This is a genomic window from Desulfobacter postgatei 2ac9 (assembly GCF_000233695.2).
Taxonomy (GTDB): Bacteria; Desulfobacterota; Desulfobacteria; order Desulfobacterales; family Desulfobacteraceae; genus Desulfobacter; species Desulfobacter postgatei.
This window is the reverse complement of record NZ_CM001488.1, coordinates 3,373,124-3,488,466: the sequence shown is the minus strand read 5'-3', so window position 1 is coordinate 3,488,466 and position 115,343 is coordinate 3,373,124. Positions and strand designations below refer to the sequence as shown.

At 46.3% G+C, this 115,343-nt stretch carries 109 protein-coding genes, 1 tRNA gene, 1 other RNA gene and 4 pseudogenes (2 of these 115 running past the window's edge); 59 read left to right on the top strand and 56 right to left on the bottom strand.

The annotated features are described in order from the left end of the window. The 4 genes from DESPODRAFT_RS16105 to DESPODRAFT_RS16090 all read left to right on the top strand — a co-directional run. Window positions 1–530: the 3' portion of an energy-coupling factor ABC transporter ATP-binding protein gene (locus tag DESPODRAFT_RS16105; protein WP_004074890.1), read on the top strand. 214 nt of this gene lie to the left of the window's left edge; the window shows 530 of its 744 coding nt (coding positions 215–744); the start codon falls outside the window, past its left edge; its stop codon occupies window positions 528–530. Further along, entirely contained in the window at window positions 527–1,276 is a 750-nt protein-coding gene (locus DESPODRAFT_RS16100) for an energy-coupling factor transporter transmembrane component T family protein (RefSeq protein ID WP_004074885.1), read from the top strand. Before DESPODRAFT_RS16105 ends, DESPODRAFT_RS16100 begins: the two co-directional genes overlap by 4 nt. A gap of 349 nt (window positions 1,277–1,625) precedes the next feature. Further along, on the top strand, window positions 1,626–3,749 hold the full coding sequence (locus DESPODRAFT_RS16095; RefSeq protein ID WP_004074884.1) for a response regulator: 2,124 nt from the start codon (window positions 1,626–1,628) through the stop codon (window positions 3,747–3,749). Beyond that, on the top strand, window positions 3,736–4,125 hold the full coding sequence (locus DESPODRAFT_RS16090; RefSeq protein WP_004074883.1) for a response regulator: 390 nt from the start codon (window positions 3,736–3,738) through the stop codon (window positions 4,123–4,125). Before DESPODRAFT_RS16095 ends, DESPODRAFT_RS16090 begins: the two co-directional genes overlap by 14 nt. Before the next feature lie 131 nt (window positions 4,126–4,256). Here DESPODRAFT_RS16090 and DESPODRAFT_RS16085 read toward each other — a convergent pair whose 3' ends face one another. Next, window positions 4,257–4,922, bottom strand: coding sequence for an L-fuculose-phosphate aldolase (locus DESPODRAFT_RS16085; RefSeq protein ID WP_004074882.1), 666 nt, complete (start codon window positions 4,920–4,922; stop codon window positions 4,257–4,259). Between the two features lie 69 nt (window positions 4,923–4,991). Continuing rightward, window positions 4,992–5,846: a DNA ligase gene (locus DESPODRAFT_RS16080; protein WP_157488509.1), complete on the bottom strand. Its 855-nt coding sequence runs from the start codon at window positions 5,844–5,846 to the stop codon at window positions 4,992–4,994. A 209-nt stretch (window positions 5,847–6,055) separates the two neighbouring features. Between DESPODRAFT_RS16080 and DESPODRAFT_RS16075 the strand changes: the two genes are divergently transcribed. Both DESPODRAFT_RS16075 and DESPODRAFT_RS16070 read left to right on the top strand, forming a co-directional pair. Further along, window positions 6,056–6,352, top strand: a complete 297-nt coding sequence (locus DESPODRAFT_RS16075) for an MTH1187 family thiamine-binding protein (RefSeq protein WP_004074874.1) — start codon at window positions 6,056–6,058, stop codon at window positions 6,350–6,352. Window positions 6,353–6,765: 413 nt separating this feature from the next. Continuing rightward, a complete protein-coding gene (locus DESPODRAFT_RS16070; RefSeq protein WP_004074872.1) occupies window positions 6,766–7,290 on the top strand; it encodes a PEP-CTERM sorting domain-containing protein in 525 nt (174 codons plus the stop codon). Between the two features lie 9 nt (window positions 7,291–7,299). Here the strand turns inward: DESPODRAFT_RS16070 and DESPODRAFT_RS16065 are convergent, their stop codons facing one another. The 12 genes from DESPODRAFT_RS16065 to DESPODRAFT_RS16010 all read right to left on the bottom strand — a co-directional run bounded on the left by DESPODRAFT_RS16065 (window position 7,300) and on the right by DESPODRAFT_RS16010 (window position 20,905). Further along, complete coding sequence (locus DESPODRAFT_RS16065) at window positions 7,300–8,439, bottom strand: hydroxymethylglutaryl-CoA lyase-like TIM-barrel protein (RefSeq protein WP_004074870.1); 1,140 nt, start codon at window positions 8,437–8,439, stop codon at window positions 7,300–7,302. Further along, window positions 8,436–8,744: a (2Fe-2S) ferredoxin domain-containing protein gene (locus tag DESPODRAFT_RS16060; RefSeq protein WP_004074868.1), complete on the bottom strand. Its 309-nt coding sequence runs from the start codon at window positions 8,742–8,744 to the stop codon at window positions 8,436–8,438. The genes DESPODRAFT_RS16065 and DESPODRAFT_RS16060 overlap by 4 nt, the downstream gene beginning before the upstream one ends. A 230-nt stretch (window positions 8,745–8,974) precedes the next feature. Further along, window positions 8,975–10,297 (bottom strand): nitrogenase cofactor biosynthesis protein NifB, encoded by a 1,323-nt coding sequence (nifB, locus tag DESPODRAFT_RS16055; RefSeq protein WP_004074867.1) that lies wholly within the window; start codon window positions 10,295–10,297, stop codon window positions 8,975–8,977. An 11-nt stretch (window positions 10,298–10,308) separates the two neighbouring features. Then, window positions 10,309–11,721: a nitrogenase component 1 gene (locus DESPODRAFT_RS16050; RefSeq protein WP_004074861.1), complete on the bottom strand. Its 1,413-nt coding sequence runs from the start codon at window positions 11,719–11,721 to the stop codon at window positions 10,309–10,311. After that, entirely contained in the window at window positions 11,718–13,094 is a 1,377-nt protein-coding gene (nifE, locus tag DESPODRAFT_RS16045; RefSeq protein ID WP_004074859.1) for a nitrogenase iron-molybdenum cofactor biosynthesis protein NifE, read from the bottom strand. Before nifE ends, DESPODRAFT_RS16050 begins: the two co-directional genes overlap by 4 nt. Window positions 13,095–13,132: 38 nt before the next feature. Next, window positions 13,133–14,509: a nitrogenase molybdenum-iron protein subunit beta gene (nifK, locus tag DESPODRAFT_RS16040; protein ID WP_004074858.1), complete on the bottom strand. Its 1,377-nt coding sequence runs from the start codon at window positions 14,507–14,509 to the stop codon at window positions 13,133–13,135. Window positions 14,510–14,569: 60 nt separating this feature from the next. Next, entirely contained in the window at window positions 14,570–16,204 is a 1,635-nt protein-coding gene (gene nifD, locus DESPODRAFT_RS16035) for a nitrogenase molybdenum-iron protein alpha chain (protein WP_004074849.1), read from the bottom strand. A 114-nt stretch (window positions 16,205–16,318) separates the two neighbouring features. Further along, window positions 16,319–17,143 (bottom strand): nitrogenase iron protein, encoded by an 825-nt coding sequence (gene nifH, locus DESPODRAFT_RS16030; RefSeq protein WP_004074847.1) that lies wholly within the window; start codon window positions 17,141–17,143, stop codon window positions 16,319–16,321. 580 nt (window positions 17,144–17,723) lie between these two features. Next, window positions 17,724–18,467 carry a lysophospholipid acyltransferase family protein gene (locus DESPODRAFT_RS16025; RefSeq protein WP_004074846.1) on the bottom strand — a complete coding sequence of 248 codons (744 nt, stop codon included), beginning with the start codon at window positions 18,465–18,467 and terminating at the stop codon, window positions 17,724–17,726. Beyond that, window positions 18,457–19,338 carry a type I methionyl aminopeptidase gene (gene map, locus DESPODRAFT_RS16020; protein WP_004074845.1) on the bottom strand — a complete coding sequence of 294 codons (882 nt, stop codon included), beginning with the start codon at window positions 19,336–19,338 and terminating at the stop codon, window positions 18,457–18,459. The genes DESPODRAFT_RS16025 and map overlap by 11 nt, the downstream gene beginning before the upstream one ends. Window positions 19,339–19,344: 6 nt before the next feature. Further along, the gene (gene miaB / locus DESPODRAFT_RS16015) at window positions 19,345–20,709 is read right to left on the bottom strand and encodes a tRNA (N6-isopentenyl adenosine(37)-C2)-methylthiotransferase MiaB (protein WP_004074844.1); all 1,365 of its coding nucleotides are present in this window, start codon (window positions 20,707–20,709) and stop codon (window positions 19,345–19,347) included. Continuing rightward, window positions 20,696–20,905, bottom strand: a complete 210-nt coding sequence (locus tag DESPODRAFT_RS16010) for a DUF4911 domain-containing protein (RefSeq protein ID WP_004074843.1) — start codon at window positions 20,903–20,905, stop codon at window positions 20,696–20,698. Before DESPODRAFT_RS16010 ends, miaB begins: the two co-directional genes overlap by 14 nt. A gap of 155 nt (window positions 20,906–21,060) precedes the next feature. Here DESPODRAFT_RS16010 and recJ point away from each other — a divergent pair, with 155 nt between their 5' ends. Further along, the gene (gene recJ, locus DESPODRAFT_RS16005; protein ID WP_004074842.1) at window positions 21,061–22,764 is read left to right on the top strand and encodes a single-stranded-DNA-specific exonuclease RecJ; all 1,704 of its coding nucleotides are present in this window, start codon (window positions 21,061–21,063) and stop codon (window positions 22,762–22,764) included. Here recJ and DESPODRAFT_RS16000 read toward each other — a convergent pair. The 5 genes from DESPODRAFT_RS16000 to DESPODRAFT_RS15980 all read right to left on the bottom strand — a co-directional run bounded on the left by DESPODRAFT_RS16000 (window position 22,745) and on the right by DESPODRAFT_RS15980 (window position 31,484). Then, a complete protein-coding gene (locus DESPODRAFT_RS16000; protein ID WP_004074841.1) occupies window positions 22,745–24,112 on the bottom strand; it encodes a response regulator in 1,368 nt (455 codons plus the stop codon). The two genes, recJ and DESPODRAFT_RS16000, sit on opposite strands and share 20 nt — an antisense overlap. Window positions 24,113–24,186: 74 nt before the next feature. After that, window positions 24,187–26,517 carry a serine protein kinase PrkA gene (locus DESPODRAFT_RS15995; RefSeq protein ID WP_004074840.1) on the bottom strand — a complete coding sequence of 777 codons (2,331 nt, stop codon included), beginning with the start codon at window positions 26,515–26,517 and terminating at the stop codon, window positions 24,187–24,189. Beyond that, entirely contained in the window at window positions 26,514–28,178 is a 1,665-nt protein-coding gene (locus DESPODRAFT_RS15990; RefSeq protein WP_004074839.1) for a SpoVR family protein, read from the bottom strand. The genes DESPODRAFT_RS15995 and DESPODRAFT_RS15990 overlap by 4 nt, the downstream gene beginning before the upstream one ends. A 43-nt stretch (window positions 28,179–28,221) precedes the next feature. After that, on the bottom strand, window positions 28,222–29,394 hold the full coding sequence (locus DESPODRAFT_RS15985; RefSeq protein ID WP_004074838.1) for a DUF444 family protein: 1,173 nt from the start codon (window positions 29,392–29,394) through the stop codon (window positions 28,222–28,224). A 26-nt stretch (window positions 29,395–29,420) separates the two neighbouring features. Then, window positions 29,421–31,484 carry a Ser protein kinase gene (locus DESPODRAFT_RS15980; RefSeq protein ID WP_004074833.1) on the bottom strand — a complete coding sequence of 688 codons (2,064 nt, stop codon included), beginning with the start codon at window positions 31,482–31,484 and terminating at the stop codon, window positions 29,421–29,423. Between the two features lie 323 nt (window positions 31,485–31,807). Between DESPODRAFT_RS15980 and DESPODRAFT_RS15975 the strand changes: the two genes are divergently transcribed. Next, window positions 31,808–33,166: a hypothetical protein gene (locus DESPODRAFT_RS15975; protein ID WP_004074832.1), complete on the top strand. Its 1,359-nt coding sequence runs from the start codon at window positions 31,808–31,810 to the stop codon at window positions 33,164–33,166. Between the two features lie 83 nt (window positions 33,167–33,249). Here DESPODRAFT_RS15975 and DESPODRAFT_RS15970 read toward each other — a convergent pair whose 3' ends face one another. The 10 genes from DESPODRAFT_RS15970 to hisB all read right to left on the bottom strand — a co-directional run bounded on the left by DESPODRAFT_RS15970 (window position 33,250) and on the right by hisB (window position 43,221). After that, entirely contained in the window at window positions 33,250–34,188 is a 939-nt protein-coding gene (locus DESPODRAFT_RS15970; protein WP_004074831.1) for an ABC transporter substrate-binding protein, read from the bottom strand. A 224-nt stretch (window positions 34,189–34,412) separates the two neighbouring features. Continuing rightward, window positions 34,413–35,180, bottom strand: coding sequence for a 2-C-methyl-D-erythritol 4-phosphate cytidylyltransferase (gene ispD, locus DESPODRAFT_RS15965; protein ID WP_004074828.1), 768 nt, complete (start codon window positions 35,178–35,180; stop codon window positions 34,413–34,415). A gap of 5 nt (window positions 35,181–35,185) precedes the next feature. Beyond that, window positions 35,186–36,496, bottom strand: coding sequence for an HPr family phosphocarrier protein (locus DESPODRAFT_RS15960; protein WP_004074826.1), 1,311 nt, complete (start codon window positions 36,494–36,496; stop codon window positions 35,186–35,188). A 25-nt stretch (window positions 36,497–36,521) separates the two neighbouring features. Then, an RNA gene (rnpB, locus tag DESPODRAFT_RS19090) (RNase P RNA component class A) lies at window positions 36,522–36,949 on the bottom strand. Between the two features lie 38 nt (window positions 36,950–36,987). Beyond that, a complete protein-coding gene (locus tag DESPODRAFT_RS15955) occupies window positions 36,988–37,698 on the bottom strand; it encodes a zinc ribbon domain-containing protein (RefSeq protein ID WP_004074824.1) in 711 nt (236 codons plus the stop codon). A 14-nt stretch (window positions 37,699–37,712) separates the two neighbouring features. Continuing rightward, window positions 37,713–38,528, bottom strand: coding sequence for a Nif3-like dinuclear metal center hexameric protein (locus DESPODRAFT_RS15950; protein WP_004074822.1), 816 nt, complete (start codon window positions 38,526–38,528; stop codon window positions 37,713–37,715). A gap of 174 nt (window positions 38,529–38,702) precedes the next feature. Then, window positions 38,703–38,779 (bottom strand) — tRNA-Ile (locus DESPODRAFT_RS15945). A gap of 72 nt (window positions 38,780–38,851) precedes the next feature. Further along, window positions 38,852–40,732 (bottom strand): RNA polymerase sigma factor RpoD, encoded by a 1,881-nt coding sequence (rpoD, locus tag DESPODRAFT_RS15940; RefSeq protein ID WP_004074819.1) that lies wholly within the window; start codon window positions 40,730–40,732, stop codon window positions 38,852–38,854. A 23-nt stretch (window positions 40,733–40,755) separates the two neighbouring features. Beyond that, on the bottom strand, window positions 40,756–42,537 hold the full coding sequence (gene dnaG, locus DESPODRAFT_RS15935) for a DNA primase (protein ID WP_004074817.1): 1,782 nt from the start codon (window positions 42,535–42,537) through the stop codon (window positions 40,756–40,758). Between the two features lie 96 nt (window positions 42,538–42,633). After that, the gene (hisB, locus tag DESPODRAFT_RS15930) at window positions 42,634–43,221 is read right to left on the bottom strand and encodes an imidazoleglycerol-phosphate dehydratase HisB (protein ID WP_004074816.1); all 588 of its coding nucleotides are present in this window, start codon (window positions 43,219–43,221) and stop codon (window positions 42,634–42,636) included. A gap of 255 nt (window positions 43,222–43,476) precedes the next feature. Here hisB and DESPODRAFT_RS15925 point away from each other — a divergent pair, with 255 nt between their 5' ends. The 3 genes from DESPODRAFT_RS15925 to DESPODRAFT_RS15915 all read left to right on the top strand — a co-directional run bounded on the left by DESPODRAFT_RS15925 (window position 43,477) and on the right by DESPODRAFT_RS15915 (window position 45,266). Continuing rightward, window positions 43,477–44,202, top strand: coding sequence for a putative metalloprotease CJM1_0395 family protein (locus tag DESPODRAFT_RS15925; RefSeq protein WP_004074814.1), 726 nt, complete (start codon window positions 43,477–43,479; stop codon window positions 44,200–44,202). An 83-nt stretch (window positions 44,203–44,285) separates the two neighbouring features. Then, window positions 44,286–44,633 (top strand): flagellar basal body rod C-terminal domain-containing protein, encoded by a 348-nt coding sequence (locus DESPODRAFT_RS15920; protein ID WP_245531943.1) that lies wholly within the window; start codon window positions 44,286–44,288, stop codon window positions 44,631–44,633. An 84-nt stretch (window positions 44,634–44,717) separates the two neighbouring features. Then, window positions 44,718–45,266, top strand: a complete 549-nt coding sequence (locus tag DESPODRAFT_RS15915; protein ID WP_004074810.1) for a C40 family peptidase — start codon at window positions 44,718–44,720, stop codon at window positions 45,264–45,266. An 88-nt stretch (window positions 45,267–45,354) separates the two neighbouring features. Here DESPODRAFT_RS15915 and DESPODRAFT_RS15910 read toward each other — a convergent pair whose 3' ends face one another. From DESPODRAFT_RS15910 to DESPODRAFT_RS15850, 13 genes are all read right to left on the bottom strand, one after another. Further along, entirely contained in the window at window positions 45,355–46,335 is a 981-nt protein-coding gene (locus tag DESPODRAFT_RS15910; protein ID WP_004074808.1) for a DUF2156 domain-containing protein, read from the bottom strand. Between the two features lie 21 nt (window positions 46,336–46,356). Further along, entirely contained in the window at window positions 46,357–46,782 is a 426-nt protein-coding gene (locus tag DESPODRAFT_RS15905) for a GNAT family N-acetyltransferase (protein WP_004074806.1), read from the bottom strand. Next, a complete protein-coding gene (speE, locus tag DESPODRAFT_RS15900; protein WP_004074805.1) occupies window positions 46,779–47,651 on the bottom strand; it encodes a spermidine synthase in 873 nt (290 codons plus the stop codon). Before speE ends, DESPODRAFT_RS15905 begins: the two co-directional genes overlap by 4 nt. A gap of 34 nt (window positions 47,652–47,685) precedes the next feature. Next, window positions 47,686–48,525 carry an adenosylmethionine decarboxylase gene (gene speD, locus DESPODRAFT_RS18830; RefSeq protein WP_004074803.1) on the bottom strand — a complete coding sequence of 280 codons (840 nt, stop codon included), beginning with the start codon at window positions 48,523–48,525 and terminating at the stop codon, window positions 47,686–47,688. Window positions 48,526–48,541: 16 nt separating this feature from the next. Next, entirely contained in the window at window positions 48,542–49,243 is a 702-nt protein-coding gene (locus tag DESPODRAFT_RS15890) for a hydroxyacylglutathione hydrolase family protein (RefSeq protein ID WP_004074802.1), read from the bottom strand. Window positions 49,244–49,260: 17 nt separating this feature from the next. Next, window positions 49,261–49,647 carry a hypothetical protein gene (locus DESPODRAFT_RS15885; RefSeq protein WP_004074801.1) on the bottom strand — a complete coding sequence of 129 codons (387 nt, stop codon included), beginning with the start codon at window positions 49,645–49,647 and terminating at the stop codon, window positions 49,261–49,263. A gap of 164 nt (window positions 49,648–49,811) precedes the next feature. Further along, window positions 49,812–50,228, bottom strand: coding sequence for an iron-sulfur cluster assembly scaffold protein (locus tag DESPODRAFT_RS15880; RefSeq protein WP_004074800.1), 417 nt, complete (start codon window positions 50,226–50,228; stop codon window positions 49,812–49,814). Between the two features lie 191 nt (window positions 50,229–50,419). Continuing rightward, entirely contained in the window at window positions 50,420–51,343 is a 924-nt protein-coding gene (locus tag DESPODRAFT_RS15875) for a methylenetetrahydrofolate reductase (RefSeq protein WP_004074799.1), read from the bottom strand. Then, on the bottom strand, window positions 51,343–52,035 hold the full coding sequence (locus DESPODRAFT_RS15870; RefSeq protein WP_004074798.1) for a methylenetetrahydrofolate reductase C-terminal domain-containing protein: 693 nt from the start codon (window positions 52,033–52,035) through the stop codon (window positions 51,343–51,345). The genes DESPODRAFT_RS15875 and DESPODRAFT_RS15870 overlap by 1 nt, the downstream gene beginning before the upstream one ends. A gap of 110 nt (window positions 52,036–52,145) precedes the next feature. Next, window positions 52,146–52,574, bottom strand: coding sequence for a hydrogenase iron-sulfur subunit (locus DESPODRAFT_RS15865; protein WP_004074797.1), 429 nt, complete (start codon window positions 52,572–52,574; stop codon window positions 52,146–52,148). Then, entirely contained in the window at window positions 52,574–55,597 is a 3,024-nt protein-coding gene (locus DESPODRAFT_RS15860; RefSeq protein ID WP_004074795.1) for an FAD-dependent oxidoreductase, read from the bottom strand. Before DESPODRAFT_RS15860 ends, DESPODRAFT_RS15865 begins: the two co-directional genes overlap by 1 nt. 471 nt (window positions 55,598–56,068) lie before the next feature. After that, window positions 56,069–56,248, bottom strand: a complete 180-nt coding sequence (locus tag DESPODRAFT_RS20135; protein ID WP_157488508.1) for a hypothetical protein — start codon at window positions 56,246–56,248, stop codon at window positions 56,069–56,071. A gap of 167 nt (window positions 56,249–56,415) precedes the next feature. Further along, on the bottom strand, window positions 56,416–57,156 hold the full coding sequence (locus DESPODRAFT_RS15850; RefSeq protein ID WP_004074789.1) for an EI24 domain-containing protein: 741 nt from the start codon (window positions 57,154–57,156) through the stop codon (window positions 56,416–56,418). 149 nt (window positions 57,157–57,305) lie between these two features. Between DESPODRAFT_RS15850 and DESPODRAFT_RS15845 the strand changes: the two genes are divergently transcribed. Further along, on the top strand, window positions 57,306–58,157 hold the full coding sequence (locus tag DESPODRAFT_RS15845; RefSeq protein WP_004074787.1) for an aminotransferase class IV: 852 nt from the start codon (window positions 57,306–57,308) through the stop codon (window positions 58,155–58,157). Between the two features lie 24 nt (window positions 58,158–58,181). Beyond that, entirely contained in the window at window positions 58,182–58,490 is a 309-nt protein-coding gene (locus DESPODRAFT_RS15840; protein ID WP_004074785.1) for an AF1514 family protein, read from the top strand. Between the two features lie 160 nt (window positions 58,491–58,650). Here the strand turns inward: DESPODRAFT_RS15840 and DESPODRAFT_RS15835 are convergent, their stop codons facing one another. Further along, complete coding sequence (locus DESPODRAFT_RS15835; RefSeq protein ID WP_004074783.1) at window positions 58,651–58,842, bottom strand: FmdB family zinc ribbon protein; 192 nt, start codon at window positions 58,840–58,842, stop codon at window positions 58,651–58,653. Window positions 58,843–58,991: 149 nt separating this feature from the next. Between DESPODRAFT_RS15835 and DESPODRAFT_RS21270 the strand changes: the two are divergent. The 12 genes and pseudogenes from DESPODRAFT_RS21270 to DESPODRAFT_RS15790 form a co-directional block, all read left to right on the top strand. Beyond that, window positions 58,992–59,225: pseudogene (locus DESPODRAFT_RS21270) on the top strand (transposase); the annotation flags it as partial. Between the two features lie 527 nt (window positions 59,226–59,752). Next, window positions 59,753–61,147, top strand: coding sequence for a hypothetical protein (locus DESPODRAFT_RS15825; protein ID WP_004074781.1), 1,395 nt, complete (start codon window positions 59,753–59,755; stop codon window positions 61,145–61,147). 129 nt (window positions 61,148–61,276) lie between these two features. After that, window positions 61,277–61,714 carry a PAS domain-containing protein gene (locus DESPODRAFT_RS15820; RefSeq protein ID WP_004074777.1) on the top strand — a complete coding sequence of 146 codons (438 nt, stop codon included), beginning with the start codon at window positions 61,277–61,279 and terminating at the stop codon, window positions 61,712–61,714. Next, window positions 61,674–62,114 (top strand): annotated as a pseudogene (locus DESPODRAFT_RS21615) (Hsp20/alpha crystallin family protein). Before DESPODRAFT_RS15820 ends, DESPODRAFT_RS21615 begins: the two are co-directional and overlap by 41 nt. A 483-nt stretch (window positions 62,115–62,597) precedes the next feature. Further along, on the top strand, window positions 62,598–62,888 hold the full coding sequence (locus DESPODRAFT_RS20685; RefSeq protein ID WP_216594019.1) for a CheR family methyltransferase: 291 nt from the start codon (window positions 62,598–62,600) through the stop codon (window positions 62,886–62,888). Continuing rightward, a complete protein-coding gene (locus DESPODRAFT_RS15805; protein ID WP_004074773.1) occupies window positions 62,803–63,558 on the top strand; it encodes a PAS domain-containing protein in 756 nt (251 codons plus the stop codon). Before DESPODRAFT_RS20685 ends, DESPODRAFT_RS15805 begins: the two co-directional genes overlap by 86 nt. Next, window positions 63,555–65,324, top strand: a complete 1,770-nt coding sequence (locus DESPODRAFT_RS15800) for a PAS and helix-turn-helix domain-containing protein (RefSeq protein ID WP_040016043.1) — start codon at window positions 63,555–63,557, stop codon at window positions 65,322–65,324. The genes DESPODRAFT_RS15805 and DESPODRAFT_RS15800 overlap by 4 nt, the downstream gene beginning before the upstream one ends. A 130-nt stretch (window positions 65,325–65,454) precedes the next feature. Further along, the gene (locus DESPODRAFT_RS21535) at window positions 65,455–65,583 is read left to right on the top strand and encodes a hypothetical protein (RefSeq protein WP_280985099.1); all 129 of its coding nucleotides are present in this window, start codon (window positions 65,455–65,457) and stop codon (window positions 65,581–65,583) included. A gap of 12 nt (window positions 65,584–65,595) precedes the next feature. Beyond that, on the top strand, window positions 65,596–65,739 hold the full coding sequence (locus DESPODRAFT_RS20130; RefSeq protein WP_004074763.1) for a hypothetical protein: 144 nt from the start codon (window positions 65,596–65,598) through the stop codon (window positions 65,737–65,739). A 223-nt stretch (window positions 65,740–65,962) separates the two neighbouring features. Then, window positions 65,963–66,088, top strand: coding sequence for a hypothetical protein (locus DESPODRAFT_RS21530; RefSeq protein WP_004074761.1), 126 nt, complete (start codon window positions 65,963–65,965; stop codon window positions 66,086–66,088). Between the two features lie 138 nt (window positions 66,089–66,226). Continuing rightward, entirely contained in the window at window positions 66,227–66,823 is a 597-nt protein-coding gene (locus tag DESPODRAFT_RS15795; protein ID WP_004074757.1) for a Uma2 family endonuclease, read from the top strand. Between the two features lie 44 nt (window positions 66,824–66,867). After that, window positions 66,868–67,443: a recombinase family protein gene (locus DESPODRAFT_RS15790; protein ID WP_004074755.1), complete on the top strand. Its 576-nt coding sequence runs from the start codon at window positions 66,868–66,870 to the stop codon at window positions 67,441–67,443. Between the two features lie 160 nt (window positions 67,444–67,603). Here DESPODRAFT_RS15790 and DESPODRAFT_RS21260 read toward each other — a convergent pair whose 3' ends face one another. The 8 genes from DESPODRAFT_RS21260 to DESPODRAFT_RS15750 all read right to left on the bottom strand — a co-directional run bounded on the left by DESPODRAFT_RS21260 (window position 67,604) and on the right by DESPODRAFT_RS15750 (window position 70,178). After that, window positions 67,604–67,879: a YheU family protein gene (locus DESPODRAFT_RS21260; RefSeq protein ID WP_004074753.1), complete on the bottom strand. Its 276-nt coding sequence runs from the start codon at window positions 67,877–67,879 to the stop codon at window positions 67,604–67,606. After that, the gene (locus tag DESPODRAFT_RS15780; protein WP_004074752.1) at window positions 67,876–68,142 is read right to left on the bottom strand and encodes a GIY-YIG nuclease family protein; all 267 of its coding nucleotides are present in this window, start codon (window positions 68,140–68,142) and stop codon (window positions 67,876–67,878) included. Before DESPODRAFT_RS15780 ends, DESPODRAFT_RS21260 begins: the two co-directional genes overlap by 4 nt. Next, window positions 68,142–68,321 carry a hypothetical protein gene (locus tag DESPODRAFT_RS21255; RefSeq protein ID WP_004074751.1) on the bottom strand — a complete coding sequence of 60 codons (180 nt, stop codon included), beginning with the start codon at window positions 68,319–68,321 and terminating at the stop codon, window positions 68,142–68,144. The genes DESPODRAFT_RS15780 and DESPODRAFT_RS21255 overlap by 1 nt, the downstream gene beginning before the upstream one ends. Window positions 68,322–68,479: 158 nt before the next feature. Further along, window positions 68,480–68,698 carry a DUF3820 family protein gene (locus tag DESPODRAFT_RS15770; protein ID WP_004074749.1) on the bottom strand — a complete coding sequence of 73 codons (219 nt, stop codon included), beginning with the start codon at window positions 68,696–68,698 and terminating at the stop codon, window positions 68,480–68,482. Next, window positions 68,698–68,958, bottom strand: coding sequence for a hypothetical protein (locus DESPODRAFT_RS15765; protein WP_004074748.1), 261 nt, complete (start codon window positions 68,956–68,958; stop codon window positions 68,698–68,700). The genes DESPODRAFT_RS15770 and DESPODRAFT_RS15765 overlap by 1 nt, the downstream gene beginning before the upstream one ends. An 86-nt stretch (window positions 68,959–69,044) precedes the next feature. Further along, complete coding sequence (locus tag DESPODRAFT_RS15760; protein ID WP_004074747.1) at window positions 69,045–69,491, bottom strand: hypothetical protein; 447 nt, start codon at window positions 69,489–69,491, stop codon at window positions 69,045–69,047. Window positions 69,492–69,506: 15 nt separating this feature from the next. Beyond that, on the bottom strand, window positions 69,507–69,704 hold the full coding sequence (locus tag DESPODRAFT_RS15755) for a YwbE family protein (protein WP_004074746.1): 198 nt from the start codon (window positions 69,702–69,704) through the stop codon (window positions 69,507–69,509). Window positions 69,705–69,725: 21 nt separating this feature from the next. Then, window positions 69,726–70,178 (bottom strand): hypothetical protein, encoded by a 453-nt coding sequence (locus DESPODRAFT_RS15750; protein ID WP_004074744.1) that lies wholly within the window; start codon window positions 70,176–70,178, stop codon window positions 69,726–69,728. A gap of 281 nt (window positions 70,179–70,459) precedes the next feature. On the opposite strand from DESPODRAFT_RS15750, the gene DESPODRAFT_RS15745 reads away from it, so the two are divergent. The 3 genes from DESPODRAFT_RS15745 to DESPODRAFT_RS20675 are packed head-to-tail and all read left to right on the top strand — an operon-like array spanning window position 70,460 to window position 72,122. Continuing rightward, window positions 70,460–71,548, top strand: a complete 1,089-nt coding sequence (locus tag DESPODRAFT_RS15745; RefSeq protein ID WP_216594018.1) for an ATP-binding protein — start codon at window positions 70,460–70,462, stop codon at window positions 71,546–71,548. After that, window positions 71,545–71,811, top strand: coding sequence for a hypothetical protein (locus DESPODRAFT_RS20680; protein WP_216594017.1), 267 nt, complete (start codon window positions 71,545–71,547; stop codon window positions 71,809–71,811). The genes DESPODRAFT_RS15745 and DESPODRAFT_RS20680 overlap by 4 nt, the downstream gene beginning before the upstream one ends. A gap of 47 nt (window positions 71,812–71,858) precedes the next feature. Continuing rightward, window positions 71,859–72,122, top strand: coding sequence for a hypothetical protein (locus tag DESPODRAFT_RS20675; RefSeq protein WP_216594016.1), 264 nt, complete (start codon window positions 71,859–71,861; stop codon window positions 72,120–72,122). 199 nt (window positions 72,123–72,321) lie between these two features. On the opposite strand, the gene DESPODRAFT_RS15740 is transcribed toward DESPODRAFT_RS20675, so the two are convergent. Next, a complete protein-coding gene (locus tag DESPODRAFT_RS15740; RefSeq protein ID WP_245531941.1) occupies window positions 72,322–72,723 on the bottom strand; it encodes a tyrosine-type recombinase/integrase in 402 nt (133 codons plus the stop codon). A gap of 6 nt (window positions 72,724–72,729) precedes the next feature. Here DESPODRAFT_RS15740 and DESPODRAFT_RS19625 point away from each other — a divergent pair. The 8 genes and pseudogenes from DESPODRAFT_RS19625 to DESPODRAFT_RS15710 form a co-directional block, all read left to right on the top strand. Continuing rightward, a pseudogene (locus tag DESPODRAFT_RS19625) lies at window positions 72,730–73,359 on the top strand (IS4 family transposase); the annotation flags it as partial. A 147-nt stretch (window positions 73,360–73,506) separates the two neighbouring features. Then, window positions 73,507–73,620 (top strand): annotated as a pseudogene (locus DESPODRAFT_RS21905) (Hsp70 family protein); the annotation flags it as partial. A gap of 11 nt (window positions 73,621–73,631) precedes the next feature. Next, on the top strand, window positions 73,632–73,766 hold the full coding sequence (locus DESPODRAFT_RS21900) for an Hsp70 family protein (protein ID WP_172635734.1): 135 nt from the start codon (window positions 73,632–73,634) through the stop codon (window positions 73,764–73,766). After that, window positions 73,748–73,915 (top strand): hypothetical protein, encoded by a 168-nt coding sequence (locus DESPODRAFT_RS21895; RefSeq protein ID WP_157488507.1) that lies wholly within the window; start codon window positions 73,748–73,750, stop codon window positions 73,913–73,915. The genes DESPODRAFT_RS21900 and DESPODRAFT_RS21895 overlap by 19 nt, the downstream gene beginning before the upstream one ends. Beyond that, on the top strand, window positions 73,902–74,180 hold the full coding sequence (locus DESPODRAFT_RS15725) for a hypothetical protein (RefSeq protein WP_157488506.1): 279 nt from the start codon (window positions 73,902–73,904) through the stop codon (window positions 74,178–74,180). Before DESPODRAFT_RS21895 ends, DESPODRAFT_RS15725 begins: the two co-directional genes overlap by 14 nt. Before the next feature lie 186 nt (window positions 74,181–74,366). Continuing rightward, on the top strand, window positions 74,367–74,675 hold the full coding sequence (locus DESPODRAFT_RS15720; RefSeq protein ID WP_004074739.1) for an isoamylase early set domain-containing protein: 309 nt from the start codon (window positions 74,367–74,369) through the stop codon (window positions 74,673–74,675). A 66-nt stretch (window positions 74,676–74,741) separates the two neighbouring features. Beyond that, entirely contained in the window at window positions 74,742–75,182 is a 441-nt protein-coding gene (locus DESPODRAFT_RS15715; RefSeq protein WP_004074737.1) for an Hsp20/alpha crystallin family protein, read from the top strand. 405 nt (window positions 75,183–75,587) lie between these two features. Then, a complete protein-coding gene (locus DESPODRAFT_RS15710; RefSeq protein WP_004074735.1) occupies window positions 75,588–76,421 on the top strand; it encodes an Mrp/NBP35 family ATP-binding protein in 834 nt (277 codons plus the stop codon). Window positions 76,422–76,448: 27 nt separating this feature from the next. Here DESPODRAFT_RS15710 and lon read toward each other — a convergent pair whose 3' ends face one another. Next, complete coding sequence (gene lon, locus DESPODRAFT_RS15705) at window positions 76,449–78,845, bottom strand: endopeptidase La (RefSeq protein WP_004074732.1); 2,397 nt, start codon at window positions 78,843–78,845, stop codon at window positions 76,449–76,451. A gap of 276 nt (window positions 78,846–79,121) precedes the next feature. Here lon and DESPODRAFT_RS15700 point away from each other — a divergent pair, with 276 nt between their 5' ends. The 9 genes from DESPODRAFT_RS15700 (at window position 79,122) to DESPODRAFT_RS15660 (ending at window position 91,684) form a co-directional block, all read left to right on the top strand. Further along, complete coding sequence (locus DESPODRAFT_RS15700) at window positions 79,122–80,447, top strand: KamA family radical SAM protein (protein WP_040016417.1); 1,326 nt, start codon at window positions 79,122–79,124, stop codon at window positions 80,445–80,447. Between the two features lie 52 nt (window positions 80,448–80,499). After that, complete coding sequence (locus tag DESPODRAFT_RS15695; RefSeq protein ID WP_004074729.1) at window positions 80,500–81,495, top strand: D-alanine--D-alanine ligase family protein; 996 nt, start codon at window positions 80,500–80,502, stop codon at window positions 81,493–81,495. Continuing rightward, window positions 81,492–82,517 (top strand): D-alanine--D-alanine ligase family protein, encoded by a 1,026-nt coding sequence (locus tag DESPODRAFT_RS15690; protein ID WP_004074727.1) that lies wholly within the window; start codon window positions 81,492–81,494, stop codon window positions 82,515–82,517. The genes DESPODRAFT_RS15695 and DESPODRAFT_RS15690 overlap by 4 nt, the downstream gene beginning before the upstream one ends. 4 nt (window positions 82,518–82,521) lie before the next feature. After that, window positions 82,522–83,058: a GNAT family N-acetyltransferase gene (locus DESPODRAFT_RS15685; RefSeq protein ID WP_004074725.1), complete on the top strand. Its 537-nt coding sequence runs from the start codon at window positions 82,522–82,524 to the stop codon at window positions 83,056–83,058. A 321-nt stretch (window positions 83,059–83,379) separates the two neighbouring features. Further along, on the top strand, window positions 83,380–84,978 hold the full coding sequence (gene groL, locus DESPODRAFT_RS15680; protein WP_004074722.1) for a chaperonin GroEL: 1,599 nt from the start codon (window positions 83,380–83,382) through the stop codon (window positions 84,976–84,978). Between the two features lie 150 nt (window positions 84,979–85,128). Beyond that, on the top strand, window positions 85,129–87,276 hold the full coding sequence (locus DESPODRAFT_RS15675) for a Tex family protein (RefSeq protein ID WP_004074720.1): 2,148 nt from the start codon (window positions 85,129–85,131) through the stop codon (window positions 87,274–87,276). Further along, window positions 87,273–88,457: a D-alanyl-D-alanine carboxypeptidase family protein gene (locus DESPODRAFT_RS18825; protein WP_004074718.1), complete on the top strand. Its 1,185-nt coding sequence runs from the start codon at window positions 87,273–87,275 to the stop codon at window positions 88,455–88,457. The genes DESPODRAFT_RS15675 and DESPODRAFT_RS18825 overlap by 4 nt, the downstream gene beginning before the upstream one ends. A 49-nt stretch (window positions 88,458–88,506) precedes the next feature. Next, complete coding sequence (locus DESPODRAFT_RS18820; RefSeq protein WP_004074715.1) at window positions 88,507–88,863, top strand: Uma2 family endonuclease; 357 nt, start codon at window positions 88,507–88,509, stop codon at window positions 88,861–88,863. Window positions 88,864–89,161: 298 nt separating this feature from the next. Then, complete coding sequence (locus DESPODRAFT_RS15660) at window positions 89,162–91,684, top strand: transporter substrate-binding domain-containing protein (RefSeq protein ID WP_004074713.1); 2,523 nt, start codon at window positions 89,162–89,164, stop codon at window positions 91,682–91,684. A 21-nt stretch (window positions 91,685–91,705) separates the two neighbouring features. On the opposite strand, the gene DESPODRAFT_RS15655 is transcribed toward DESPODRAFT_RS15660, so the two are convergent. Both DESPODRAFT_RS15655 and DESPODRAFT_RS15650 read right to left on the bottom strand, forming a co-directional pair. Then, entirely contained in the window at window positions 91,706–92,761 is a 1,056-nt protein-coding gene (locus DESPODRAFT_RS15655) for a hypothetical protein (RefSeq protein ID WP_004074711.1), read from the bottom strand. Next, window positions 92,751–95,129: a DEAD/DEAH box helicase gene (locus DESPODRAFT_RS15650; RefSeq protein WP_157488505.1), complete on the bottom strand. Its 2,379-nt coding sequence runs from the start codon at window positions 95,127–95,129 to the stop codon at window positions 92,751–92,753. The genes DESPODRAFT_RS15655 and DESPODRAFT_RS15650 overlap by 11 nt, the downstream gene beginning before the upstream one ends. A 648-nt stretch (window positions 95,130–95,777) precedes the next feature. Here DESPODRAFT_RS15650 and DESPODRAFT_RS15640 point away from each other — a divergent pair. The 5 genes from DESPODRAFT_RS15640 to DESPODRAFT_RS15620 all read left to right on the top strand — a co-directional run bounded on the left by DESPODRAFT_RS15640 (window position 95,778) and on the right by DESPODRAFT_RS15620 (window position 100,316). Continuing rightward, window positions 95,778–96,089: an IscA/HesB family protein gene (locus DESPODRAFT_RS15640; RefSeq protein WP_004074706.1), complete on the top strand. Its 312-nt coding sequence runs from the start codon at window positions 95,778–95,780 to the stop codon at window positions 96,087–96,089. Between the two features lie 13 nt (window positions 96,090–96,102). After that, on the top strand, window positions 96,103–96,588 hold the full coding sequence (locus DESPODRAFT_RS15635; RefSeq protein WP_004074704.1) for a hypothetical protein: 486 nt from the start codon (window positions 96,103–96,105) through the stop codon (window positions 96,586–96,588). A gap of 91 nt (window positions 96,589–96,679) precedes the next feature. Then, complete coding sequence (locus DESPODRAFT_RS15630) at window positions 96,680–98,008, top strand: (Fe-S)-binding protein (RefSeq protein WP_004074702.1); 1,329 nt, start codon at window positions 96,680–96,682, stop codon at window positions 98,006–98,008. 266 nt (window positions 98,009–98,274) lie between these two features. Next, window positions 98,275–99,555: a double-cubane-cluster-containing anaerobic reductase gene (locus DESPODRAFT_RS15625; RefSeq protein ID WP_004074700.1), complete on the top strand. Its 1,281-nt coding sequence runs from the start codon at window positions 98,275–98,277 to the stop codon at window positions 99,553–99,555. An 8-nt stretch (window positions 99,556–99,563) separates the two neighbouring features. Continuing rightward, complete coding sequence (locus DESPODRAFT_RS15620) at window positions 99,564–100,316, top strand: acyl-CoA dehydratase activase (protein WP_004074698.1); 753 nt, start codon at window positions 99,564–99,566, stop codon at window positions 100,314–100,316. A gap of 6 nt (window positions 100,317–100,322) precedes the next feature. On the opposite strand, the gene DESPODRAFT_RS15615 is transcribed toward DESPODRAFT_RS15620, so the two are convergent. Then, window positions 100,323–101,018: a lysophospholipid acyltransferase family protein gene (locus DESPODRAFT_RS15615; RefSeq protein WP_004074695.1), complete on the bottom strand. Its 696-nt coding sequence runs from the start codon at window positions 101,016–101,018 to the stop codon at window positions 100,323–100,325. A gap of 340 nt (window positions 101,019–101,358) precedes the next feature. Here DESPODRAFT_RS15615 and DESPODRAFT_RS15610 point away from each other — a divergent pair, with 340 nt between their 5' ends. From DESPODRAFT_RS15610 to DESPODRAFT_RS15570, 9 genes are all read left to right on the top strand, one after another. Beyond that, window positions 101,359–102,957: a sigma-54 interaction domain-containing protein gene (locus DESPODRAFT_RS15610; protein ID WP_004074693.1), complete on the top strand. Its 1,599-nt coding sequence runs from the start codon at window positions 101,359–101,361 to the stop codon at window positions 102,955–102,957. Window positions 102,958–103,166: 209 nt separating this feature from the next. After that, on the top strand, window positions 103,167–103,526 hold the full coding sequence (locus DESPODRAFT_RS15605) for a response regulator (RefSeq protein WP_004074692.1): 360 nt from the start codon (window positions 103,167–103,169) through the stop codon (window positions 103,524–103,526). A 127-nt stretch (window positions 103,527–103,653) separates the two neighbouring features. Further along, window positions 103,654–104,166, top strand: a complete 513-nt coding sequence (locus DESPODRAFT_RS15600; protein ID WP_004074689.1) for a chemotaxis protein CheW — start codon at window positions 103,654–103,656, stop codon at window positions 104,164–104,166. A gap of 47 nt (window positions 104,167–104,213) precedes the next feature. Next, window positions 104,214–106,532 carry a methyl-accepting chemotaxis protein gene (locus DESPODRAFT_RS15595; protein ID WP_004074687.1) on the top strand — a complete coding sequence of 773 codons (2,319 nt, stop codon included), beginning with the start codon at window positions 104,214–104,216 and terminating at the stop codon, window positions 106,530–106,532. A gap of 164 nt (window positions 106,533–106,696) precedes the next feature. Next, window positions 106,697–109,603 carry a hybrid sensor histidine kinase/response regulator gene (locus DESPODRAFT_RS18815; protein ID WP_004074685.1) on the top strand — a complete coding sequence of 969 codons (2,907 nt, stop codon included), beginning with the start codon at window positions 106,697–106,699 and terminating at the stop codon, window positions 109,601–109,603. 40 nt (window positions 109,604–109,643) lie between these two features. Further along, window positions 109,644–111,851 (top strand): chemotaxis protein CheA, encoded by a 2,208-nt coding sequence (locus DESPODRAFT_RS15585; RefSeq protein ID WP_004074683.1) that lies wholly within the window; start codon window positions 109,644–109,646, stop codon window positions 111,849–111,851. Between the two features lie 36 nt (window positions 111,852–111,887). Next, complete coding sequence (locus DESPODRAFT_RS15580; RefSeq protein WP_004074680.1) at window positions 111,888–112,937, top strand: protein-glutamate methylesterase/protein-glutamine glutaminase; 1,050 nt, start codon at window positions 111,888–111,890, stop codon at window positions 112,935–112,937. Window positions 112,938–112,965: 28 nt separating this feature from the next. Continuing rightward, window positions 112,966–113,763 carry a CheR family methyltransferase gene (locus tag DESPODRAFT_RS15575; protein WP_004074678.1) on the top strand — a complete coding sequence of 266 codons (798 nt, stop codon included), beginning with the start codon at window positions 112,966–112,968 and terminating at the stop codon, window positions 113,761–113,763. Window positions 113,764–114,066: 303 nt separating this feature from the next. Then, window positions 114,067–115,343 carry the 5' portion of a universal stress protein gene (locus tag DESPODRAFT_RS15570; protein ID WP_004074676.1) on the top strand. It continues 259 nt past the right edge of the window, so only the first 1,277 of its 1,536 coding nucleotides appear in the window; the start codon lies at window positions 114,067–114,069; the stop codon falls past the right edge of the window.

Here is a 115,343-nt window from a genome sequence, read left to right as displayed (position 1 = left end):
AAAACCTCACCTTTGCCCGCAAAAAAATAGGTATGGTTTTCCAGGACCCGGATACCCAGATCATTGCAGATACCGTGTTTGATGAAACCGCCTTTGGTCCGGAAAATTTAAACATGGGCCGGGAAGAGATTAATGGCAAAGTGAATAAAGTCCTTACCCTGCTCGACCTGGACCACTTACGAGACAGAAATCCTGCCACCCTTTCCGGCGGAGAAAAGCGGCGGCTGGCCATTGCCGGCATCCTGGTCATGGAACCGGATCTCATTGTTTTTGACGAACCGTTTGCCAATCTGGACTATCCATCTGTTTTATCCCTGGCCGGACTGTGCCGAAAACTTCACCACTCCGGGCACGCCATTGTCATGACCACCCATGATGTGGCACCGGTGATCACGTTTGCCACTAAAATGGTAATCATGGACAAAGGACGGATCAAGGAACAAGGAGATCCGATCTTGCTTGCCCCCTGTCTTGAATCATATGGCGTAAAAAATCCGTTTACCCCCATGGCACAGGCGTGGACACGGTGACACTTTTTTCTTATCGTCCCGGTAACACCTTATGGCACACCCTGGATGTCCGGTGCAAATGCCTTCTGGTCTGCCTGTTGAGCCCGCCTGTACTAAACACGGGATTGCCCGCGAATATTGTCTGCTTGTGCGTTTTAATGTTTATATTGAAAAAATTGGGGGTGGGCCCGGCAACGCTTGTAAAGGCCCTGAAAGCCTTCCTTTTGTTTTTAATACTGATATTTTTCTGCCGGTGGGCAGGCACGCCCGGTGATCCCATGGTGACCCTGCATGGATTCAGCCTGAGCCGCCAGGGTTTTACTTCCGGCAGCCTGGTTGCGTTACGGTTTCTGGTCGTCATGCTGTTAGGGCTGATATTGACGGCAACAACCCGGTCCATGGAAATCAAGGCGGCTGTCCAGTGGTTTTTCAAACCTGTTCCTTTTATTCCTGAAAAACGGGTAGCTGTGATGGTGGGTCTGGCCCTGAAATTCATGCCCCTGATCCTCGCTAACGCCAGGGAAGTGACCCATGCCGTCAATGCGCGGTGCGGCAATTTAAGGAAAAATCCTGTGCAGCGACTTATCAACCTCTCCTGGCCCCTGCTGAAAAAAACATTTCAATCCGCAGATGACCTGACTTTTGCCATGCAGGCCAGGTGTTACAATGAAAACCGCACGGATCCACGGTTTTCCACCAATGGAAAAGAGGGTTGGGTCGTTGGTCTGGCTCTTGTTTTTTCGGCCGGGATGCTACTGATGGGCTGACCCCGGTTCATGCCTGCTCGCCAAAGGATTTCGCGAAAACCACGGGCAGCGAAACAAGCGAAACTATGAATAGCGATTCATGGTATTAATCAATTGATTAAGCCAATACAGTTTGCTATCATCAATTCAATTCATTTGAATCATTTAAAAATCGTTAATTGATCTTCGGAAAATGAACTTGCCAAATGGCCGAATCTGTTTTTAAATAAACGCCAGACATGTTTTATTTTTTATCATTACGCAGAATCATCACGGTACTATGGATGTGGTTTCCCTGTTAGGGAAAGGATCAACGTTTATTATACGGTTACCGTTGGAACAGATCGAGCGATAGAAGGGGGGACGGCAGTTGAAAGTACTTGTAATTGATGATGAAAAGCATATCCGACAAAGCCTTTCCGATTATCTGGAAGATAATGATTATGATGTTATAACAGCCGAAAACGGACAAAAGGGCCTGGGGTTTATTTCCTCTGAAAAGCCCGATCTGGTGCTGCTGGATTTAAGGATGCCGGAGATGGATGGGATTGACGTTTTGCGGCAAGGGAAAAAAATAATGCCGGATCTCCCCATGATCGTTATATCAGGCGCAAATCGTATCGGGGATGTGGTCAAGGCATTGCAATATGGGGCCTGGGATTATCTTGAAAAGCCCATACACAATTTTACCGCATTGGATCATTCGATCAATCTGGCCCTGGAAAAGGCCAGATTGATTCGAGAAAACAGAGCCTACCAGGAACATCTGGAAAGAATGGTAAAGGAAAGAACCCGTGAGCTTGAAAATGCCAACACACATTTATCCAACATCAATGAGAGGTTGCATAAGATTGTCGAAACCACACAACGGTTGCATGCTTGCGTTGAGATGGAACATTTCGGCAAGAAGGTGCTTGAAGAATTTGCAGGCCATATGACGGCGACCGGCGGCAGTTTGTATTTGCTTGAAGAAAATGGGCTGAGACTGGTGCATTCACTTATTTTCGAACATACGCCGGAATTTATACCCTTCCCTTTACCTGAGGACTCTGTATTCAAAACGGTTTTGGAGCAGGGACAGGCGCTTCTTGTCCAGAACATTGAAAAAGAAAACACATATCTTCATAGCGGATGGCCCGGATACTCAAATGGTTCATTTCTTGCCTTCCCGATAAGGGAAGATTTTGGCAATCCCATTGGTATTATCACGCTATATAATAAACAAACACCCCCCTTTGTTGACCAGGATAAAGAGATTGGCGCCATCCTTTCATCGTATTGTTGCGAGACCATACGGGCCATTAAGGCTTTTGAGGAGTCTAAAAAAAAAGAAATTCAGCTTCAACAAGCCCAGAAAATGGAAGCAATCGGCACGCTTGCCGGCGGGATTGCCCATGATTTTAATAATATTCTTTCGGGCATTATTGGTTATGCGGAACTGGCCAAAATGGCCCTTGGTACAAATGAAAAGGCCCGAAAATATATCGACCAGGTGATGGGAGGTGCATGGCGTGCCGGTAAAATTATCTCCCAGATTCTGACCTTCAGCCGGCAGACTGAGTCTGAAATGAGACCATTGAAACTTTATTTAATTGTTAAAGAGGCTGTTAAATTCCTTCGGTCGTCCATTCCTTCCACCATCCATATTATTGAAAAAATTGACACCAAAGATATTGTTGTGGCTGATGCGACCCAGATTCATCAGGTGATTATAAATCTGTGCACCAATGCATATCATGCCATGAAGGGCGCCGGCGGAACGTTATCCATATCTTTAAGGAATGCTGAACTCTCCGGAGAAGACCTGGAAGAGGGATCTCCTCTCGGTGAATATATCACTTTACAAATAAAGGACACCGGATGCGGTATTGACGAAAAAATCATAGACCGGATTTTTGAGCCCTATTTCACAACCAAGGAAGTCTCCCATGGCACAGGACTGGGTTTGGCCGTAGTCAGCAGCATCGTTAAAAAACATAAGGGAATGATAAAAGTTCACAGCCGAATCGGTAAGGGAACGGTTGTTGACGTTTTTTTTCCAGTAGTCAACTCACCCCTGGGTCAATGCACAAAACCCGAATACAATATAAAGGCATTGGAGGGGACGGAACGTATTCTGCTTGTTGATGATGAACAAGATCTTCTGGATTCCACCCAGCAAATACTTTCCAGTATGGGATATACCGTATCCGGTTTTACTGACAGCATATCCGCCTATAAGGCTTTTGCCAAAGAACCGAATGCCTTTGACCTGGTAATTACCGATATGAGCATGCCCAATATGGACGGCAGGTTATTGTCGGAAAAAATTTTATCGCTTAAAAAAGATATGCCGATAATACTTTGCACAGGATTTCATGACTCATTTACTGAAAAGGACGCCGCTAAAATGGGTATTCGCCGATATCTCCACAAACCGGTCCCAATACAAACCTTAACATTGGCCATTCGTGAAGAATTAAGCAAGCTTGGGGAAAAATATGGAACAAATTAAAAAAAGCATATTAATCGTTGACGATGAAATCTATATCCGACAGAGTTTTATTGATTATTTTGAAGACCGGGATTGGCTGGTTTTTGATGCGGAAAGTTGTGAGGCCGCTCTTGAAATGCTCAAGACCCAGGTCTGTTCGGCGGCTATCGTAGATATCCGTATGACCGGCATGAATGGCGAGACGTTTATCAAGAACGCATCAAAAACATATCCTGATATGGTTTTTATCATCTGTACAGGCTCTCCTGAATATGAAAAATCGGAGGATATGATTCAACTCTCCAATGTTGCAGATCAGGTTTTTGGCAAACCGATGATATGTATTGATAAACTGGAGGAGACAATCCTATGCATGTTCGCTGGTAAAAATTCATAAAATATTTTCAGAGCGCTGTGTGATGTTCTGTATCTGCCGACCACCCAGGGCCCTCAAAGAGGCCAAAGGCAACGCCCTGTCAGAAAAAGAGATTGTCCCGGCAATGCCCCGAAGCTTTTTTAAACCGATCGTCAGCGGCAACAACTATCACCCATTTTTTTCTGCCCGTAGGTCTTGAACTTTTCAAGCACGATCTCCATCTCTTCATCCGGCAGGATAACGGGATGTCCGATGCTCTTGGTCTGATAATAAATCCGGGCGACAAATTCAATCTCTTCGGCAGCGGCAAAAGCCGTGTCCATACTGCTGCCAACTGCTACAAGTCCGTGATTGGCAAGCAGCATGGCGTTATAATTTCCAATATATTCGGCCACTATTTCAGCCAGTTCCGGTGTACCAAAAGTGGCATAGGGCGCCAGAGGTACTTTTTTTCCTGCAAATCCCACAAGATAATGAACTGCCGGGATTTCCCATCCCAGACAGGCCATGGTAACCGCATAGGGGGAGTGGGTGTGGACAACGGCCTGGACATCCTTGCGCCGGTGATAGAGGGAAAGGTGAAAACATAGCTCGCTTGAAGGCTTGGCCTCGCCATCAATAACACGTCCCTGCATATCGGTGAGGACAACGTCCCGGGGCTGTAATACCCCGTACTCAATGCCGCTGGGACTGATGGCCACGGTTCCCGTATTTCGGTCAACAACGCTCAAATTTCCACCGGTACCGGTGGTCAATCCTGATGCCACCATTTTAAGACCAAAACGCACAACGGTTTTTCTTTCATTTTCCAGCTCCATAAAGGCCTCCATAAAAAATGGTCCACTTTTTTTTGTTGTTGTCCATCAGGACATCGTCGCTATTGGAAATCAGTCTTTCCTGACTCTTAAAAAAGAGGCGAATTTCGGAACTGCGTTTTTACTGAATCCATGATATTTAAACGTGACGGTTGTCCCAACGGCAGGCGGGTTATTGCGAATCAGATCCGTGAACCCGGTCCCTAATTTAAAAATAACGCCGTTTTCCAGTTTCAACGTCAGCGATCCCATGGCGTTTTCATATTTGCCTTTTCCCTTGTTAATACCGATAATAAGACCTTCCATGTCCCGGTCTTTTTTTACCTTGAGAACATATGCGCTTCTGCCTGTATGGTAGGGCATATTGGGATTTTTTACGATAACGCCTTCACCGCCTCTTGATTCCACTTCAAGAAAAAACCGGTCGAGATCCGGTCTATTTTCGATCAAAGTCTGCTCAAGCACCCTGACATAGGGGTTAGGATGAAAGTTGAACCACTCTTTTGCCATGTCAAGCCGCTGAAAAAAAGCCCCCTTCTGGTTAGGCACCTCAAAAATATGGTAATTGATTTTTTCCCACCCCGAGCTCGGCTCGGCATCAAGCACCACAGACTGAACAAACTCAAAATCCCCTTGTTTGCTCCACAACTCGCCATCCAATTCAAACGCAGGAAAATTTTTGATAAACCATGGCGGCGGATGAAGGGTCAGCCCTTTTCGGGTCAACAGGCGCCTGCCGTCCCAGTATCCGCGTATTCCATCCAGTTTTTCGCTCATTACCCAGCCTTTAATGTCTTCTTTTCCGGTATACGACCGGGCCTTTTGTAAATCCAAATCATTTGCCTGACAAAAAGAGCAAAAAAAGAAGAGCGCCATTAACCATATCCCGACAATTTTTTGATAAATATGGTTGGTGAAATCAGACATAAGCCGCTCTTATTATTATCGGGATCTGAGCCTCATTTGGGGCGCCTCATTTGGCCCAGGTCAGGGGAAAACAAACAAAAATACAACGAGCCTTATAGATCTCTTTCCTTCATAGGATAGGAACTTGCTTTTTGTCAACCAACATCTTGATAAAGAGAGTCTTTTTACCCTATATTAACTTAATTTAACAAAAAAGAAGGATTATGAAAATGAATGTTATAATTGATCTTTGTGTTGTTCCCCTGGGTGTAGGCCTGTCCGTATCTAAATATGTAGCCGCATGCCATGAAATCATCACCGGCGCAGGACTTAAATCAAATCTGCACGCTTACGGCACCAACATTGAAGGAGATTGGGATACGGTGTTTAAAGCAGTTAAAGACTGCCACGAAAAAATACATGATATGGGTGTACCCAGAATAACAACAACCATTAAACTTGGTACCAGGACTGACCGAAAGCAGGGCATAGAAGACAAAATTAAAAGCGTTAAAGCAAAGCTATAGTGCCGTGGATTAACCCGGCCTCTACCCTTGGTCTGACGCCTTGTGTATTGGCCGGGACAAACACCAAACAGTGCTGCTTTCAGCAGCTTGAAAGCTTGGCGGGACCGAGGAGTATAAATATTTTATATGTAAAAAATACCACAAAAATCAGCATATTAAACTCACATTTTTTATTACATAAATTCTATAAAATACAACTAAATACAATCTATTGTTTTTCAACATAAATCCAACAGTATAAATATCCTCTTTTAAATCAAACAGTTTTCATATCTTTTTTGAAGTGTTTATCTATGGGTATAGTAATTGCTTTTAATAGCCCCAAATAACAAAAAACTTTGCCTGGCTTTAAAAACAAAACGTTCCATGGGAGATCGTTAGATTGCCACGGCGATTTATAAGAGGAGTTATAAATGAAGAAATTAATACTGTTTTTATGTGTTTGTTTTTTTGTTGTGGGTGTAACGCCTGCATTTACAATGACCATTAATGTTTGGGAAGTTACGAATAAAAACATCTCGACGATCAATAGTTGGATGAATGCTCAATACGGCTCTGTTCATGTTTTAGAAGATTTTGAAGATATTCATGCGGGATGGTATACCCAAAAAGAGACGGGCGTGGGGATATTTACGGCTGAAGGCAATATCGGCACAGGGGCCACTTCATATAATAAGAATCATAAGAAGTCGTCTATCGCCCCTTATTTTTCCATTCAGAACCGCAACGCAACCTGGTACGGCCGCAGCAATACAAAAACAGGTGACAATGAGGTCCTTTCCACGCTTTCCTGGTCAACGACGTCACAGAGCGACGGCTTTGGTTTGGATGATTTTTCAACTATCCATAACCCGGAACCCTCAACAATGCTTCTCTTTGGATTTGGCCTTATCGGAATTGCAAGTATTACCAGGAGGTGGGCTATGTCTGGCAGTTGATATGCCAGGTCAGCCCATGGCTGTTCTACGGTAGATGGACTCAAGCAGTTCCGGGGATACGGGCTTGTTTAGTGAGGCGGCCGCAGCCCGGACCTGGGGCAGCAGTCTTTGGGCGGCATCTGCATCAATATTTATGTTCCGGTGGGCCAGGGTATGTTTTATGGCGGCCGAGCCGGAATGCACCCCTAATACCATCTGCCTTGAGTTGTGCCGGCCCACCTGCTCGGGATTATATAATTCATAGGAGTTTGTATTTTTTAGCAGGCCTGCACAGTGAATGCCCGATTCATGGGAGAATATCCGTGATCCCACAATGGGTTTGGCCGGATGAATCTGCTGTCCGGAGAATCTTGCCACGGTATTGCATAGCCGGGTAAGTTCCGACAGGCGCATGTTGCTCTTTTTCGCCCCGATGCCGAACAGGGCCATGGCCGTCTCTTCAAGGGGGGCATTGCCTGCCCGCTCCCCGAGTCCGTTCACCGTCACACTGATGGCCTTGGCCCCTGCATCCACCGCAGACACGGCATTGGCCGTGGCCATGCCAAGGTCGTTGTGCCCGTGAAATTCCAGGGCCAGGCCGGGCAGACGGATCAACAGGGTCTCAATCATATCCATGAGTGCGGACGGGGTGATCATGCCCACGGTATCGGCGAGCCGGACCCGGTGGACGCCGAGTTCGATGGATGCCTGGCAGAACCGTACAAGAAAATTCATGTCCGTACGGGTGGCATCCTGGGCGCCCACGGATACCTGGTCAAAATAGCGTCCGGCGAACCGTACGATGTCATCCAGGGTCTCAAGCACCCAATTCTCATCTTTTTCAAAGGTCTTGAGCAGGATAGACGATGTCGGAAAACTGATGTGGACGCCTGGGGTATTGCAACCAATGGCCAGTTCAATATCTTTTTTGACCGCCCTGCACCAGCAGGTGAGCATGCTGGGCAGGTTCAGCTGGGCAATGGCCTCTATTTCCCGGCATGCAAACTCACCCATGGCAGGGATGCCCACTTCGATCTCGTCAACGCCGCATTCGGCAAGCTGACTTGCGATGGTCAGTTTTTCCAAAGGCCTGAAAAAGAGACCCGGGGCCTGTTCCCCGTCCCGAAGGGTGGTGTCCACCATCCAGACCCGTCGATCAAACGTTTTCATTCCAGTACATAGTCCTCTGCAATCTCGCCATCTTCCATGGCATCCAAAATAGCGTCAATGGCCTCTTCGTTTTCGACGTGCCCATACCAGATATTATCCGGATAAATCACCATGATCGGACCGTCATCACACTGTTTCAGGCAGCAGGTGGAGGTGACCAGCACCTCTTCAAGGCCTCTGTCAATCACTTCATTTTCAATGTAGGCCAAAAAATCACCCGACCCTTTTCTGTGGCACTTGCCTTTGGGTTCTCCACTGGGACGAAAACTTGCGCATACAAGGATGTGTTTTTCAGGCTTGTTCATTTTGTTCTCCTTAAACGCCCTTTGGGCGAGCTGTTAGGTTTCAGCTGTCAGTAAATTTTTATACTATTCAAATATTATTTTTTAGTTGGTTCCTAAGTGGGGTGTTTGGATCAAAAGTTGCCCAGATGCAAGGCGCAAGTTAATTTTCAACCAGAGCAACCTGGAAGGTTGTGAGGATTGCAAATTGACTTGCAACGCCGCAGATGGGTGACTTTTGGTCCAAACACGGGTTACATGCAGCCTGTTCCGGTTCCCCTGCACTCCCCACAAGCGGTCTGTGCCCGGACAATCAGATGGTTTAACGAATCCCCTTTCTTAATCGCCATCAGCACAAGATCAATCATGCCGTTGACCTCATGGATGGTAAATCCCATGGTACCCAGAACTTTTTTAGGGGTCTGCCCGATACCGGACACAAGAATGGTGTGGCAATCCTTAATGGTCCGAGCAAGGTTTTGCCATCTGGCATCCCCGCCGCCGGGTTTCGGCAGCACCCTTGTTTCCACAAATGTCGGTGTGTCCTGATTTAAATCATAGATGTGCAGCTCCTCGGCTTCTCCCAGGTGCTGATTGATCAACGCGCCTTCCCGGGTGGCCAGGGCCACATAGGGTCTTGGCCCGGTGTCATTAAACGCATACATATCTTCCTGTTCACCGGGCGTTTCATGGCAATACTTCGGGGCATTGGGAAAGGGAACCGGGGCGGTGGCGTGATAGGTCAGCCGATCCATGAGTTTCTGGTTCAAGGGATCATCCAGCAGCCCCACGGCATCGGCCCGGCAGCGTTTGCAATGGGTCATCTGGGGCACAAAAACCTGGGCCGCTTTTCTGAGTTCCTTGACCACATCCTTGCCCGGTTCTTCCATGTTTTCAAAATTTGAGCCTTTGGTGGGGAAGTAGGGCATGATGTTAAAAATATCCACACCCATTTCACCCATTTTTTCGGCGACCGCTATCATATGCTCATCATTGATGCCGGGCAAAAGAATAGAATTGACCTTGACCATAATATTGCGTTCCTTAAGTCCCTCAACAGCGGCAAGCTGACGTTCCAACAGCAGTTTTGCGCCCTGGGCCGGGCCCACGGAGTGTTTGCCGTCCCTGATCCAGCAATAGATTTTGGCGCCGACTTCAGGATCCACGGCGTTGATGGTGATGCTCACATGGGTCGTATTAATATTTTTCAGTTCATCCAGGTAGGGATGGATGTTCAGGCCGTTGGTGGCCACGCACAAGAGCATTTCCGGATAAGTTGCACGCACCCTGGTCAGGGTTTCGATGGTTTTGTCGCCGTTGGCAAAGGGATCGCCAGGACCTGCAATGCCCACTACGGCTGTGTTGGGTTTGGCCTCAACGACCTCTGCCAGGTAGGCCATGGCCTGGTCCGGACTCAGAATGGAGGAGGTAACCCCGGGGCGGCTTTCATTGACACAGTCAAACTTTCTGTTGCAAAAATTGCACTGGATGTTACAGGCCGGTGCAACCGGGAGGTGAACTCGACCGAAATCCTTGCAGGACTTTTTATTAAAACAGGGATGGTTATCTAAATTCATCTTTATCTTCCTTACATATATGAGTATCCGATTCTGGATTCGGTCTGTTTTTCCGTTAAAATTGCATTGACGATGGTGTCAAACAACTGCTGGGCACCTTTGTATCCCACGTGCAGGATACGCGAACCGCCCACCCGGTCGTGGATGGGGAATCCCACCCGGACCATGGGGATTTTCAGGCGTCTTGCCATGGCGTATCCCTTGGAGTTGCCGATGATGAGTTCAGGCCGCAGCGCTTCGGGCATGGCTGCGGCGGTCTCTTCCATGCAGGTGAAGTCCATGTCGTTCTGGATGATGACCTGGTCAATGAGATTTTCGGGCAACGTCTGTTCAAGGGCGGCTTTAAATGTTTTGCTTTTGCCGCCGGATGCACAGAGCACAGGGATGATGCCCACTTCGGCAAGGAATCCGGCCATGGAGACCACAAAATCTTCTTCGCCATAAATCAGGGCCCGTTTTTTCGATACATATTTATTGCCGTCCACATAGGTATCCACCACCCGCCATTTCTCTTTTTTGTAGCGTTCGGGCACGGGCCGGCGCGAAATCTGGGACAGGATATCCAAAAAGCGGTCCGTGGCCTTTACCCCGATGGGAATGGGCAGGCGTGTGCAGGAAACGCCGAAGCGTTTGTTCAGGATGCCTCCTGCGGTCGCCTGACCCTTTTCCGCGGCCAGGGCGAGTACGGCACCGAACTCCATACTGTGAACAGAGACGTTCATTTTCTCAATGGCGGAAAGCGTGGTGCCGCCTTTCTGGATGGCCTGATATTCCTGCCAGGAGGGTCCTTCCAGCCGCTCGGAATAATCGGGCAGGATGGTGACAGGGGTATGGAAATCTTCAAAAATGTCTTTTAAATGCCGCAGGTCTTCGTTGGAGAGCATGCCGGGAAACAGATTAATGGTTTTCTTTTTCTTGGGCCGGTAAACGATTCTTTTATCCGCCGGGTTGAAGCGGTCCACCACAGCCGCCACGGCGCCATGGAATCCGTCCACGTGAGTGCCCGAATATGATGGTGTGGAGACATGGACCAGGGCCGTGCCGTTGATGCTATTGTCCATGCTGTTTAATATCAACCGGACATCGTCCCCAATGGTTTCGGACAGGCAGGTGGTGGCGATACCGATCATGCTCGGGGCATACTGGCGAGCCACGTTTTCAATGGCCAGCTTCAGGTTGGCCCCGCCGCCGAATACGGCCGTCTCCTCGGTGAAGTTGGAAGAGGCAATATCCACGGGCTCCTTGAAATGGGAGATCAGGTAGCGCCGCATATAGGTTGAACATCCCTGTGAGCCATGAAGCAGGGGCACACAGCCTTCAATTCCCTGGAACACCAGGCTGGCCCCTAAAGGCGTGCACAGTTTGCATGCATTCTGGGTGGCGGTATATGAGGGGGTCTCTTTATAAGGTCTGCTCGGGGTCATATCGCACCTTCCTTTCCGATTGGGTTCTGCCGTCTGGGAACAAGATCCCATATCGGGCTTGTAACGGTTCCGTGTACTTCTTTTGCAAAATTGACCATGCCTTCAAAGCCTACCAAAGGAATTTTTCGTTCATGGTTATGGTCGCAGAACCCGATGCCCATTTTATATGCAATGGGGCGTTCCTTAACGCCGCCGATAAACAGGTCCGCATCCTTTTCAACGGAATATTTGGCCAGCTCCAGGGGGTTTGAGTCGTCTAAAATTACGGTTCCCTCGTTGCACATCTGCCTGAGCACCTCATAATCTTCCTTGGTGCCGGTCTGTGATCCGGCCAAGACCACTTCCATGCCAAGGGTTTTCAATGCCTTGATCAGGGAGAATGCCTTGAACGCGCCGCCCACGTATATGGCGGCTTTTTTGCCTTCAAGATCTTTTTTCATGGTTTCCAGGCTCGGAACAATGGCCTTGACCTCTTTTTTGATCAGCTCCCGGGTCTTTTTTAAAATCTCAGGGGTTTTCTTAAAGTGTACCGCCACCTGGTACAGGGCATCCGAGGTGTCTTCAATACCGAAATAGGAGACCCTGATAAAAGGGATGCCGTACTCTTTTTCCATCTGCTTTGCCAGATGGGTGACCGACCCTGAACACTGGACCACGTTCAGGGCTGCATTGCGCGCCTGCATAACCTCGTCCACCCGGCCGTCACCGGTGATCACGGAGACCACCTTGACCCCCATGGCTTCATAATATTTTTTTATGATCCATGTCTCTCCGCCAATATTGAATTCCCCCAGGATATTGATGGAGTCGGGAATGGTGACCCGGGGAGCCTTGTTTCTTTCGATCAGGCTGAACAACGCGTCGCAGGCTGCCTTGTACCCGTCTTTTTTGGTTCCTTTAAATCCTTCAGAGTGGACAGCGATGACAGGAATATTGGTCTCTTTTTCCACCTGGCGGCAGACCGCGTCCACGTCATCACCAATAATGCCCACAATGCAGGTACAATAGATAAAGGCGGCTTTGGGTGAATACTTTTCAATCAGCTCCAGCAATGCCTTTTTCAGCTTTTTTTCTCCGCCATAGATAATATCGGTCTCTGACAGATCCGTTGAAAAACTCATCCGATGAAGCTCCGGGCCCGAAGACTGGGCCCCTCTGATATCCCAGGTATAGGAGGCGCACCCGATGGGGCCGTGAATCAGATGCAAGGCATCCGCGATGGGATAAAGCACCACCCTGGAGCCGCAGAATACACAGGCCCGCTGGCTGACTGCGCCGGCCAGACTCTTGGTTTCACATGTCATCTCAAAGGGCTGTTTTCCCTTCTGGTAGATCTGTTTTTCTCTCTGCTTGAGTACCGATATGGAGGTCATGTTATTTATCCTTTACTGCTTTAATTGCTCTTCAGATACTATTCTACCAGTTCAAACGTTTCTTCAGATGCATCCCGGTCCTTGCGGTCCATGAGGACGCCCAGGATTTTCTCCAGAAGGTGCAGCCCGCCTTTGTACCCCACTGTGGGGAAGTAGGCGTGGCCGATCCGGTCCAGGATGGGGAAGCCGTGGCGTACAAAGGGGATATCCTCGTCCCGGGCCATGTACTTGCCGTAGGTGTTGCAGATAAGCAGGTCCACAGGTTCATTCTTGATCCACTGATGCAGCAGGAACATGTCGCCGGGGTTCTGGACATTGATCTGGTCTCCGAACCTGGCCGTGATCTCCTTGATCCGTTTGGTAAAGGCCTTGCCCGGGGTGCCGGTAACGATGTGGACCGGTTTCATGCCGATGGTGACCAGAAATTCGGTCAGGGGGATGAGCTGGTCCGGGTCACCGGCAATGGCAACCTTTTTGCCGTACAGGTGGGGCTGCATGTCTGAGATGACATCCAACAGCTGACCGCGCTCCTGGGTAACGCAATCGGGTACACTGACGCCGGCTACGGTACGCAGGGCATCAACGAACCGGTCTGTGGCCAGAAGGCCGATGGGCAGATCCTGCACCTGGCAGGGGACCTTGCACTGGGCGTCAAGTGCTTTGACCGCTTCTGCAGACGCCCAGGCGCCCAGGCCGATCGAAGCCATGCTGTCACCCGCGCTTTTCAGATCACTGATCGGAGTGCCGCCTTTGGGATACATCTCAAATTTTCCGGTGAGCGGTCCGTTGACAACGCCGGAGGTATCCGGAAAGAGGATGGGGTTTACGCTCAACATTGCAGCGATTCTTTTAATTTCAGCCATATCCGAAGGCTCCACAAATCCGGGCACAATGTTGACTCTCCCGTTGGATTTGCCGGTCTTTTCAGCCATCTGAACCGCTATGGATTTAACCATATTGGAAAAACCGGTGACATGGGATCCGACATAGGATGGTGTTGACGTATGAACGACATACTTGCCTTCGGGGATGGTGCCGTCTTTATAGGCTTTCTTGACAATCTGGTTCACGTCGTCGCCGATGGTTTCCGACAGACAGGTGGTGTGAACCGCGACCATGTCCGGGTTGTAGGTGGTAAATATGGTTAACAGGGCCTGGAGCAGGTTGGCCTGGCCGCCGAACACCGATGCACCTTCGGTAAAGGAGGAGGTGGCCGCCATGATGGGTTCACGGTAATGGCGGGTCAGGGTGGATCTGTGATAAGCGCAGCAGCCCTGGGACCCATGGCTGTGAGGCAGGCAGCCGTAAATACCGAGGCCGGCGTACATGGCCCCGATGGGCTGGCAGGTTTTAGCCGGGTTAACCGCCAGGGCCTTTCTTTCTTTAATCTCTTTAGGTGTATGTCGAAGCAGCATAATTTTCTCCTGATACTTTTTTATCTATGTTTTTAACGTTTTGTTTTTAACGTTTAACGATTATTCTGCAGCGTATTTGCCGGACAATTCAGGGGCCTTCTGCCACGGGGCTTCCAGGTAGTGCCAGATGTTGGCATTGAGCATGCGGTCAATTTCCTCATAAAAGTTGATCGCGCCTTTAAATACCGCATAGGGTCCGCCCGAGTCATAGGAGTGCAGCTGCTTCATGGGAATACCGTGCTTCTGGACTGCGTATTTTTCCTTGATACCGGCACAAAAAATGTCCGGTTTGTACATTTCGATAAGGGTTTCCGTTTCATGGTGGCTGATGTCATCGACAATCAGGGAACCCTTGGCCATGTCGGGAATCATCCCCTCATACTCTTTGAAGGCAACCCCCTTTTCTTCCAGGGCCTTGATCTGCGCTTCGGTCTTTCTGGGGTTGTACCGGGTCTCATCGGGTTCGATCTCCAGCTCCTCAATGTTTCTGGAGTCCGCATCAATCTTGATGTCCGGAATGACGTGGCGCCCTTCATAGTCATCCCTGTGGGCAAACTCGTATCCGGCGGAGAGCACTTCCATGCCCAGATCCCTGAACAGTTCCTGGTAGTGATGGGCACGGGAACCGCCCACAAACATCATGGCTGTTTTACCCTCGCACCGGGGTTTGATCTCTTTGATCTTGGCTTCAACAGGAATCATCTCCTCGGCAATCACCTTTTCCACCGTGTCGATGAGTTCCTGGTCTTCAAAGTAGGCTGCAATTTTGCGCAGACTCTGGGCGGTTGACTTGGGTCCCAGGAAGCTGATCTTTATCCAGGGGATACCGTATTTGATCTCAAGCATGTCAGCCACGTAATTAATGGATCTGTGGCACATGACCGCATTGAGATCTGCGGTGTGGCAGTTGGCAAACTGGTCAATGGTGGAGTTGCCGGAAAAGGTGGAAACAACACTGATGCCGCATTTTTCGAGCAGGTCGTCAATAATAAAGGCGTCGCCGCCGATATTGTACTCACCCAACAGGTTGATCTTGTATTTGGCGTCCGAGATCGTGTCATCCAGGCCCACAACATGGGTAAAAATGGTGTTGTTGGCAATGTGATGGCCCGCGGACTGACTTACGCCTTTATATCCTTCACAGGAGAAACCAAATATATTGATGCCAAGTTTTGCCTTCATCTCCCTGGCCACGGCATGGACATCATCACCGATCAGGCCCACCGGACAGGTGGAGAAGATGGAGATGGTCTTGGGTTTAAAAATGTCGTAGGCTTCCTGGATGGCGGCCTTCAGTTTCTTTTCCCCGCCGAAAACAATATCTTCGTCCTGCATGTCCGTGGAAAAGCAGTAGGTCATATAATTTTCTGCATCGTCTGATGGGGGACGGGTCTGGTTGCGCCGCGTCAGCCAGGAGTAGAATCCGCAGCCGATGGGGCCGTGGGTCAGATTGATGATGTCCCGGGTCGGACCCATGATAACGCCTTTGCAACCGGCATAGCAGCATCCTCTCTGGGTGATGATGCCCGGAACGGTCCGGACATTGGCACCGACTGTGAGACTGCCTTTGTCTTCTTCGCTGGAAACCGGGGTGATCTGCTTGCCGCGTTTCCGGGCCACTTTGGGTGGATATTTGGCCAGTATTTCTTTTTTTACATCTTCCGGGTTAACGGTGATGGTTCGTTCGCCTGTCATATGTTTATACCCCTATCTTATCTCTTGTGTTGTTTTGCTTAAAATTTGTCCAGAACGCCGTCTCCGCTTTCTGATGTTCTAATAAATGCGCCTTATCATTCTTAAGGTTTTTGGTTACGCCGCGATCCCGTATTTAATGAGCAGGGCCTCAAGTTCTTCAATCTCAAGGGGGGTGGGGATGACAAACATTTCATTTTCATCCATTTTTCTGGCCAGGGAGCGGTATTCATCTGCCTGGGGGTGATCCGGTGCAAAATCGATAACCGTCTTTCTGTTGATCTCAGCCTGCTGGACCATGTTATGCCTGGGAACAAAGTGGATCATCTGGGTGCCCAGTCTCTTGGCCAGCTGCAAAATCATTTCCTCTTCGTTGTCGACCTGACGGGAGTTGCAGATCAGGCCGCCGAGACGAACCCCGCCCGACTGGGCAAATTTCACGATACCCTTGCAGATGTTGTTGGCCGCGTACATGGCCATCATCTCGCCGGAGACGACAATATAGATCTCCTGGGCCTTGCCTTCACGGATGGGCATGGCAAAACCGCCGCACACAACATCGCCCAGAACATCATAAAATACATAATCCAGATGCTGCTCTTCGTCGTAGGCGCCCAGCTGTTCGAGCAGGTTGATGGAGGTGATGATACCGCGGCCGGCGCAGCCTACACCAGGTTCGGGTCCACCTGATTCCGTACACAGAACCCCGCCGTATCCTTCTTTTCTAACGTCTTCAAGCTCTACATCTTCACCCTCTTCTCTCAGGGTATCCAGAACGGTTTTCTGGGCCAGGCCGTTGAGCATGAGCCGTGTTGAGTCGGACTTGGGGTCGCATCCCACGATCATGATTTTTTTACCTGCTTCCACCAGCCCTGCTACCGTATTCTGGGTTGTTGTGGATTTGCCGATGCCGCCTTTTCCGTAGATTGCTACTTTTCTCATTATTTTCTAAAGCTCCTAAAGTTAAGTTTCGTTGTTTTTTAACAGGCAAATGCCTGTCCGTCGTTGTAATGCCTTCAACTGCAACGGATGTTCCATCGAGAAGCCGGAAGAACGATAAAAAATATAACTTCTTTGAATTAAAGCTTTTTTGAATAAAAAAATTTTTTTATTTGTGTTGGAATAAATTACGGATGCTTCTTATATTACAAATATGCTATAAAAAATAGATCAAATATGTAACTTTTTATAAATTAATAAATTATTATTCTGTAATATATATTGCCGATGGTTTATCCTCCAAAACACTGCGAGATGGCTGTTATCCCTATGATCACTAACCACATCAAAAATACGACACAAATGTAATTAACGATAATTCATCAAAATATTCGACCATAATCATACACAAGAAATACTTTTCAAATCAGTGTTTTTGACCGTTGACAGTAAAAATGTCAATTTTGGGGTTGATCAGAGAATATAACGGGTTAATGATGGATACCCGTCTTTTTGAAAGGGAGAAGCGTGCTGTTTAAGAATGTGTTATTATACTGAAAGAAAAATTTGTTTTTTTACGGGTTCAACAAACATGTTCGGAGATCAACGATCTTACCATGGCGGCAATATTGTCAGGGGCCATCTCACTGAACTGGGAAAAGGGAATGGTGTCTAGAACCTTCACGGTCATCTCGGTGTGTCCCTGAAAGGTTAGTGAATATTTAGGCAACGCCTTATTGGTATTACTGATGGCAATGGGCTGAATGTCAACACCTGTGTTTTTAGCCAGGATAAACGCCCCGGGTTTGAATCTGCCAATATGACCATCTTTGGACCTTGTGCCTTCGGGGAAAAAAAAAATGGAGATATTCCGCCTTAAAAGATCCTCACACTCGGCCATCATGGCCTTAATGCTCTCTTTGTCACCGCGCTTAAGTTTAATATCCCCATTGTTAAATGCCATATTCCAACCAATGAACGGCAGCCGGAAAACGGAACTTTTAGACACCCACCGATAGGGAAACAGCAGTCGGTAAAGTACAAGGATGTCCAGCTGGCTTTGATGATTAGATACAAATACATAGTTTTTGCGAATATCGAGCTTCTCCCGCCCCACAATTTTTACGAACCAGTACGGCATGGCCCAGGTATAAACCGAGGCCCAGAACGCACTGAAAACGTTTGACACAATCCTTCGCGGATCAAAAGGCGCTGTGCATATTCGCAACACACAGGCCACACAGAAAAAAAAGGCGGAGGAGATACCGATAAATAGAATAAAAACGGCTGAAAAAACCTTATTTAATACTGTTTTGCTATAACTCATATGGGGTCAAACTCTCATACCCGTCATCTGTCACAAGGATGGTTTGCTCAAACTGGGCGGACAGGGAGCCGTCATTGGTCACAGCTGTCCACCTGTCCTCAAGCACATGCAATTCTTTTTTGCCCAGGTTAACCATGGGTTCTATGGTAAACACCATGCCGGGAACAAGGGTAACACCGGTACCGGGACGTCCAAAATGAAGGACCTGGGGCTGTTCATGAAAATCAATTCCCACGCCATGACCCACGAACTCCCTGACCACCGAACATCCCTGGCCCTCGGCGTATTTTTGAATGGCATGACCAATATCCCCCAGGGTGGCCCCAGGCTTGACCTGCTCTATACCCCGCCGCAGACTTTCGGCCGCCACAGCCACAATTTTTTGGGCATCGCGTCCGGGCGTACCCACAAAAAAGGTTTTATTGGCGTCGGCATAGTAACCGTTTAGAATCGGTGTGATATCAATATTGACGATATCCCCATCCTCAAGAACCCGCTCGCCGGGGATTCCGTGGCAGATCACCTCATTAATGGAAACGCAGACACTCTTGGGATACCCCCTGTAGTTGAGTGGTGCCGGAACAGCCCCGGCTTTTATGGTCTGTTCATGAACATAGGTGTTGATGTCATCGGTTTTCAAGCCGGGGCGAATCATGGCCTCAACCCCGTCCATAATAGACAAAAGCAGTTCCCCGCATTTCCTGATGCCATCAACCTGTTCAGGTGTTTTCAGGATAATATCATACTTGTTTTTATACTTATCCTTCAAAGAAATTTCAGTTTTTTTATTCCGGCAGCAATTTTTAAATTTTTTCCCGCTACCGCACGGGCACAGTTCATTGGGTCGAATGCTCGTTGATTTAATTTTCATACCATCTTAATCGCTTTCGCAGACCTCTCCCCAAAGGGAATGGGGGTATGCATTTATAATTTCGAGTGTAACCAGATCCCCGATGCCGGCCTGGTCCGATGCAAAATGCACAATTTTGTTTGCATCACTTCTGCCAAACATCTGCCTGGTATTTTTATTCTTCTTTACGAACCCGTCCCTTGGTTTAGGGCTGTCACCTTCCACCAGCACCGTAACTTTTTTGCCAACAAAGGCTTTGTTTTTCTCTTCTGTTATCTTCTCCTGGAAATCAAGCAGTTCATTTAGCCGATCGCGCTTAATCTGTTCATCCAGCTGGTTTGAAAATTTGGCAGCCGGCGTAAATGACCTTGCTGAATAGGCAAAAGCAAAGACCGCATCAAATTCCACGGTTTCAAGCAGATTCATGGTCTGCTCAAAATCGAAACGGGTTTCACCCGGAAATCCCACGATAATATCCGTGGACAGGGCAATATCCGGGCAAGCCTGCCTTAGGGCTGAAATTCGTGTGAAATAGGTCTCCCGGTCATACTTGCGGTTCATCCGTTTTAATATGTCGTTTGAACCTGACTGAACCGGCAGATGAAGATGGTTGCATACCTTGTCAACATCCTTTATGGCCTCGATCAGATCCGCTGATAAATCCTTGGGATGGGAAGTGGCAAACCGGATACGTTCAATCCCCTCCACCCTGCTGACAAGGTGAAGTAAATCAGGAAAACAGACCTGCCCATTATTACCGGCATAGGAATTAACATTCTGGCCCAGCAGGGTAATCTCACGCACCCCGGATTTCGCCAAGCCCTCAATTTCTTCTACAATGGCAGATGGATTCCGACTTTTTTCCTTTCCCCGAACATAGGGCACCACACAATATGTGCAAAAATTTTCACACCCCTGCATAATGGTCACAAAGCGTGATACCTGAATTTTTTCGGCCATTGCGTGCTTGGGGAAGCCTTCGAAGATATTTTCGCTGGGTTCTGTGTCAACAATGCGGGTTTCACCGGCAACCAGCGCTTTAATATGGGTTTCAAAACGACCAAAGGCCTGGGTGCCTAAAACCAGGTCAAGATGCGGCAGGCGGACAAATGCTTTTTCCTTTTCTTTTTGTGCCACACAGCCGGCCATGATGGTCAGCGGACGTTTCCCTTTAATCCTTGTGCCCGCAAAACGGCCTAAAAAGCTATAGGCCTTCTCTTGGGCCTTATGGCGGATGGCGCAGGTATTACACAAAACCAGATCTGCCAGGTCCGGGTCATGGGTTTGTTCATATCCTGCATTTTGCAAAAGACCGGCCAGAATCTGGGAATCATACACATTCATCTGGCACCCGATGGTGTTTACATAGGCTTTTGGCTTATCTTGGCTCAAAATAAAAGTCCTTTTTCAACGCTTGCGTGACCATATTTACCTCCTCCTGCCGGTCCGGAGGCATGGCAAGCCGGATATGGCCGGTTCCGGCCTCCAATGTTGTGACAACGGCTATTCCTTCATAGGCTTCAAAAATAAATCGGATAAATCCGATTTTTGTCTTATCCACCATATATTCTTTTAAAACAGATTGCATAATATTTTAAATCTAATCCTTTATTAACCGATTATAATACCACCAACCAAGTCGGTTGTTCAAGAGTTTTGTGCATATAAAATAGTCAGTCTTGATCTCTTTATTGCGGTACGGATTGACACCTCGCCACCCAAAAAGGTATAACCCCGCATTCCATGGAGATCAAACTTACATATACACCACCTGACCAGAAGGTCCTTCAAAGACTTCAACGTGTCCTTAACTGCCATCCTGTTATTGCAGGATTGCTGGCCGACAAAGGGATCACAACAGCTGATGAGGCCAAATTTTTTCTGAATCCGGATTATTCCAGACTGAGCAATCCTTTTAAACTAAAGGATATGAGCAAAGCGGTAGAACGAATTTATACGGCGGTAACCAACAAAGAAAAAATTCTTATTTTTGGTGATTTTGATGCGGACGGGGTCACGGCTACGGCCATGCTTTACCAGTTCCTCTCCCTGGTGGAAGCAGATCTGTCCTGGTATGTGCCCCACAGAACAAAGGAAGGCTACAGCCTTCAGTTGCCCCACATTGAGATGGCCGTATCCATGGATGTGGACCTGATTATTACTGTGGACTGCGGCATCGGTTCCCATGAAGCAGTTCAGGCGGCAGCCAGGGAAGACATCGACGTCATCATCACCGACCACCATGAACCGGACACGACCATCCCAAACGCTTTTGCCGTGATCAATCCAAAGCAGGCTGACTGCAGCGCAAGCCTTGAATACCTGGCCGGTGTCGGTGTGGCATTTTATCTGATTATGGGCTTGCGTAAGGTATTTAGAGAAAATGGCGTATGGGAACAATTCCCGGAACCCAAATTATCCGAATACCTGGACCTGTTCACCATCGGCACCATAGGAGACATGGTCCCCCTGGTGCTGGACAACCGCACTCTGTGCGTGGCAGGAATGAAACGCATTCGCATGGGCCTTCGTCCGGCTCTTGTCTCTATGGCCCGTACATCCAGGGTTGATATGAATAAGCTGGATTCCGACGATATTTCATTTAAAATCGTGCCAATGCTTAATGCTGCGGGCCGCATATCACATGCAAGAATATGTGTGTCTCACCTGACCTGCCCTGCCCCGGCCCAGACCGAAACAACCGCAGCCCTTCTTGATGAACTGAACAGAAAACGCAGGCTCATTGAAAAAGAGATTGTCGAAGATATTGAACGCCGTATTGCGGGCGATCCATCCATACTTGAAAACCGGCTTGTTGTATTGTGGGACAGCAAATGGGATGCATCCGTACTTGGTATTGCCGCATCAAGGCTTGCTCGAAAGCATGTTTGTCCGGTGGTGCTGCTGAACTCAAAAGAAGACATTGCAAAAGGGTCATGCCGGAGTATTAACGAGATAAATATACACAAGATATTGTCTGAAACCCGGGATCTGCTGGAAACCTTTGGGGGGCATGCCATGGCAGCAGGACTGTCTGTCAGAAAAGAAAACCTGACGCGTCTGAAACCCGCACTGGCAGAGATCCTGGCTTTAGTCTGCACAGAAAAAGATTTTAAACCCATCCGGAAAATTGATGCCGTGATTCAGATTCCGGACATTACCCCGGAACTTGTCAGCCAGATAGATCTGCTTCGTCCCTTTGGCACCGGCAATCCCGAACCCGTCTTCCTTATGGAAAACATCTGGGTGGCATCTTCCATTATCATTGGGGGGTGTCATCGAAAAATGACCCTTAGGGATCAAAGCGGGGAACACCAGGTGGAAGCATTGCACTTCAACCTGTCCGACACAACCTGCCTGCCCGATTTTTTTTCTAAACTGATGGTAAAGCTTAAGGTGGACAGATTTAAGCAAAATTGCGTTCAGGTTATTGTTCAGGATATTTAAGTGTTTTTATATACCTGAAAAAAGCAGCCGCAACCGTTGGACAAAAATGAGAACCAACCCCGTCGGAAATAACCTGAAGCGCCTTTTCGCTGGACATACCGTCACGATATGGCCTGTCACCGGTCAGTGCATGAAATACGTCGGCAACGGCAATAATTCTTCCGAATAAAGGGATATCTTCTCCCTTCAGTCCATTGGGATAGCCTGTACCGTCCCAGCGTTCGTGATGGGAGGATGCTGCAACAAGAACATCTTCCATGCCTGGCAACGGCTTAAGGATGTCCTGAATAATCACGGTATGGGTCTGAATATGCTTAAATTCCTCCATTGTCAGTTTACCGGATTTGAGCAGCACATTATCACGTATTCCGATTTTACCTATATCATGAAGGCTTGCGGCAATCTGAAGACGATTCATGTCCTGATCCTTGAAGCCCAGTTCCCTGCCAATGGCTATGGAAAGCCTGGTAACAGCTTCGGAATGACCACTGGTGTACTTATCCCGGGCTTCCAATACGTTGACAAGACTGGCGATAAAGCCGATCGTCAATTTCTGCTCATGAAGAAGCCGCTCCCTTTCTTCAAGCATGCGCTGGAAATGATCGGAAAGCAGTTTTTCCATGGTCACAACAAGCATATCCACGTTAAACGGCTTGACAATAAAAGCCGTAACACCATCTCTGATAAGACGTCTCATCATCGACTTGTCGCCTATGGAACTCATAACCACAATGGGCAAAAATTCATACTTGTCGGTATTAAACAGTCTGCGACAAAGTTCATTGCCGTCCACCCGGGGCATATTGAGATCCGTAAGCAAAATATCAGGTGCAACATCATCAATGATATCAAGGGCATGCTGCCCGTCATCAGCAAGAACCACTTTGAAGCCAGCATCTTCAAGCCCCTGTTTTGTAACCATTTGAATGGTTTTACTGTCCTCAACCACAAGTATGGTTTTATCCTTGACAAAGGTACACTTATCCATAACACTTTCAATGCGTGGAATCAGTTCCTTATTTGCCAGGCGTTTGGGCACATATGCATCCGCACCGACCCTGAAACCGTTTTCAATATCAACGTCTGTATCAAGGGAGCTTAAAACAATCACAGGAATATGTGCTGTTTCCGGATTTGATTTGATCCACTGACAAAATTCCAATCCGTTAAGGTTAGGCATATCCACATCCGTAATCACCAGATCGAATTGCTCTTTTTTCAAGGCCTCCTGTCCCTGCAGGGCATCGGACGCAGTTACCGTATGAATATCTGCATGATTCAACAATGCTTTCACGGCAAAAAGAGCCGACCTGGAATCGTCAACGATCAGCACATTCGCTTTTTTCATGACCCAGCCTCAATTATTTTCATGTTCATCAACGCGCGTGAAGTATTCTATTATCGGCATGTTTATTTTGACTGTCAGTTATCCTTGAATTTATTTGCCAGATCATTATCAATGACATAAATGCAAATCTCATTGGCTCCCTGCTGTGAATAATCAAATTTACTAGCCAGGTTGTCAATGAGAAACGTCACATCGCGTTTAATGCGTTTGTCATGGGCTTTAAAATCTTCAGTATCAAAATCCTTTATGGCCCGTCTGAAATTTGCATTGTCCATAAAAGGCTCCAACACCCGTTTTTTTAAGTTGTGGACATACCGTTCATGAAGAGATTTAAACAGCCGGGTTTGAACAATGTTCTTTCCTTCGATCATGATCTCGTGGGAAAGCGCAACCCCTGTATATTCCTTTAACACATCCAGGCGCATTCCCTGACGTCGTGCTGCATCGGCACTTTCAGACAGAAGCCTGATTTCGATGCTTTCAAGAAATGCCTCGGTAACATGGATCTCTTCTTTGGTAAAAATACAGTTCACAACAGAGCCTATCTCATTGGTTACAGCGGAAATATAATTTTTGATATCCTTTGCGATTTGATCCTCGTTGTAATAGTAGAGAGACTCTTTGACCTGCTGAAGAATAGAATAGTCATACATCCTTAAAAGTGAAGACAAAAACCCCTGGGGAATCATCTGGCGTACGGGTTCTTCAAGTTTATTGAAAAACGAACATAAATCCAGCATGCTGATGTGCCTGTCTTCCTTAACAAATTTTGAATAAAACCGGTCAAAAAGTTTAATGGCATCCCGGCCGGACAGTCCCTTTTTCCCATACTCTTCAGACTCGACAATAATTTTTTTCATCATCTTTTTGTCAAGCGCCTTTTTGTCCTCGTCATTCAGCCATTTAGGAATACTTCCTCTGAAAATCTCCATAAGCAGCAAAATAAGGCTCTCATCGCAGAAATTGAGATATTTTTTCGGATCCTTTATCCATTCTTCCAGCGCAAGAGATTTTTTTCCGATTCTGGTGCATATAATGATCCTTGCAAAATTTTCAAGCACCATGGGTTGAAAGTTGCGTTCAATATGGCGGCCAAAAATGTTCAGGTAAATTTTAACTTCGGTGGTCACATCAAGAACGTACGGGATGTCTATATACTGGATACGGTCTTCAAACGAGGGGAAATCTTTAAGATTTTGCTTATCCTCGGGGTTCATGAGAGCAAAAAACAGCGCCTCCACACGTTCCTCTACATTCTCTACCTTGTGAATACCCTCTGATATAATATTGTGAAGTTCAACCATGCGCTCGACATTGTGGGCCTTAATATCCATAAGTGCATAGATGCCGTTATGAATCTTTGCATAGGAGGAATAAATATAATTAATAACGTTGGAATCCCGAAAAAGCGCGTTAATACGGCTCTGGAGCATCTGGTTCAGGATAACGTTTCGCCGCAACGGCCTGTCTCCGGGGTTGAAAACGGAAATTCCGTTGCCAAGGCGGCGGTTGAAATAATAAGGCCTGGCATATAGCATATCAAACACCTTGACAGGCTTGCCTAAACGTTCCAGAAGACTCTGGTAAATGGAGGTGCACACAGTGCAGACCTCATCTTTAAATACCCATTCATACTGCTTTTCCGTGAACAGCTTCCATTTAAACTCATCGTTTTTGATCAATTCGTCCAGAACACCGCGTCTCTGCTCTCTGGGTATCACCAGAAAGGGGTTATCATGGCACAGGCATGGAATCTCAATAAATTCAGGCTCGGGACCTTCAAATTCGACCGGACTTTGATTTGCAATATGCTTTATGTCCCTTGAATCACTGTCAATATACTGGATCAGTTTTTCAAAAGAGGAGAGGCTCATCAAGGAGGGTTCACGACCTTTAAGTGTTTTGACATCCAGGCGCCAGACCACTTCGTAGCACAGCCCCTCATCGGTATTGGCATACTGCTCAAATTTTTCCAGAAGATTGTTTAAAAAAGTTGATTTTCCGCATCCGTGGGGACCGTAAAACACATAGATCCGGTTCTGTTGGTTACCGTGGCGCAGATAATCCATCTGCTTCATAAACCGGTTGGTAAACAGCAGATCCGGGAAATACGGTGTATCTGAACCTTCCATGAAAAGCGTACCGGTATCATATCTGGTAATGGCGGAACGATCTATATCATTTTCGATTTCAGTCACATGGCTTTTAATCATGTCATGAAATGACTGAAAAATATTTCTTAAAATCCGGGACGGATTGGCATTGAGGAGCTGCAGAAATTCATGGAAAGATACCGGTTTATGCAGCTGGTAATCCTGGATATTCTGGTTTAAAAACTCCAGGGCCTGGGTTACGGATTCAATTGCATCGGAATCCACAGAACTGGTATTGGTATCCATGGTCATGCCACCTCCCGTCTGTTTAATTTCCGTTTATCCATTATATAACATACCCTTTGCCACTTAATTTTTTCACGTGTAACCGGTGTTGCTGTTGTTCCGGAAGCACCTGCAGATGGATCCAAAAAATGAATGGCAGGGCGCGTTTCCTTTTCTGTTCCAACAGGTATGCTGGTTTCAAGGTACACAGGACCTCCCCATAAGAACTCAATACCCATCATGGTATTTTCAATATAATCTGCTTTAAGGGGCTTATTTTCAAATTTATGAACAAGGTAAAGCAGAGCACCTTGGGTTTTTTCCTCGTTAACATATATCACCGGAGGATGATACAAGGTGTCAATCACCATATTTTTATAATCGTGGGCTTTCTTGGATTTAATATAGTATTGCCAGGTCATGCGTTCCCTATTCAGCCGCTTGCCTGTGACAAACAGTTTGTAATGGTCTATAAATTCCTGGTCCACAAATTTGTTGATAAAGGTGAAATCATTCATACTCTCCCTGACTTTAAAGATAAAATCATGGCCGTTTTTATTTCCTTTATCAAAGTGTTGTCTGTTTTTCTCATCTTTCAGGCGGAAATAATCAAAGGAATAGCATCCTCTATTCTGCATATCTTCAATATGTTCAAACAGACGCAAACCTAAGGCATAGGGATTGAGTCCGACCTTGGGCAGTGCGGTTACCGTTGCATTCACCTTTGCATAATCTACTTCATGACCACGGATACGCTCATCTTTCATAAACAGATAGTCGTGCCAGTAACTGGCCCAGCCTTCATTCATAATCTTTGTGCGAATCTGGGGCTGAAAGTACAATGAGGTGTCGCGCACGATCTGGATCACGCATTTCATCCACTGATTTTCATGGGCCCGTAAAAACGGTGAATGCCTGATAATATATTCCATGATATCCCGCACAGGTTTTTCTTTGTCCTTTCTGGCTTTTTTGTACATCTGCTCAAACTCAGGGTACTGGGAAAGGATCGGTTCAAAAAATGTGGCAATGTTATCTTTACACTGATTGAACCTTTCTATTTCTTTTAAGTACGTATTGTGGGACACCTTCTTTATTTTCTGTAAAAAAACATCAAAATAATAATCCTGTCTGGATAACCTGGCAACAGGCTGATTCCGGAATCTCAACATACTGTCCAGTACCTTGTGATAGCCCACCAGATTGTCCATCCCCCTGGAAAATTCAATAACATAATCCACCCATCGCCTGCCCTTTTCGCTTCTGAGTTGGGCAATCAAACGCTTATCTGCCAGCGCCTGACCGGCAAGGTCAACATCCCAGGTATTTACAAAAAACAGATTATTCTGAAAAAAATCAATATGGGCCAGCACATGATAAAAAATCATAACATTGAGCCAGTCCGGGTTATTATCATTATAGTAGGAAATGGCCGGCCGGGTATTGATAACGGTTTCATAGGGGTTGGAAGGGTAGGCTTCATACATGCCTTTGCCTGATAAAACCCTGACATCATGAACCCAGTAATCATACAGGGTGGGAATCATGACCTTGGGAGACAGTTCAATCATGTCCCGGTTGGTGACGATATACTCAAGGGTTTCATCATCAAACTTCAGGCCTTCATCCCTGGCTCTGACTTTGCATTCTTCCATGATTTTTTTAACATGCTGACTGACAAGTTCCATTGGGCCCTGCCTTTCTTTTTTATCCGGCACTTTATCTATATTCTCAGGAAATCAGATTTTTAATCCCCTGAATAATTCTGGTATCATCCACATTTTCATGCATAACATCCAGTTTAATATGGTTCTTATGTTTTTCAAGTATTCCCGATTTTCTCAGGTATTTTTCAACTTCGGTCTGCCCTGTTCCCACATAGGAATGCGCTACAATGGAGATGCCTATCCGGGCGGCATAGCGCATCATTTTTTCTATTTGTTTTATGGTGTTGACGCCATCTTTATCCCAGTCATCGCCATCGGTCCCATGGAAAACATAAATATTGTAGTCTCTATCCAGGCTCTCCTTCTCCACGATTTGATTCACCAGCTCGAAAGCGGTATACACCTTGGTTCCCCCGGCCACCTTATAAGAGTGATATTTATAAAAATCCTGAACCTCTTTTGCCTGGGTATCATGGAGAATAAAACGGGTTTCCACCTGTCTTTCATATTGATACACCAACCACGAATAGAGCATCACATGCTGGGAAACCACTGCCTCTGTCACCTTGCCGCCCATGGAGCCTGAATAATCTCTTAGAAAAAAGACCATGGCCTGGGATTCATACTCTTTCTCTCTGGACAGAATCCTGTAAACAAGATCCCGGGGGGAAACAATAAACCTGCCCGGGTCTATGTCGTCAACATCCGGAATTCTGCCAAGGGCAATATTAGTCTGGACAATCTGTTTTAAAGTTGCTTTTTTATCCAAAATCTGGCCCATGCCCCGGTGCTTATCTGTCAGATCATAGGTGTAGCGGGCCAGGGCACGTCGTTTGCCTTTGTCCTGGAGGTTGGGAAGTTGAAAGTCCTGGGACAGCACCTTGCCTAATTCGTAGGCACTGGACTCGAACTCATGTTCGCTGCCCTGGCCTTCACCTTCTCCTTCACCGGCCCCCTCGCCTTCCCCCTCACCCTGATCCGGACGTACCGGCTGTTCGCCTATGACATCGCCTTCTTCTCCCTCTCCGGTTCCGCTGGAAGGTTCTCCCTCTCCGGTGTTCGGATCAAAGGAGGGTTCCTCATGAACAAACTTCTCCTCCACGGTAGTGGGGACCACAATAATTTTTTCTTTTCCCCCGGTACCAGGTTTGACAATGCGGCCTATACGGATTTTACGCTTGAATCCGTCCTCTTCCCGCTGGCGGTCCCGTTCCAATAATTCATCAAGGGTGACCATACGCTTCCCCTTTGTTTTTTAAACTGCTATTTGTCATCTTCCTGGCTGCAGAAATACTCTATGGTCTTCTGTGCACAAGTAGGGCAGTATCCAAGCTTGTGATCCATGGTATAAATCATTCTGTCATACAGTTTTTGATTCTCTTCGTTGGTCCGGTTGGCCAGCGCCCCAATTAAAGAGCCGGCACCGGCAATGTCGGATTTAAGCCGGACATCGGTGATGGCTTTAACTAATTCCAGGTTATCCATGAAGTCATAATTGGCATCCACAGACAGTTTCTGGCCGTAGATCTTTCTAATTGAATTTCTAAAGGAGGCCCGCTGTTCTTCGGTTTTAAGACCGAGGCGTTCCTCAACGTTTTTAATATAGCGCTCATCAATTTTAAGTGCCCGAAGCTCACCTGTCTGGGGATCTTTGTACTTCCACATCATATCAGGGCCCAGATGCTCGGCATCCACACCTATGATCATATTTACATAGTTGAGTACATCCTTTTTGATTGCCAGCGGTTCGTCCATATATGCGTTAAACATCTCTGTCATGATACGTTCCCGGTAAAGGCCCTTGGCTATTTTCAAATCCTCCTTGAATTTGGCCCGGTCAGCAGGTTCCTGGACATAATCAAGTACCACCCGTTCCAGGGCGTTAAAAATATCTAAGGCAAACATGCAATTGCCTTCATTGGTTTCAGAAGATTCAAGAAGGAGCTGCACTGCCCGACCCAGGTTCCTCTGGCCTAAACCTTTCTGGCCGAAGCGTTTGGTTATATCCGTATCCTGGTTGAGCTGGTCAATGAGTTCGGCCAGGGTTTTAAGGCTCTTTTCACCTGCCACCTCCCCTGCGGCAAGCTTCATGATTTCAATCGGGGTGAGTTTGTCGGACCGGGGCAATCGGGTCAGCACCACGGCAACAGATGCAGCATGGTTCAAGTTTGGATCCTGGTGAAGCACTTTCTGGTCAAGGGAACGCTTGACATCGGTACCGATGGCATATTCGGTCAACGTTTTCTGGAGTTTATAATCCGTATTATGGGCCACATAGCAAATCCGGCACCGGTCAACAATGGGCGCTTCCTCACGTTCCATTAAAAAGGTGTTAAACTCGGAATTATTTGAGGTGGCGATAATCAGAGTATCAATGGGCCATTTAAAACCATCCAGTTCAATCACACGGTTCTGGATTACACCGAGATATACCTGCACCAGATCCTTTTTATTTTTGTAAATTTCATCGGAAAAATGGATGCCACCGCCGGCCACCCGGGCCAAAGCGCCGCGCCGCAAGTCAAAGCGGTAGGGGTTGTTGGAATCCGGAATATGCAACAGGCGCTGGATGGATTCTTCCCCCATAAGATCCACGGCCGAAGAGGTGATCTTATCCTTAGCCGGATATCTTCCGGTTATCGTACCAAGACTTTCTATCAACGGTACCGCGACAATTTCGATGAATTCCATCATCTTGTCAGGATCATCATCACAATATTCCCGAATCTGATTCCATATATAAGCCGAACAGGCACCTAAAGGACGATACTTTTCATAAAGGCTTTCTATCTCCTTGTCCTTGAGTTTAAATGATTTGGAAAGATAACTCATGGAGGCATCTTTGTTCCCCCTAACGCTCATAGCAAGAATCATGGGATCCTCATAGGTCTGGGATTCAATGACATTAATCTTTCCATATCCGCCTATCTTGTCCAAGTTCTTGAAGCGGAACGTATACTTCATATTTTTAGGACTTGATAAAAATTCCCTGTACCGGGCACACAGGTAATCCACAAAAAAGGTTTTTCCATTCCCCGGCTCGCCCACCAGGACAAAAGCCATTTCCCTGGAAGACCCCCCCTCAGAGGCATCCTTGACAAAAGAGACAAAAGAGTTGATTTCGTCATACATGCCAACCAGATGCCGTTTGCCTCCGCTGAACAGGTCAAACTGGTAGGTGGTCTTTCCCTTAACCGTGACCTTGCGGATACCGGCTTCCAAAATCATGCGGGAGACCCCCTGGAATGCATCCTCAAATACCCGGGTTCCTTTTTTAACGGCTTCGACGTGGTGGTTAAAGCTCTTAGGATCTGTTGTTGTGGCCATTTTATCCTCCATGGGCTGCAAAGGCGGCAAATGCTGCCAAATCTTTGGTTGGAATTATTAAATTCTTTTTTTCCGGGCGGATAGGTTAAAAGTGCATTAGCGTTCCGGAAAACATAGTGCAAGCGCTTCGTCAAGGTTGAAAATTTGCACTTTTTAATATCTTAAAACAGAGATAGCTTAAAAAAAGATATATCAAGTGAAAAAAAAGGTGTCAAACACTATCATACCCTCATTTGCCTTTATTATAAACGCTTTTGGTCTCCTTCATTTTATGATAAAAATAACGCAATTAACATAATCAACTGTCGCAAATGAGGAAAATTATGACCCGTTCAACGCTGTTGACCATTGAGGATCTGATAGATGAACTGGATATGGGTAAAGCCACTTTAAAGTTCATTTTACATCGATTCAGCCCGTGGCTTGTCACACAAATTGTCGACGATGAGACATACTACACTGAACAGGCGGTTACCATCCTCTTAAAAATCAAAAAACTTCTGGATACAGGTATACTGCCCGAGCAAATTGAGGATTCACTTACACAGGAAGCCGAAATGCTCAAAGACACGGCAAAACAGCCTGCCGGCAATCAAGGGAGCATCCCCATGGATATAGCGTCTACATCCATGTTCAAGGATATGTTCGCGGTATATATCGAAAAACAGGACCGTATTGCTTTAGCCCAGGAAGCACTTGCCAGAGTAGAAGCAAGAAAAGCCGATGCAATGGAAAAACGGGCTGCAGCTGAAGAAAAAAAAGCCGCAGCAATGACAAACATTGCCCTGGCATTGCAGGAGATGAACCAGCGACATAGCGCTGCGTCCCAGACCATGGAACTTGTCGGACGTGCCGTTAAAACCATGGCCCTGGAAGAATCACCCGGACTTGACGAAAGCCTTTCGGACAGTGATTTTGATGAAAATATGCATTTGTTTGAAGATCCGGTACCCATGGAAGATCTATTCAAGGATGAGGCCCACGAGGATTCTGATGACATAGGTTCTTCCAGCATGGATGACCTGTCTTTGCTGGTCAATGAAACAGCCCTGGCACCTGAAGATATTGATGACCTCTCCGATAATAAAAATCACACTGAAGAGGATCTTGATGATCTGTTCAGTCTTGTGGATATCGACTCAGATATCCCAAAGGGCATGAATACAGATCTGGATGATCTGTCCAAACTTATAGAACATGCGGGTGAAAATGCCGTTGTGGATTTAGATGATTTATCCGCCCTGATTGAAGAACCTGAACACTCCCAAGAACCTATGGATGATCTGTCCAGGCTTATTAAGCCTGCAAGCGATGAAGGGCCTGGCGATTTAGATGATCTATCCGCCTTGATTGGAAACCCCGGACAATCCCAGGAACCTATGGATGATTTATCCCTGCTTGTGGATGGAAATGGCGAACAATCAGGGCGCGCCCGGTCTGGAGTGGAAAGTCAGGTTAAGGGCACGCCCTCAATAAAACCAAATATTTCGCCGAATCAGGATATTAAAAAATACAAAGCCGCTATTATGAAAATCATTATTGAATTAAAGGGACAAGGCCTTACAGCTCAGCAGACAACGGATCGACTCAACCGCGACGATGTCGCCACCCTGTCCGGGAAACCCGCCTGGGGATTAAAAGCCGTAGATAAAATTTACGGCTTTATTGATTCTGCAAAATAAAGACCGTGAGCTGACTTGATCCATCAAAACCAAGAATCAAGCCACCACAAAGCGAAAAGCAATTCAACAACGTATTGGAACTGTTATTTTGCCCCTGCAGCATCGGCGAAACGCGTGTCCACAAATTTATCCAGATCAATGAGAGATGTCATAATATTCATTTTATCCATCATATATTTCTGGATTATATCAAGATCTTCCTTTTGAGGATAAAGCTCTCCTGTCAGAATCCGGTCAGGCGGGGTTGTAAGCACCCGTCGGATGATATCCTTATCCTGGGAAAAAAACTCAGCACCAATAATTGAAGCCGGCTCAGGCTGGGCATCAATGGCAAGCCCTGAGCGGACAAAACTTGTGCAAATTTCCTGCATGGCTTCGGGGTTTTTTTCGATAACCTCGGAACGCATAACAAAAACACAGCAGGGGTGTTTGGCCCACAGATTTTTTGACAGTTCAAATTCTTCACCATGCCCGGCTGCTATAACCTGGGATCCAAATGGTTCAGCGACGATAAACCCGCCGATTTCGCCGTCTTCGTCATATTCAAGGGCTTCGGGCATCTGGAAAGGTGCAACAACCTCAAGGGTGACATCAATTCCCTTTTCCGTGGCACGTCCGGGTTTCAACCCTTTTTCGGATAACAGCTTGTGAAACAGCATATTGTGGATGGAAAGCTGATATGGAATCAATACGGTTTTGCCCGCGAAATCCTCAACGGAATTAATATTGGCTCTTTTATTTTTAACGAGAACACTGCCGTTTTTATGGGCGAGCAACAACAATTTGAGATCAACTCCGGATTTGAAAAGGTCCATGGCTGTCGGTGCGAGAATCAGCGCCCCGTCCAGTGATTTTACAGAAAGCGCGTCAGCAACTTCATTCCACCCGTTTTTAACCACAGGTTCCAGTGTGCAGTGTTTAAAGGTTTCCATACCTTGTTGTAATTTTCGAGCTGTTACACCGAGAATGAAATGATCAGTGATTTTCAGATATCCGATCTTGATCGCGGGCTTTTCCGCCATTTCAGGCACCTCCGGGAATGATTAATGTCTAATAAACAATGCTGAATCTCATTAACGATTAAGCGTAAATTTAATTCAAAGTCAATTTTAAAAGCTTTGAACGGGTTAATCACGAAATTTTCTACACCATTGCATTAGAATCTGCCATAATTTCGCAACAAAGTAAACCCCGGGACTGTATAAAATACGATGGCAAATTAAAGAAGGATCTTCCGGTAATAATTTTAATTAAAAAAACCTGAATTCCCGACTATTTCTGCCTCTTTTTTTGCTTGAATGATCAGGCCTGCGAAAATCAGATCCTGGGGGGAAGTGAGCTTGATATTGAAGGGTCCGCCATCCACAATATCTACCGGGAGTTTCGCATGTTCGCAGATCGACGCTTCGTCCGTGCCCAAAAAATCGGTATTCCGTGCATAGGAAGCAGCTTTGACAATCAGATCCAGGCGAAAGACCTGGGGCGTCTGGGCCCGAAAGAGTCCATCCCGGTCAAGGGTACAGATTATTTTGCCATTTTTATCAGCCCTTTTTACTGTATCAAAGATACCAAGAACCGGAATACAGGCACCATTTTTCAAAGCACCGTCAAGGCATCGATCAACCAGATTTTCACCTACAAAGGGCCGGACCCCGTCGTGAATCAGCACAAATGTTATTTCCGGTCGAATACAAATTTTCAATGCTTTATCAAGTCCGTTTCCCACGGAATCCTGTCGGGTAACACCACCTTTGATAATATGCAAAGGTGTGGAAAATGAAAATCGGTGCAAAAGGTCATTGCGGGTAAAATCCAGATCCTGTTCCGGAACCACCAGAATAATCTCATCCACCCGACAGTGCATGTCAAAGGCAGCAAGGGTGCGGACAATTACCGGAATACCGTCCAGATCAATGAACTGTTTTTTAACAGAGGATTGCATACGCAGCCCTTTTCCACCCGCCACAATAATAGCAATATTTTTAAATTTCTCTTTATTTTCCGTGTCAGACATAAATTTTAAATCAAATAACTCAATTCGCGGGGCAAAGGAATTCCCTTTCCCATATGGTCTTCACCATAATTGACACCGGAAAGGATTTTCAAATCATTCAAGGCCCTGGAATCTCCGGTAAAAACGACCGTCTCAATTTCCTCTTTTTTAATTTTCCCCCCGGCCCACTGAATGTCAAGAACCGAGGACGCATCAAACTGATCTTTTCCGACATGAAGCTTGACTTCTCCGCCGTAATGCTGGACAATTTTTGCGACCAGAAGGCTTGGCCGACTGTGAAATCCCCTGTCTTTGGGAATACCCACTTCAATTGTTCCTGATTCCATATTATCGTTTAAAACCCGGGTAGCCACGGCCTTGCCGGAGGATAAAAAACGACCTGCATAATATAGACAGTAATTCATAGCACGATCCAGAACAGCATCCGGATCAATGAGGTCGGAAAGGGAGAGCCTGATATTTCTATAAACATGTTTAAAACCGGTATCATACAGGTGACGTTCATAAAAATGAAGCAAACGCCCTAAAACCTGCAGGATATGAAATACGATGGAAAAATGACTGCGCAACTGGCTTAAAAGTTCAGTATCAGGGGACTGCAACGTGGTGATCACATAGGAATCAAAAGAAGACTGAATATTATGCACCCGCATCTCATAGCTTCTCATTGTCACCTCGTTGATAACATCAGGAACAAGCTTGTAAATCGTTTCAAGGTCATAACGTTCATAAAAGGTAAACTGTTCAAAATCCCGGATCAATTCAAGAAACTGACTGGAGATTCGTGTCAGATTTTTTTTCTGACTGCGTTGGGGCATGGCGTCATCAATATTATGTTCCAGTTGGCCGGCAGTGGCAATACCGGGGAAGTATTCCAGGTCATAGCCGGACTCCGGGATGGTGATACCCAAACGTTTTGCCTCTCTCAAAGCTACGGGTGCGGCCTGGTGAAGAGCATCCTGGAGAAATTTAAGCATACCCAGAGCTTCCTGCTTAAAAGCACTGTGGTTCTGCTCCCCGAAATTGTAAAAGTCGAACCGGTCCAGGGTGTGACGCTGGGAATAACAGGCAAGGGAAAGATGTCGAATTGCTGCGGATATTGCACGGTAAAATACCCAGTCTTTATTTTTTTTTGCACCGTGAAAGTCAAGAAAATCTTCCATGATGTGCGAGGTGATGATCAGTTTTGAGCAAAGTTTCTTGGTAAAAAGATAACTGTCGTCATTCAACCCAATAATGAACAAAATGCACTGAAGATACTCATATGAAAAAATATTGGCTTTCTCTCTAAAAGAGATGTCACAGGTTTCATTCATAGATATTTATCCAGTATTTAAATTTCGGTCTGACCGGCCCGTAAGCCGAATTCTGTTACCTTCCTGCGGTTACCCGCAAAAAGATCAACGGTCATTCATCTAGTATGTATGTTACCATACATCTCGAGCAACCTACCCGGAGACTTGGGCGGGCAGCCCTCAAGCGTCTCTCTATTTGGTCTTGCACCGGACGGGGTTTACCAAGCTTCCCCGGTCACCCGGAGAACTGGTGCGCTCTTACCGCACCGTTTCACCCTTACCCAGCCACTCACTCAATCGAACAATCATCTGTACTAAAGACACCTGTTCGATTGAGTGAGTGGCTGGGCGGTCTACTCTCTGTTGCACTTTCCTTCACGTCACCGTGACTCCACGTTATGGAGCGTCCTGCCCTGCGGTGTTCGGACTTTCCTCCCGGCGTTAATTCGCCCAGCGACCGTTTGTTCCGGTCAGACCGAAATTAAAATTGTTCTTCAATCTAATTCTAAGTATCAGCTTTTATCATAATAAAGAATTCGGCTACACTGGGGACAGAGTATCAACTGATTTCCGCGCTGAACTTCGATATACAGCTGGGGTGGAATATTCATAAAACACCCTAAACAGACCTGATCCTGCACATTGGCAACGGCAGACCCCTGATTCATTTTGGAAATGCGTTTGAACCGATCTAAAAGTTTAGGATCCAAACTTACACCGATTTCTTTCTGGCTTTTAAGATATTCCTCAAGCAGCTTGCGGTCCTTAGTGGTTTGTTCTTCAATCTGGTTCTGTTCCGCTTTGATCTGTTCTTCGAGCTGCTGATATTCTTTTGTACTTTCATCCACAACAGCCTGGGACTTTTCCCGCTCTTCCATGATCTGTAACAACTCTGTCTCTAAGGCATCTTTTCTTTTTTTATTATCATCCACCTCCCTGAGCAAAACCTGATACTCTTTATTTGTGGTTACATTACGAAGGGTTTCATTACTTTTGATAATGCGGGCATCAACAATTTTAATTTCATTTTCACTGTCAATGCAATTTTTTTCCAGTCTTTCAAGTTCTTCGGTATTTTCCTTGAGCGCTGCTGCAAACTGTTTGAGCCTGGATGCCAGTTTGATTTTCTTTTTTTCAACCTCATGCAGTACGTCATTAAGACGAACTATTTGGGTTTCAGCCTCCTGAAGTTTTACAAGGGTGGCAATATCTGGTTTTGACATAAGGTGTTACATCCTCATATAGTTAAAAATGGATCTTGTTCCTGATCATATGAATTAATTAAAATTTCATATTTTCTGGCATCAAACATCTGCCCAAGACGTTTTTTCAAAAGTTCGACAGCAATTGATTCGGAAGAAAAATGGCCGACATCAACTGCGGACTTACCATGGGACTCTATATCCCGAGCTTCGTGATATTTCAAATCCCCTGTGATATAGACATCCATTCCCGAGCCTAAAAATTGAGTTGTCAAGGACCCGCCGGAACCCGAACACAATGCTGCGGTTGATACCATGTTCCCGGGGTTACCAATAATTCTTACGCGGGGAATTCCCAATTCTTCTTTAATCCGGTAAGCCAGTTGTTCAAGTGTCATGGTCTCCCCAAGCTGCCCAATGCGCCCAAGTCCTTGAATCTGTCCGGCAGATTCATTTTTCATTGCATCGGAAAAAAAAACATCTGTGCAAAAAATATCCAATTTTTGGGCCAGATAGTCGTTCAAACCATCCTGAGCCTTATCCAGGTTTGTGTGGGCACTGACTACGGCAATTCGAGATCTGGCACTGGTCAGAATGGCAGTTCCAGGCATCCTGCTGAAATCAATCTGCTTTTCAGGTGACATGACCAGGGGATGATGGGTAATCAGCATATCACACCCCAGCTTTTCCGCTTCGGACAAAGCCTTATCTGTGACGTCCAGGGCAATTAGGATACTGGACACCGGCCATCGGGGATCACCGACTTGAAGCCCTGAATTATCCCAGGATTCAGCCAGGGAAAAAGGTGCAATTTGATCTACAATATCAATAATCTGTTTTACCGTGGGCATGCGTCAATAACTCTCAAAATAAAAAAGCGTGGAGTACACTCCACGCTTTAGGTTTAATCTATTTCCATATTGCTCTGCAGGCATATCCATGTATGACCTGGTCATCCTTTCCCTCTTTTCAGCATATCAATCGGCTATCCCCCTATTTAAGACCTCATATATGAGCAAGTTCTTTGGTGGGCCCACCTGGATTCGAACCAGGGACCGACCGGTTATGAGCCGGTGGCTCTACCAAACTGAGCTATAGGCCCGGAAAGCCGCTTTGGTAATGCGTTGCAAGCAAATTTCAGATATATATATCAACACATTTATGCTGTCAAGCGTTAATTCTCTATAAAAGTTTTTAGCTTTTTACTCCTGGTGGGATGACGAAGCTTACGCAAGGCTTTGGCTTCAATCTGGCGAATACGCTCCCTTGTAACGGTAAAATCCTTTCCAACTTCTTCTAAAGTGTGATCAGACTTTTCTCCGATGCCAAAACGCATCCTTAACACTTTTTCCTCCCTGGGCGTCAACGTTGCCAGTATTTTACGCGTCTGTTCGGCAAGGCTCAGATCAATGGCGGCCTCGGAAGGAATAGAAAATTTCTTATCCTCGATAAAATCCCCAAGATGGCTGTCTTCTTCCTCACCAATGGGGGTTTCAAGAGAAATAGGCTCCTTGGCAATCTTAAGCACCCGCCGAACCTTATCAATGGGGATTTCCATTTTTTCGGCAATTTCCTCTGGAGAAGGTTCCTTGCCCATCTCCTGAACCAGGTACCGGGAAGTGCGGATCAGTTTGTTAATGGTTTCGATCATATGAACCGGAATTCTGATGGTTCTGGCCTGGTCTGCAATGGCACGGGTAATAGCCTGACGGATCCACCAGGTGGCGTATGTAGAAAATTTGTATCCCCGGCGATACTCAAATTTATCCACCGCCTTCATCAAACCAATATTGCCTTCCTGAATCAAATCAAGAAACTGCAGTCCCCTGTTAGTATATTTTTTGGCAATACTGACCACAAGCCTTAAATTAGCGCGGACCAGTTCGCGTTTAGCGGCATCGGCTTTTTTGCGCCCGATTTCAATCCCCTGAACAATTGCATTCAGGTCATCAACACTGCCTTTAACCAGGCCCTTTTTTTCTGCAACCTGCTCACACAAAGAATTGATATCATTAAAAATAGTACCTGCACGGTCCGGGGTCATTTCGCTTCTTGACGTGGCCCATTCAACAAAAACAGCCTGATCTTTTGTCTGTTTCATCATGGTGCTGGGCTGGACATTAAAGGTTTTTGCACACCTGGCCAGCAGATTATCAACCGTTTTAAACCAGATTATTGTACTTCTGATACTCTTTTCTATGTTATCAATGACATTGGACTCAAATCGCCAGTTTTTAAGCAGTTCAAAAACTTCTTCTGTATTGCAGTCAATCTGTTCCGTAAGAGAGCTGTATTTTTTTGTACCTTTCCTTGTGTTTTCAAGCTCATCACGATAAGACTGACTTTGCGTATGCAAAGTTTTTATCCGGGCTAAAGATTCAAGGAATTTTTCTTGTTTGGAGACCTCATCAACCATTCCATCCCCCTCATCCACATCCCGGAGTACATGCTTGGGACGCATGGCCTTATCTTCCATTTTTTTACCATACATAAAAATGGTATTCAGAGCCAAAGGACAATCGAGCATGGCCCGCAGTACATCCTGTTCTCCAACCTCTATTTTTTTGGCAATTTCAATTTCACCTTCACGGCTAAGCAGGGTTACCATACCCATCTCTTTAAGATACATCTTCACGGGATCAGTAACTGCACCAAATTCCATGTCGGGACGTTCACGTCGGGAAGATAGTGCGTCTCTACCCCCTTTCTTATCCATATCAGTTTCAAGACCTTCGTCATCATCATCCCTACGGGATAGAGAGCTTTTAACTCTTTTATTTTTTGATGACCGGGAAGCCTTTTTGGGGCTTTGGGCCCTGCCCTGGTTAATGGCAGACGTGTCCTCGTCTCTGTCACCAACCAGTTCAATACCCAGTTCCTGAAACTGAATGACAATATCATCTATCTGCTCAAAGGATTGCAAATCATCTGAAATGGCGTCATTGATTTCGGAAAAGGACAGGACGCCTGTTTCCTCTCCCTTTTTGATAAGCCTGCGCATCTCGTCCTTACCAATCATCACGCCTTCCTCAGATCTGCTGGTCTTTTCTGCCATATATGCCTCCCAAAGGCTTAAAGTTAACTGTTATGCAACTGCTGAATCTGCTGCTGTTTAAGTTTGAGCAGATTGATCACATCAACATCACAGCCCTCTTTTACTTTTGTTAATTCGCTGACAATAATTCTGTCGGTTTTATTTTTTATTTTTATGACCCGGTTGACCAGGACAGCAAACGTCTCAGCCGGCTCCTGAACCCCGGTATAATCTTCCATAGCCATGGATGCAATCAACTGCCGGTCTTCATCGGTTTCAACCCGGGCCATGACCGCACCCACAATGTTTTGAGTGTCCGTTCCGCTGTCAATAATCAAACAGCCAAGCCGCTTAAGTGGCTTTGAATAAAAGGAGGGGAGCACCTTTTTTTCCACGGCAACAGCAATCAGTTCAGGCCAGTGAAGCATCATGGAGAGGATCTGTTTTTCTCTTGGGTCAGATTCCAAAACACTTTTGGATGCGTCGCCGTCCTCAGCAATCAAAGGATCCCGGATCTGTCTGCTTACCTCTTTTTCATAGGCATCCTTTACTTTTTCAAGAACAGCCTTTTCATCGATATTAAGTGTTTCAGCCAGCTCACGGACATAGATTGAACGGACCGCATAATCCTGAATCATAGCCAGATGCTGCTTCATCTCGTCCAAAATTTTTATACGTCCCTCAACGGAAGTTCCATGGGTATCCAAAGATAACTGGAGCAAAAACTGCATCACTGTCTTGGCAGTACCTGCAAGCTCAAGAAAGGCATCCCGGCCATGGGCCATGACATAGGAGTCGGGATCATTGTTGCCCGGAAGCACCAGAATCCGGGTATCAATCCCCTCCTGAACAAAAACGTCAATGCTTCTTTTGGCAGCCTTTATACCTGCTTCATCAGAGTCAAAAACCAGGATCATGGTCGTTGCATAGCCTTTAAGAATCCTGATATGCTCGCGGGTCAGAGCCGTGCCCAAACTTGCCACACTATTTTCAATCCCGTATTGATAAAGGGAAAGAAAATCAAAATAACCTTCCACAATAAATACCTGACCCAGCCTGCGGCACGCCTGTTTTGCCGCGTGCAATCCGTAAAGAATACGGCCTTTGCTGTACACGGGGGTTTCAGGAGAGTTCATGTATTTGGGCATGCTGTCATCCATGACCCGGCCGCCGAATCCGGCCACCTGCATGTTGATGTCAAAAATAGGAAACATCAGCCGGTTTCGAAATCTGTCGTAAAACCCGTTTTTCTGTTTTTTTTCCAGCACCAGGCCGGAACTGACCGCAACCCCTTTAGTAATTTTTTCTTTTTTTAATACATTGACAATGGCATCCCAGGCATCAGGGGAGCATCCCAGTTGAAACTGCTCAATAATCTGTTTACTAGTTCCTCGCCCTTCAAGATACCGCCTGGCGCAATTGCCCTTTGATGGGTCCTTTAGGAAACCTGTATATGCCTGCATTACCTTTTTATTAAGACGGAAAAGAGATTCCCGGGTATGAACGGCTTTGCGCTGTTGCGGACTCATCTTTCGAGTTTCAATGACAATGTTATACTTTCTGGCCAGCATCCTTGCAGCTTCGGGAAAGGAGATCCCATGATATTTCATGACAAAGGAGAGGACATTACCGCCGGCGCCGCACCCAAAGCAATGAAAAATCTGCTTATCGGGATTAATGGAAAAAGAAGGCGACTTTTCAGAATGAAAGGGGCATAAACCAAAAAAATTCCTGCCTGACTTTTTTAGAATAACTGCCTCGGAAACAACATCAAAAATATCCGACGCAGCTAAAATCTCTGCAATTTTTTCTTCAGGGATCAGCATTTTGGGTAGAGCCGGCTCCAAAATTTCAAATCTTCATGTAAATTAGATTAGAATAAGCAGTGAATACGACCTGTCAACAACCAATCGTGCCGTTGACTATAAACATCCCTTGGTGGATAATGCGCCTGATATATGAGAAATCGGACGGGTCGCAGTATGCAATGACCGTCCAAACGCCTTGAATATGGACTCAAGTACGTGGTGTTCATTTTCACCGTAAAGGGCATTAATATGCAGATTAAATCCGCCTTTGACACAGACTGCCTGGAAGAACTCCCTGGCAAGATACGCATCAAAATTCCCCCGGGATTTCAAATCGTTGGGAATATTGTAAACAAGATAAGGCCGGTTGGACAAATCAATGGTTACCCGGGACAGAGATTCATCCATGGGAACACTTGCATCACCAAACCGATGGATGCCTCCTTTTTCAGACAATGCCTGCTGGATCGCCTGCCCTAGAACAAGGCCCGTATCTTCTACGGTATGATGAAAATCTACCTCAAGATCGCCTGTGGCTGAAATCAGAAGGTCAAAAAAACCATGCACTGTAAATGCTGTAAGCATGTGATCAAAAAAAGGAATGCCTGTACTAATCTCAGCTTTTCCCTGTCCATCCAGATTCAGCCGGATATTTATCCGGGTTTCCTTAGTCTGCCTTGACACCTCAGATTGTCGATTCATAAAAAAGTTCCTTGAAACCGGCAGAATTTTGTTTTATACAATCGTCTAATCAACTGGTACTCTGCTTTTATTTTCCGGCTTGTCACAGCGTAACGCAGAACGCAACAATAACGCCATAACGAATCCTTCTAAAATACGCGCATTTCCGACATTTGTCAACGTCGATTCCATCACCTGGTGTACATTCAAATAGCCGTTTGAAATTTCATAATTAATTTGGTATATTAAAGGTATATATAATTTAAGGGAAGCGTTATGGATGTTCAGGCTGCAGGAATAAACAGCTATTATACATATCAATCTGCCCTTGAACGGGGATCTGCCCTGAGATCTTCGTCCCCCAGGTCCGAATCCCAGGCACAGGATACGGATATCAGCGAAGCAGGATCCCTGTCCGACGGTGAGGAACAAGTTGGTTCGGTTTCTCAGACCCAGACAGATGAAGCCGCCCAGAAAAAAAGTCAGCCGTCAGAGGCAGATGCAGAGTCGCGGCTTACCTTGGACGAAAAACTACTCATCGAAAAACTTGAAAAAGTTGACGCTGAAGTTCGGGCTCACGAAATGGCCCATATTGCCGCCGGAGGAGAATATATCACCTCTGGTGCCACCTTTTCCTACCAGCAGGGCCCTGACGGAAAAAAGTATGCGGTAGGCGGAGAGGTCAGTATTGACACAGCTTCCGAACCTGGGGACCCCGAGGCAACATTACAGAAAATGCGGCGGGTGCGTGCCGCAGCGTTAGCCCCTGCCCAACCATCCTCCCAGGATTTAAAAGTAGCATCCAACGCTGCATCCCAGGCGGCAAAAGCCATGGCTGAAATCACACAGCTTATAGCAAATGGGCAAGCCGGACAGATGGAAACAGCAGTGTCCGGCTATACACGGCAGCAGGTTTCCGATGCGTATGCCAAAACAGGCAGCATGTCTGACCAGAATAGACCCAATCAAGATACCCAAAATTCATTTCATATCGCTGTCTGAAAGAAAAGTATATTGTTATGAAGGTAATTTTTTGATATTATTTGCATACCAATTGATACAAACCGGAGGTAAATATCATGGGGATGACCGTCCAAAACAATGGTTCAGCTTTACAGGCTTTTTCAAACCAAATATTGGTTTCTTCAAATAATGTAGCCAACTCCCTGTCGGACGAGTTCAAGGCGGACAGAGCGTATAATGTTGAGGCAAAAAACGGACAGGTACAAACTTTCATCTCCAAAACCCAGGTAAGAGCAACTCTGGCTGAAGATCCTCTCAAAAATGACGGTTCGTTAAAGGAATTATCCAATACGAACATTGCAGAGGAAATGATTGTACAGATTCAAGCCCAGAATGGGTTTGATGCTAACGCCAAAATGATTCAGACCTATGATGAAACAACCGGAACCCTACTGGACACGATCGCATAAGCCGGCATGTCTGGAATAAAAACGACCCCCACCCCACAGACAAGGGTGGATGATCTTACTACTAACTATTGATCATTTTACATTGTGCCAAAGTTTACTTCCCTAATCCGCACCATTGCGATCCTTTTTCTGGCCGTGCTGATCTGCTTTGGCTGCGGCAAACTTAAAAAAGGAGGCCGGACGAATCAGTCTGGCCTCCCAAGGCAATCTGATGACCCCGAATATAACAGATCCGGCCCCCTGTCTGACACCCGTCAGAGTATTGTCCAGGCAGCCATGACTGCCGTGGGTACGCCCTATCGCTGGGGCGGCGTTTCTCCAAAGGGTTTTGACTGCTCTGGGTTAGTGGTATATACCCACGCCAAAATCGGGATTCATGTACCAAGAACAGCCAGTGCCCAGTTCAAAAACTGCACATCAGTATCTCGGCAAAATATCAAACCGGCAGATCTGGTTTTTTTTTCAGTACCCAGAAGACGGGGAGATGTTCACGTAGGCATTTACATCGGCAAAGGTCAGTTTATACATGCACCGGGCAGGGGGCGCAAGGTGAAGCGCGTCTCATTGGACAATATTTACTTTAAACACCATCTCATTAAAGCCGGAAATTTTTTTAAACAAGATGAAGGATAATTCCTGCATCCAAAAAACACGTACATTTTACTTTATTGTTTAAAAAAACCATCTCAAAATATTCTTTTAAGATGGCTTTCACACACGCCTAATGGAATCTTAAATTCAGTTTAGGCACTAGAAAATAGGGTTCAATCAACGCATGGGGAACATATGACAGTTTTGCCTGGCGTAATCCCGGTATTCCAAGATCCTGTTCCCGATTGATATATCGTGCAGTCCCTTCCAGAAATTTAGCAGTCTCACTATTGATCATCTGGGCGGCACCCTTGAAAGTCACATCTGATTTTTCAAAGTGAACATCCCAGGTGTCAGGGGAGAGGGGACTGAAAACAGCAAACGCTACAATTTCATCCTTTACCATCAGTATCAATCCGTTTAAACCCAAATCTTTCCAATGGGAGAAGGCCATGGCAATTGCTTCGGACTCTTCCACCAGGGAGTTGGATACTGAAGGCGTGCCTTCAAGCAAACGCTTTTCAAAACGCATCACCTCTTTGCAATTACCCTCATTCATAGGGACTATGGAGTAATCTGGATACATGCGCGTAAACTGGGCAATAAGATTTTTTTTCTTATGCAGTTTATTGCCCTTTAACTCTGCCAACTCCTGTGTCAGGTAAACATAATCTGCCGCATCCCGGTCAGAGGTAATACTGAAATAACGATCCAGATCCTGCCATATATCCACGTAAGATTCAGGCACCAGCCCGATGTCTCCGGACAGTCCTGCGGCAATGGCCTTTTTTGAAAGATCAAACAATTCTTCAGGTTTCAAATCCTCTCCGATGGGCATGAACAGGGCCCGGCTGCGATCGTCATGAATCACCAGGTTTTCCTTATAAAAAAACCATGAATACCGGTACAGGTTCTGCCAACAAAAAAGATTAACATAGCTGTACTCACATGAGCAGGGCGGGTAATGGCCCAGGAAATCAAGGATCAGGGGACGGGTCTCCAGATCAAATTTCCCGGGCTTAAGTATATTTGGTTCAGTCTGCAGATCATCCGCACTGTTGCTGATGATTGGTGGCGTATTGCAGGTTTCCGAATGGTTATGACATATCATGGTTTTTCCTTTACATAACTGTTATTCAAGTTTAAAGGGGATGTGATCCTTCATCTGCCTGAACCCGATTTTTTCATAAAATGAACGAGTTCCCGGCTCACCGATCAATCCAATCCAGTCCACTCCCCTTCTTTTAAGTTCCTGGATCAGAAAAGTGACAATCAGGGTACCGATGCCAAATTTCCGGTAGGCTGACAATACAGCTATATCCTGAATATAAGCATCACTACAAAGATCGGAAAGGGCTCTTCCCATTCCAATTATTTTTTTTTCCAAAAAGGCTCCTGCAAACAATGCCGATTGTTCAGGAATTCGGCGCAAAAATTCGTCTGATATTTTATAATTATCCTGCCACCATCCGGCATCCTTGTAGATGGCTCCAAGCTGATCCACAGGCACCGTGCGCACAAATTTTATCTCAAGCCCATCAAGCTTTTCTGTCCTCATACACCTTTGTCTTTCAGTATTTTTTCTGCAAAATAGGGAAGCACAAAGGCCGCACGGTGCACCTCCGGGCTATAGTATTTAAGTTGAGATTGAAGCATTTGGGGCACTGGACGTGCCGGTGCCGTAAGTTTAGGGCCCAAAGATCCCATGCATATACCGATGTGACCGCCGGTATATGTGGGGACAATAATGTTTGCATAGGCATATATGGGAAACAAAGATCTTGTAACACCCATCAGTTTTTCAACCCAGTCCGGATGAAGGAAAAAGTTTTCGCCCTGGGTGGCAATCAGACCACCGGGCTTAAGCGCATGCTTTAAATCCCGGTAGAACTGACTTTTAAACAAAATTTCTCCAGGGCCAACCGGGTCCGAGGAATCAACAATAATGACATCATAACAACCAGAGCATTCCCGGACAAAGGCGGCCCCGTCTCTTATATGAACAGTAACCCTGGGGTCGTTAAATCCACAAGCTATGGATGGCAGAAATTGTTTTGAAACATTAACAACCTCTTGATCAATTTCACAAAAATCAATAAAGCGGACATCATCATGACGATTAATCTCACGCAAAACACCGCCGTCTCCCCCACCGACAACAAGCACATGTTCAGGGTTTGGGTGGGATAACAGCGGCAGGTGCGCCATCATTTCATGGTAACTGAACTCATCTTGTTCCGTTAACTGAATAATACCGTCAAGCACCAGCATCCGGCCGTGGGAACGGGTCTGATAAAGGTCAATTTGCTGAAACCTGCTTTTTTTACTGTAAAGAAGCTTTTCCACCTTCAAGGAAACGGCAATGCCCTCCCACATGGGGCAAATTTCTGAAAACCAGCCTTTATGTATATTGCCTGAATTTGTCATTTATCTATTCCGTAACAGCCTATCGATTCCCAATCTATTGTCTTAAAGCCACCCGCATCTTGTAGTGGCTACCCCCAAAATATGACAGAGCAAATTCTGCCAATTCACGGGGCTCATATGTATTACAGGAAAAAATATCCAGATATGCGGTATGGGTTGCATGGGCAAAATACCCCGATATCCCGGAGGTTTGAATGGATCGTGTCATGGAGAAACCGGCAGCCGTTTCGGTTTCATCATAATGAACCGAAGATATATTTTCCGTGTCAACAATACCAAGCTTTTCACACAGCCTGCTGACAATTTTTTTTATACAGTCCGGATCTTTTATCATATCAGAACTGCAGTCATATACATCAACGGATGTGGACATTCCCCAGGGATTTGTGTTTTCACACACTTTTTTCCAGGCCATGGGAAGTGTTCTCCTATCCATCACCTTTTCATCACTGTTTGCCATACAGCTTCCGAGCATAGGCTGCAGTATCCCCCTGTTTTGATCCGAAGAGATAAAGAACCGCTGGGATGAAAATTGTACTTTGATGGAATGAATGGCTGTATCCAGATCAATATTATCAGCACATGTAAAAATATCTACTGCTGCATAATTATGCTCAGGCCAGGCATGAACCGTAAAATGAGATTCTGCAATAATCACGACCCCGGAGACTCCCTGGGGTTCAAACTGATGAAAGGAACTGCTGACAATTTTTGCCCCGCTTTCCCGGGCAGCCCTAAGCAGGATTGATTCTACCCCGTTCTTGTCAAGCAGGACGTCGGATGCGCAATCGTAATATTCAATGGTAATATGTCGCCCCAGAGCAAAACCCGGATCAGAATGACAGGCTGTCGGCTTTTTATTTTTATCAAGCAATTTTTTAACCGAATAGTTAGAATACTTCCATAACAGAAGAAAATCTTTGGAATTGAGTTTCTCTTGGCAAATTTTTTTCTTTAAGCCGTTCAATCATGGATGAGGTATTAAAACGCAGATAGGGGTTTACCTTAAGTTCTTCAGACAGACGGGAAACAACATGATCCGGATTATATGCAGCCGCATACCCGTTCAAATTCGGGTTATTCGGTTCAATAATTTTGGCATACTTTAAAGACTGAAGAACATAATCGTGTCCGGCATAAACCAGAGTATTGCCGGGCAGGGCCATCAACTGCTTTAAAGAATTAAAAAAAGATTCAAGATCCCCTGAAAAACAATTGCCGACCGTGGCGTTGAATAACGTATCACCGGTTACAATAAACCCATCTCCTTTGAAACAAAGGGAATCCATGGTATGCCCGGGGGTCAGCATGACCTCAAGTCCGGTTGCATCTTTAAGGTCAAGAACCTGTCCCTGTGAAAGCGTTGTACAGTCAATAAAACGCGCGTTAGTTTTCTTTAAAAGGGCACTGTTTCCCTTAGTGTGGTCGGCATGGTTGTGGGTATTGGTGACAATGTCAATGGGAATGTTTTTTTCTATGGCAAATTTTGCCATGTCATCCGGGGCCCCAGGGTCGATGGCAATGCAGAATTTTTCGCTGTAAATCAGGTAACCCAGATTGTCTGCACCGTATTTAAACTGTTGAATATCCAAACACTCAGTCCTTTATCTTAAAACATTTCATCTTCGTCTTCCCCAAAAGCATCTTCATCTTCATCTTCATCCCGAACAGGAGTGCCGACCATGGGTTCATCATCATACACATCAATATCATCCTCATCCATGAACTGATCATCAAGATCGAGATCAAGCCCGTGATCATCGAAAATCATACTAATGGCCTCTTTGAGATTACGTTCAAAGCTTTCAGCATAACCGTCATCCTCATCTGCGGAAAACTCATAGATTTCATCGTGTTCTTCAATCAGGTCCCTAAGATCGGCTTCCATCTCGGACCGGGTATAGAAATCGGCTTCATAAGCGTCAATAATTTCTTCATACAGGTCATATAAATCAAACACCTCAACGGCATCAGAAATGGTCATTTTTTTGGCCATATGCAATCTCCCGAATTTTTATATGGTTTCTATGTTAATAATAGTTTTATGATTGTCAAATACTCAAACACCATAATGTTTATCTGAAACATTATGGTGCCTGAATGCAGTTTCACATATTATTGCTTGATAAAGCGCTATTACGAGATGCTACAAAGAAAAAATTAAACCTGTTTACAACTTTTTTTCATTGATCTTTTATTCTGGTAGTCGGTCAATGCCAGATAAAAAGCACCAACACAAAGTTCGGCGCAATGATAATGGTCTTCAGGCAAGGTCTGAAGATAGGCTTTCACCATATCGTCAGTAATATTCCAAACATTATCAACGGAATGCCCCTGGGCCAGGTGTACCACTGTATTGCAACATGCTGCCGTATATACGCAGCCGTTGAAGTCAAAGGAAATAGAACTAAGGCAATTATTGTCGTCAACCATGATAAAGAACTCTACAGTGTCTCCACATACCCCAGTCCGGGTTCCATATCCATCCGGATTGTCAATCCGCTCTCTGGAACTTGATTCGTAGGCCATTTCAATTAATGTAAGAGAGTGAACGTTCCAAAAATCCTGGCTTTCCATTAAAAAACAACTCCTTGAACTATATCTATTGTTTTATATAAACCTTTTTTCATATGATATATAAATACCATATTCATATAAAATAAAAAACAGACCGGACAATAAATTCTGCCCGGTCTGTTTTTATTTTATAAATCTATATAGCGGATCTACCTTGTATCGGCAAAAACAGCTACACCAGTATGTTGTGGTTAAACCTCAGGTCTGGGGTAAAGCCCCGCACCTTTGACCAGCTCAGGAACCTTTTGTTCCCATTCAATGGCCATAATATGGAAACCTTTTACGCCTTTGCATTCCTTGAGGCGTTGCATCTGCTCAATAGCCATCTTGATGCCTTCTTCGGCTTGTTTTTCTTTATCCACACCGGCAAGACGGTCGATAACCTCATCAGGTATATCCATACCGGGTACCTTGCTCTTCATGTATTTGGCCATACCAAGGGATTTCATAGGCGTGATACCGGCAAGGATAGCCACTTTTTCATCCAGGCCACGATCAACCACCTGTTTCATCCACTCTTCAAACTTAGCTGTGTTAAAGATACACTGGGTCTGAATGAAATCCACGCCGGCAGCCACTTTCTTGGCCAGGCGCATAACACGCAGTTCAAAGGGATCGGCAAAGGGGTTGGCAGCCGCACCAATGAACATTTTGGGCGGTTCCGTGATATCTGCTCCCCCCTGGAACTTGCCTTCATCCCGCATATCTTTGACCATTTTAATCATGTTTATGGAGTCAATGTCATACACGGGTTTTGCCATGGGGTGGTCGCCAAACTGAGGATGATCTCCGGAGAGGCAAAGCATGGTGTTGCAACCAAGGGCATAAGCACCAAGGATGTCAGACTGCATGGCAAGACGGTTTCTGTCCCGGGATACCATTTGGATAATGGGGTCAAGTCCCATTTGTTTAATAACGATGCCGCCGGCAATGGAGGACATCCGAACCATGGCGGTCTGATTGTCTGTAATGTTGATGCCGTCTACATAATCTTTGATCATGTTGGCTTTTTCTTTGATAACATCAACATTGCAGCCTCTGGGAGGACCCACTTCAGAGGTTACTGCCAACTGGCCTGAGGCCAGTACTTTTTCCAGTCTGCTTTCAGTTTTCATTATGCATTGTCCTCCGTGATAATTTTGGATGACGCCAAGTCCTCCCTGATAATTTTTCTAGGACCGCCGCCTCCGGCAGGCCGCCAATCCTTTGCCGCAACCAGTTCTTCATACCGATCCTGGAGACCCAGTTCAACCAGGCGATTCCAGATCAATTGCCATGCACAATCCACATCCGGGCTGATCTCACATTTCCCGTTGCGCGAGCCACCGCAGGGGCCGTTCATTATGCTTTTTGCACATCGTGCAACAGGACAGATGCCGCCGGTGATCCCCAGCATGCAGTCACCACAACCCATACAGCGCTCAACCCAGATGCCCTGGCTTTCGGACGCGCCCATGAACGTGGTATTGACACCCGGAAAAACCGGAATCGGATACTGGGCAGCAACGGTCTGAACCCCGCATCCACAGGCCAGGGAAACAATGGCGTCCACTTGGCCGGTGAATTCCGCGAGCTGGTCAACATATTCCGGGTCACATTGGCGTTCCAGGGTGTGTTCCAGAACTTCGATCTTTTTGCCCGCTTTGGCACTGTTCAGGCGAATGGCGGAAGACAGAAGCCCCACCTCTTTTCTGCCGCCTGCTGCACAAACGGTAACACATTCGTTACAGCCGACCACAAGTATTTTTTCATAGGGCGCAATGTACCCGAGAATTTCCTGCAGGGGTTTTTGTTCTGCTGTTATCATGTTTTAATCTCCAAAATTTTTATATAAAAAATAACCCATTAAATCTCTTTCATTATGTTAGACAAGACAAGTGTATGCAACAAATCCAAAAATTGCATCGGCCACTTTTCTTAAACGGCCTGACTTGTTGCCTGACTGGCTGGGCTTGGCCCTAGGGCTTTAATTTTTTCTGTAAATTCTTCGGCGGCCTGGGCAAATTTTTCACCCATAGCTGCGGAAAAATTCATCATGGCCACACGTTCGGGTTCCCACCCCAGATCTTCCAGGGTTTTTTTAATTTTTTCCACGTGGGCCGCTGCACGAATATTGCCGTTTTTAAAATGGCAATCCCCTTCCAGACAGCCTGCCACATATACACCGTCAGCGCCTTTTTCAAGGGCTTTCATCAGGTGAATGGCGTCCACTTTACCGGTGCAGGGCACCCGTATGATTTTTACATTGGACGGATATGAAATCCGCCTGGTGCCGGCCATATCTGCTGCGGTATATGCACAATAATGACAGCAGAAGGCAACGATTTCAGGTTCAAAATTGCTCATTAGTTATACCTCTCAAATAAACCATCAAGTTTAGCCAGCATCTGGTCATCTTCCCAGCCCCTTAACTGAATGGCTTTGGCCGGACACTCGGCAACACAGATGCCGCAACCGTGACACTTGGCCGGACTAATTTCTGAATGCCGTTCATTATTGATAAAAGGAACATTAAAAGGACAGACTCTGACACAGATCAGACAGACGGCACACTTAATCGGATCTACCGTGGCATAGGCAGCCCCTAGGGTAATCTCTTTATTGGCCAACATGGTTCTGGCTCTGCCTGCAACGGCATGGGCCTGGGTGATGCTTTCACGAATCACCTTGGGAGAGTGGGCCGTACCAGCCACAAAGAACCCGCGAAGGGCCATGTCAACGGGTTTGAGTTTCACATGGTCTTCTAAGAAAAAGCCGTCTTCAGTCTTAGGAAGATTAAACAGACGTGCAAGTTCTTTGTTGGTATCAGAATTGGCAACCAGACCGGTACTTAAAGCCACGCAGTCAGCTTCAATATCAATATCCTGCCCCAGAACAAAATCATGGGTACGGACAATGGTCTTGCCTGCTTCTTCCCGGACAACGGGACGGTGATCAAGATCAAAACGAATGAACTTCACACCTTTATCCCGGGCTGTTTTGTAATAATCTTCCTGGAATCCGTAAGTACGGATATCCCTGTAAAGTACAAAAACATTAATGTCAGGATTGACTTCCAGAAGACGCAGGGCGTTTTTAACGGCTGCCTGGCAACAGAGCCTTGAGCAGTTGGGGTTGTCCGCTTCCCTGGAACCGGCACACTGAATCATAACCACCTGTTCCATGGCCTTGATTTTGCTCTCATCGTTTTCAAGGATGCTGTCAAGATCAAGCTGGGTCATAACCTTATCAAACTCACCGAGGCCATACACGGCAGGACGGTTGGGTGTTGCGCCTGTGGCAAGGATGGTGACCCCGTGATCAATCTGTTCATACGCATCAGCTGAGGTTTTAATGCCGGTGGTAAAACGACCGGGCACGCCGTTGTGCTCTGCAACGACAGCATCAGTGAACACCTTGATATTTTCATTGGCAGACACCTTGCTCACAAGATCCTTGACAAAGGCTGCCACATCATCACCTTCGATGGTTTTGGACAGGTTCAGGGCCTGACCGCCAAGTACCGGGGCTTTTTCCACCAAGTAGGTAAAAGTACCCTGGTCAGCCAGTTCAAGGGCAGACGTCATACCGGTTACTCCGCCGCCCACAACAAGGGCGTTCTGGCTTGTGGGGAGTATATTTTCAGGCAGAGCTTTGGCTTTTCTGACACCGGATATACCGACCTGAACCAGCTGGAAGGCTTTTTCAAGGGCTTTGGCCGGAGCGTCATTGTGCGCCCAGGCAGCCTGATCTCTCAAATTGACAAGCTCAAGCAGGTAGGGGTTGAGCCCTGCGCGTCTGAGCATATCCTGGAACATGATCTCCTGAACCCTTGGGGAACCGGAACCAATAACCACACGGTTCAGTGCTTGTTCCTTGATCAGGTTTTCAATCTTTTCCATAGCCTCAAAGGAACAGCTGAGTTTAAACGCTTCTGCCACTGCCACGTCAGGGTTGCTTTTCGCATTTTCCAGGATTTTATTGATATCCATGGCCTGACCGATTTCCCCGTCACAGTCAACAATAAAGACACCAATTTTAGGATCTTCACCGTCAACATCTCTTTGGGGCGGATACGGACTTGCATCTTCAACGCATTCCTCACTCTCTATAGCCGCACCTGCCAAGGAAGCCGCAGCAGATGCCTGAACCAGGGTTTCGGGAATATCTTTGGGGCTTTCAAAAACACCACAAACATATACACCGTCTTTAGAGGTGGTCACAGGATCCATGGTGCCGGCTTTTGCAAAATTGTGTTCGTTCAAGTCAATGCCAAGCGTTCCGGCCAGATCAATGGTTTTCTGGGTAGGCCTGAAACCGGTAGAGAGTACAACCATGTCAAAATCTTCTTTTATCATGGCTGACAGTTCTTCTTTGGCATAGGTGATCTGAAGCGATTTATCCGGCAGTTCAATGATGGTATGTGGCTTGCAACGGATTAAACGAATGCCGAAATCTTCTTTGGCGCGATTATAGTAAGGCTCATAGTCCTTGCCAAAAGTCCGCATATCCATAAAGAAGATGGTGGTTTCAATGTCCTTACCAAAACGCTCTTTGGTGACCATGGCCTCTTTAAGGGCATACATGCAGCATACGCTAGAACAGTAAGAAACATCGTGCCGGTTAATGCCCCTGGAGCCGACACACTGGATCCAGGCCACTTTTTTCGGCGGCTGCTGGTCTGATTTTTTCACCAGATTGCCCTGGTAAGGCCCGGATGCAGACATAATCCGTTCATATTCAAGGCCGGTAACCACATTGGCAAATTTTCCGCCCCCGAAATTATCCAACACACTCGGATCGAACAGCTCTGCACCCACACTTAAGACAACGGATGCGACCTTAATCTGGATTTCCTGTTCACTGTCATCGGCTATGATAGCCCCGGCCTTACAAACTCCCTTAAGCGCCTCCACATCATCTATCTTTTCCATATCAATGGAATAAGCATAGGGTGTGGCCTGGGGATACCGCATACAGGTAGGCGCCCTTGGGTCAAGTCCCGGGGTAAAGCGGACGGCTTCTGGAAATTTTTTCAAACATTCCCCGCAAGCTGTACATTTGTCAATGTCAATGAACCGGGGAGCGGTTTTTAATGTGGCCGTAAAATCACCGGCCTCTCCGGACAGGCTGGTTAGCTCTGTCATCGGGCTGACCTGAAGAAACTTTTCCCTTGTTGTTGCGGACAGATGGGGAGAAACTGTACACAAATCGCAATTGTTGGTTGGAAAAGTGCGGTCCAGCTGGGTCATTAATCCACCAATGGCATAGTCGGAATCAATGAGCAGGACCTTTTTCCGGGACTCGGAAAGATCAAGGGCCGCCTTGATGCCGCCAACGCCACCGCCAATGACGAGCACGCGTTTTTCGTCTTGTTTAATTTTTTGCATGTGTAACCTTAACGTTATCAGTTAATATCCATGTGTATCCATCTCCTGTAAACGTGTATCAGATACAAAAACAGGCAATGGATGCTTTCTTGCCTAGATCATCAACGGATTGTGCCAATACCCTTCTGTACAGCGCTGTAAACAGCTGTGTATCTGTATAACAACGGTGTGACAGCGAAATGGTCATAAAATTGTCGGCTGCGGGTATCACAAAAAGGAGTATTGATATCTTCCAAAGAAATTATCGGAACAGCAAAATTCTTGAGAACAAGTTTTTTTCGAAAACTCATAGCCAATATCCCTATCTTATTTAATGCTGCTCGATCTGGCATTGAGCAGTCAAAATTAGGTACCCTCAAGGCACGGTGGAACTGCTATCTACCTATATTTTATTTAACCAAAGATTCTATAGCAGATAATAAATCACATGTAAAATGATTACTTATTATGGAAAAATAAGATGGTCCAGAATCAGGCCGTAAAATTTTGAACCCGTGCCTTGTCGGACAGGCAGAAAAATCCATCCGAGATGGAAAGTACAGCTACGGCATATGCCAATGCACCAGTCATATCCCGGATACCATGTAAAGTCGCTGGATCGCTCCGATCCTTGGGAACAACCGGGCGCTTGGGCAAAACATCCGATCTCAAATACATGTCCGGATGGATTGGCAAAGGTTTGGGCAAACCCCTCTCCCGTACGAACGGCAAATTCAGGTTTTGTAACAAATGCATTACAGTTTTTGCACAAAATAACCGGCTCTATGTCCGGTTGCACTTCCGGGCTACTTTTTTCCTGTGTTTGCCGGTCTGTTTTTTTACAAATCAAATCCAAGGCCATGTTTTTTTCTTTCTTTCTCTATATAATATAAGGTAGCGCCGACCGGTGCAAATGAAAGGAAAAGGATGTTGAGCCAGGGCACAAGAAACAAAAGGCCGAACCCGATGTGAAAAAACAGGTTTTTTCTTAGGAATGCAAATCGCTCCCTAAACGGCACCATGCGTCTGGCAGGGACAAGGTCCGTATTGTCCCAAGCCAGAAAAATACCTGCCACCACCGCTGAGAGACCAATGATGACAAGGCTTACAGGGGTAAACAGCCCGATAATCATCAGTGTAACCGATATCAGTACGGGCACCACGGCTCTAGGAATTTCCTGACGAATCAGATACAAAAACAAACCGAATATGGATGTGTGGGCACCCGGGGCTTCCTGTCCAAGTACCATGCGTTCTGTGATCCGGGACATATAATCCATGATGAAAACACAGAAAAAAATCTGGGAAATCAGATAGGAGATCAGCATGGAAAATGCCATCAGAGTAAATGTCAAAATCCAGGACACTATGTGCCACAGCCAGATCAACCACCGGGACTCGGGCATCTGCCATATCATGGAAAAAATGTCATTGTGCCAGTAAAGCACCATGCCCGACAAAACAAGGGCCAACAACAAAACCACTGCAAATCTTATCAGTCCGAGCATCAAAAGCGACGGTGTTTTTAACGCCAGGGCAACCCCCCTAATATTGTATTGAATGCCTGCAATGAATCCCATGCTATCTTTCTCCTTGAAACCCAAAATACTTGTTTTCCACCCCGGCACTATTTTCGTTTTCCAATTGAAACTGCCCGGGGGGTGCTTATATTAAATTTAATTTTTACTATACCTGGCTCTATTTTTCAATTTTACAAAGGGCTTTTTCATTGAAAACAGTTTATGTGGACGGAAAATTTTTGCCCTGGGACAAGGCGGTGATTCCCGTGGATGATCTGGCTGTGCTCAGGGGCTATGCAGTTTGCGACATCATCAAAACCATCGGAGGCCATCCCTACTGTCTTGATGCGCATATTGACCGGCTTTTGTCATCGGCTGAAAAAGTTGGCCTTACACCGGTATGGACCAAAGCGGAAATCAAGAAAATCGTTTTTGAAGTACTTGAAAAAAACGCCCCTATGGATGAGGCCAATATCCGCATCCTTGTGACGGGTGGATCCAGCCCTGATTTTTTCAGCCCGGCGGATAATCCCAGACTCATTGTTCTGGTAACTGATATCCCGGCCCTGCCTGCCCAGTGGTATACAAAAGGCGTAAAGGTGATCACCTTTGTCCAGCAGCGTTCGATCGCCGATGCCAAGGCCACCAATTACATCCCTGCTGTTTTAGCCTTGAAAAAGGCAAAGGCACAAGGCGCTGTGGAGGCGTTGTATATGACCCCGGACAAAATGGTTCTCGAAGGCACCACCAGTAATCTGTTTGCCCTGGTTGACGGCACCTTGGTCACACCTGAAAAAGGGGTGCTCAAGGGCATTACCCGAAAAACCGTTCTGGCACTTGGGGAAAAGCTGTTTCCCGTATCTGAACAGGACCTTTCCCTGGACACCCTGCTGTCTGCCTCTGAACTGTTCATCACCGGAACCAACAAAGGTATCGTCCCTGTAATCCAGGTGGATGACCATATTATCGGAACAGGCATGCCCGGACCCGGCACCAGGGCCTTAATGTCGGCAATGGCAGATCAGGTTGGCAGATCATGTAATTCACCGTCCGTAATTTGACCGCAATATAGAATGGATAATAAAATGACACAAATTTTTTCTGACATAGGCAATGCTGTTCATGAAGTGATAGAAGAAACAATAGATGATCCCGAACTTAATCTTCAACAGGCGAAAGATTTAGCAAAAAAAATTGCACTAAAAAAATACAAAAATTGCATGATTCTGTCCTGGAAAAATGGGAAGACGGGCGAATTTTATCCAACCCGTGAATGCGGCACACAAAAGATACCTGCTTGGATTTATTATGCCCAGGTAAGAGGTGCGAATCTGACCATCAATATTAATGATGGTGAATATATTTTCATGATCCTGACGATTGAGGATTTCTGACTATTGTGCTGCTCTTGCAGGGGCATTTTGAAAACAAATTCTGCGAAGAAAGTACCACAAATACTCAAGGGACCACTGAGCCTAAGGGGGAGCGGCTATGCCCTCTCCCCTGTTATCATGACTCTCTTTAATCTTCAAACTGAAGATTCATTTACTGCGCTCATGAAGGGCCATTGGGGAAAGGCGTTGCACAGGAGCCCATGCTGGCGCCCATAAAAGTGGATGCACTCATATTTTTCTTTACATCCTTGCTTTTGCATTCAGGACAAATGATCTCTTTTTCTTCACCTGAAAAAACAACTCTCTCAAACTCTTTCCCACATTTTTTACACGTATATTCAAAAATAGGCATGATAACCCTCCTTCATGGATGAAACCGTCATTCAAATTACTCTTTCTGCCTAACCTTTTGTTCACAACACTTGGATTTCAAAAAAAATGGGCTGTGAGCCACAATTTTCAAACCGACTGGATAGGGGACAAAGCTCTTTAAGAGTATGAGCACACTGGGGAATCGAAAATAAATTGCATTGGGTGCTTGATGTCGCGTTCAGGGAGGATGAGTGTCGAAAGCAAGCCGGTAATGCAGCTGAAAATTTTGCAATGGTACGCCACATTGCCACAAACCTGTTGAAGCAGGAAAACAGTATGAAAAAGAGCGTAAATGTCAAACACCTGCAAGCAGGATGGGATAATTCTTACCTCATAAAAGTGCTTGGAGTCAATACAATTTAAATGCGTTTGCCCTGTGAACTAAAAGTCGCGGCTTGACAAATGGAAAATTGAAGTTTTTCAAATTATCAAGATAAAAAATCAGAAAACTCAAGTATACAGTTGCCCTAATTTAAAAGGAGATATCGCAGGCAGCTTATTCGTACGACATGGCTACATCAAAAGACACTTGGTTGCACAAATGTTGGTGGTACCTTCCTGCCTTCCTGTTGCTTTCAAATAATCACCTATTTTTAATAGTCGATTTATATGTTTTTTTATGGTTTTCCATCGTATTGACTTGTAATTAAAATTCCCCTATTTTTTTATTGAAAAACTTGCAGACGAACCTTTTTCTTGTAGACCCTGAAAGCCTCTTACATCGGAAACGTCATATTTTGAATCATTTTTGAAGAATCAATATCTCATAATTCTTTAAACAGCCATGGGCTGACCTGACATATGAACTGCCAGGCATAGTCCACAACAAAGCTTGAAAGACTTGGGTAACTTACCCCGACGTTCTCATAAAAAAACAGCAAGGAGTAATAATGAATCAATCGGTGTTAGATAAATCCAACTTATATTTTTCTCTGTTTCCGGATCATTTAAGTTATATAGATAGTTGTCTTGAAGCTGCAAGTTATAAACTCAAGGACTACGATAATATATCTGACTTTGAAAATGATCTTGCCAATATCAATGCTTATGAACATATCGACGCATTGGAGAATCCAAAGAATCTTATTGAGCTGGATGATAAAACACTCACTAAAGGGGATTATATCAAAGCGATTAAATGTCTCATAGAGGGTAAGGTCTTTGCTGAACATTTCGCAGCCGGGGAGGCGACACGATTAAAATTAGGAACAAAATTCTTAATCAATGTGCAAAAAGATCTCTCGATTGATAAGATCGCTGCACTCATCAACCAGGAAAAAGGCGAAGGTACCATGACTTCAGAAAGCCTTATCCGGATGTATCCCTGTTGTAATCCATTGGACCTTTTGCCCCTGTCGCTGGGGGTTAGGCATATGCTCCAATACGCCTATGATCTTTATATGTTGTCAAAACGTTTTGGGTATGACCCCCAGGAAGTTCTTTCAAAACAAACCATGCTGATCATTTTAAATGAATCCACGGCGGACATCATCATTGATGAGTTCATCACTAATAAATTTTATGGGTTTGCAAGACAGAATGTTTTGTTCATGATTCAGGAATCGTATCATGGAATAAATCTGAAAAACAAAGAGGTTTTTTATGACCGTCATACACCCAAACGGCTTCATAATCATGGTCACATCGCCATTCAACAAACCATGTTTAACCAAATTTTCCACATGACGGAAAACCAAAACCGCAACTATCTGACCTGTGATCAATTTGGCGATATATTAAAGAATATGGAAATCAAGATATCTTATAATATCGAAGATCTTGATTATTTAACCGGCTCTATTGACCATGAAGCACTGGCACTGGCACTGAAAAAAAATAATGAGCATTATAATATGTTGATGGAGGTGGTTCCCAATAATCCGGATTCGCCGCAAAAAGGCGGTATGGCTGCCTTTGATCCAATTTTGGGACAGGATGTAATGATTGAAAGCTTTCAACTAAATGGAATTGAAAACCACCAGATTCAATTTTTAAATAAAAATATCAATTATTATCTAACGCCTTACATCGCATGGGAAATGGTAAAAACGCAGGGATTGAAAATGCACGTTACTGTCAAAGATGGTTTTATTTATTTTCAACCGGTTATCGGTGACATCAATTTTCTCGTTAAAACAGCCATTTTTACTCGTAAAAATGCAAGGCCTATAAAAGCATGGAAGTCTGCGTCTACGACACCTCTGGCGATAAACTGCATGCACATGCAGGACAAGCAAAAAGGGTTCAAAGAATACGCCCGATTATTTCTTGGTTTAATTTCGTAACAGAGGGAAAAACATGAAACACTCTTCAAGAAGCCGCATCGCAAGTCATATGCCTGGTCAGAAGCCGGATGACCTTGCCGCAAAAGCGTTAAAAATTTCAACCAATTATCGTTGAAAGAAGAATTATTAATGACGAGTCCGAATTTTGCCACGCCACTTGCTGATTCAGAAGACAGGCTTAAACTCATTCAGAATCTTCAAACTCTGAGAATTGAACTGGAGATGCAGAATAAAGAACTACTCCGATCCCAACTGGAGCTTATGACATCAAAGATATACTATACGCGACTCTATGACACAACACCGGTTGGTGATTTTACCATTGATTTAAACGGAATTATAATGCCTGCCAATATAACCATTGCAGATATGCTGTCGATGGAAAGCTCATCTCTTCTGGATAAACACATAACGGATTATATTGTTTTAAAAGACCATATTATCTACTACCAGCATTTGAAAGACCTCGACACTTTAAAAACACGACAGGTCTGTGAACTGCGGATGAAAAAAAACGAGACAAGATATGAAATTGACCAAATGGGGCCCGTTTCGGGAAATCGATAATATTTTCAGCAAGTACCTTACGCATTTGAACCAACCTTCAATCGGCACCCAGGAACTTTTAGCGTCCGGGGACTGGGCTCCCCGTGCGGACATTGCCGAGACTGATTCGGAGTTTACCATCAAGATGGAGATCCCCGAAATCAAACGGGAGGATATCAAGATCACCATTGATAACGGCGTACTCAATATCAGCGGTGAACGGAAACATAAAAAAGAGGAAAAAAAACACTAAATACCACAGAATCGAGCGGCATTACGGTAAGTTCCTGAGCAGTTTTCCCTGCCGGACAATGTGACGGAAGAACAGGTTGACGCCCAGTTTGAGGGTGGGGTATTGACGCTTCACCTACCGAAAACAGAAAAATCAAAACCAAAACAGATTCAAATCGCTGTTAAATAGATTATTACCGCCTATACGCAACATTGGTGTAAATACGACCCGGGCCGGAAGAAGGGCGTTCTGACCCGGGCGGCCCCACCTTGATCAATTATTCAAACCGGTTTCGGAGCAACTATAGCCTGGTATCGGACAGTTGAGAAGTAGATGCGCGATTCCTGCTCTCGGGTTCGGACAAACCTATCCGTGATAGAGATCCCTTTTTATTTTAAACTTCCGTGGCCGGAAAAATATTGTGCCGTCCTATAATTTTGGTATAGTGAAGTGTGAAGTGCTAAAATAGGTTACAGGGCCTAAAAAGAAAGGGATAAAAACCCAATTGTCGCAATCGAAATCAAAAAGTCATGAAACCTAGGGGAAAAAGCAACCGGCAGTATTGAAACAAAATCAACACTAAAATCATTTCCTGTTGTGGGATTGAGGGCGTCCGCCGGGGGGTTGGAAGCATTAAAGGCATTTTTTACAAAGGTTCCGCCAACAAGCAGGATGGCTTTTAAAGAGGTCCTTGACAAGACTTCAAACCGGATAAACCTGCAAATATTTGGTACGCATATTGACAACCGGGCCATCAGCAAAGCCCGTCAAGGTGTCTATCCGTGCAGTATCAAAGCGGATCTGGGCGAGGAGCGTGTGAATCGTTTCTTCATTCAAGAGGGAGATTTTTACCGTATACGAAAGGAAATTCGGGATTGTGTGGTCTTTTCCGTCCAGAATGTTATCAAGGACCCGCCGTTTTCCCGATGGCGACATTATAAATATACACGGCCGGACCGGTAAATACCTTGAGACACCGAGCGGCCCTGTCACCAACAACATTCTGGATATGGTGCGTGAGGGACTGCACATAGAACTGTCAGCCACCCTTAGGGTTGCCCGATCATCGGCTGCTAAAGCAACCAAGAAAAGACTGTCTGTAAAGACCAACGGAAATTATCAACTGATCAATCTGCATGTTTGCCCTTTAAAGAAACCCGATGAGCTTGCCGGACGGTTACTTGTGGTTTTTGAGGATATCGAATCCGAATCCATGGACGAAACAGGGGACCACGCCGGTAAAGATGACTCCTCGCTTGCGTCAACGCGCATTGCTGAATTGGAACGGAAGCTGCAGACAACCAGGGAAAGTCATCAGACAACTATCAAAGAGCTGGAATCGTCAAATGAAGAGCTCAAATCAACCAATGAGGAAATCCAGAATATTTTTGTGGACAATAACATGCAGGTTCGGCGGTTTACACCTGAAGCCACGATGATAGTCAACCTCATTCCCACAGATATCGGCAGGCCTATCCGGCATGTTGCCAGTAACCTGAAATACGACAACATGATTAGAGATCTGGAAAAGGTCCTGCAGTATTTGACACCCGTTGAAACCGAAGTGCAAACCGATGAAGGGAGATGGTTCAACATGCGCATCATACCCTACCGTACCAGGGATACATTTTGAATAACAAGGATAACCAACCCGATAGCGCCTCTGAACTTAGACGCCGGGCTGAAAAAAAAATTAAACAAGAAACAGGGGCCTTGCCGGACGATTTTACAACCTTGTCACGCGAAGAAATCGGTGAACTGATTCACGAACTGGAGGTACACAAGATTGAGCTGCAAATGCAAAATGATGAACTCTGTGCGGCCCAAGAGGAACTGGAGCTCTCCCGCAAACGTTATTTCGACCTTTATAATCTCGCACCGGTGGGCTATTGTGTTGTTAATGAAAAAGGATTCATCCAGGATGTCAATCTCACTGCCGTCACCCTGCTCGGCCGGATCCGAAGAGACCTGATCAACAGGCCGATCTCTGAGTTTATCTTAAGTGAGGATTATCTTAGATACCACCGCCACTGGAAAATCGTTTTTGAAACCGGTCAACCCCAGACCATTGAACTGCAAATGCTGAGAAATGACAAATCGCTGTTCTGGACGCGGCTGGATTTTATGATTGCGAAGAACGCCGGACAATCTTCCGTCTGCCAGGTTACGCTAACTGACATCAGCGAGTCCAAACGTTTAGAGTATGCATTAAAAGAACGGATCAAGAAGCTGAATCTTTTATTCCGATTTTCCGACCTGTTGGAGAAACCGGAGATCAGTTTAAACGAGGTATTGAAAACAACAGTTTTGATGATTCCCCAGGCGTGGCAATTCCCCGGAATCGCGGAAGCTTGCATTGAGCTGGAAGGGCAGATCTTTCAGACCAAGGGTTTTAGGAAAACGCAATGGATGCAGACCAGTGATATTGTCATTCAGGGAAAGAAGGCGGGGCAGATGACGGTGTGCTACACAGAGAATCGACCGGCATTTAATGAAGGATCATTTTTGATAGAAGAGTCTTGTTTGCTGAATACTATATCGGAAAGATTGGGGCGTATTATAGAGCGAGTCCGATTGACAGAGGCAGTGAAGCACAGTGAGATGTTCCTGAGAACAACCATTAATTCGATAACAAACCCGTTTGTCGTGATAAACGCAAGCGACTATACCATTGAACTGGCCAATAATGCTTACGGCGGGGAAAAGGTTATAGGGCTCAAATGCCATGCGGTCGCCCACCATCGGAGCACGCCTTGTACCGATGATGATCATCCATGCCCGGTTCAGGAAATCAAGCGAACGGGCAAACCCTTTATTGGAGAACTGTTACATTACGATGATCAGGGAAATCAGCTGAACATGGAAACATATGCATTCCCGATATTTGAGCCTAACGGACAACTCTGCCGGGTCTTAGAATATCAGATCGACATTACTGCGCACAGGCAAACCGAGCTGAAATTAGAACAAAAGGCTGCTGAACTGAAAGAGATGAATGCCGCATTGAAAGTGCTGCTGAAAAGAAGAGAACTGGATAAAGAGGAAATTGGACAAAATATATTCGCCAACTATCAAATAGTGCTTACCCCTATTATTCAAAATCTGAAAAACACCCTGACACAGGAAGATCAGCGAGAAATAATCCAGATTCTGGAATTGCGTTTAAAAAATATCCTTTCCCCGTTTTCAAAAAAATTATCAGATAAACTGATCAATTTAACCCCTACGGAAATTCATGTAGCCCACCTTATTAAATCGGGAAAATCCAACAAAGAAATATCGCAAATCCTGAACTGCTCTTTTCACACCGTCTCTCGCCACCGGGATAATATCCGGGCAAAAACAAACCTGAAAAATAAAAAAATCAATCTTCGGTCATTCCTGCTCTCCCTCGAATAATCCCCTATTTTAAATAGTTTGTTTATATGGTTTTTTATAGTCTTTTGTCGTGTTGATTTGTAATCATAACCCCTCTATTTTTTAAAAAGACATCAGTTCAGATACCTTATCGATGGGTGAACTCTTTCAAATGAACATTGCGCGATTGTCGTTCAAGTGGGGAGTGACGGGGAATATTGTTCTGGCCAGGGTCCTTACCATTCCTGGGGCAGCCGGTATTCCGGCCCTGGGTTACCTGATTTTCAAAATATTTGAATGATAGGAGAACCCGATGCATCATATTTTTAAACAGCCCAGAATTCTATTCGTAACGCCGGAAGTGTCTTATCTGCCGAAAAAAATGAGCACCATGTCCAGCTTTCTGAAGGCGAGGGCCGGTGAGTTGGCGGGGGCGCATTCCGGCAAATCTTTCTAATTTTTCTTCACTTGTTGCTTCTAAAAGACGTTTGAACTTATTGATTGAGACTCGGAAAATTTCGGATTCATCTGTGATAATAAAATAATGCCCCCGAAGTGACAGGGATAATCCGGGGTATTTCGGCTTTAAGGACGACAGTGTAAAAATAAACGTAGAACAAATTTTTAAACTCATGAGTCCGCACACGGATGTAAAAACAATTTAAAAAAGGCAAGCTTGAATGAAACAGTCCGAATTGACGGCATTGCTTGGTACCTTGATTGATATGGGTAAAGCATTTGAAAAAGCCCTGGAGGAAATGGGCGAAGAGTATCAGAAGTTGAAAGCTGAGCAATCTAAAAAATAGATCTGTAATCCAAACTACAGTTTTTGGAACATGAGTTGTAACCGAGAACAATCATGTATCAAAAAGTTATTTTTAATTTTTGTTACATGATGTTATATAAATTCTTAAAGTTTTTGGTACACAAACAGGAGATAGAATATGCCAGCACAGCCGCAAGAAAAAAATTTGATGTCACCGGCTGAATATTTGGAGATGGAAAGGACCTCTCTGGATATTAAGCATGAATTTTTTAATGGTGAGGTTTTCGCTATGGTTGGGGCCAGCAGGAACCACAACCGCATAAATGTGAATTTGACAAAAAAATTAGGGATCAATTTTGAAACAAACCCGGCTCAGTGCGAAGTATTTTCTAATGACATGCGGGTTAAAACAGCAGGAAATTATACCTATCCTGATCTTACTATTTCCTGTGGGGATGCAAGATTTGAAGATGATAAGTTTGATACCCTAACAAATCCTGTTATCGTTATTGAAATTCTTTCAGATTCAACCGAACGTTTTGATAGGACGAAAAAGTTTGCTTATTATCGGGCAATTCCTACGCTTCAAGAATATATCCTTGTTTCCCAACATGAATGTTGGGTTGAGCAATATATACGCCAAAACGATATGTGGGGTTATCAATCATACGATGGGTTAGAGCAGATTTTGAAGCTGGAATCCGTTAATTTTGAACTGCCGTTATCTGAAATCTATTTGAATGTTGAGTTTGAAGATGAGCCTCGCAAAATTTAAAATCAGCAGGAACAGCAGAATTTTTCAATAGAAGGGATTAGATAATGTACCCCAAAGGACATAAAGCGGAAATAGGCTATACAAGGGTATCATCAACAAACCAAAAAACAGACCGGCAACTTGACGGTGTACCTCTGGATAAAATTTTTGAGGATAAACAAACAGGCAAAGACACCAACCGGCCCCAACTTCAGGCTTGCCTGGATTACCTTCGGGAAGGGGACCGGCTGCACGTCCATTCTATGGACCGGTTAGCCCGGAGCCTTGCCGACCTCCAGGCCATGGTTCAAGGCCTGACCAGTCAGGGGATTGTTGTCAAATTTCACAAGGAAGGCTTGGAATTTACCGGAGAGGACAATCCCATGTCTATGCTGATGCTTCAGATCATGGGAGCCGTTGCGGAATTCGAGCGTTCCCTGATCCGGGAACGGCAAACTGAAGGGATAAAAAAAGCCCTGGCAAAAGGCGTGAAGTTCGGCAGGGCTCCAAAATTGACCCTGGCCGATAAATGTCAGATTGCTGATCTGGTGGAGCAAGGGCAAGAAAAGAACGCTCTGGCTGAACAGTTTGGAGTGTCCCGGCAGACCATTTACCGGGCGTTAAAAGAAGTTCAAGCGTAAATCAAAAATTCTGGAAGAATTAAAATGTGTGGATGCATTGCATGTCGATGCAGATAATGTCGAATAATCCCGGTGCGGTAACATGTAAATCTGGCCGAGGTATTCTGATAAAATCAAGCCATTATATATAGGTCCACTCAAACCTTTCTGAAGGCAGCATTCAATAACAAAAATAGTTAACGCCTTTACTATCAAGGGTTACACCCCACATAAATACCATGATTGCGGAGAGCTCACCCCGCCCAGTACCACCACCACTACCAAAAGTATTGTTGCCCATAGCAAAAACCACCACGGCCAGCACCTGGGCAATTTTTGTTTCCAGGGGAATTTCCACCTCACCATAGTCAGTGCCATCCCTTGTTACAAATTCTTCAATGACACCATGCAAAGCCTCGGGGCTCAGCTGGTCATACGGGATTTTGACAGCATTCAATTTTCAGGTTTCCAGTCATTCAGCGTTGCTATTTTTTTGTGAGTTGGCGTGTTTTTGATTTGATATTCCAGATGGAAGGCCTCACGTTTGGTAAAATGTCCTTTGATGGCAGCCAATTTTACCGGCAGGCGAGATCTTGTATATTTTGAAGCAGTCCCTTCGTTATGCTTTATCAGCCGATTTTCCATATTTTTAGTGACGCCCCAGTACAGAGAGCCATCTGAACATTTCAGGAGATATGACGACCAATTTTTGTCAGGCATTAAATCCGTTCCCCATTATATTCAGCACCAAGTGTTTCCAGGTGTCCTGCCAGAAGATACCGATGACAGTCCGTCCCGGATGCACAGAAGCAAACAAGCGTTAGCTCTTCCCGGCCCAGAATATCATTCCAGATGCCTAAAATTTCCCGGTAAAATTTTTGCGGCAGCTCCCGATACATTTATTTGTATTCATCCGATGAAATTTTTCCTTCTTTTGATCCCATGACCATTTTCCAGGTGGGCGCAAATAAACAGCCTATTGAAATTGAATCTTTGCCTTTTACGGTAATATCAAGCCGATCATCACCACAATATTTGTATTGAGCGGTATAGAGCTTCATTTCTGTTTGAACAGATATTCCAGGCCGTTGAGTTTGATTTCATAGACGGTCCGCAGCAGTCTACCCAATTTACCCTCTGGAAACCCTTTACGGGAAAACCAGACCAGATAAGGTTCCGGCAGATCCACAAGACGGAGACCTTTATATTTGCCAAAAGGCATTTTCATCGTAGTAAGCGAGATGAATTCGTTTTTATCTGGGATGACTGGTTGCATTATTTTTTTGAAATGATCTCAATTCCATTGTCTGAAAGAAACTTTGTTGATTTGCTGCAAACAGGCGCTGTCGTTTCCAGTTTGATTGTGACACCTGGGGCAGTCTTCCTTATCTTCTCAGCTTTCTCAAGGATGACAGAGGCATCCTTCATGATGATCCGGCTTTTTCTGTCGATATAAAGGACAAAGTTATCGTGATCATCCTTGAGCAAAACTGTTCGCGCTGGCAGTCTATATAATTTAGGGTCAATTTTGTCCATTGATTCTGTCCCTCAATTTCCCGACACATTTAAATGTAACCACCCGTCTCTTGTCCAGCACCATTCCTGGCAGCTGGAAAAATTCATTAAACTTCCTCCCGGATGACTTTATCACCAACCGTCTCAATTAGTTGATCCAGGATCTTGGCATCCTTATCATCGGTTGGTCTCCAGGAATTTCGAAGCACCCGCTCATTGTCATCGTCAAAACTTATATCCGATATCACAACTTCTGTATATTTCAGCCTGGGGTCTCCTTGATGGTACGGCCAGACTTCAAAAGCACGTAGGTTGGCTATCTTCAATTTAAATCTTTCACAAATTCTTGGAATAATGTATTGAATACAGTTAGTTGTCGGTACACCTGTATCTTCGCCTTGATCGATTAAGATTATCCAGGTGGCCTCGGTTGTTGCTTCTTGAGCAATGATCAAATGACAGAATGAATCCATAAGGCCTGGATCGTTCTGTTCCTGTTCGGTCCCTGAACCTTTCCAGTTATAAATGGCTGAATATGTGACTTTAAAATACATGGTGAATCTGAGCTTTTAACCGTGAATGGCCTTAACTCTGCCAACAAGGCCATTTTCCAATCGGACTTTTATACCATGGGGATGAAAAGACGATTTTGTTAAAATATTTTTTACGACGCCTTGGGTCAGAACGCCTGTTCTTTGGTCTTTTTTTAATACAATGGATACGGTTTGTCCGGTTTTGATTTGCGTTCTATTTTGTCCGCCAGTCATTATACTTTTTATCCTATATAATTATAAGCTTTTACACTTAAACTCATCAATCGAAGCATCTAAGATATTACGTTCAAGTTGCATATTAGGTTTCCACCAAACAGCATGATCACGTTGCCTTTTTGCAAACTCCTGCTGTGCATTTATTACATTTCTTTGTTCTTTTTCTATGAATATGCTGGAAATCTCATCACCAGCAGCGAATACAATATCGCGACTTTTTATTAAATACTCTTCATCAAGGATGCCTTTTTCATTGAAGTGCAAATAATAATAAATAGCACGTATAACCTCAATTGGCTTTCGGTTCTCAAGCTTTACACAAATTTCTGCAACACGCACACGCTTTCCGGCAAATCTTTCTAATTTTTCTTCACTTGTTGCTTTTAAAAGACGTTTGAACTTATTGATTGAGACTCGGAAAATTTCGGATTCATCTGTGATAATAAAATATCTAACTGATGCAGAACTCATATGGTCACCCCATTTAGTTTTCAGTTCTTCAGATTAGTCGTTACCTTTTTTTCGGTGGTTTCCAGGTAAAAAATTCTTAATCTTTCAAAAGAGCATGGCCTCAAATATAATGAGTAGCAACATAAAAAATTTCTGTAAAGATATAATGCCCCCGAAGTGACAGGGATAATCCGGGGTATTTCGGCTTTAAGGACGACAGTGTAAAAATAAACGTAGAACAAATTTTTAAACTCATGAGTCCGCACACGGATGACAAAACAATTTTAAAAAGGTGAACTTGAATGAAACAGTCCGAATTGACGGCATTGCTTGGTACCTTGATTGATGAATGGGAAAGTGAAATTGTTGAGTTTAAAGAAGCCGGCAACGATTATAAAACTGATAAAATCGGCTCTTATTTTTCTGCTTTGGCCAACGAAGTAAATTTGCGCGGATTGGAACGTGCCTGGCTGATTTTTGGCGTTAACAATAAAACCCGTTCTGTGGTGGGGTCTAATTACCGCCTGGATTCTGAACGACTGCAAAGCACAAAAATGCAGATTGCGGACAGCACAGAGCCAAGCATCACGTTTCGAAACATTTATGAGCTGCAGCACTCTCAGGGACGTGTCGTGCTCTTTGAAGTGCCTGCCGCGCCTTTGGGAATGCCCATTGCATGGAAAGGCCATTATTATGCCCGTGCCGGTGAAAGCTTAACCCATCTGGGACTTGATAAAGTTGATAATATCCGTCAACAGACGATGATTGAAGACTGGTCTGCCCAGATCATCCCTGATGGAACTTTTGATCACCTTGACACGGATGCCCTGCAAAAAGCACGTGAGTCGTTTGCACAAAAATATGCAAATCGATTTTCCAGCGAAGGGGTTATGGGCTGGCCCATGAAAACGTTTCTTGACCGGGCCAAATTAACCCAGGATGGCAGAATTACACGCACAACAATACTTTTGTTGGGAAAACCGGAATCAGCGTATCTGCTGTCCCCGCATCCAGGGCAGATCACCTGGAAACTTGAAGGGCTTGAACGGGCGTATGAACATTTCGGACTGCCTTTTTTCCTGAATACAACAAGTGTATATCGAAAGATACGAAATATTCAGGTCCGCATTCTCCCGGATGATCAACTGTTTGCCGTCGAGGTTTCCAAGTACGACCAACGTATTGTTCTAGAAGCACTGCACAATTGTATCGCTCACCAGGATTACTCTCGTAACGGACGTATCATTGTGACGGAACAGCCGGATTGTCTGTATTTTGAAAATGAAGGCCGATTTTTTGAAGGGCTGCCCGAAGACTATATTATCGGAAATAAAACGCCGCGTCGGTATCGCAATCCTTTTCTGGCCCAGGCAATGGCTGAATTGAATTGAATATGATAGATACCATGGGGTATAGTATTCATTCCATCCACGTTGCCCAGGCACGTCGTTTTTTTCCAATGCCTGATTTTGATTTAAGTGAATCCAATGCGGTTAGGCTTAGAATTCATGGAAAAATAGTTGATCCGGCGTATAGCCGGATGCTTATTCAAAAGATAAATTTACCCCTTGATCAAGTCCTGGCATTAGACAGAGTTCAAAAAAGGTTGCCATTGTCGGATGATATGATTAAGCACCTGCGAAGGCAGGGTTAATCGAGGGGCGTAAACCTCATTTACATGTATCTGCTACGGTGGCCAAAGTGACTGCCACTAAAGCCGATTACATCAAAACAAGAGCTCAGGATGACGATTATTACTGCAAACTGATCACCGATTATTTGAAAAAATTTAACAAAGCGTCTCGTGGGGAGATAGATAAATTGCTTCTGAATAAATTAAGCAATGTTTTGGACAATGAACAAAAAAAGAAAAAAATTGCCAATCTTCTTACGAAACTTCGAAGATCAGGAAAAATTCAAAATGAGGGTTCTAAAAAGACCCCCCAATGGAAAATTGCAGAATAAAATACATGTTTTGCAGAATAAATGCAGAATAAAATATGCTAAGTGACTTAAAATGAAGCTAAAATTTAAAAAGCAGGCTTATCAGACACTCGCAGTTGAATCTGTTGTGGATTGTTTTAAAGGGCGGCCAAATACAGCCGCCATCCGTATCAAAATTTTCAAAGCCGCCGACTCATTGATGTAATTAAAGCCAATCGCCCTAACTTCGTGGATGGGCTTTGTCGTACACCGCCATCAGGCGATCCATGCTCACATGAGTGTACACCTGGGTAGTAGACAGGCTGGCATGGCCCAATATCTCCTGAATACCCCGAAGATCTGCACCGGAATCCAGCATATGAGTGGCAAAGGTATGCCGTAAGGTGTAGGGTGATATTTTTAAGCCTAACCCGCATTCCAAGACCACCTTATCCAGAATACGTCGAATGGACGGCCTGCCAAGCCTTCCAAAATTTTTATTTAAAAATACGGCAGAATAATTTTTCTTAAGATCAGCCCGGTAGGTTTGGATGGCATCAAGGGCACTTTTGCCCACTGGTATGATGCGCGTTTTGTTTCCCTTGCCCAGTACCCGTATCAGTCCGGCATTAAAATCAATCACGGAGCTGAACGCCTTTTCATTGATCAAATTCTTACTGAAGGACAAACCGGCGTTATGGACCGGGGTTACCAATCCCATGACATTTTTGATTTGCTTCAGGGCAAAAACAAACATTTTGTTTGTCGGATCAAGTCCAAAACGACAAGGACAATCATTGAACAATATCCAACGGAAAAAGGCAGTTATATTTTTTATGATGCATTAGTGCTTCTTGGAACTCCGGGGCAAAATCAAACCCGGGAACCTGTCCGTGTTGTTGGTTATCAGATTTTCGGGACAAAATATTATGTTGCTACTGATCGTCGTAAGCTGACTGCAGAACAAATAGCAACGATTTATAAACTCAGGTGGAGTGTAGAATCCTTCTTTAAATGGTGGAAGGAGCACCTTAAAGTTTATCACCTGATTGCCAGAAGTAAGTATGGTCTGATGGTTCAAATTTTGGGTGGTCTTATAACATATCTGCTGATGGCGATATATTGCCATGAAGAATTCAATGAGAAAGTCTCCATCAAAAGGGTTCGGCAATTACGAACTAAAATTTTGAATGAATTATTTAACGGCCAAGGCAACTCTGAACCGATTGAGGACAATAATTTCAAAGAACCAATAAAATCACGTGATGCAAAAACCTAACCGGACATCACTGGGGTATAGTAGGGTATTATTAAATATTTTGACTTGTAATTATAATTCCCCCTGTTCTCATTTAAAAATTTCAAGACCTACCTCTTTTATATATCGGCGATAGTGAAGATAACCCCATAATTCGGAGAAACTATAATGGGAGTAACAATCGGTATTGACCTGGGCACAACCAATTCATGCGTGGCTATTATGGAGGGGGCACAGGCAACTGTGGTGATAAATCCCGAAGGGACCCGGACTACACCGTCATCAAGAATACGGTGGAGCAATACCTGGGAGAGAGCGTCAGGGACGCCGTGATTACGATACCGGCGTACTTTGACGACAGCCAGCCCCGGACAAAAATTAAAAAGGCCATCGGGCGACTGAAAAAGCCATGGAAAGGGAAAACATAAACGAGATTGATCGGTTGACCGGTGAGTTGCAGAAGGCATCTTACAAGATGTCAGAACAACTTTACCGACAGGCTTCCGGATCGGATGGCCAAGCGAGTCAAAATTCCGGAGATGATGTCATTGATGCGGATTATAATGATGTGGCCTGACGCCGGAGGCATTGGGGGAGGGATCGGACATCCGATGTCCGAAAACGGAGAAGATGAGACCCCACAGCTTCCGGTTGAATATACAGCCCGAAACAATTGTCATAGGATAGACTCCTTTAGGTTAAATGCCGGGGCAAAGGTTTCGGCGAAGGCCTTGCTTCCGGACGTTGCAAACCCCTGCCTCAGACTTATGACCGGTACCGGGCAGTGCCCAGTGCCGGAACACCTTTTCGGCCAGACTGCCGAAGCGAAACCAACTGAATAATCCCCTATTTTTAGTAGTTGATTAATGATTTTTTTTATAGTCTTCTATAGTATTGATTTGCAATCATAAACCATCTATTCTTATTTAAGAATTTCCAGAAAGACCTCTTTTCCGTAAATCCTGTAAACCTGTTACAACTGGGAATCCAGACTCTTAATCAATTTGGAAAAGATAAGGAGGAAAATTATGACGATCAAAAAACAATATCTAAAAAACAAATCACAGTGCAAGGTAACTTTCCTGGCTCAAAAAGAGATGGGAGGTGGTGCAAAAGAAATGCACGTGGTGGGTGAATTCAATCAATGGGACAAATGTGCAACGCCCATGAAAAAGGACAAAAACGGCACCTTTACTGCTACGGTGAACCTTGATCTCAATAAAAAATATCAGTTCAGATACCTTTCGGATGGGGTGAACTGGTTCAACGATGCAAAAGCCGACGCGTATATTCATAGCGTTTACGGGAATTGTGATAACTCGGTGATTGTTATTTAGTGTCTGAACGAAAACCGTAACAAAATAACAAATGACCTGTATTTACTTAAATAAAAGGAGACAAAAATGAAACTGACCAAATGGGATCCGTTCCGGGAAATCGATGATATGTTCACCAAATACTTGACGCATTCGAACCGGCCTTCATTGGGTAATCAGGAACTGTTGACTTCTGGAGACTGGGCTCCTCGCGCGGACATTGCCGAAACCGATTTGGATTTTACCATCAAGGTGGAGATCCCTGAAATCAAACGGGAAGATATCAAGATTACCATTGATAACGGGGTTCTCAACATCAGGGGAGAACGGAAACGGGAAAAAGAGGATAAAAGTGTAAAGTACCACAGGATTGAGCGGCATTACGGCAGCTTTCTGCGCAGTTTTTCCATGCCGGACAATGTGGCCGAAGAACAGATTGAAGCCCAATTCAAGGAGGGCGTATTAACACTTCGCCTGCCTAAAACGGAAAAATCAAAACCCAAGCTAATTGAAATTGCCGTGAAATAGATTATTGCCGCCTGTACGCAGTAATACCGAAAATACGTCCCGGGCCGGAAGTATGGAATTCTGACCCGGGCGATTGACTTTGATCAAATTTATATGTAAGTCCGGGGATAGCGGTCAACACCTGTAAAATTTCCTACCTGACCAGTCTGATAAAGCAAACGAACGGCCAAACAAACGAGACCGCCCAGAAAGCCGGCATTACTGCCCGGCAGCTAAATCGCCTGCTGACCCTGCACAGGCTGGATAAAAAACAATCCCCAAAAAAAAGACGCCTAATGTCTTATTTTTGTGTAATAAGCTGAAATTACATATGATTTATTTTTTAATATAGTTTGATATAAAATTTGCTTTACATAGCTAAACAGAACAAGGTCATATCGTAAAATCTGTAACAGAGGGGAAAATATGAAACACTCTTCAAGAAGCGGGATTGCAAGTCATATGCCGAATCAGAAACCGGACGGCCTTGCCCCAGACGCGTTAAAAAAAATCAGCAGGAAATTCATTGTGATGAGCGGTAAGGGAGGCGTCGGGAAAACAAGCGTATCCGTCAATCTTGCCATTGCACTTGCAAATATGGGGTATAAAGTGGGATTGCTGGATGTTGATATCCACGGACCGGATGTCCCCCAGATGCTTGGACTATCTGGTATCCTCTCGGTCGACCTTGATAAAAAGATGGTGCCCATGCGCTATGGAGATAATTTAAAGGTTGTATCCATGGAAATCCTGACCCAGAACAAGGACGACGCCATTATCTGGCGGGGACCTGTCAAACATACCGTCATAAGGCAGTTTATCGGGGAAGTCGGCTGGGGTGTCTTGGATTTTCTGGTCATTGACTCCCCGCCTGGAACTGGGGATGAGCCCTTGACCGTTGCCAAGTTGATCCCGGACGCCCAGGCCATTATCGTTACGACTCCCCAGGAAGTGGCACTGGCAGATATCCGCAAATCCATCAGTTTTTGTCGAAAGGTTCATATGGGCATTTTGGGGATTATTGAAAATATGAGTGGGTTTATCTGTCCTCATTGCGGGAAGAATGTTGATATTTTCGGAACCGGCGGAGGAGAAAAAACCGCAAAAACCTATGGGCTCAGGTTTCTGGGCAGAATTCCGTTTGACCCGGACATGGTAACGTGTGGGGATCAGGGCGTTTCATTTCAACACTTACACGCGCAATCTCCTATCACGGATGCGTTTATCCGCATCGCGGAAAAAATGATACCGAAAAATTGAAGAATACGGCAAAATATGGATTGAATGTCACTGCACCAAGATGATATTCAACGCTTCATCAATCCATTCAACAGGTAAAAATTCAATGGATTGACGCACCTCTTCCGGCAACTCATTTACATCACTTTCATTGCGTTTGGGCAGGATCACCTTTGTCAGGCCGGCCCGATGCGCCGCAAGGACTTTCATCTTGATCCCGCCCACAGGCAGGACCCGGCCCCTGAGCGTGATCTCTCCCGTCATACCGATATGCCTGCTGATAATCCGACCGCTGAACAGACTCGCCATTGCCGCAAGGATGGTAATACCTGCAGATGGACCATCTTTTGGAATTGCACCGGCCGGAACATGGATGTGAACATCGGTATGTTTAAATACATCAGGATCAATCCCGAGCTCTTCGGCTTTGGACCGAATATAACTGTGGGCGATCTGAGCGCTTTCCCGCATCACATCCCCCAGCTGTCCGGTGATGAGAAACGTCCCTTTGCCTTTCATCCAGGTTGCCTCGATGAAAAGGATATCCCCCCCAACCGTTGTCACTGAAAGGCCGGTGGCGATTCCCGGTATTTTGAAAGGCTCGGAAGATTCGGATTCAAATTTTTCCTTTTTCAGGAACTCCCGGACATGGTCGGAGGTTACGGCAATATCCGTTATTTCCCGGCTGACAATTTTTACGGCGATCCGGCGGCAAATGGTTCCGATTTCACGTTCCAGATTCCTGACCCCCGCCTCCCGGGTATAGCTTTGAACGATTTTTTTTAAAGCGTCTATGCTAAACGATACTTCTTTAGCGGTCAGGCCGTTTTGATTCAACTGACGATGGACCAAATAATTTTTTGCAATCATGATTTTTTCATATTCCGTATAACCCTCCAGCTGGATGATTTCCATGCGGTCCTTCAGGGGCGGGGGGATGGCCTCGAGCTGATTCGCGGTCGTGATGAAAATCACATCGCTCAGGTCAAAATCCACATTCAGATAATGATCACGGAAAGTATTGTTCTGTGCAGGGTCGAGTACTTCAAGGAGGGCACTGCTCGGATCACCGCGCCAGTCGCTGCCGATCTTATCCACTTCATCCAGCATAAAAACAGGATTACGCGAGCCTGCCCGTTTAATTGCCTGTATGATCCGGCCGGGCATGGCACCGATATAGGTTCGTCTGTGACCGCGGATTTCGGCCTCGTCCCTCATTCCTCCCAGACTCATGCGCGTGAATTTTCTTCCAAGAGAACGGGCGATACTTTGCCCGAGACTCGTTTTCCCGACGCCCGGCGGTCCGGCAAAACACAAAATAGCGCCCATGGCCTGGTTTTCATTTCCGATGGTGTCGGGTTCCGACTGAATCCGGCGGGTATTTACCAGCTGTCGGACAGCCAGATATTCCAGGATTCTATTTTTGACGTCTGCCAGGTCATAGTGATCATCATCCAAAACAGTCCGTGCGTGATTGATGTCCAGTTCATCTTCTGTCCGTATCTGCCAGGGTAAATCGACGATCCAGTCCAGATAGGTTTTTATGACGCCGTATTCCGCCGAGTTCCGAGACATCTCGCCCATTCGTTTCAACTCGCGCAACGCCTCCTGTTTGGCTTCATCCGGAAGGCCGGCTTTTTCTATCTTCTCAGTATATTCATCGACGTCAGACTGGCTTTCCTCCGATTCTCCCAACTCTTTTTGAATCGCTTTGAGCTGCTGGCGAAGATAGTACTCATGATGTTTTTTTTCCATGGATCGGTTGACATCCGATTGGATCTTCTGCTTCAGCTTAAGGATCTCCTTTTCATGCGATAAATGAAAAATCAGCAGGTGCAACTTATCCTTCACGCTGTCCGTTTCAAGCAGTTCCTGCGCATCCTTGAGTTTAATCTGGATATTGGATGCCACCAGATACAAAAGATGACGGGGATCTTTTATTTTATCAATGTAATCATGCGCAGCAGCCGGAATATTCGGAAGAAGTGAAATGAATTCCTTGGAAAGCGTCTGCAGGGTTCTGAAAGCAGCTTCAAGCTCATTATCGTGTTCGAGAGTGTCCGGGTGCAATAAAATCCCTGCTTTCAAATACGGTTCTGTCTCATGCCAGGAGGTAATGCGGAACCGTTCAAACCCATAAAGAAATATCTGCAGACTGTCGTCGCCCAGATGAACGATCCTGTTCAGTATGCAAACGGTGCCGATCTCATGAATTTGTTCCGGCATGGGTTCTATGACCGAGCTGTCTTTCATTGCTGCAAGCCCGATTAAATGATCGCCTTTAAAAGCGTCTTCAATCAGCTTCATTGATCCGGGAATATTTATCGACAACGGCAGGGGCATAAACGGGTATGCAACCGTATTCCGTAAAGGAAGGATGGGAAGCTTGTCAGGTATCTTTTTCAGAAATACTTCATTGTCTTCATGTAAAAATGATTCCGTCATTCTTATCGCCCTTCCTTCATCTCCGGATCAAAGGGTGTTTAGCCCTTCCCACAGCTTATCGCAGTTTTCGACATCTTGCTTTGTCACTTCACACCAAGTCCCTTATCAGCTTAGCCAAAAAATTAAAAGTGGGTTATTCATCCGCCATTTAAAAGGCTTTGATCAAACAAGGTAAAAAATCTCTTTGCTTGAAAACTTGGCACGAGGATTGCTTTGAACGTAAAACGGCTGAACAATATGACCTCACCTAAAATGATCTGTATTTGGAAGGAAAAAATGAATAATAACCAAAAAGCCGCCAGGCCAAATATTTTGGTCGAAGATGACAAGCCTCCCAGTATTCGGAAATCGGAAGAAGATGACCCTTTGTCCTTGGCCGGAGAATCTCTCCGGTCTTTATTAACACCCACACCCCGGATCCCCGAAAAGAAAACAAGTCTGGTTTCCCATCATGGGAAAACAACCATAAAAACAAAAGCCTTTCGGAAAAAATTTTATCCTCTGATTTCCGATAAAGAATGGAACAACTGGCAGTGGCAGCTGCAAAACCGTATCCAGAGCCACGAAAAACTCAGCCGGTTCCTTACCCTGTCCCAGGAAGAGACCCTGGTCAACAGGACCTCCCAGCTTCCGTTGAGCATCACGCCCTATTACCTGAGCCTGATTTCACCGGATGACCCGGACCACCCCCTGCGCAAATGTGTTGTTCCCAACGTGAACGAATGGCTTCAGATGCCGGGAGAATCCGACGATCCCCTGGGCGAAGACCAACAAAGTCCTGTTCCCGGCCTTGTCCACAGGTATCCGGACCGGGTCCTGTTTCTGTTGTCGGATTTTTGTTCCACCTATTGCCGGTACTGCACCCGTTCCCGGGTGGTAGGCCACGGCACCATACATCCCAGCCGGGTACGGTGGGAAAAGGCCTTAAAATACATTGAAAAAACGCCTGCCGTCCGTGACGTCCTGTTGTCCGGGGGAGACCCGCTGACATTGGCAGATGACCGCCTGGAATGGGTATTGTCAAGGCTGAGGCAGATTGACCATGTGGAGGTGATCCGCATTGGGACCAAAGTCCCTGCGGTTCTTCCCCAGCGCATCACGCCCAATCTGGTAAAAATGTTGAAAAAATACCATCCCCTGTGGATGAGTCTGCATTTCACCCATGCTGACGAATGTACACCCGAGACCGCCAAAGCCTGTGCAAGGCTTGCGGATGCAGGTATCCCGCTTGGATCCCAGACCGTTCTGCTCAAAGGCATCAATGATTCGGCCAAGACCATGGCATCCCTGATGCACGGCCTGATGAAAATGCGGGTCCGTCCCTATTATCTGTACCAGTGCGATCCCATCACCGGTTCCGGCCATTTCAGGACCTCCATTGAAAAGGGCCTGGAAATCATCCGCAGCCTGCGGGGGTTTACCAGCGGGTACGCTGTTCCGACCTATGTGGTGGACGCCCCTGGCGGTGGTGGAAAAATTCCGCTCATGCCTGACTATATTCAAGGCCATACCACCGACAACCTGGTCATGATCAATTATGAGAACCGCACCTTCTTGTACCCCGATCCGGTTTCAGCCCCTGCTGAAGACGTATTGAAATAAGCCAAAACCCAATTTCGGCGGCACAGCCGTATAAAAAAAGCGAGGAAACAACTTGAAAATCGGAATGACCTATGATTTGCGTCAGGAGTATCTTGACATGGGGTACAATGAACTGGAAACTGCTGAACTGGATGTTGTTGAAACCATTGAGGCCATTGAGGGTGTGCTGTTGGAACTCGGCCATGTCCCGGTCCGCATCGGCCATGCCAAAGCGCTGATGAAAGCGCTGGTAAAAGGGGAAACCTGGGATCTTGTTTTCAACATTGCCGAAGGACTCAAGGGAGCGGCCCGTGAAGCACAGGTTCCGGCGATTCTGGATGTGTACGGAATTCCTTATACTTTTTCCGATCCTGTGGTGATGGGTCTTTGCCTGAACAAGGCGTTGACCAAACAGATTATCAGGGATGCGGGCCTGGCAACATCGCCATTCGTGGTGGTTAACGGCGCCCTGCCCCAGCCGATTCCCTTTACTCCGCCTTTTTTTGCCAAACCCGTGGCCGAGGGTACGGGTATGGGCATAACGGAAAAGTCAATAATTGAAGATTCCGGAGTACTTGCCGGAATTTGCCGGGATCTGATCCGTCAATTTCATCAACCCGTACTGGTGGAACAGTTTCTTCCGGGCAGGGAATTTACCGTGGGAGTGACCGGGACCGGACCGGATGCCCGGATCATGGGAACCATGGAGATTGTTTTTACCGAGGCGGCCAAGGGGCAAACCTATTCCCTGGAGAACAAAGAAAACTGGAAAGGCCGGGTGGCCCTCCACCCGATGGCAGCCAAGGAAGACCCCCTGATCCGGGAGGTGGAGCGCCTGGCGTTTGATTCCTGGAACGCGCTGGGGTGCCGTGACGGTGGACGGATCGACATCCGGTGTGATCTTGAAGGAAAGCCAAGCTTCATTGAGGTCAATCCCCTGGCCGGGTTGCGCCCTGAATATTCCGATTTACCCATCCTGTGCGACTATTTTGGGACATCCTATGTCCGGTTGATCGAATGCATCCTTAACTCCGCATGCCGGCGGATGGGAGGCGGCGTCGGCAAATGAAAAAAATCATTGCTGTTGTTTATAACGCTGTGGCCCAGGAGAGCCAGCCGGATGAGCTTGATGTCCTGGACCAGGTGGCTGCGGTTTCAAAAGCCCTCACGGACCTTGACTTTAATCCGGTACCTGTTCCCTGCGGGTTGGACCTTGAACATTTTAAGCGCGATCTTACGACGCTTCAGCCCGGAGCGGTATTCAATCTGGTTGAATCCCTGGAAGGAGAAGGCCGACTGATTCATGTGGTGCCGTATCTGCTTGACAGTCTTGGCATTCCCTATACCGGCTGTCCGGCGGATGCCATTTACCTGACCTCCCACAAGACAGCGGCCAAGGAGCGGATGCGACAGGCCGGGCTGCCGACGCCGGACTGGGTCGGCCCATACCAGGCCGGTATGGCCGTACAATCCCGGGCATTGATACATTTAAAAAAAGGAGTAACCGACGGTCCCTGGATCATCAAGTCCCTCTGGGAACACGGATCTCTTGGACTGGAAAAGGAAAATATCATCACAGCCCTGCCGGACAGGCTGGGACCTCTGCTGGAAAAAGCGGCACAAGGGTTGGGGCGTGCCTGTTTTGCCGAAGCATTCATCAATGGCCGGGAATTTAACCTCTCCCTGCTTGGGGATGGAAAAGAGGTCCGGGTGCTGCCGCCTGCAGAAATCCGGTTCCTGAATTTTGGTCAGGATGAACCGAAAATCGTGGGCTATCGGGCAAAATGGTGCCCCGAGGCCTATGAATACCAGCATACCCTGCGCAGTTTTGACTTTTCTGAAACCGACAGGGAGCTGCTGTCTCGTCTTTCCGATCTCGCGCTTTCCTGCTGGGATCTCTTTTCCCTGGCAGGGTTTGCCCGGGTGGATTTCAGGGTGGATGACAACAAAGATCCCCATATCCTGGAAGTCAACGCAAACCCCTGCATCTCCCCGGATGCTGGGTTTACGGCTGCCCTGGACAGAGCCGGGATTTCATATACCACAGCCATTGCCAGGATTATGGATGCTGTAATCCGGGCCGGGAAATAGCCTCATGTCCGGGAGCAGAACACCAACCGTCGGGGTCCATGCCTTTCCCAAAGATGTCCGGTTGCGATATACGCCCCGTGCGTCTGATGTTGAGAGTGTCCGTACCCTTGTAACGGAAACCGGATTTTTCAGGCCCGATGAAATCAGCATTGCAGCGGAACTTGTGGAAGAGTGCCTGAAATCGGGAGATGAGAGCGGCTATCATTTTGTGATGGCGCAAAAAGAAGGCAACCTGGCCGGGTACGGATGTTTCGGCCCCATCCCCTGCACCCTTACCAGCTATGACATATACTGGATCGCCGTTGCACCTAAGTTCCAGGGAAAGGGCCTGGGAAAGTGCATCCTAAGGGAGATGGAGCGGTTGATCCGGGAAAAGGGAGGTATGCGGGTATACGTGGAAACCTCAACCCAGCAAGGCTATGCATCCACCCGGATGTTTTATGAACGATGCGGATACCGGTGCGAAGCCGTACTGGATGATTTCTACGAACCAGGGGACGGAAAGGCAATCTACAGCTGCCGGGTAAATAATCAGTCCTAGAATCCCAGAATAAGCAATAACCATGCCGTAGGTGTTGTCTCCGTTGACCGGATGAACTATATGCACAGGTCGATATTTCCGAAAAAAAGGACCTTAAATGTCCCTGATATGCATATACGGACGTTTCATGTCTGATTTGGATGGCTGTTATCCATGGACCAGACCTGTCCGGGCCGTCTGCAGCGTTAATGCCTGTTTCGTATTCAGGTGGTATCGGAGTTGCTTGAGAGAGGGGAGACCATCAAAAAAATTTTCTGCAACGCAGCAGATGGATGACTTTTCGTTCAAACACTATTTAAACTCAAAAGGGAGATACACACCATGCCTGCAAAAATGATATGCTACGGATCAAAAGCACGCGATGCAATGCTCGTGGGCGTTAACACCCTGTCCGACGCCGTAAAGGTGACCCTGGGTCCTAAAGGAAACAACGTGGTTCTGGAAAAATCCTGGGGCACCCCCCTGGTCACCAAGGATGGGGTCACCGTGGCCAAGGAGATCGAATTATCCGATAAATTTGAAAACATGGGTGCGCGAATGGTCAGGGAAGTGGCCAGTAAAACCAGCGACACCGCCGGTGACGGCACCACGACGGCAACGGTTTTGGCCCAGGCCATTTATAACGAAGGCTGCAAACTGGTCTCTGCAGGTGTGAACCCCATGGCGCTGAAACGCGGCATTGACAAAGGAGTCGACGCGGTTGTGGATAATCTTAGAAAATTATCCAAACCCACCCAGGATAAAAAAGAGATCGAACAGGTGGGCACCATCTCGGCCAACAATGATGAAACCATCGGAAAACTGATTTCCGAGGCCATGGATAAGGTTGGCAAAGAAGGCGTCATCACCGTGGAAGAGGCCAAAAGCATGGAGACCACATTAGATGTGGTGGAGGGCATGCAGTTCGACAGAGGATACCTGTCGCCTTATTTTGTAACGAATGCCGACAAAATGGACGTCGTGCTCAAAGATCCTTACATCCTTATCCATGAAAAGAAGATTACCGTAATGAAGGAGCTGCTGCCGTTACTGGAAGAAATTTCCAGAAGCAACAAGCCGCTTTTAATCATTGCCGAAGATGTCGAAGGCGAGGCCCTGGCCACCCTCATTGTCAATAAACTGCGGGGCAGCTTAAAAGTGGCAGCGGTGAAAGCCCCCGGATTCGGGGACCGCCGAAAGGCCATGCTTGAGGATATCGCAATTCTGACCGGCGGCCAGATGATCTCCAAGGATTTAGGTTTCAAACTGAAAAATATTAAAATAGAAAATCTGGGAACCTGCAAATCCGTCAAAATAGACAAAGACAGCACCACCATTGTGGACGGTAGCGGCGTTCAATCTGCCATTGAAGGCCGTGTGAAGCAGATCCGAACCCAAATCGAAGAAACCGCCTCGGACTATGATCGTGAAAAGCTGCAGGAGCGGTTGGCCAAGATCATCGGCGGGGTGGCGATCATCAATATCGGCGCAGCCACGGAAACCGAAATGAAGGAAAAAAAGGCCCGTGTTGAAGACGCATTAAACGCCACACGGGCAGCTGTTGAAGAAGGTATTGTCCCCGGTGGCGGCGTCACCCTGGTTCGGTGCATACAAATGCTGGAAAAGATCAAGGCCGAGGGCGAGGAACAACACGGGATCAAGATTTTGAAGCAGGCATTGGCCGAACCGTTGAAGCAGATTGCCCGGAATGCCGATATGGAGGAAGCTGTTGTCCTGAACACGGTATTGGCAGGAGATGGCGATTTTGGATACAATGCCCAGACCGACACCTATGAAAATCTTCTGGCGGCCGGCGTTATTGACCCCGCCAAGGTGGTGCGCTTCGCCCTTCAAAACGCGGCCTCGGTTGCAGGACTGATGCTGACCACTGAAGTCATGATCACCGAAAAACCTCATAATTTGGGTGTAGTGAAATACTAAAACAGGTCACAATGCCCAAAAAAACATAATCGATGACAACAGGGCGCATTTGTTACGCCAATCGCGTGTTCAGAGCCTCGAATGGGATTACCCGCCTCTCGGGTATCCTATCCATTGACTTTTTGCCCTGGTCCGCTGTAATACAACTGCATGAATATCAAAATAACGATAAGCCGGGATACCGGCCTGAAAGAAAATCAGGTGGCAGCAGTTCTGGATCTACTGGACCAGGGGGCCACAGTTCCTTTTATAGCAAGATACAGAAAAGAACGCACAGGCAGCCTGGATGAGGTGGCCATATCTGATATCCGGGACAGGGCAACGGCGTTGAACGCGCTGGAAGCCAGAAAACAGGCCATTATCAAATCTTTGGAGGAACGGCAGCTTTATACCGAAGAGCTGGGGCGGCAGATTGAGAATGCAGACGCCATGACCCGGCTGGAGGATGTGTACGAAAAGTACCGGCCCAAAAAGCGGACCCGTGCCACAATTGCCCGGGAAAAGGGACTGGAGCCCCTCGCCATGATGATTCTGGAACCTGAAACCGGCATGAACCTTGAAAAAGAAGCAAGCAAATTTATCGGTCCTGATGTGGCAAACCCGCAAGAGGCATGGGCCGGAGCCAGGGATATCATTGCCGAAATCATTAACGAAGATGCGACAATCCGTTCAGAAATCAGGGATCTGTTTATCAAAACCGCCATGATCCACGCGACGGTTATCAAGGGCAAAGATGAAGACGGGGCCAAGTTCAAGGACTATTTTGACTGGGAGGAGCCGGCATTTAAAGCGCCGTCCCACCGTATACTTGCCATGCTCAGAGGAGCCGGGGAAAAAATTCTGCGTGTTCATGTTCTGCCCGATGAAGAAAAAGCGTTGAATATCATCCATGGCATTTACCCGGGCAAAAGAAAGCTTTGCCCCGGCAGCCGGGAGCAGATCCTTGCGGCCGCCGAAGACGCATACAAACGACTGCTGTCCAAATCCATTGAAAATGAGGCCTTGCGGATGCTCAAACAAAAGGCCGATGAAAAGGCAGTCGCCGTTTTCTCGGACAATCTGCGGCAGGTACTCCTCTCCCCTCCCCTTGGCGGCAGACCCGTACTCGCGATTGATCCGGGGTTCCGCACCGGGTGCAAAATCGCCTGCCTGGATGCCACGGGAAAGCTGGTTCACCATGATGTGATCCATCCCCACACCCCAAACGGAAAACAAACCGCTTCACAGCTTATCCCCGAACTTGTCAACCGATACAAAATCGGGGCTATCGCCGTGGGCAACGGCACGGCAGGCCGGGAAACCGAAAGCTTCATCAGGGAGCTGACTCTGCCCGAAGATGTGGATGTGATCATGGTGGATGAAAGCGGGGCGTCCATTTATTCCGCTTCCGAAAACGCCAGGGAGGAGTTCCCGGACCACGACATCACGGTCAGGGGGGCTGTTTCAATCGGCAGACGGCTCATGGACCCCTTGGCAGAACTGGTCAAGGTGGAGCCCAAATCCATCGGGGTGGGACAATATCAGCACGATGTGGACCAGAACATGCTCCAGACAGCCCTGGACGATGTGGTAGTGTCATGTGTCAACCAGGTGGGTGTGGAAGCCAACACAGCCTCAAAGCAGCTTTTATCCCGGGTGTCCGGCCTGAATGCCGGCATCGCCGCCAACATGGTCAAATACAGGGACGAAAACGGCGCATTTACATCCAGAACCGATTTTCTCAAGGTGCCCCGCCTGGGCAAAAAAGCATTTGAACAGGCCGCAGGATTTTTAAGAATCCAAAACGGAAAAAATCCCCTGGACCGCAGCGGCATTCATCCCGAGTCCTACCCCGTTGTAAAACAGATGGCCAAGAACCTTGGCTGCCGTGTTGAAGAGATGATGACAACAAAAGCCCCGGTGCAAAATATCGACCTTGCTCCCTATGTAACGGCGACCATAGGCATTCCCACGCTAAAGGACATCCTTGCTGAACTGGCAGCCCCGGGCCGGGACCCGAGACAGCGGTTCCAGGCATTCTCCTTCGACAAAAATATCCATGAAATCAAAGACCTGGTGCAGGACATGGTTGTTCCGGGCATTGTAACCAATGTCACCGCGTTCGGGGCCTTTGTGGATATCGGGGTACACCAGGACGGCCTTGTTCATATCAGCCAGCTGGCTGACCGGTTTGTCAAAGATCCCAATGAGGTTGTCAACGTACGGCAGCAGGTCAAAGTTCGTGTTCTTGAGGTGGATATCCCCAGAAAAAGGATATCTCTTTCCATGAAAAAAAATAGAAAGGACATTAAATCGTGAAAAAATGGTTAATGTGCGTATTGATCCTCCTGATGATGGCACCTGCAGTTCAGGGCAAAGATAACAAAAAATCAAACAATACATCCAAAGCTGTGCAGAAAAAAGCTGAAAGCGCCTCTCCAGCCCAGGAAAAAGAAACTCCTTTCCAGGCGTTGATTGTTATGGAAGCCAGCACCGGACAGGTGCTCGAAGAGGTGAATCCTCATCTGCAACACCCCCTGGCCAGCGTGACCAAACTCATGACCGCCGCCATCATCATGGAAAAGCTTGAATCCGGGGCCGCCCAGTTGAATGAGACAATCACGGTATCCGGGGCGGCCTCAAAAATGGGCGGCAGCCAGGTCTATCTCAAAGAGGGCGAAGTCTTTACCCTGGAAGAGTTGATGAAGGCCATCATGGTGGCCTCGGGAAATGATGCCGCCTATGCAGTGGCGGAACATCTTGCGGGAACAACGGACGCCTTTGTCGAAGAAATGAACAAGAAGGCGAAACGCCTGGGCATGAACGATTCCGAATTCCACAGCGTACACGGCCTGCCCCCGTCTTCGGAGGATCAGGCAGATGTCAGCTCCTGCCATGACCTGATGATTCTGGCCCGTGACCTGCTCAAATATCCCAAGCTGCTGGAATGGACAGCCCTCCAGATTGAGCCTTTCCGGGGCGGCGCATTCATCATGCACAACCACAACAAGATTATCGGCAAGCTTCCGGGTACGGACGGATTAAAAACCGGGTATTATTCCAAGGCCGGATTCAACATTGTGGCAACCGCAAAAAAAGACGGTCTCAGACTTATTGTAGCGGTTCTCGGAAGCCCCAGGGCCAAAATCAGGGATGCCGTGGCCATTGAGCGGTTTAAGAAATATATGGCCCAATACCAGATGGCAGTCCTATCCAAGAAGGATCAGGCTTTCGGGGAGGCGCTTCAGGTCCCTGACGGCATGGTCACGACAGTCCAGGCTGTGGCAGCAGCTGATTTTTCCTATCCGTTACCCAGAGAGAAAAAAGCGGCAGTGAAAAATGAAATCCGCCTGCCCAAGGAGATCAGCGGCGGCATAGAACAGGGCCAGACACTGGGTGAAGTGGAATTTTTCCTGGATAACCAGTCCATTGGCAAGGTAAACCTGATCTCTCCGGTTACGATCGAAAAAGCCGGATTTTTCAAACGCCTGTTCAGGTGATTGATAATGACTTGCAATTTGTAGATCTGACTTACAAAGGAGCGTCATTATGACTGTAAAACGGCAGAAAAAAAACAAGATGACACCGGCGGAATATCTTGCGCTTGAAAGAAGCTCGCTTGATATCAAGCATGAATTTTTTGACGGTGACGTTTTTGCTATGGTTGGCGCCGGAATAAATCACAACCGTATTAATATCAATCTGGCAGGAGAATTAAGGAATACGTTTAAAGCTGATAATTCTCCTCATATTGAGCAATATATACGCAGCGATAACGGCAAATGGGAATATCGCTCATATGAAAGTCCAGACCAGATGTTAAATATGGAATCCGTTAATTGTGACGTGTTGCTGTCTGAAATTTATCTGAACGTCAACTTTGAAACACAATCAAGAGAGGATTGAACAAAAAAAAAGACACCCATCTGCGGCCTTGCATCCGGGCAACTTTTCGTCTAAACACGGGTTTGCGTCTCATTCCTAAACCCAGGACTTTGCATCATGGCTACAGTTCTATTCTTCAACCTTTCAGGCAATTGCTTTGAACAAAAAACCCGATAAACACCTGCCCCAAACCAATTTCTAACATTTTTTAATTCAGCTGTCATAAGTTGTTTGACGCCCTTCTTTCGTTCAGATACATATTAATGTCAGTTTAAGACAGTTGACGGTAGCCTTTGGAGAAAACACAGGCAGCATATATATGGATAAATTATTGAAACTTGACGTTCACCATTTTTTCACAAGGCTTATACTGATACCGGCACTCATCATGGGATTATCATTCACTATTGCTGGGTATTCCCATGCCCAAAATTCAATGAATAATGCAGCCGCCGGCATTCAGTTAACCCCGGCTGAAAAGACCTGGCTTGACAGACATCCCACGATCACCATTGCAGGCCCCCGATCTTTTCCGCCATTTCACTATTATGAAAAGGATCAATTAAAAGGCATCTCAGCCGATTACATCATCCAGTTAGCGGACCAATTAGGGCTTAAATTACGCATCCTGGCAGACCTCCCCTGGACCGAGGTATTGGAAAGTGTCCAGCAAGGAGAAATTGACCTGATACCCTGCATTGCAAAAACAACTGAACGGGAAACCTATCTTGATTTTTCTGTGCCCTATCTGACGTTCCCGCTGGTTATCGTCACCCGTGACAACAGCCCCTTTATGGGCGGCATTGAAGACCTTCATGGAAAAACCCTGGCCATGGTACCCCAAACCCTTGCACAAGAATGGCTTTCCAGGGACGGAATTGACTTTTCACCCCTTTATGTGCAATCCCCGTTACAGGGGCTTGAAGCGGTCTCCTTTTCACGGGCAGATGCCACCATAGAAAACCTTGCAGCCGCCACCTATTTGATTCATCAAACCGGACTGACAAATCTTAAAATCGCAGCACCGACACCCTATGACAATTATCAGCTGTATATGGCCGTGCCAAAGAGGCATCAGGAGTTTCTCACAATCCTGAACAAAGCGCTTGCAGCCATCTCTCCCCAAAAAAAAAGTGAGATTCGCAACCAGTGGCTGTCAGTCAAATACGACTATGGGGTCAACCGCGAAGATGTGTTTCGATATATCTTTCTGGTTCTTTTGTTCTCTCTTGGCATTATCTTTATTATACTCTTCCGAAGCCACAGGCTTACAAAAGAGACCCGGGAAAGAATTGCCACGGAAAAAGCCCTGCGTGAAAGCGAATCAAAACTTCGAAACATCCTCGAAAACAGCACCAACATGTATTACGCCCATACCCCTGACCATGAAATTACCTATATCAGCCGCCGATGCAGACAGATTCTGCAATGCGAACCCCAAGAGGCCATGAAACGATGGACTGAATTTGTTACGGACAATCCCATCAATCTCAAAGGTCTTGAATATAGTGAAAAGGCCATCAGAACCGGGCAGCGCCAGCCCCCATACGAACTGGAACTAAGAGGAAATAGAGGACGTAAAGTCATCGTGGAAATTCGTGAAAACCCGGTTGTGGAAAACGGCAGGACCGTGGCCATTGTGGGTTCGGCAACCGACATCACAGCGCATAAAAAAGCGGAACAAGAGAGGGAAGCCCTGCAACGCCAACTCATTCAGGCCGGCAAAATGGAGTCCATCGGCACACTGGCAGGCGGCATTGCCCACGATTTTAACAATATTTTGGGAATCATTCTGGGAAATGCCCAACTGGCAATGCTGGACCTGCCCCAAGAAAATCGAGTCCGGTCACGCATTAATGAGATTGAAACCGCCTGCCTGAGGGCCAAGGACGTTGTCCTGCAACTGCTCAGTTTCAGCCGGCAGAGAGAACAGAGGAAACAGCCTTTAAATCCGGCCAAACTCGTGACCGATACGGTCCGGCTTTTAAGGGCATCCATTCCCTCGTCCATTGAAATCCTCTACCAAAACCATGAACCGATACAGACAATCAATGCCAATCCCACACAGATCCAGCAGATCATTATCAACCTGTGCAACAATGCGGCCCAGGCCATGGAACCCGGCGGCGGCACCCTGACCATTTGCCTGGAAATGGCAGACGCCCATGATTTAACCATGCCCGAACTCGAGGCGTTCTCTGCAACCGAGGCTGTCCGGCTCACCATTGAAGACACAGGCACAGGAATTGATCCGGCCATCCAGGACAGAATTTTTGATCCCTACTTCACCACCAAGGAGGTCGGCAAAGGATCGGGCATGGGACTGGCCATGGTTCACGGCATTGTTCACAACCATGGCGGTGTCATATCCGTTAAAAGTGAAATGGGATGCGGCACTGTATTCACTGTACTTTTACCGGCAAGCCCCATGCCCCCGGCAGACGAGGTAGCCGCTGATAGCGGGTCCGTACCCGGAGGGACAGAAAGCATTCTTATAGTGGACGACGAAAAAGGGCTGACACAGATACTGGAGGCGATGTTGACGAACCTGGGTTACACGGTAAAAACCAATCAGGATCCGGAAGAAGCCCTGACCACATTCACGGCATCACCTTCCCGGTTTGATTTGATCATCACGGATATGACCATGCCGCACATAAACGGCCTTGAACTTTGCGCCGCAATAAAAAAAATCCGCCCGGATATTCCGGTGATTGTCTGCACAGGACACAACAGCCAACCAAATGCTGATTTTCTTAAGCACACCGACATCGCCGCAGTGGTCATGAAGCCTGTGACCACCACCGAAATTGCACAAACCATTCGAAGAATTCTGGATTAACTGCAAAAAAAAAGAGCGGCGTTACCCCAAACAGTTGAGGCAGTTAATGTTCAGATTGGGGGACAACCCTATATCGTAGGTACCGGCACCGCAGGATTGGCAGGCAACCGGATCCATATCCTTTGTCACGGGATTGTAAATCATTGTAAAATCGGCATTATTTCGGCCGGATATAAGCCTGACAAACACCGTGACACAGGCAGAGGTCAGGTACATGGCTGCCGCCGGTTTAAAATCAATACGGATCCCGTATTTGTTAAGCAGATCTTTTTTCTTGGCGGCAAGTTCGTCTGGAATCATGGCGATTTTTTCTTCCCGTTCCCTGACCAGGTCCTGGGAAAGGCCGCTTCTGCTAAGGTTTTGCCGCATCTCCTTTTCAAGGGCCTGGTAATATGCGTCAAGACTTGCCGTATCCCTTTGAAACCGCCGGTTCATGCTCTCCACAAATGAGGCCAGGCGCTCTTGCACCAGCTCTTGCCCATATCGGGAGACAACCGTCCGGATCGCTTCAATCTCCTTTTCGTTTAACCCCCGGGCTTTTTTGACGGTGAAGTCCTTTTGAACATGGGAAAGGCCCTGGGCCATGTCCGGGATAACCACGCCGGTATCCAGGTTGACGCAAATCTCCACAAGGCCTTGTTTTATCTCATCACTTTGGGCAGTATACCGACAGGTCAGTACAAGATACCGGGTTCTTGCCTCTCCGGTCTTCATTACCCGAATCTTGGATTTGTGGAATTGAAACCGGTCTTCGATCAGCCGATCAAACCCCTGGGTTTTGATATAATCAAATTTTAGTTCGGCCCGGGCAAAGGGAACGGATTCTCCTGCCAGGGTGAGCATCCGGTCAAGCAACGGGGTATGCAGTTGCACGGCATAGACCTTTGACCGATCCTCCGCCGCAACCGCTTCAGGCCCCACCCGGAAAAATTCATCCATGCCAAGGGTTTGGGCTGCCGCTTCAGGCAGCAGGATTTCCCGGGTCAGGCCCTGATCTTCCACAACCCCTCCCCGGGCTTTAAAAAACCGGCAGGCGAAATCCATGGCATCAATCTGCTCATGTTTGTCAAAGTTCATAGCTGTCTCCAAAAAGCTTGCCGTCCAGTTCCTTTGTTTTCACATATCCTGTTTTGGCCCGTTTCAGTTTTGTTCCCAATTTGGCAAAGGATTGGTCCCGCTCTTCCGGGGTTTGAGACCCCACCCAGATGTCGCAGACCATATCGGAAAACTCTTTTTCCCCTGTAACCCTGCCCAGGATCATGTCAATCTCTCCGATGACCATCTCAAACATATTGATTTTCCGGTCCAGGATATCCAGGATGTAATCCTCAATGGAGCCTTGGGCACAAAAATTATAGATCTGCACTTCTTTTTCCTGGCCGATGCGGTGGATACGGCCGATTCGTTGTTCAATTTTCATTGGATTCCAGGGCAGATCGTAATTGACCATCCGGGAGCAAAACTGGATATTGCGTCCCTCCCCACCGATTTCCGTGGTGACCAGCACCTGGACATTCTCCTTAAACCCCTCAATAGCCGCATCCTTTTTCTCATTACTCATGCCGCCGTGGAAAAGAACAAAGGAGACATTATTCCACTCCAGAAATTCAGCCAGATGCTCCAGGGTCGCCGTGTATTTTACAAAGACAATAAGCTTTTCACTGTCCGCTTTGACCAGTTTGAGTAACGCCATGTTCTTAGGGGTATCCACCGTTGTCCGGCACAGGTTTCGAACCGCTTTAATCTCTTTTTCAGTCTCCAGCAGCCAGGACCCGTTGTCAATCATCCGTTCCAGGGTGGCTTCCACCGCCCTGGGAGATGATCCGGCCTGGGCCAGCAGATTTTTAATCATCAGTTTGGACCGCCCCTTGTTCTGATCATTAAGCAGGTGCAAAAGGGTCTGAAGGCGTTCATAAAAAGCGGCCTCGTCCTTTGTGGGCGCAATGCGGATAGTGGTGGCAAACCTGGGCGGAATGTGAATCCCTGCCAGGGCCCGGGTATTGCGGATCATCACCTGGCTTAACAGATTTTTGAGCATTTCCCTGTTCTGGGGGTCAGTGGGGTCGCCGCGCTTCATGAACCGCTCCCTGAAGGAGGTCGCCGTCTCAAGCTGCCCCGGCTTGAGCAGGGTGATCAGATTGTACAACTCCATGAGGTTGTTTTCCACAGGCGTGGCTGTCAGTAAAAGGATAAATTTTTTCTTCAGGGCATTGACCAACTTGAAATTCAAGGTGGATTTATTTTTTAGATGATGGGCCTCGTCAACAATCACCATGTCATACTCCCGGCTGGTGATCAAATCCCAGTTTTTCTTTGACTTGGCCTGGTTGATGGACGCCACCACAACCTTTTGTTCCCAAAAATTATTGTCTCCGGATTTGAATTCCGGACTGTCGGTTGACGGCACATTGAGGTTGAATTTGGATGCCATTTCCGTCTGCCACTGGGAGACCAGAGGGGTCGGGGTGAGGATCAGCGCGGTTTTCACCATGCCCCGGCGCAAATATTCCGACAGGATGATCAACGCCTCAATGGTTTTACCCAATCCCACTTCATCGGAGAGCAGCGCCCTTCCCCGGAATTGCTTGAGTACTTTTTTGGCGGTCTCCTCCTGGTACCAGAACGATTGGATTTCCGTAAGTCCCGGCAGGCAGATCAGGGTTTCAAAGGATTCTGCAAACCGGATTTTATGACTCATCAGTGCCAGTTCATACAGATCCGGCCCGGCGGTTTCAGTTACGGCAAGGGCCTTTACAAACGCATCTTTGTCAATGTTCACGGTCACGGGAACCGATGCCGGTTTTTCAGACGCCTTGCTATCAACAGGCGGAACCGTTGATGGTTCGGGTGTTGGGGTCGGCGGGTCAGCCATATCTGTCATGTGTTTGGCGCCCGCCTCCGCCAAACCGTCCTGCGGTTTGTAACTTTCCGCCATTCGCCGGATGCTTTCCTCGCGCTCCCGGGTTTCGGCAATTACCTCTTTGCAATAGGCAATGATATCTTTGATGGTGGTCCTTTTTCTTCGCTTATCGTCAATTTTAAGCAATGTGAAATTTTGGAGCAGATCTTCAGCGGTTTTTAAGCAACGCTCGTATTTTCGGGAATTTATCAAAAAAATGACCCGTTCATACCGCATGGAATCCGTCATTTTTCCGATTTTCTCAAGGCAGTCCATGGCATCCAGCTGTACCTGCGCGTCGCCTAATTCCTGGCCGATCCGCCCCATAAGGAGAATCACCACCTCTTCTTTGGGAAGCAACTTGACTGCGTTTTTTATGGACTTGAGCGCCTGGGAAGGGTCAGCGATCTCATAATAATAAAGGGCGTCTTCATAGTAAAACCAGCCTTTATCAGCGACTGCCTTTCCGGCCTTGGCCAGCCGGACCTGCACCTGCTTTTGCTTGCGTTTTTGTTTGCGCTTCTCAGCTTTTGATTTTGCCAACACTCCTCCCTGTTTTTTTGTCTCCCGGTGTTGCTGACCGACAATTTTGAAAGACGTCAGATTGGAAAGGATTCGTCACATTCTGTATTCAATTGTGCGCTACCCTAATTCCCCGGCAAAATTGTCCATACTTAACAGTTCATTCTCATCAGCATCAATAAATTTGTGACAGTGTGGACATGTCATTTTTAACCGTCTTACACCCCCTTTCATCAAAAATTTCCGACAATGAGGACAAAAATATGATTTAAATTTTAAATCGCCCTGTATCGTTTCTATTTTATCCAGTTCCAAGTCCAATCCTTTCAATTCAGTTACTTGATTTTTCCAAATGAATTAATATTACGTTGAGTACTTATATCAGAAGACTATTACTGTTTCAAACTATGATGGTAACGTTCCAGTAACTTTTAATTTATGCTTTTATCATAGTGCAGCACAAAGGGGGATGGCTTCCATCAAAACATGATAACACCTCTTCCAATGGGCAAAATTGAATATCCCGATAATAGAAATACAAGCACATAAGAATTATCAATTTGCCAAAAACCCCTATTTTATATAGGTCTTGAATCGTTTCTGGTTTAGGTTGGATAATTGTTACTGACTAGAAATGAAGGGGTATGATGACAAAATAAAGGAGTCTGTCAGATGATCAATGTCACTAAACCTGCGCAGGAACAGGTGAGGATGTACTTTGAAGGCAAAGAAATTACGCCCATCAGAATTTTTCTCAACAGCGCCGGATGCGGCGGGCCAAGCCTTGCTATGGCTTTGGACGAAAAAAAAGATACAGATGCCGTATTTACCTTTGATGAGGTGGAATACATTATGGATCAAAACCTTTTGGAAAAGGCCGGCCCTGTGGATATTGATTTTGCAGGCACCGGCTTTCGCCTTGAATCCGCCCTGAAACCGGCAGCCGGATGCAAGGGGTGCAGCGGCGGGACATGCGGCAGTTAACCGGAGGGTATGTATGGCTTTTGAAGTCCACCTTCATCCCAAACTGGAAAGGCAGCTTACTGCAATGGAAGGTCAGGCCAATGCACCATCCATTGCAGCAGGCCGCGCCAGAAAAATCATTGAGGCCATGATCCAAGGCCGGACATCCCAGGCGTCAGGACTGTTCAGGGCGCGTTCAGATGCCCGGGTGAAAAATTGCTGGAAATATGACCTTGGTGCGGGATACCGTCTGATCTGCATCCGCACCAAACAGATCATTTACATCATGCATATCGGGGATCACGAAAGCTGTGATGTCTGGCTGAATAATAATTCAAAAAAACAGCCCCACAATACTGAAATAAAAATGACCGCCTTCACCATTTGTGACAACCCGGCACCCTTTGATTTTCAAACAGCCCGGTCGCCGAACCGGAAACCGGCTTTTGATGATCAGTTCCTGACACCCATTCCCCAGGAATACCTCAGAAAAGTCTTCTGCGGGCTTGTGCCCGGTTGATACGCTGACTGTTAGCGGCAACATATTGAATTTAAAAACAATACTCTAATCGAGATACTGATGTAAAAAATACCCTTCAAAGGAGGACATTATGACCGAGGCGGTAAAACTTGATAAAGGAAAAAAGGCAGTGTTTAAAGAAAAACTGATGAACAAACTGCCTAATGGTGTCAATCTAAATACCTGCCTGACATGCGGCGCATGCGCTTCCGGTTGCCCGGCAACAGGGCTTCGGGATATGGATCCGCGCAAATTTGTCAGGATGGTGGCTTTGGGCATGGACGAGGAACTGCACATGCACCCATGGGTGTGGTTATGCTCCCAGTGCCAGCGGTGTGTTTATGTCTGCCCGATGAATATTGATATTGCGGCAATGGTGTTTGAGGCCCGCGCCTCGTGGCCCCGGGAAGAAAGACCCAAAGGCATTCTAGGTTCATGTGATATGGCCATGAGAAACACCAGCGGCAGCGCCATGGGTATTTCCGAAGAGGACTTTGAATGGGTGGTTGGCGACATTCTTGATGAAGTTCATGAAAACCAGCCGGGCTGGGAAGATCTTGAAGCACCGGTCAATAAAGAAGGAGCACACTTCTTTTTAAGCCAGAATTCCCGTGAACCAGGCACGGAACCCGAGGAGATGATTCCGTTGTGGAAAATTCTGCACATTGTCGGCGCAGACTGGACCTATGGCACACGGGGCTGGGGTGGAGAAAATTACTGTATGTTCCTTGCAGATGATGAAAGCTGGGAAAAAACCGCAAGAAACTCCATTGAATCTGCCAAGGAGCTGGGTTGTAAGGTGTATTTAAACACCGAATGCGGCCACGCCACCTATGCCATATGGAAGGGCCAGCAAAAATACAATATAGATAAGACCGGTCTTGAAATTGCACCCATTGTTCCATATTATGCCAAATGGATACGGGAAGGTAAACTCAAACCCAGTTCCGACTGGAACAAAGACTTAAAAGTCACATTTACATGCCAGGACCCCTGTCAACAGGTTCGAAAAAGCTTTGGTGATCCATTAGCCGCAGATTTGCGCTATGTTATCAAAGCCTGTGTTGGTGAAGAAAACTTCATTGACATGCAGCCGAACTATTCCAACAATTTCTGTTGCGGCGGCGGTGGTGGATACCTTCAATCCGGCTATAACGAAGAACGTTTGAAATACGGTGAAATCAAAAAAGATCAGATCCTGGCCACCGGTGCAGACTACTGTGTCACCCCCTGTCACAACTGCCACGATCAAGTCCATAAGCTGGCGGATCACTATGAATGTAAATACCATACCATTCATTTATGGACACTGATTGCGTTTTCATTAGGTGTGCTTGGTGCAACGGAACGGCTATATCTGGGGCCGGACCTGAAAGCACTTAACATGCCGGAAGGCCAAGAACTAGAAGACGAGTATTAAAGCAGTTCACGAAAATTTAACTCTTCGATAAAACAATACAAAAATTTCGGGGACAGGACATAATCCATATCCTGCCCCCGTATCTTTTATCAAAAATATCAATTCAAGTTCACCTTTTCTATTTATATTTTCGCTTTGATTCGAACGTTTGCCATCCTTATACTGAACACTTTCAGCATAGATTGAGTCCGTAACAACTTAAAAAGGGCATTTTATCTGTGGCGGGAACAAAAAAATATTGATGTCATAAAAAGGAGCGTACAACAATGAGCGAAGATTACACCCCCATGTGGAAAAGCCTTGGCATGGATTTGGATGCCCACGACGCATTGCTCGGCGTTCTGGGACAAGGGTATCAGGAGATTTACCTGGCCCAGAAAAATCGACCCGAAGGCATGGGTTATTTTGATTTTGTCATGAGCGAGGTTCATGGGTTGAGAATCAAGGAGCTTTTGGACGAAAAAAAGCAGAACCGTAAAATCATTGGCAGCTATTGCGTATTTGTTCCCGAAGAGATTGCGCTTGCAGGCGGTGCCACCCTGGTAGGGTTATGTTCCGGTGCGGACTTTGCCGTTGAGGAGGTGGAAAAACATTTACCCAGAAACACCTGTTCATTGATCAAGTCCTCCTTTGGTTTCAAGCTTGGTAGGGTTTGTCCCTACCTTGAAAGCGCAGACATGATCGTGGGAGAAAATACCTGTGACGGAAAGAAAAAAGCCTATGAAACCTTTGCCGGTATAGTGGACAACCTTTATGTCATGGACCTTCCCCAGGTCAAATCCAGCCAGGGACGCTCGCTTCTCAAAGCAGAATATGAACGGTTCAAAATAGCAGTCGAGAAATTAACGGGAAATAAGATCACCGTAGAATCCCTTAAGGAAGGAATTAAGGTGGTCAATGCCAAACGAGCAGCCCTGCACCGGCTGGCAACATTAAGAAAGGCGGACCCGGCTCCCATTTCAGGACTTGACGCCCTTCTGGCCAATCAAGTGTTCTTTTACGACAATCCAGCCAGGTTCACCGAATCGGTAAACAAAATCTGTGACGAACTTGAGGTGCGAATTAAGAAAAATCAGGGCGTATTCCCTTCAAAAACCCCGAGGATTCTCATCTCCGGCTGTCCCATGGCCGTACCCAACTGGAAACTGCCCTGGATAATTGAAACCTCCGGTGCCGTAATCGTAGGCGAAGAGTCCTGCGTGGGCGAAAGAGGCACCCGGAATCTGACCGAGGATTCAGGAAAAAACCTGGATGAATTGATGGAGGCTATCACAGACCGATATTTCAAGGTGGACTGCGCTATTTTTACCCCCAACCAGGACCGGAGCGACCATATTGTTGAAATGGTCAAGGCCTATGGTGCAGACGGTGTGATCCATTACGGTCTGCAGTTCTGTCAGCCTTATATTATGGAATCCATCCCTGTGGAAAATAAACTTGAAAAAATAGGCATTCCCTGCATGAGGATTGAAACCGATTACGGCATGGAGGATGTCGGGCAGCTTAAAACCCGGGTGGAAGCCTTTATAGAACAAATCTCTGACTAAGGAAAAAAATGATTTGCGCAGGCATTGATATCGGTTCCAGAAGCATTGAACTGGTAGTGGTTGAAAACAAAAAGGTGATTGAAACCCGCCAGACAGATACCGGATTTGACCCCATTTCCCAGGCCAAAAAAGTGATGGATGGGGTAAAATTTGACAAGATCATGGCCACAGGTTACGGACGCAACCTTTTTGAGGTGGCGTTTGAAGATGCATCAACAGTCACGGAAATCAAAGCCCATGCTGCAGGCGTTCGCCTTGAATTCCCCGAAGCCCTTGCCATTCTTGATATTGGCGGCCAGGACAGTAAGTCCATCCGGCTCAATGAACAGGGTCGGGTGGTGAAATTTGAAATGAATGACCGGTGTGCTGCGGGTACGGGCAAGTTTCTTGAAATCATGGCACAGAATCTGGGGTTTTCCCTGGATGAGTTTGGTCCGGCCGCCCTTGCTGCCCAAAAAGATCTTCAGATCAACAGCATGTGCACCGTCTTTGCAGAGTCTGAAGTGACATCGCTCATTGCCAAGGGCCAGGATCGACAGGAGATCGCCCGGGGTCTTCACTTAAGTGTGGTCAAACGTGCCGTGGGCATGCTGAACCGCGTGGGAGCCCAAGGGCCCGTTGTATTCTCCGGCGGGGTGGCACAAAACCCATGTATGGTGCAAATGGTGGCAGATGCCCTGGAAAAAGAGGTCCTTGTCCCCAATCACCCCCAGATGATGGGCGCCTTGGGCGCAGCCATGATCATGGCTGAAAAACAGTGAAACGGATCAACCAAAAATTTCTCTGAGACGTACCTCATCCTGCCAGACAGCGTCTGTATCCGCATAAAGTTGCTTAAGGGTTTGGGTCACATGCGCCTGCATCTGCCCAAATCCGTCCTTCCCCATATCCCGGGGCACATGAATAGGAGAGCCAAACCGGATGATTACCCGGGAAAAGGGTTTGGGCACCATGAAACGGTCCCAGGAATTGAACGCCCACAGGTTCTGCCCGGACATAATGACGGGAACAATGGGCAGTTGCGCATACTGGGCAATGCGAATCAGACCAGGTTTGACCACGCCGAACGGTCCCTGGGGGCCGTCCACGATATGGCCGATTTTGTAGCCCTGCCTGGCCAGGATTTTCATGGTTTCAAGGGCCTGGTCCCCCCCATGGGATGAAGACCCCCTCACGGCCCGCCAACCCAGAATGGTCACAGTCCGGGCCGCCATTTCACCGTCTCTACTCTGGGAAATCATAATGGCAATGGGCTTTCGGTTCGAAAAAAAGGTTATCCCCGGAAAAAACCGCTGGTGCCATGAGGCATAAACCAGTCGCCCACCAGCCTTTAAAATGTTCTGTTCATTGTCCGGATCGACAATTCTAATCCGGTAGGTGGCTGACAAAAGCCTGACAAGAAACAACCCTGCGTAGGGAAACAGATAATGGTACAAAAAACGCCTGAATTTCTTTTTCACCATTCACTTCCTCCGATCACCAGAAGCCGGAACAAAAAAAGTATAACCCGACGTTTATTAACACAAAAACAGGAGATCTGCCAAGTCTCCTGAAAAGCGGACAGCAATTCTCATTTTATTCTCGCACAAAGCCTCAAAGGCACAAAGGACCACAAAGTTGAATAAAAAATCTTTGTGTCTTGGTGTCTTTGTGCGAGTTTTTCAACTAAAAAGATTTATATTTAGAATTTCTGAAAGCGGATTTAAACTTCCTGAAAACGCATTAAAACACTTGCCTTTAGGTGCTTGGATCTCTACAATAAATTCTCGTTTTTATTCACACTCAAAATAACACGCGGATCGAATGAATCAGAATGAATTGATTGAACAAATCAATAGCCTTAAAGATCAGTTAAAAAAAACGACTTTTGATCTTGAAAAAAGAAAAAAAGAACTTCACTGCTTATATACGATTTCAAAAATAGCCGAAACAGAGAATCTTGACATTGATTTTCTGATGCAGCAGGTGGTAGAGATCATTCCCTTCAGCCTTCAGTATCCGGACATATCCGCCGCAACAGCAGTCGTCTTGAATAAAACATATAAAAATTGTCCCCATGCGCCTAACCAATGGAAAATTTCTGCGCCAATAAAATTTTCAGGAAAAAAGATAGGATCGTTAACCGTATACCTGACCCGGAAGCCTCACCAAAACCTTGAAACGCCGTTCCTCAAGGAAGAACAGGACCTGATCAATGCTGTTTGCGAACGGGTCGGAAAAATCATACAACGCATACAGATTACTGAACAACTCAAAGCGATTGAGTACGAACTGCACTCAAAACAGGGAAATCGGATATGGGTGGAAGAGAATCAGACCAAAATCCCCTGGAACAGCTCGCCTGCCCTCTTCTCCATCCTGGGGGATATCACCCGGGAAAAAGAAAAAGAGCACCTGGTTACTCAGGAAAATATCCGGTTGCGATCCAGCATAAAAGAGCGGTACCGGTTTCAGAATATTATCGGGATGAGCCCGGCAATGCAGCATGTATATGATCAAATACTGACGGCTGCCAACTCTGATGCCAATGTTTCGATCTACGGCGAGTCCGGAACAGGGAAAGAACTGGTTGCCAGAGCCATTCATGATTTGAGTCTCCGGAATGCCGACGCCTTTGTCACCATCAACTGCGGCGCCATTCCTGAACCGCTGATGGAAAGCGAATTTTTCGGCTATAAAAAAGGGGCCTTTACCGGTGCGGTATTTGACAAACACGGATATCTGGATCTGGCAGATACCGGCACCTTGTTTCTGGATGAAATCGGAGACCTGCCGCTAAGCATGCAGGTCAAGTTGCTGCGGGCCATTGACGGCGGCGGATATTATCCCATTGGCAGCCAATCAAAGCAAACATCGGATTTCCGGATTATTGCCGCCACCAACAAAAATTTGAAACAATTGGTCGGTGAAGGATTTATGCGGGAAGATTTTTATTACCGTATCCAGGTCATCCCCATCTTCCTGCCGCCTTTGAAAGATCGAAAAGAAGACATTCCGCTCTTGATTGATCACTTTACCGACATATACGCCAAAAACAGTCCTTTAAAAAAAATCCCCAACCATATTGCTGCACAAATTTTAAATCACGACTGGCCCGGAAATATCCGTGAACTGCAAAACGCCCTGTTACGGTTTTTTTCCACCGGCGAATTTGAAATTTTAAATATGACGGTCAAGCCAATCCAGTCTGATCATTTCAAGCAATCCATTCCGCCTGGAGACACGAACACTGACCTTTCCCATGCCATAAAAACAGTTGAAAAAGAACAGATTATCAATGCACTGCAATCGACGAACTGGCATCGTTCCTGTGCGGCGGCAAAGCTTGGTATCTCCCGCAGCACCCTGTTTCGCCGGATGAAAAAACATGGTTTAAAATTGAAACGAAATGTTCGATATTGACACATACCCTATAAATCCCCATAAATCCACATAAATTCAGCTTGTTCCATAAGAAAATTCAGCTATTGTTTCAAAATTGACACGTTCGTCTAAATCAAACAGATGACCGGATAAAAATAAAAATCAAATATTATTAAATAGTTACAACAAAAAAGAAGGTTGGCATCGTTATTGCTGACAACCCTTCCCATTACGGATATGGAGGCTATATGAAAATTCTTATTGTTGAGGATGACCCCCAGGTTGCCGCCTATATTCAAAGAAGACTGGAACGATGGGGATATGACTATCAGACAGCAGGCAATGGAAAAGAGGCTTTGCACCACGTTTTAGAAACCGCATTTGATGTCATTTTACTGGATATCATGCTGCCGGACTACCTGGGATATGATCTCATCCCTGAATTCAAACAGATTGATCCGGACATCAACATTATCACCATGACCGGAGAGAATTCGCGTGAATTAGAACAACGTGTCAGAAAAGAGGGAATTTTATATTACATGGTTAAGCCGATTGAAACTCAAAACCTTAAACTCTTATTGGCACATCTGTCCAAAAACGGATAGTCGCCAGGCATCAGTCCCGGATTGACGCCATAATTTTTTTGCATGATTAGATTTCAACGTTAGGGCCATGGATTTTAAAATTTCCATGGCCCTTAGAAATACGATTTATCAAAAAGGAGGAAAGTGAATGACCCAGGACATAAGCCTCATGGACCAAGCCATCAGGGAGATCAACACAAAAATAGGGAAATACCTGACCTTTTCCCTGGAAAAAGAAGAATATGGCATCGGGATTCTAAAAGTAAAGGAAATCATCGGAATGATGCCCATTACATCGGTTCCCCGGACCCCGCAGTTCGTTAAAGGAGTGATTAACCTGAGAGGAAAAGTGATCCCCATTGTGGACTTGAGAGCCAAATTCGGCATGGCCGGCATTCCATATACGGAACGAACCTGCATTATCGTCGTGGAGATTGACTCCAGCGATGCCACGATTCTCATCGGCATCGTGGTGGATGCGGTATCTGAAGTCCTGAATATCCATGGTGATGAAATTGAAGACACCCCGGCCTTTGGCACCCATCTGGACACTGAATATATCATGGGTATGGCCAAAATCGATGGAGGGGTCAAAATTTTGCTGAATATTGACCGGGTTCTTTCCAGCGCAGAGATTCAAGATTTTCAAAGTATCGCATAGCGGATTTGAACCCAATAATAAAACATATGATAAAAGGGAATGCAAAGATGAGAAATATGAGTTTAGGAATTAAAATATCCGCAGGATTTGGGCTATTGATCCTTATTGCCATTGCGCTTGGCGGGATGGCGGTCTGGAATATGAACACGGTTAAAACACAGAGTGTAATGCTGGCTGAGGAATACGTACCCCAAGTGGAGATGGCCATGGCGCTCAGGGGGGCTGTAAACCGGCTGATGTTTGAAATGCGCGGGTATGGATTTACCGAGGACGACGCTTTCTATCAAAAAGCCCGGGAAGAGCTGGCGGCTGTGGAAAAAGCATTTGAAGCGGGAAGGCGTCTGGATGAAAAAGCAGTAAATCTTAAAAAGCTCAAGAGCGAGTTGGCCGAGGCGGCCAAGGGCATTGACGATTATAAGGCATTAATTGAACAAACCGTGAACACGAGTGCCGAACTGGCAAAGAACCGCGGAGTGCTGGATAAATCCGCAGCCCAATACATGGCCAACAGCAATGCCTTCCTGGCCAGTCAAAACCAGCAATTTGAAAGGGACTTGGCCGAACGGCAGCAAAAAGTCACCCATGTGAGTAACTTGGTTGACATCGGTGCTGAGGTCCGGGTGATGAATTATAAAGCCCAGGCCAATAATACACCGGATATGATTGATGCGGCGGCCGGCAAACTGGACAGCGCCTTCACGGTGCTCGAGAACCTTCGTTCCATCACCCGGGATGAAGCAGACCTGCGGCGCATTGATGCCACCGCTTCCGCCGGCAAAAACTACCAGGAGGCCATGAAGGCCTTTGTTCCGGAATTCAGAAAGTCGCTGTTGGCGGACCAGGGTGTATTGGCCCGGCTCAAGACCCAAATGGACGAAAATGCAGCGGTCTATATGAATAACTGTAATGAATTCCTCAAAGGACAGCAGGAAAAATTAAGCCGGGATATGCTGGATCGACGGAATAAAATAACCCTGGTGGGTGATGTGATCAATCTGGGAAATGATGCGCTTATCGGTACATTTAAAGCCCAGGCCATGAGAAGCCCGGCTGTAATAAAAACAGCCATGGAAGATTTTTCCAAAATTAATGATAAACTCGATGCCATCAAAGCCGCGACACGTTCAGCAGAAAACCTGAACCAGATTGAAGCGGTCCGGCAGGCCGGCACCACATATAAAACAGCCATGTCTGATTTTCTAACCAACTGGACCCGGCTTCAGGAAATCGGCCTTCAGCGACAGGAAGCCTCTGAAATGGCCATTGCCGCATGCAAGGTCATGGCTGATGCCGGAATGTCCGGAACCAACAGCGTTGCCGCCGGGGCGGTCGCCTCCCTTGGCAATGCATCCACGGTTATGACTATCGGTTTGATCGCTGCGCTCATTGTGGGATGCATCATCGCATTTTTTATTACCCGGGGCATCACCGTACCGGTGAACCGGATTATTGCCGGTCTGAATGAAGGTGCCAATCAGGTGGCGTCTGCATCCACGCAAGTCTCTTCATCCAGTCAGTCCATGGCGGAAGGCGCCTCCCAACAGGCGGCATCCATTGAAGAGACCTCTTCCTCCATGGAAGAGATGTCATCGATGACCAAAAAGAACTCCGAAAATGCAAGCCATGCAGACCACCTCATGAAAGAAGCCAATCAGGTGGTTAAAACGGCCAATGACTCCATGGACAATTTGAATCTCTCCATGAGTGAGATCTCAAAAGCCAGCGAGGAAACCTCCAAAATCATCAAAACCATTGATGAAATTGCATTCCAGACCAATCTTCTGGCATTAAATGCGGCTGTGGAAGCGGCCCGTGCCGGTGAAGCCGGCGCCGGATTTGCCGTGGTCGCCGATGAGGTCAGAAATCTTGCCATGAGAGCAGCGGAAGCAGCCAAAAACACGGCAGCATTAATTGAAGACACCGTAAAAAAAGTCACTCATGGATCTGAACTTGTCTCCACCACCTATGAGGCCTTTTCAAAAGTGGCCCAAAGCTCTGCTAAAGTCGGGGAGATCGTGACCGAGATATCCGAAACGTCCAATGAGCAGGCCAACGGCATTGAACAAGTCAATTTAGCGATCACGGAAATGGATCAGGTAGTACAGCAAAATGCCGCCAATGCAGAAGAATCGGCTTCAGCATCAGAAGAAATGAGCGCCCAGGCCGAACAACTCAAGGAGTATGTGAGGGACCTGGTACTCATAGTCAAGGGCAGCGGCAGACAAAACGAATCCATAGCCGGACGCACGCAAATCAAAACCATTGCTGGACCGAAAAGACAAGTGCCGGCCCCGGCATCATCCCGAGAGGTCAGGCCGAACCAGGTGATTCCGCTGGATGACGATGATGATTTTACTGATTTTTAAACCAGTTAAATAACCTCGGCAGGATGGAAAATTATCCATCCTGCCCGTCCAGTGTGTACAGATTAGAACCATGACGGACATGACGATTGATTTTCCTGTATATTCTTCATGCGCTTCATGCTCTTCATGGTAAAATACTTAATCCTGTCTTGGGACAATGTGTAATGGTCAATGATAGACATAGAAACGATTTTTGGCATCAGATTCCCGGGCTTAAATTTCCTGGAAAGCGTTCCTACCAGGTCACCGTGGCGCTTGTATTCGGATTGATCGGATTCGGCGTTAATTTTCTGGACATTGAATTTTTAAAAACCGGCGATTTTAAAATCAGCATTCTGCTGGGGGTATTCTTTCCCCTGCTCATTGCCTTGGCCTGGGGCTGGCGCTACGGACTGCTTTGCGCCCTGGCCGGCGGATGCCAAACCATGTGGTGGCTCTGGTACGGGGGAGGCTGGGGGGTCCTTTACTCGGTGCCGGTCTTCACCTTATGGATTGTCTGGCACGGCTGGTGGGCCGACCGCCGCTCCGGCAGCTCTCCCTGGTATATGACCTCGTTTGCCGTGGAAATTCCGTTCCGTATTATTAGTGAACTGGGCTTTATGATGCTATTTCCATGGCTGGTCTCTTTGAATCCACCGCCCTGGGATCCCTTGCTGGTACAGGACCACGTGAGTCCGGCCTGGCTCCATACGGTGGGCATTAAAAACACGGTGACAGCCTATCTTTTTTTAATGATCGCCTATGTCATCTTCAGCCTGGGGCCTGCCCGGCGTTTTTTCGGCCTGTCGTCACGACGGGCCCAGGCCGATAGCATGGTCATATATATCACTGCCATACTCTTTGGCGTGGTTTTGTGGATACTGGATGTTCTCACGAATTACTTTTTTTTCCCTATTGAGGGACAAACTTTCTGGGGGCTTGCAGTGCATGGGGCAAGCCCCAAAGAGCTGTTTTTTCGATCCTTTTACATAACAGCGGCCTTGCTTGTTGGGATCGTCATGGATCGCGTCAACCGCAGCCGGGTGAAACTGCAAGAGCGCTTCGACCACCAGAACCGTGCGCTGGCAGCCATCCGTAACGTCAACCAGCTCATTGTCGCAGAAAAGGATCCGGATCGCCTTCTGAATGAAGCCTGCCGTCTGCTGGTGGAAACCCGCAGCTTTTATAACGCATGGATCGCGCTGACAGTCGACGGGCGGCCAAAGAAACCATTTTATCATGCGGGGTTTAACGGCGGGTTTACCCCCATGGCCGAATTCCTGCTCGCCGGGGATATACCGGCTTGTGCCAAAGCGCTCCACACGTCCGGCAATATTCAGGTAAAAGAAAACCCGTCAGAATATTGCAAAGGCTGTCCGTTGATTTCTCTCTATGCCGGCCGGGCCGGGCTTTGTGTGGGGCTGAATCACGCTGACAGGAACTTTGGCTGGCTCAGCCTCTCCTGCCCCATCGAGTTTGTCCACCTCCCCGAAGAACACGACCTCATAAAGGAAGTGGCAGGCGACATTGCCTTTGCTCTATGGGTCATTGAAAATGAAAATCACCGTAAAACCGTTGAAAGTCAATACGCTGCCATATTAGCAGCCTCTGTTGATGCGGTGATTGCTTTTGACCTGAATGGCAGGATCACGGTGTTCAACCCCAGCGCCGAAAGAATGTTTGGTTGTAAGGCTGAAGATGCCCTGGGGTCGTCCATCACACGCTTCTGCCCTGAAGATCGTTTGGCAGAGCAGGAAAGAAAGGTGCGTTATGTGTATGAAACCGGTGAGTTAACCGGTTATGAGTCCGAAAGGCTGGCTGTCGATGGCCGACGGATATGGGTGGAACTCTCAATGTTCCTGAGCCGGAACGATCTGGGCCGTCCACAGGAAATAAATGCTATTTTACGGGATATCAGCGAACGGAAAAAAATGGAAAAACAGGTGCAGCAAGCCCAGAAAATGGAAGCCATTGGTTCTCTGGCCGGCGGTATTGCCCATGATTTTAACAATATCCTTTTTCCGATTATCGGGTTTTCACAAATGCTGATGGAAGATTTTTATAAAGAGAGTACTGAATATAAAAATGCCAGGGAGATTCTAACAGCAGCCGGAAGGGCTAGCGAGCTTGTCAACCAAATTCTTTCTTTCAGCCGTCAATCCGAAGATAAAAGCATGCCGGTTCGATTTCAAACTATTATTAGAGAGGTGTTGAAACTCTGCCGGTCAACCATCCCGAGCAATATAAAAATCCATCAGGAGATCAATTCCCAATGCGGTTATATAATGGCAGACCCGACAAAACTGCACCAGGTCGCCATGAACCTGATGACCAATGCGTATCATGCCATCGCGCCGGACCATGGAGAAATATCATTAAGGCTTTGTGAAAAAGAATTCAGTCAGGAAGATATCCAGGCCGTTTCACTTAAACCCGGCCGATACGTGATGCTCACCGTTTCCGATACAGGTAAAGGGATTGACCCTGACATCAAAAAAAGAATATTTGATCCGTACTTTACCACTAAGGAGAAAGGTAAAGGTACCGGATTAGGCCTCTCTGTTGTTCACGGAATTGTCCATGCGTATGGCGGTGAAATAAAAGTGTACAGTGAAATTGGACAAGGAACGACGTTTAATGTTTATCTTCCTTTGATGGAAACATCGGTTGAAATCCCAACCGAAAAAAAGATGAAAATCAACCCGATGGGAAATGAACATATTCTTTTGGTTGATGACGAACAACCGATTGTTCAGATGGAGAAAACCATACTTGAACGGCTTGGCTATCACGTAACATCCCGTACGGGAAGTATTGAAGCCCTGGAAGTGTTCAAGGCAAAAGCCGACACATTTGATCTGGTTATCACAGACATGACCATGCCCAACATGACCGGAGATCAATTGGCAAAAGAGTTGTTGGCCGTTAACCCGGATATCCCTGTCATCATACTTACCGGCTTCAGTGAAAGGATCAACAAAGCTACAATAGAGACCATAGGGGTAAAAGGACTTCTTATGAAACCTGTTGTGATATCTGATATGGCGCTGGAAATCCGAAGGGTATTAGATGAAAACCAAAGCGTTGCTTAGGGATTATCCTAAAAATAAAATTTAAAATCCGGACAAAAACATGACTTATGAAACCATAATATCAACTGACGAATACAGCGAGCTATCGGTAAAGCTAAACGAACTATCTATACTGATTGCCGGTTTTTGCCCAGGTGAAATCCCTGACCTGGGACTAATGCTCAACAATCTTGATGATCTGATCAATATTGCTAAAGGCATTGATCCTGCAACTTTTTATGACATTTCAAAACGCTGCAAAAACTATGTAGAGAAGATGATCCTTAAAAACCTTGATGATACAAAACCGGTTGAAGAGGGCGTTGCCCTGTTGAAATCCATATTGTGTTATTTAAAAAAAGGTGAACCATTTACATTTGATTATGCAGATGTACTTGAGATGCTGGAAGAAAATTTGTCAGGAGATGTTAAAGAACAAACAGCGCAGGTCGAAAAAAAAGACGCCAATGATAACATTCAAAACGCACCTGAAAAAATTTCCGATGATGACATGGAAATCCTTACTGATTTTATTTCAGAGGCGCAAGAAAATCTGGATACCATTGAGGTCTCCTTGATTGAACTGGAACATGATCCAGTGAATACCGATATCATCAATGACATATTCCGGCCGTTTCATACAATAAAAGGGGTTGCCGGATTTTTATCCCTGACTAAAATTAACACGCTTGCCCACGCAACCGAAAATTTGCTGGACAGTGCCCGAAGTGGTGATTTTATCATCAACCATACGGTCACAGATATCATTCTGGCGTCTGTAGACACCCTTAAGGCGCTTCTTGACAAGGTAAAGCAGGGTATTCAGACAGGCTACAGAGAGTCGGATGATGATATTGATGTCGATTCTTTAAGGAGTCGGCTCAAGCAACTTCAGATATCGCTTACCAAAGGAGAAAAAGAGCCTTTGGGGGAAATCCTTGTCCGTAAAAAAGAGCTAAGTCAATCCGACCTTGATCAGGCACTTGAAATTCAAAATAAACATTCGGTAAAAAAACTCGGGGAGATTCTGGTTGAAGAAAAAAAGGTGAAACCTAAACAGGTTGCCTCAGCCCTGATGGAGCAGTCTTGCCTTAAAAAGAAAATAGATGTGCAAGTAAGGGTCAGCACCCAGAAACTGGATGATCTCGTGGATTATGCCGGAGAACTTGTTATTGCGCAATCCATGCTCCGACAGCAGACTAAAGAGGATGCCATTGTTAGTAAGACTGTTTCCCAATTGGGACAGATCGTAAACCATATGCAGAATATCGCCATGTCCATGCGTATGATCCCGATTCAGGCAACATTTATGAAAATGATCCGTCTGGTCCGCGATCTTTCCCGAAAATCGGGTAAAGAGATCCATTTATCCATGACCGGGGAAGATACTGAGATTGACAGGAATGTCGTAGATGCCCTTTATGAGCCGATGGTGCATATGATCAGGAACGCCTGCGACCATGGAATTGAAGCAACATCTGAACGATCAAAAACAGGCAAGCCTGCCCAGGGCAATATACATCTTTGCGCCTATCATAAAGGCGGGAATATTATCATTGAGATTGAAGATGACGGCAAAGGCCTGGACAAAGATAAGATATTGGAAAAAGCCAAATCAACCGGACTGATTAAAGGCGATGAGCAAATGACCGATACCCAGGTTTTTGATCTGATCATGCAGCCGGGATTCTCCACGGCAAAAGAGATAACAGACATATCCGGTCGCGGGGTGGGCATGGATGTGGTTAAAGATGGTATTGAAAAATTTCGCGGCCATCTTAACATTGCGTCGAAAAAAGGAAAGGGCACTAAATTCATTATCAGCCTGCCGCTGACTCTTGCGATCATTGACGGTATGCTGATCGGAGTGGATGATCAAAGATATGTCATCCCCACCATTGCTATTCAAAAAGCTTTCAAACCACGGCAGGGAGAGTATTTTACTGTAAAAGGCAAAGGTGAAATGGTCAAAGACCGTGGCAATCTAATCCCTCTAATACGATTGAATGAGATTTACGGGACCAGTAACAACAAAAAATCCATAGACGTGTGTTTGGTTGTGGTGGTTGAATCAAAAGAGGAAAAAAAAGCAATCTTGATAGATGAGCTTCTGGGTAAAGACGAGTACGTGATCAAAAGTCTGGGCAACAGTATGAACGATATTCAAGGTATAGCCGGCGGTGCGATTCTGGCTGACGGAAAAGTGGGACTGATTTTAGATGTAGACGGCATTTTTTCCATTGTTGCTCAAAGGCCATTGGAGATCTGATGGTCAATATATATTGATTATGGATGAGGATTTTTAATGGCTAACGATATCAAGGTTCTGGTGGTCGATGATTCTGCAGTTGTGAGAAAAGTATTCAAAGACCAGTTAAATAGACAAAAAGGAATAACTGTTATTGATACGGCACCAGATCCCTACGTAGCCCGGGATAAAATTGTAAAGTTAAACCCTGACGTTCTCACGCTTGACATCGAGATGCCCCGCATGGACGGTATCACCTTCTTAAAAAAGTTGATGAAGTATTATCCACTTCCGGTGATCATTGTCAGTTCTTTGACAAAAAAAGGCAGTAAGCTTGCCATGGAAGCCTTGTCAATTGGTGCATTGGAGGTAATTTCCAAACCCAATTGGGCTTATTCGGTCGGTGATATGAGTGTGCAGCTTGCAGAAAAGATCCGGGCAGTCCATGGTGCGGAATTAAAAAAACGAGGCGGGGATAACCAATCAAGGGCATCTATGGGTAAAACACCCCTGGCATTGGCAGAAACGACAAATAAGATCATTGCTATTGGGGCATCCACTGGTGGAACCGAAGCGATTAAAAAGGTATTGACCTCCATGCCGCAAAATTCTCCCGGTATGGTCGTGGTGCAACATATGCCTGCCCAATTTACCACCTCGTTTGCAGAACGCTTAAATGAACTGTGTCAGGTGAACGTCAAAGAAGCCCGGAACGGAGATACGGTAACAAACGGAGAGGTCCTTATCGCCCCGGGTAATTATCACATGCTTTTAAAAAGAAGCGGGGCCCGATATTACGTGGAGGTTAAAACCGGTCCACTTGTTCATTATCAGAGGCCGGCGGTTGATATTCTGTTTCGATCCGTTGCAAGGTATGCCGGCGCAAATGCACTGGGTATCCTTTTGACCGGTATGGGAAAAGATGGGGCCGAAGGTTTGCTTGAGATGAAAAAAGCAGGGGCCGTAACCATTGCCCAGGATGAGGCGTCCAGTGTTGTGTATGGGATGCCCAAAGAGGCCAAGCAGATTGGCGCGGTTGATTATGTTGAAGATATTTTAAAGATTGCTGATCGAACATGCTCTGTTTTGCAAAAATTGTTTGCTTAATTAAACCTTGGAAGGAAATCTAATAAAAATGGATTCGGTCACCTTTACATCAAATGAATTTATTGAACTCAAAACCCTTGTGTACCAGATCTGTGGTATCAATTTGCACGAGGGAAAGCTGGAGTTATTAAAATCCAAGGTTGCAAAAAGAATGCGACTGACCAAAATGAATATTCATGAATACTTATCTCATTTAAAATCAAACGAACATGAAGTTATTGAATTCATTGATACGGTGACAACCAATCATTCGTTTTTCTTTAGGGAAAATGAAAGTATTGAGTATATTGTCGATCATTTCAATCGAAATCCCCAAAAAGCTAAAAAACAGTTTAAGATATGGTGCGCAGCCTGTTCCACAGGGGACGAACCGTATACCATCGCAGTTCAATTAGAAAACTTGGGGCTGTCATACACCATTCTTGCTACAGATATCTCCCATTCTGTTTTGGAAGTTGCGGCCAGGGGAATCTATAAAAATGATAAAATCAAGAACGTGCCAAAACCGATCTTACATAAATTCTTCCAGAAAGGCGTCGGCAAATACAAAGATCATGTAAAAATCAAAAAAAAAATACAGCAACAGATAACCTTTAAAAAATTCAATTTAATTTCGGACATAATGAAACAAACGGATTTTGATTTTGTGTTGTGTCGAAATGTAATGATCTATTTTGATAATCAAACAAGCGAAAAAGTTGTAAACAAACTGTACAAATCAATTTCACCAAATAACTTTTTCGCTATAGGAAATGCGGAAAGTTTGATGAATATGAGGCATAAATTCAAAGCTGTAAAAGGCATGGCAAGTCTCTATCGTAAGTGAATTGTCGTCAATATTTAATCCAAGGGACTGAAGTCCTTCACGCAGCGGAAAAGCATTATGACTCAGTGGTTGTTACTTTTACGTTAACGCAGCGTATCGTTACTTCGCAACCTTATACGTTACAAATGTAACGCATATTATCATTTTTAGTATTTATTTGTGAAATAACAAAAAAAGATACATTATGAAATCAACATACTAATTGAATTTTATTTTCATATTGAGCAGGTGGTATAATTTTTGGTTGTATTATATTTCGAAACGTTATTCATTTAACCTTTAATACAAAAGGATAATTTAATTATGTGGAAACTGCTGCAGAAAATCAGTAAAAATTTGAGCCTGGCGATTCCGACAATGATGCTGGCCGGGTTCATATTCGGCATTTTTATGGATGCCGCTTTTTTAAAATCCCTGATTATTCCCTTCACCTTTTTAATGGTCTACCCCATGATGGTAACCCTGAATATCCAGAAAGTATTTGAAGGCGGAGATGTGAAGGCCCAGGTGCTTACCCAGGCGATCAACTTTGGCGTAGTCCCTTTCCTGGCCTATGGTGCGGGTCTGATCTTTTTTAAAGACCAACCCTACATGGCCCTAGGTCTGCTTCTGGCAGGGCTGGTACCCACTTCGGGCATGACCATCTCCTGGACCGGATTTGCCAAGGGCAACCTGGCGGCTGCCGTAAAAATGACGGTTATCGGTCTGACCCTGGGCTCCATTGCCACTCCTTTATATGTCCGCATGCTCATGGGCACAAGCATTGAAATTGACATGGCAGCTATTTTTAAACAGATCGTGGTTATTGTCTTCATTCCCATGGCAGCCGGTTACCTGACCCGCCGGTCCCTGGTAAAAAAACACGGGGAAAAGAGATTCAAGACATTGGTGGCACCCAAATTTCCGCCGCTCTCCACCCTCGGCGTCGTGGGCATTGTGTTCATTGCCATGGCGCTTAAGGCCCGGGCCATTGCCGCAGCCCCCAGCATGCTTGCCTACATCCTTATCCCTTTGGTGATCATTTACGGATTCAACTTCATCTTCAGCAGCTTTGTGGGCAAACGGTTTCTGCCCAGAGGAGATGCCATTGCACTTGTTTACGGCTCAGTCATGCGCAACCTCTCCATTGCCCTGGCCATTGCCATAAACGCATTCGGCAAACAAGGCGCCTCGGCGGCCCTGGTAGTGGCTGTAGCCTATATCGTTCAGGTCCAATCTGCGGCCTGGTATGTTAAACTGACGGATAAAATATTTGGACCGGCGCCTTTGGACGAGGAAGAGCCTTCAAAAACAGCGCCTCAAAAAGTGGCAAAACCTGTATCTGAGGCCCCGGATGAACCCCAAGTTTCCATGGTCGCAGAGATTAAAAAAATCCTTTTTGCCACGGACATCACGCCTGCGGCAAAATATGCGGCCCGCTATGCCTGTAGCATCGGTAACAAATTCAACGCAAAGGTGTGGGCCATCCACGTGGTCCCGGATCTTTTAGCAGAATATTCGGCAGACGCCGGTGTTACCATAAAGGACCCTGAAAAACAGGAGGCGTTCAACCGGGAGGCGATTAAAAATGCTGAAAAAAT

What these genes read in the sequence shown, in the direction of transcription:
- DESPODRAFT_RS16090 (WP_004074883.1), top strand. Translation starts at nt 3,736, where the DNA reads ATGGAACAAATTAAAAAAAGCATATTAATCGTTGACGATGAAATCTAT.
- DESPODRAFT_RS16085 (WP_004074882.1), bottom strand. Translation starts at nt 4,922, where the DNA reads ATGGAGCTGGAAAATGAAAGAAAAACCGTTGTGCGTTTTGGTCTTAAA.
- DESPODRAFT_RS16080 (WP_157488509.1), bottom strand. Translation starts at nt 5,846, where the DNA reads ATGTCTGATTTCACCAACCATATTTATCAAAAAATTGTCGGGATATGG.
- DESPODRAFT_RS16075 (WP_004074874.1), top strand. Translation starts at nt 6,056, where the DNA reads ATGAATGTTATAATTGATCTTTGTGTTGTTCCCCTGGGTGTAGGCCTG.
- DESPODRAFT_RS16070 (WP_004074872.1), top strand. Translation starts at nt 6,766, where the DNA reads ATGAAGAAATTAATACTGTTTTTATGTGTTTGTTTTTTTGTTGTGGGT.
- DESPODRAFT_RS16065 (WP_004074870.1), bottom strand. Translation starts at nt 8,439, where the DNA reads ATGAAAACGTTTGATCGACGGGTCTGGATGGTGGACACCACCCTTCGG.
- DESPODRAFT_RS16060 (WP_004074868.1), bottom strand. Translation starts at nt 8,744, where the DNA reads ATGAACAAGCCTGAAAAACACATCCTTGTATGCGCAAGTTTTCGTCCC.
- nifB (WP_004074867.1), bottom strand. Translation starts at nt 10,297, where the DNA reads ATGAATTTAGATAACCATCCCTGTTTTAATAAAAAGTCCTGCAAGGAT.
- DESPODRAFT_RS16050 (WP_004074861.1), bottom strand. Translation starts at nt 11,721, where the DNA reads ATGACCCCGAGCAGACCTTATAAAGAGACCCCCTCATATACCGCCACC.
- nifE (WP_004074859.1), bottom strand. Translation starts at nt 13,094, where the DNA reads ATGACCTCCATATCGGTACTCAAGCAGAGAGAAAAACAGATCTACCAG.
- nifK (WP_004074858.1), bottom strand. Translation starts at nt 14,509, where the DNA reads ATGCTGCTTCGACATACACCTAAAGAGATTAAAGAAAGAAAGGCCCTG.
- nifD (WP_004074849.1), bottom strand. Translation starts at nt 16,204, where the DNA reads ATGACAGGCGAACGAACCATCACCGTTAACCCGGAAGATGTAAAAAAA.
- nifH (WP_004074847.1), bottom strand. Translation starts at nt 17,143, where the DNA reads ATGAGAAAAGTAGCAATCTACGGAAAAGGCGGCATCGGCAAATCCACA.
- DESPODRAFT_RS16025 (WP_004074846.1), bottom strand. Translation starts at nt 18,467, where the DNA reads ATGAGTTATAGCAAAACAGTATTAAATAAGGTTTTTTCAGCCGTTTTT.
- map (WP_004074845.1), bottom strand. Translation starts at nt 19,338, where the DNA reads ATGAAAATTAAATCAACGAGCATTCGACCCAATGAACTGTGCCCGTGC.
- DESPODRAFT_RS16010 (WP_004074843.1), bottom strand. Translation starts at nt 20,905, where the DNA reads ATGCAATCTGTTTTAAAAGAATATATGGTGGATAAGACAAAAATCGGA.
- recJ (WP_004074842.1), top strand. Translation starts at nt 21,061, where the DNA reads ATGGAGATCAAACTTACATATACACCACCTGACCAGAAGGTCCTTCAA.
- DESPODRAFT_RS16000 (WP_004074841.1), bottom strand. Translation starts at nt 24,112, where the DNA reads ATGAAAAAAGCGAATGTGCTGATCGTTGACGATTCCAGGTCGGCTCTT.
- DESPODRAFT_RS15995 (WP_004074840.1), bottom strand. Translation starts at nt 26,517, where the DNA reads ATGACCATGGATACCAATACCAGTTCTGTGGATTCCGATGCAATTGAA.
- DESPODRAFT_RS15990 (WP_004074839.1), bottom strand. Translation starts at nt 28,178, where the DNA reads ATGGAACTTGTCAGTCAGCATGTTAAAAAAATCATGGAAGAATGCAAA.
- DESPODRAFT_RS15985 (WP_004074838.1), bottom strand. Translation starts at nt 29,394, where the DNA reads ATGGTCACCCTTGATGAATTATTGGAACGGGACCGCCAGCGGGAAGAG.
- DESPODRAFT_RS15980 (WP_004074833.1), bottom strand. Translation starts at nt 31,484, where the DNA reads ATGGCCACAACAACAGATCCTAAGAGCTTTAACCACCACGTCGAAGCC.
- DESPODRAFT_RS15975 (WP_004074832.1), top strand. Translation starts at nt 31,808, where the DNA reads ATGACCCGTTCAACGCTGTTGACCATTGAGGATCTGATAGATGAACTG.
- DESPODRAFT_RS15970 (WP_004074831.1), bottom strand. Translation starts at nt 34,188, where the DNA reads ATGGCGGAAAAGCCCGCGATCAAGATCGGATATCTGAAAATCACTGAT.
- ispD (WP_004074828.1), bottom strand. Translation starts at nt 35,180, where the DNA reads ATGTCTGACACGGAAAATAAAGAGAAATTTAAAAATATTGCTATTATT.
- DESPODRAFT_RS15960 (WP_004074826.1), bottom strand. Translation starts at nt 36,496, where the DNA reads ATGAATGAAACCTGTGACATCTCTTTTAGAGAGAAAGCCAATATTTTT.
- DESPODRAFT_RS15955 (WP_004074824.1), bottom strand. Translation starts at nt 37,698, where the DNA reads ATGTCAAAACCAGATATTGCCACCCTTGTAAAACTTCAGGAGGCTGAA.
- DESPODRAFT_RS15950 (WP_004074822.1), bottom strand. Translation starts at nt 38,528, where the DNA reads ATGCCCACGGTAAAACAGATTATTGATATTGTAGATCAAATTGCACCT.
- rpoD (WP_004074819.1), bottom strand. Translation starts at nt 40,732, where the DNA reads ATGGCAGAAAAGACCAGCAGATCTGAGGAAGGCGTGATGATTGGTAAG.
- dnaG (WP_004074817.1), bottom strand. Translation starts at nt 42,537, where the DNA reads ATGCTGATCCCTGAAGAAAAAATTGCAGAGATTTTAGCTGCGTCGGAT.
- hisB (WP_004074816.1), bottom strand. Translation starts at nt 43,221, where the DNA reads ATGAATCGACAATCTGAGGTGTCAAGGCAGACTAAGGAAACCCGGATA.
- DESPODRAFT_RS15925 (WP_004074814.1), top strand. Translation starts at nt 43,477, where the DNA reads ATGGATGTTCAGGCTGCAGGAATAAACAGCTATTATACATATCAATCT.
- DESPODRAFT_RS15920 (WP_245531943.1), top strand. Translation starts at nt 44,286, where the DNA reads ATGACCGTCCAAAACAATGGTTCAGCTTTACAGGCTTTTTCAAACCAA.
- DESPODRAFT_RS15910 (WP_004074808.1), bottom strand. Translation starts at nt 46,335, where the DNA reads ATGATATGTCATAACCATTCGGAAACCTGCAATACGCCACCAATCATC.
- DESPODRAFT_RS15905 (WP_004074806.1), bottom strand. Translation starts at nt 46,782, where the DNA reads ATGAGGACAGAAAAGCTTGATGGGCTTGAGATAAAATTTGTGCGCACG.
- speE (WP_004074805.1), bottom strand. Translation starts at nt 47,651, where the DNA reads ATGACAAATTCAGGCAATATACATAAAGGCTGGTTTTCAGAAATTTGC.
- DESPODRAFT_RS15885 (WP_004074801.1), bottom strand. Translation starts at nt 49,647, where the DNA reads ATGGCCAAAAAAATGACCATTTCTGATGCCGTTGAGGTGTTTGATTTA.
- DESPODRAFT_RS15880 (WP_004074800.1), bottom strand. Translation starts at nt 50,228, where the DNA reads ATGGAAAGCCAGGATTTTTGGAACGTTCACTCTCTTACATTAATTGAA.
- DESPODRAFT_RS15875 (WP_004074799.1), bottom strand. Translation starts at nt 51,343, where the DNA reads ATGAAAACTGAAAGCAGACTGGAAAAAGTACTGGCCTCAGGCCAGTTG.
- DESPODRAFT_RS15870 (WP_004074798.1), bottom strand. Translation starts at nt 52,035, where the DNA reads ATGATAACAGCAGAACAAAAACCCCTGCAGGAAATTCTCGGGTACATT.
- DESPODRAFT_RS15865 (WP_004074797.1), bottom strand. Translation starts at nt 52,574, where the DNA reads ATGAGCAATTTTGAACCTGAAATCGTTGCCTTCTGCTGTCATTATTGT.
- DESPODRAFT_RS15860 (WP_004074795.1), bottom strand. Translation starts at nt 55,597, where the DNA reads ATGCAAAAAATTAAACAAGACGAAAAACGCGTGCTCGTCATTGGCGGT.
- DESPODRAFT_RS15850 (WP_004074789.1), bottom strand. Translation starts at nt 57,156, where the DNA reads ATGGGATTCATTGCAGGCATTCAATACAATATTAGGGGGGTTGCCCTG.
- DESPODRAFT_RS15840 (WP_004074785.1), top strand. Translation starts at nt 58,182, where the DNA reads ATGACACAAATTTTTTCTGACATAGGCAATGCTGTTCATGAAGTGATA.
- DESPODRAFT_RS15835 (WP_004074783.1), bottom strand. Translation starts at nt 58,842, where the DNA reads ATGCCTATTTTTGAATATACGTGTAAAAAATGTGGGAAAGAGTTTGAG.
- DESPODRAFT_RS15825 (WP_004074781.1), top strand. Translation starts at nt 59,753, where the DNA reads ATGAATCAATCGGTGTTAGATAAATCCAACTTATATTTTTCTCTGTTT.
- DESPODRAFT_RS15820 (WP_004074777.1), top strand. Translation starts at nt 61,277, where the DNA reads ATGACGAGTCCGAATTTTGCCACGCCACTTGCTGATTCAGAAGACAGG.
- DESPODRAFT_RS20685 (WP_216594019.1), top strand. Translation starts at nt 62,598, where the DNA reads ATGGCTTTTAAAGAGGTCCTTGACAAGACTTCAAACCGGATAAACCTG.
- DESPODRAFT_RS21535 (WP_280985099.1), top strand. Translation starts at nt 65,455, where the DNA reads ATGAACATTGCGCGATTGTCGTTCAAGTGGGGAGTGACGGGGAATATT.
- DESPODRAFT_RS20130 (WP_004074763.1), top strand. Translation starts at nt 65,596, where the DNA reads ATGCATCATATTTTTAAACAGCCCAGAATTCTATTCGTAACGCCGGAA.
- DESPODRAFT_RS21530 (WP_004074761.1), top strand. Translation starts at nt 65,963, where the DNA reads ATGAAACAGTCCGAATTGACGGCATTGCTTGGTACCTTGATTGATATG.
- DESPODRAFT_RS15795 (WP_004074757.1), top strand. Translation starts at nt 66,227, where the DNA reads ATGCCAGCACAGCCGCAAGAAAAAAATTTGATGTCACCGGCTGAATAT.
- DESPODRAFT_RS15790 (WP_004074755.1), top strand. Translation starts at nt 66,868, where the DNA reads ATGTACCCCAAAGGACATAAAGCGGAAATAGGCTATACAAGGGTATCA.
- DESPODRAFT_RS15780 (WP_004074752.1), bottom strand. Translation starts at nt 68,142, where the DNA reads ATGCCTGACAAAAATTGGTCGTCATATCTCCTGAAATGTTCAGATGGC.
- DESPODRAFT_RS21255 (WP_004074751.1), bottom strand. Translation starts at nt 68,321, where the DNA reads ATGTATCGGGAGCTGCCGCAAAAATTTTACCGGGAAATTTTAGGCATC.
- DESPODRAFT_RS15770 (WP_004074749.1), bottom strand. Translation starts at nt 68,698, where the DNA reads ATGCAACCAGTCATCCCAGATAAAAACGAATTCATCTCGCTTACTACG.
- DESPODRAFT_RS15765 (WP_004074748.1), bottom strand. Translation starts at nt 68,958, where the DNA reads ATGGACAAAATTGACCCTAAATTATATAGACTGCCAGCGCGAACAGTT.
- DESPODRAFT_RS15760 (WP_004074747.1), bottom strand. Translation starts at nt 69,491, where the DNA reads ATGTATTTTAAAGTCACATATTCAGCCATTTATAACTGGAAAGGTTCA.
- DESPODRAFT_RS15755 (WP_004074746.1), bottom strand. Translation starts at nt 69,704, where the DNA reads ATGACTGGCGGACAAAATAGAACGCAAATCAAAACCGGACAAACCGTA.
- DESPODRAFT_RS15750 (WP_004074744.1), bottom strand. Translation starts at nt 70,178, where the DNA reads ATGAGTTCTGCATCAGTTAGATATTTTATTATCACAGATGAATCCGAA.
- DESPODRAFT_RS15745 (WP_216594018.1), top strand. Translation starts at nt 70,460, where the DNA reads ATGAAACAGTCCGAATTGACGGCATTGCTTGGTACCTTGATTGATGAA.
- DESPODRAFT_RS21895 (WP_157488507.1), top strand. Translation starts at nt 73,748, where the DNA reads ATGGAAAGGGAAAACATAAACGAGATTGATCGGTTGACCGGTGAGTTG.
- DESPODRAFT_RS15725 (WP_157488506.1), top strand. Translation starts at nt 73,902, where the DNA reads ATGATGTGGCCTGACGCCGGAGGCATTGGGGGAGGGATCGGACATCCG.
- DESPODRAFT_RS15720 (WP_004074739.1), top strand. Translation starts at nt 74,367, where the DNA reads ATGACGATCAAAAAACAATATCTAAAAAACAAATCACAGTGCAAGGTA.
- DESPODRAFT_RS15715 (WP_004074737.1), top strand. Translation starts at nt 74,742, where the DNA reads ATGAAACTGACCAAATGGGATCCGTTCCGGGAAATCGATGATATGTTC.
- DESPODRAFT_RS15710 (WP_004074735.1), top strand. Translation starts at nt 75,588, where the DNA reads ATGAAACACTCTTCAAGAAGCGGGATTGCAAGTCATATGCCGAATCAG.
- lon (WP_004074732.1), bottom strand. Translation starts at nt 78,845, where the DNA reads ATGACGGAATCATTTTTACATGAAGACAATGAAGTATTTCTGAAAAAG.
- DESPODRAFT_RS15700 (WP_040016417.1), top strand. Translation starts at nt 79,122, where the DNA reads ATGAATAATAACCAAAAAGCCGCCAGGCCAAATATTTTGGTCGAAGAT.
- DESPODRAFT_RS15690 (WP_004074727.1), top strand. Translation starts at nt 81,492, where the DNA reads ATGAAAAAAATCATTGCTGTTGTTTATAACGCTGTGGCCCAGGAGAGC.
- DESPODRAFT_RS15685 (WP_004074725.1), top strand. Translation starts at nt 82,522, where the DNA reads ATGTCCGGGAGCAGAACACCAACCGTCGGGGTCCATGCCTTTCCCAAA.
- groL (WP_004074722.1), top strand. Translation starts at nt 83,380, where the DNA reads ATGCCTGCAAAAATGATATGCTACGGATCAAAAGCACGCGATGCAATG.
- DESPODRAFT_RS15675 (WP_004074720.1), top strand. Translation starts at nt 85,129, where the DNA reads ATGAATATCAAAATAACGATAAGCCGGGATACCGGCCTGAAAGAAAAT.
- DESPODRAFT_RS18820 (WP_004074715.1), top strand. Translation starts at nt 88,507, where the DNA reads ATGACTGTAAAACGGCAGAAAAAAAACAAGATGACACCGGCGGAATAT.
- DESPODRAFT_RS15660 (WP_004074713.1), top strand. Translation starts at nt 89,162, where the DNA reads ATGGATAAATTATTGAAACTTGACGTTCACCATTTTTTCACAAGGCTT.
- DESPODRAFT_RS15655 (WP_004074711.1), bottom strand. Translation starts at nt 92,761, where the DNA reads ATGAACTTTGACAAACATGAGCAGATTGATGCCATGGATTTCGCCTGC.
- DESPODRAFT_RS15640 (WP_004074706.1), top strand. Translation starts at nt 95,778, where the DNA reads ATGATCAATGTCACTAAACCTGCGCAGGAACAGGTGAGGATGTACTTT.
- DESPODRAFT_RS15635 (WP_004074704.1), top strand. Translation starts at nt 96,103, where the DNA reads ATGGCTTTTGAAGTCCACCTTCATCCCAAACTGGAAAGGCAGCTTACT.
- DESPODRAFT_RS15630 (WP_004074702.1), top strand. Translation starts at nt 96,680, where the DNA reads ATGACCGAGGCGGTAAAACTTGATAAAGGAAAAAAGGCAGTGTTTAAA.
- DESPODRAFT_RS15625 (WP_004074700.1), top strand. Translation starts at nt 98,275, where the DNA reads ATGAGCGAAGATTACACCCCCATGTGGAAAAGCCTTGGCATGGATTTG.
- DESPODRAFT_RS15620 (WP_004074698.1), top strand. Translation starts at nt 99,564, where the DNA reads ATGATTTGCGCAGGCATTGATATCGGTTCCAGAAGCATTGAACTGGTA.
- DESPODRAFT_RS15615 (WP_004074695.1), bottom strand. Translation starts at nt 101,018, where the DNA reads ATGGTGAAAAAGAAATTCAGGCGTTTTTTGTACCATTATCTGTTTCCC.
- DESPODRAFT_RS15610 (WP_004074693.1), top strand. Translation starts at nt 101,359, where the DNA reads ATGAATCAGAATGAATTGATTGAACAAATCAATAGCCTTAAAGATCAG.
- DESPODRAFT_RS15605 (WP_004074692.1), top strand. Translation starts at nt 103,167, where the DNA reads ATGAAAATTCTTATTGTTGAGGATGACCCCCAGGTTGCCGCCTATATT.
- DESPODRAFT_RS15600 (WP_004074689.1), top strand. Translation starts at nt 103,654, where the DNA reads ATGACCCAGGACATAAGCCTCATGGACCAAGCCATCAGGGAGATCAAC.
- DESPODRAFT_RS15595 (WP_004074687.1), top strand. Translation starts at nt 104,214, where the DNA reads ATGAGAAATATGAGTTTAGGAATTAAAATATCCGCAGGATTTGGGCTA.
- DESPODRAFT_RS18815 (WP_004074685.1), top strand. Translation starts at nt 106,697, where the DNA reads ATGGTCAATGATAGACATAGAAACGATTTTTGGCATCAGATTCCCGGG.
- DESPODRAFT_RS15585 (WP_004074683.1), top strand. Translation starts at nt 109,644, where the DNA reads ATGACTTATGAAACCATAATATCAACTGACGAATACAGCGAGCTATCG.
- DESPODRAFT_RS15580 (WP_004074680.1), top strand. Translation starts at nt 111,888, where the DNA reads ATGGCTAACGATATCAAGGTTCTGGTGGTCGATGATTCTGCAGTTGTG.
- DESPODRAFT_RS15575 (WP_004074678.1), top strand. Translation starts at nt 112,966, where the DNA reads ATGGATTCGGTCACCTTTACATCAAATGAATTTATTGAACTCAAAACC.